Annotated in this window: 100 protein-coding genes, 3 rRNA genes and 1 riboswitch (1 of these 104 running past the window's edge); of the genes, 60 read left to right on the top strand and 43 right to left on the bottom strand. The window is 71.3% G+C overall.

Annotation, left to right across the window (positions count from 1 at the left end):
- From GTY67_RS05880 to GTY67_RS05855, 6 genes are all read right to left on the bottom strand, one after another.
- Positions 1-957, bottom strand: the 5' portion of a protein-coding gene (locus GTY67_RS05880) for a VOC family protein (RefSeq protein ID WP_161278001.1). Its footprint begins 51 nt before the window's first position; 957 of the gene's 1008 nt are visible here — the first part of the coding sequence; the start codon lies at positions 955-957; the stop codon falls past the left edge of the window.
- Positions 958-1059: 102 nt separating this feature from the next.
- Positions 1060-1953, bottom strand: a complete 894-nt coding sequence (gene thpD, locus GTY67_RS05875) for an ectoine hydroxylase (protein ID WP_161278000.1) — start codon at positions 1951-1953, stop codon at positions 1060-1062.
- Positions 1954-1958: 5 nt separating this feature from the next.
- Complete coding sequence (locus tag GTY67_RS05870) at positions 1959-2357, bottom strand: ectoine synthase (protein ID WP_018488170.1); 399 nt, start codon at positions 2355-2357, stop codon at positions 1959-1961.
- Positions 2358-2442: 85 nt separating this feature from the next.
- Positions 2443-3705 (bottom strand): diaminobutyrate--2-oxoglutarate transaminase, encoded by a 1263-nt coding sequence (ectB, locus tag GTY67_RS05865; RefSeq protein WP_161277999.1) that lies wholly within the window; start codon positions 3703-3705, stop codon positions 2443-2445.
- A gap of 185 nt (positions 3706-3890) precedes the next feature.
- Positions 3891-4421, bottom strand: coding sequence for a diaminobutyrate acetyltransferase (gene ectA / locus GTY67_RS05860; RefSeq protein WP_093688284.1), 531 nt, complete (start codon positions 4419-4421; stop codon positions 3891-3893).
- A 308-nt stretch (positions 4422-4729) separates the two neighbouring features.
- Entirely contained in the window at positions 4730-5836 is a 1107-nt protein-coding gene (locus GTY67_RS05855) for an aminotransferase class V-fold PLP-dependent enzyme (protein WP_161277998.1), read from the bottom strand.
- A 112-nt stretch (positions 5837-5948) separates the two neighbouring features.
- Between GTY67_RS05855 and GTY67_RS05850 the strand changes: the two genes are divergently transcribed.
- Positions 5949-7025 (top strand): amidohydrolase family protein, encoded by a 1077-nt coding sequence (locus GTY67_RS05850; RefSeq protein WP_161279964.1) that lies wholly within the window; start codon positions 5949-5951, stop codon positions 7023-7025.
- 303 nt (positions 7026-7328) lie between these two features.
- Positions 7329-8402 (top strand): SCO1860 family LAETG-anchored protein, encoded by a 1074-nt coding sequence (locus GTY67_RS05845; protein WP_237502555.1) that lies wholly within the window; start codon positions 7329-7331, stop codon positions 8400-8402.
- A gap of 111 nt (positions 8403-8513) precedes the next feature.
- Here GTY67_RS05845 and cobC read toward each other — a convergent pair whose 3' ends face one another.
- Entirely contained in the window at positions 8514-10082 is a 1569-nt protein-coding gene (gene cobC, locus GTY67_RS05840) for an Rv2231c family pyridoxal phosphate-dependent protein CobC (RefSeq protein WP_161277996.1), read from the bottom strand.
- A 218-nt stretch (positions 10083-10300) separates the two neighbouring features.
- Between cobC and GTY67_RS05835 the strand changes: the two genes are divergently transcribed.
- Positions 10301-11023 carry a ZIP family metal transporter gene (locus GTY67_RS05835; RefSeq protein ID WP_161277995.1) on the top strand — a complete coding sequence of 241 codons (723 nt, stop codon included), beginning with the start codon at positions 10301-10303 and terminating at the stop codon, positions 11021-11023.
- Between the two features lie 34 nt (positions 11024-11057).
- Here the strand turns inward: GTY67_RS05835 and GTY67_RS05830 are convergent, their stop codons facing one another.
- The 7 genes from GTY67_RS05830 to GTY67_RS05800 all read right to left on the bottom strand — a co-directional run bounded on the left by GTY67_RS05830 (position 11058) and on the right by GTY67_RS05800 (position 19630).
- A complete protein-coding gene (locus GTY67_RS05830; RefSeq protein WP_161277994.1) occupies positions 11058-12410 on the bottom strand; it encodes a cobyrinate a,c-diamide synthase in 1353 nt (450 codons plus the stop codon).
- On the bottom strand, positions 12404-13003 hold the full coding sequence (cobO, locus tag GTY67_RS05825; RefSeq protein ID WP_026237554.1) for a cob(I)yrinic acid a,c-diamide adenosyltransferase: 600 nt from the start codon (positions 13001-13003) through the stop codon (positions 12404-12406). The genes GTY67_RS05830 and cobO overlap by 7 nt, the downstream gene beginning before the upstream one ends.
- Positions 13003-15042 carry a putative cobaltochelatase gene (locus GTY67_RS05820; protein WP_161277993.1) on the bottom strand — a complete coding sequence of 680 codons (2040 nt, stop codon included), beginning with the start codon at positions 15040-15042 and terminating at the stop codon, positions 13003-13005. Before GTY67_RS05820 ends, cobO begins: the two co-directional genes overlap by 1 nt.
- Positions 15039-16721, bottom strand: a complete 1683-nt coding sequence (locus tag GTY67_RS05815; RefSeq protein ID WP_161277992.1) for a cobyric acid synthase — start codon at positions 16719-16721, stop codon at positions 15039-15041. Before GTY67_RS05815 ends, GTY67_RS05820 begins: the two co-directional genes overlap by 4 nt.
- Positions 16718-17698 (bottom strand): cobalamin biosynthesis protein, encoded by a 981-nt coding sequence (locus tag GTY67_RS05810; RefSeq protein WP_161277991.1) that lies wholly within the window; start codon positions 17696-17698, stop codon positions 16718-16720. The genes GTY67_RS05815 and GTY67_RS05810 overlap by 4 nt, the downstream gene beginning before the upstream one ends.
- 137 nt (positions 17699-17835) lie before the next feature.
- A riboswitch (cobalamin riboswitch) is annotated at positions 17836-17970 on the bottom strand.
- 148 nt (positions 17971-18118) lie between these two features.
- Positions 18119-18349 (bottom strand): hypothetical protein, encoded by a 231-nt coding sequence (locus tag GTY67_RS05805; RefSeq protein WP_161277990.1) that lies wholly within the window; start codon positions 18347-18349, stop codon positions 18119-18121.
- Positions 18350-18361: 12 nt separating this feature from the next.
- Complete coding sequence (locus GTY67_RS05800) at positions 18362-19630, bottom strand: inorganic phosphate transporter (RefSeq protein ID WP_093688262.1); 1269 nt, start codon at positions 19628-19630, stop codon at positions 18362-18364.
- Positions 19631-19907: 277 nt separating this feature from the next.
- Here GTY67_RS05800 and GTY67_RS05795 point away from each other — a divergent pair, with 277 nt between their 5' ends.
- The 3 genes from GTY67_RS05795 (at position 19908) to GTY67_RS05785 (ending at position 23291) form a co-directional block, all read left to right on the top strand.
- Positions 19908-20567, top strand: coding sequence for a class II aldolase/adducin family protein (locus GTY67_RS05795; RefSeq protein WP_161277989.1), 660 nt, complete (start codon positions 19908-19910; stop codon positions 20565-20567).
- Between the two features lie 80 nt (positions 20568-20647).
- Positions 20648-21775 (top strand): hypothetical protein, encoded by a 1128-nt coding sequence (locus GTY67_RS05790; RefSeq protein WP_161277988.1) that lies wholly within the window; start codon positions 20648-20650, stop codon positions 21773-21775.
- Positions 21776-21959: 184 nt separating this feature from the next.
- Positions 21960-23291, top strand: coding sequence for a hypothetical protein (locus tag GTY67_RS05785; protein WP_093688256.1), 1332 nt, complete (start codon positions 21960-21962; stop codon positions 23289-23291).
- Between the two features lie 27 nt (positions 23292-23318).
- On the opposite strand, the gene GTY67_RS05780 is transcribed toward GTY67_RS05785, so the two are convergent.
- Positions 23319-23732 (bottom strand): VOC family protein, encoded by a 414-nt coding sequence (locus GTY67_RS05780; protein WP_161277987.1) that lies wholly within the window; start codon positions 23730-23732, stop codon positions 23319-23321.
- Positions 23733-23838: 106 nt separating this feature from the next.
- Positions 23839-24729, bottom strand: coding sequence for a neutral zinc metallopeptidase (locus tag GTY67_RS05775; RefSeq protein WP_093688252.1), 891 nt, complete (start codon positions 24727-24729; stop codon positions 23839-23841).
- Between the two features lie 202 nt (positions 24730-24931).
- Here GTY67_RS05775 and GTY67_RS05770 point away from each other — a divergent pair, with 202 nt between their 5' ends.
- The 3 genes from GTY67_RS05770 (at position 24932) to GTY67_RS05760 (ending at position 28052) form a co-directional block, all read left to right on the top strand.
- On the top strand, positions 24932-26530 hold the full coding sequence (locus GTY67_RS05770) for an ABC-F family ATP-binding cassette domain-containing protein (protein ID WP_093688250.1): 1599 nt from the start codon (positions 24932-24934) through the stop codon (positions 26528-26530).
- Positions 26531-26907: 377 nt separating this feature from the next.
- Positions 26908-27129 (top strand): helix-turn-helix domain-containing protein, encoded by a 222-nt coding sequence (locus GTY67_RS05765; RefSeq protein WP_006123601.1) that lies wholly within the window; start codon positions 26908-26910, stop codon positions 27127-27129.
- 131 nt (positions 27130-27260) lie between these two features.
- A complete protein-coding gene (locus GTY67_RS05760) occupies positions 27261-28052 on the top strand; it encodes an enoyl-CoA hydratase/isomerase family protein (protein WP_093688248.1) in 792 nt (263 codons plus the stop codon).
- Positions 28053-28148: 96 nt separating this feature from the next.
- On the opposite strand, the gene GTY67_RS05755 is transcribed toward GTY67_RS05760, so the two are convergent.
- The gene (locus tag GTY67_RS05755; RefSeq protein ID WP_161277986.1) at positions 28149-28898 is read right to left on the bottom strand and encodes a hypothetical protein; all 750 of its coding nucleotides are present in this window, start codon (positions 28896-28898) and stop codon (positions 28149-28151) included.
- Between the two features lie 95 nt (positions 28899-28993).
- Here GTY67_RS05755 and GTY67_RS05750 point away from each other — a divergent pair, with 95 nt between their 5' ends.
- Genes GTY67_RS05750 through amaP form a run of 5 tightly spaced genes read left to right on the top strand, consistent with a single transcriptional unit; the run spans position 28994 to position 31306 of the window.
- Positions 28994-29467, top strand: a complete 474-nt coding sequence (locus GTY67_RS05750) for an Asp23/Gls24 family envelope stress response protein (protein WP_093693158.1) — start codon at positions 28994-28996, stop codon at positions 29465-29467.
- A 39-nt stretch (positions 29468-29506) separates the two neighbouring features.
- Positions 29507-29698 carry a hypothetical protein gene (locus GTY67_RS05745; protein ID WP_093693159.1) on the top strand — a complete coding sequence of 64 codons (192 nt, stop codon included), beginning with the start codon at positions 29507-29509 and terminating at the stop codon, positions 29696-29698.
- Positions 29695-30042 (top strand): Asp23/Gls24 family envelope stress response protein, encoded by a 348-nt coding sequence (locus tag GTY67_RS05740; protein ID WP_093693160.1) that lies wholly within the window; start codon positions 29695-29697, stop codon positions 30040-30042. The genes GTY67_RS05745 and GTY67_RS05740 overlap by 4 nt, the downstream gene beginning before the upstream one ends.
- Positions 30039-30722: a DUF6286 domain-containing protein gene (locus tag GTY67_RS05735; RefSeq protein ID WP_161277985.1), complete on the top strand. Its 684-nt coding sequence runs from the start codon at positions 30039-30041 to the stop codon at positions 30720-30722. Before GTY67_RS05740 ends, GTY67_RS05735 begins: the two co-directional genes overlap by 4 nt.
- Positions 30719-31306 (top strand): alkaline shock response membrane anchor protein AmaP, encoded by a 588-nt coding sequence (amaP, locus tag GTY67_RS05730; RefSeq protein ID WP_093693162.1) that lies wholly within the window; start codon positions 30719-30721, stop codon positions 31304-31306. Before GTY67_RS05735 ends, amaP begins: the two co-directional genes overlap by 4 nt.
- A gap of 34 nt (positions 31307-31340) precedes the next feature.
- On the opposite strand, the gene GTY67_RS05725 is transcribed toward amaP, so the two are convergent.
- From GTY67_RS05725 to GTY67_RS05700, 6 genes are all read right to left on the bottom strand, one after another.
- A complete protein-coding gene (locus GTY67_RS05725; protein WP_161277984.1) occupies positions 31341-32096 on the bottom strand; it encodes an SDR family oxidoreductase in 756 nt (251 codons plus the stop codon).
- 4 nt (positions 32097-32100) lie between these two features.
- The gene (locus tag GTY67_RS05720) at positions 32101-33894 is read right to left on the bottom strand and encodes a glycoside hydrolase family 15 protein (RefSeq protein WP_161277983.1); all 1794 of its coding nucleotides are present in this window, start codon (positions 33892-33894) and stop codon (positions 32101-32103) included.
- A 76-nt stretch (positions 33895-33970) separates the two neighbouring features.
- The gene (locus GTY67_RS05715; RefSeq protein ID WP_161277982.1) at positions 33971-34777 is read right to left on the bottom strand and encodes an SURF1 family protein; all 807 of its coding nucleotides are present in this window, start codon (positions 34775-34777) and stop codon (positions 33971-33973) included.
- 78 nt (positions 34778-34855) lie between these two features.
- Complete coding sequence (locus tag GTY67_RS05710; protein WP_006123591.1) at positions 34856-35089, bottom strand: hypothetical protein; 234 nt, start codon at positions 35087-35089, stop codon at positions 34856-34858.
- A gap of 63 nt (positions 35090-35152) precedes the next feature.
- A complete protein-coding gene (locus tag GTY67_RS05705) occupies positions 35153-36166 on the bottom strand; it encodes a DEDDh family exonuclease (RefSeq protein WP_161277981.1) in 1014 nt (337 codons plus the stop codon).
- A gap of 55 nt (positions 36167-36221) precedes the next feature.
- Positions 36222-39314, bottom strand: a complete 3093-nt coding sequence (locus GTY67_RS05700; protein ID WP_343238642.1) for an NACHT domain-containing protein — start codon at positions 39312-39314, stop codon at positions 36222-36224.
- A gap of 149 nt (positions 39315-39463) precedes the next feature.
- On the opposite strand from GTY67_RS05700, the gene GTY67_RS05695 reads away from it, so the two are divergent.
- The 3 genes from GTY67_RS05695 to GTY67_RS05685 all read left to right on the top strand — a co-directional run bounded on the left by GTY67_RS05695 (position 39464) and on the right by GTY67_RS05685 (position 42230).
- A complete protein-coding gene (locus tag GTY67_RS05695; protein WP_161277980.1) occupies positions 39464-40420 on the top strand; it encodes a sterol desaturase family protein in 957 nt (318 codons plus the stop codon).
- Positions 40417-41115, top strand: a complete 699-nt coding sequence (locus tag GTY67_RS05690; protein ID WP_161277979.1) for a lysoplasmalogenase — start codon at positions 40417-40419, stop codon at positions 41113-41115. The genes GTY67_RS05695 and GTY67_RS05690 overlap by 4 nt, the downstream gene beginning before the upstream one ends.
- A 71-nt stretch (positions 41116-41186) precedes the next feature.
- Complete coding sequence (locus tag GTY67_RS05685) at positions 41187-42230, top strand: zinc-dependent alcohol dehydrogenase family protein (protein ID WP_161277978.1); 1044 nt, start codon at positions 41187-41189, stop codon at positions 42228-42230.
- 121 nt (positions 42231-42351) lie between these two features.
- Here the strand turns inward: GTY67_RS05685 and GTY67_RS05680 are convergent, their stop codons facing one another.
- Positions 42352-43890 (bottom strand): S8 family serine peptidase, encoded by a 1539-nt coding sequence (locus tag GTY67_RS05680; RefSeq protein WP_161277977.1) that lies wholly within the window; start codon positions 43888-43890, stop codon positions 42352-42354.
- Between the two features lie 347 nt (positions 43891-44237).
- Here GTY67_RS05680 and GTY67_RS05675 point away from each other — a divergent pair, with 347 nt between their 5' ends.
- The 3 genes from GTY67_RS05675 (at position 44238) to moaA (ending at position 47410) form a co-directional block, all read left to right on the top strand.
- A complete protein-coding gene (locus GTY67_RS05675; protein ID WP_161277976.1) occupies positions 44238-44603 on the top strand; it encodes a DUF485 domain-containing protein in 366 nt (121 codons plus the stop codon).
- A complete protein-coding gene (locus GTY67_RS05670) occupies positions 44600-46240 on the top strand; it encodes a cation acetate symporter (protein WP_093693173.1) in 1641 nt (546 codons plus the stop codon). Before GTY67_RS05675 ends, GTY67_RS05670 begins: the two co-directional genes overlap by 4 nt.
- A 180-nt stretch (positions 46241-46420) precedes the next feature.
- Positions 46421-47410: a GTP 3',8-cyclase MoaA gene (gene moaA / locus GTY67_RS05665; protein ID WP_218117351.1), complete on the top strand. Its 990-nt coding sequence runs from the start codon at positions 46421-46423 to the stop codon at positions 47408-47410.
- A 9-nt stretch (positions 47411-47419) separates the two neighbouring features.
- Here the strand turns inward: moaA and GTY67_RS05660 are convergent, their stop codons facing one another.
- Positions 47420-47659 carry a hypothetical protein gene (locus GTY67_RS05660; RefSeq protein ID WP_093693175.1) on the bottom strand — a complete coding sequence of 80 codons (240 nt, stop codon included), beginning with the start codon at positions 47657-47659 and terminating at the stop codon, positions 47420-47422.
- A gap of 246 nt (positions 47660-47905) precedes the next feature.
- Positions 47906-48283, bottom strand: coding sequence for a DUF3099 domain-containing protein (locus tag GTY67_RS05655; RefSeq protein WP_161277975.1), 378 nt, complete (start codon positions 48281-48283; stop codon positions 47906-47908).
- 208 nt (positions 48284-48491) lie between these two features.
- On the opposite strand from GTY67_RS05655, the gene GTY67_RS05650 reads away from it, so the two are divergent.
- The gene (locus GTY67_RS05650; protein ID WP_093693177.1) at positions 48492-48767 is read left to right on the top strand and encodes a GlsB/YeaQ/YmgE family stress response membrane protein; all 276 of its coding nucleotides are present in this window, start codon (positions 48492-48494) and stop codon (positions 48765-48767) included.
- A gap of 88 nt (positions 48768-48855) precedes the next feature.
- On the opposite strand, the gene tyrS is transcribed toward GTY67_RS05650, so the two are convergent.
- The 3 genes from tyrS to GTY67_RS05635 form a co-directional block, all read right to left on the bottom strand.
- Positions 48856-50127, bottom strand: coding sequence for a tyrosine--tRNA ligase (tyrS, locus tag GTY67_RS05645; RefSeq protein ID WP_093693178.1), 1272 nt, complete (start codon positions 50125-50127; stop codon positions 48856-48858).
- Between the two features lie 51 nt (positions 50128-50178).
- Positions 50179-51573: a metallopeptidase TldD-related protein gene (locus GTY67_RS05640; protein WP_161277974.1), complete on the bottom strand. Its 1395-nt coding sequence runs from the start codon at positions 51571-51573 to the stop codon at positions 50179-50181.
- Between the two features lie 82 nt (positions 51574-51655).
- Positions 51656-53179, bottom strand: coding sequence for a TldD/PmbA family protein (locus GTY67_RS05635; protein WP_161277973.1), 1524 nt, complete (start codon positions 53177-53179; stop codon positions 51656-51658).
- A 237-nt stretch (positions 53180-53416) separates the two neighbouring features.
- Between GTY67_RS05635 and fabG the strand changes: the two genes are divergently transcribed.
- The 3 genes from fabG to GTY67_RS05620 all read left to right on the top strand — a co-directional run bounded on the left by fabG (position 53417) and on the right by GTY67_RS05620 (position 55467).
- Complete coding sequence (gene fabG, locus GTY67_RS05630) at positions 53417-54136, top strand: 3-oxoacyl-[acyl-carrier-protein] reductase (RefSeq protein WP_093693181.1); 720 nt, start codon at positions 53417-53419, stop codon at positions 54134-54136.
- A gap of 5 nt (positions 54137-54141) precedes the next feature.
- On the top strand, positions 54142-54909 hold the full coding sequence (fabI, locus tag GTY67_RS05625; protein ID WP_093693182.1) for an enoyl-ACP reductase FabI: 768 nt from the start codon (positions 54142-54144) through the stop codon (positions 54907-54909).
- A 186-nt stretch (positions 54910-55095) separates the two neighbouring features.
- Positions 55096-55467 (top strand): hypothetical protein, encoded by a 372-nt coding sequence (locus GTY67_RS05620; protein ID WP_093693183.1) that lies wholly within the window; start codon positions 55096-55098, stop codon positions 55465-55467.
- Positions 55468-55516: 49 nt separating this feature from the next.
- Here GTY67_RS05620 and GTY67_RS05615 read toward each other — a convergent pair whose 3' ends face one another.
- Positions 55517-56191 carry a FadR/GntR family transcriptional regulator gene (locus tag GTY67_RS05615; RefSeq protein ID WP_093693184.1) on the bottom strand — a complete coding sequence of 225 codons (675 nt, stop codon included), beginning with the start codon at positions 56189-56191 and terminating at the stop codon, positions 55517-55519.
- A gap of 111 nt (positions 56192-56302) precedes the next feature.
- Here GTY67_RS05615 and GTY67_RS05610 point away from each other — a divergent pair, with 111 nt between their 5' ends.
- From GTY67_RS05610 to GTY67_RS05600, 4 genes are all read left to right on the top strand, one after another.
- The gene (locus GTY67_RS05610; protein WP_161277972.1) at positions 56303-57607 is read left to right on the top strand and encodes an MFS transporter; all 1305 of its coding nucleotides are present in this window, start codon (positions 56303-56305) and stop codon (positions 57605-57607) included.
- Between the two features lie 17 nt (positions 57608-57624).
- Entirely contained in the window at positions 57625-57741 is a 117-nt protein-coding gene (locus GTY67_RS35285) for an SGM_5486 family transporter-associated protein (RefSeq protein ID WP_093693186.1), read from the top strand.
- Positions 57742-57890: 149 nt separating this feature from the next.
- Positions 57891-58133, top strand: coding sequence for a hypothetical protein (locus GTY67_RS05605; RefSeq protein ID WP_161277971.1), 243 nt, complete (start codon positions 57891-57893; stop codon positions 58131-58133).
- Between the two features lie 104 nt (positions 58134-58237).
- The gene (locus GTY67_RS05600; RefSeq protein ID WP_093693188.1) at positions 58238-58756 is read left to right on the top strand and encodes a histidine phosphatase family protein; all 519 of its coding nucleotides are present in this window, start codon (positions 58238-58240) and stop codon (positions 58754-58756) included.
- Positions 58757-58879: 123 nt separating this feature from the next.
- Here GTY67_RS05600 and serB read toward each other — a convergent pair whose 3' ends face one another.
- Complete coding sequence (serB, locus tag GTY67_RS05595; protein ID WP_161277970.1) at positions 58880-60181, bottom strand: phosphoserine phosphatase SerB; 1302 nt, start codon at positions 60179-60181, stop codon at positions 58880-58882.
- A 239-nt stretch (positions 60182-60420) separates the two neighbouring features.
- Between serB and GTY67_RS05590 the strand changes: the two genes are divergently transcribed.
- The gene (locus GTY67_RS05590) at positions 60421-63060 is read left to right on the top strand and encodes an FHA domain-containing protein (RefSeq protein WP_161277969.1); all 2640 of its coding nucleotides are present in this window, start codon (positions 60421-60423) and stop codon (positions 63058-63060) included.
- Between the two features lie 104 nt (positions 63061-63164).
- On the opposite strand, the gene GTY67_RS05585 is transcribed toward GTY67_RS05590, so the two are convergent.
- The 3 genes from GTY67_RS05585 to GTY67_RS05575 all read right to left on the bottom strand — a co-directional run bounded on the left by GTY67_RS05585 (position 63165) and on the right by GTY67_RS05575 (position 66033).
- Positions 63165-63911, bottom strand: coding sequence for a transglycosylase SLT domain-containing protein (locus GTY67_RS05585; RefSeq protein ID WP_161277968.1), 747 nt, complete (start codon positions 63909-63911; stop codon positions 63165-63167).
- Positions 63912-64183: 272 nt separating this feature from the next.
- Complete coding sequence (locus GTY67_RS05580; protein WP_343238641.1) at positions 64184-65314, bottom strand: S-adenosylmethionine:tRNA ribosyltransferase-isomerase; 1131 nt, start codon at positions 65312-65314, stop codon at positions 64184-64186.
- Positions 65311-66033 carry an SDR family oxidoreductase gene (locus GTY67_RS05575; RefSeq protein WP_161277967.1) on the bottom strand — a complete coding sequence of 241 codons (723 nt, stop codon included), beginning with the start codon at positions 66031-66033 and terminating at the stop codon, positions 65311-65313. Before GTY67_RS05575 ends, GTY67_RS05580 begins: the two co-directional genes overlap by 4 nt.
- 246 nt (positions 66034-66279) lie before the next feature.
- Between GTY67_RS05575 and GTY67_RS05570 the strand changes: the two genes are divergently transcribed.
- The 3 genes from GTY67_RS05570 (at position 66280) to GTY67_RS05560 (ending at position 68448) form a co-directional block, all read left to right on the top strand.
- On the top strand, positions 66280-67425 hold the full coding sequence (locus tag GTY67_RS05570) for a GAF domain-containing sensor histidine kinase (protein WP_161277966.1): 1146 nt from the start codon (positions 66280-66282) through the stop codon (positions 67423-67425).
- Positions 67418-68062: a response regulator transcription factor gene (locus GTY67_RS05565; RefSeq protein WP_093693194.1), complete on the top strand. Its 645-nt coding sequence runs from the start codon at positions 67418-67420 to the stop codon at positions 68060-68062. The genes GTY67_RS05570 and GTY67_RS05565 overlap by 8 nt, the downstream gene beginning before the upstream one ends.
- Positions 68063-68196: 134 nt before the next feature.
- Positions 68197-68448 (top strand): chaplin, encoded by a 252-nt coding sequence (locus tag GTY67_RS05560; RefSeq protein ID WP_161277965.1) that lies wholly within the window; start codon positions 68197-68199, stop codon positions 68446-68448.
- Between the two features lie 369 nt (positions 68449-68817).
- Here GTY67_RS05560 and GTY67_RS05555 read toward each other — a convergent pair whose 3' ends face one another.
- Positions 68818-69609, bottom strand: coding sequence for a hypothetical protein (locus GTY67_RS05555; protein WP_093693196.1), 792 nt, complete (start codon positions 69607-69609; stop codon positions 68818-68820).
- A 158-nt stretch (positions 69610-69767) separates the two neighbouring features.
- Here GTY67_RS05555 and GTY67_RS05550 point away from each other — a divergent pair, with 158 nt between their 5' ends.
- The 4 genes from GTY67_RS05550 (at position 69768) to GTY67_RS05535 (ending at position 73066) form a co-directional block, all read left to right on the top strand.
- A complete protein-coding gene (locus tag GTY67_RS05550) occupies positions 69768-70565 on the top strand; it encodes an ABC transporter ATP-binding protein (RefSeq protein WP_093693197.1) in 798 nt (265 codons plus the stop codon).
- A 111-nt stretch (positions 70566-70676) separates the two neighbouring features.
- Entirely contained in the window at positions 70677-71105 is a 429-nt protein-coding gene (locus tag GTY67_RS05545) for an NfeD family protein (RefSeq protein WP_161277964.1), read from the top strand.
- 99 nt (positions 71106-71204) lie between these two features.
- Complete coding sequence (locus GTY67_RS05540; protein ID WP_093693199.1) at positions 71205-72215, top strand: SPFH domain-containing protein; 1011 nt, start codon at positions 71205-71207, stop codon at positions 72213-72215.
- 77 nt (positions 72216-72292) lie between these two features.
- The gene (locus GTY67_RS05535; RefSeq protein ID WP_202461330.1) at positions 72293-73066 is read left to right on the top strand and encodes a sulfite exporter TauE/SafE family protein; all 774 of its coding nucleotides are present in this window, start codon (positions 72293-72295) and stop codon (positions 73064-73066) included.
- A 75-nt stretch (positions 73067-73141) separates the two neighbouring features.
- Here GTY67_RS05535 and GTY67_RS05530 read toward each other — a convergent pair whose 3' ends face one another.
- The 3 genes from GTY67_RS05530 to GTY67_RS05520 form a co-directional block, all read right to left on the bottom strand.
- Positions 73142-73654: an HNH endonuclease gene (locus GTY67_RS05530; protein WP_093693201.1), complete on the bottom strand. Its 513-nt coding sequence runs from the start codon at positions 73652-73654 to the stop codon at positions 73142-73144.
- Positions 73655-73792: 138 nt separating this feature from the next.
- Positions 73793-74329, bottom strand: coding sequence for a YbhB/YbcL family Raf kinase inhibitor-like protein (locus GTY67_RS05525; RefSeq protein ID WP_161277962.1), 537 nt, complete (start codon positions 74327-74329; stop codon positions 73793-73795).
- A 112-nt stretch (positions 74330-74441) separates the two neighbouring features.
- The gene (locus GTY67_RS05520) at positions 74442-75224 is read right to left on the bottom strand and encodes a sporulation protein (RefSeq protein ID WP_093693203.1); all 783 of its coding nucleotides are present in this window, start codon (positions 75222-75224) and stop codon (positions 74442-74444) included.
- Between the two features lie 87 nt (positions 75225-75311).
- Here GTY67_RS05520 and GTY67_RS05515 point away from each other — a divergent pair, with 87 nt between their 5' ends.
- The 6 genes from GTY67_RS05515 (at position 75312) to GTY67_RS05490 (ending at position 84125) form a co-directional block, all read left to right on the top strand.
- The gene (locus GTY67_RS05515) at positions 75312-75956 is read left to right on the top strand and encodes a DNA-3-methyladenine glycosylase (RefSeq protein WP_093693204.1); all 645 of its coding nucleotides are present in this window, start codon (positions 75312-75314) and stop codon (positions 75954-75956) included.
- A 703-nt stretch (positions 75957-76659) separates the two neighbouring features.
- Positions 76660-78185: ribosomal RNA gene (locus tag GTY67_RS05510) — 16S ribosomal RNA — on the top strand.
- Between the two features lie 296 nt (positions 78186-78481).
- Positions 78482-81606: ribosomal RNA gene (locus tag GTY67_RS05505) — 23S ribosomal RNA — on the top strand.
- 111 nt (positions 81607-81717) lie between these two features.
- Positions 81718-81834, top strand: a 5S ribosomal RNA gene (rrf, locus tag GTY67_RS05500).
- Together the 16S, 23S and 5S rRNA genes form the textbook arrangement of a ribosomal RNA operon.
- A gap of 213 nt (positions 81835-82047) precedes the next feature.
- Positions 82048-83400: a hypothetical protein gene (locus tag GTY67_RS35445; RefSeq protein WP_161277961.1), complete on the top strand. Its 1353-nt coding sequence runs from the start codon at positions 82048-82050 to the stop codon at positions 83398-83400.
- Complete coding sequence (locus tag GTY67_RS05490; protein ID WP_161277960.1) at positions 83397-84125, top strand: tetratricopeptide repeat protein; 729 nt, start codon at positions 83397-83399, stop codon at positions 84123-84125. The genes GTY67_RS35445 and GTY67_RS05490 overlap by 4 nt, the downstream gene beginning before the upstream one ends.
- Before the next feature lie 105 nt (positions 84126-84230).
- Here GTY67_RS05490 and GTY67_RS05485 read toward each other — a convergent pair whose 3' ends face one another.
- A complete protein-coding gene (locus tag GTY67_RS05485) occupies positions 84231-85508 on the bottom strand; it encodes a DUF1015 domain-containing protein (protein WP_161277959.1) in 1278 nt (425 codons plus the stop codon).
- Between the two features lie 71 nt (positions 85509-85579).
- Between GTY67_RS05485 and GTY67_RS05480 the strand changes: the two genes are divergently transcribed.
- Together GTY67_RS05480 and GTY67_RS05475 are read left to right on the top strand one after the other, a co-directional pair.
- Positions 85580-86632 carry an HAD-IIA family hydrolase gene (locus GTY67_RS05480; RefSeq protein WP_161277958.1) on the top strand — a complete coding sequence of 351 codons (1053 nt, stop codon included), beginning with the start codon at positions 85580-85582 and terminating at the stop codon, positions 86630-86632.
- Between the two features lie 126 nt (positions 86633-86758).
- Positions 86759-87559, top strand: coding sequence for an ABC transporter ATP-binding protein (locus tag GTY67_RS05475; RefSeq protein ID WP_093686484.1), 801 nt, complete (start codon positions 86759-86761; stop codon positions 87557-87559).
- An 83-nt stretch (positions 87560-87642) separates the two neighbouring features.
- On the opposite strand, the gene GTY67_RS05470 is transcribed toward GTY67_RS05475, so the two are convergent.
- Complete coding sequence (locus GTY67_RS05470) at positions 87643-87990, bottom strand: SCP2 sterol-binding domain-containing protein (protein ID WP_161277957.1); 348 nt, start codon at positions 87988-87990, stop codon at positions 87643-87645.
- 42 nt (positions 87991-88032) lie between these two features.
- Between GTY67_RS05470 and GTY67_RS05465 the strand changes: the two genes are divergently transcribed.
- The 6 genes from GTY67_RS05465 (at position 88033) to GTY67_RS05440 (ending at position 94180) form a co-directional block, all read left to right on the top strand.
- Entirely contained in the window at positions 88033-88383 is a 351-nt protein-coding gene (locus GTY67_RS05465) for a hypothetical protein (protein ID WP_161277956.1), read from the top strand.
- 7 nt (positions 88384-88390) lie between these two features.
- Positions 88391-89206, top strand: coding sequence for a TlyA family RNA methyltransferase (locus tag GTY67_RS05460; protein ID WP_093686487.1), 816 nt, complete (start codon positions 88391-88393; stop codon positions 89204-89206).
- 8 nt (positions 89207-89214) lie between these two features.
- Positions 89215-90120 carry an NAD kinase gene (locus tag GTY67_RS05455; RefSeq protein WP_093686488.1) on the top strand — a complete coding sequence of 302 codons (906 nt, stop codon included), beginning with the start codon at positions 89215-89217 and terminating at the stop codon, positions 90118-90120.
- Between the two features lie 104 nt (positions 90121-90224).
- Positions 90225-91970, top strand: coding sequence for a DNA repair protein RecN (recN, locus tag GTY67_RS05450; protein WP_093686489.1), 1746 nt, complete (start codon positions 90225-90227; stop codon positions 91968-91970).
- A 68-nt stretch (positions 91971-92038) separates the two neighbouring features.
- A complete protein-coding gene (locus tag GTY67_RS05445) occupies positions 92039-92815 on the top strand; it encodes a hypothetical protein (RefSeq protein WP_161277955.1) in 777 nt (258 codons plus the stop codon).
- Between the two features lie 273 nt (positions 92816-93088).
- Positions 93089-94180 (top strand): glycosyltransferase family 4 protein, encoded by a 1092-nt coding sequence (locus tag GTY67_RS05440; protein ID WP_161277954.1) that lies wholly within the window; start codon positions 93089-93091, stop codon positions 94178-94180.
- Position 94181: 1 nt separating this feature from the next.
- On the opposite strand, the gene GTY67_RS05435 is transcribed toward GTY67_RS05440, so the two are convergent.
- Positions 94182-95807, bottom strand: coding sequence for a PucR family transcriptional regulator (locus GTY67_RS05435; protein WP_161277953.1), 1626 nt, complete (start codon positions 95805-95807; stop codon positions 94182-94184).
- A 119-nt stretch (positions 95808-95926) separates the two neighbouring features.
- Positions 95927-96865 carry a TauD/TfdA family dioxygenase gene (locus GTY67_RS05430; RefSeq protein ID WP_161277952.1) on the bottom strand — a complete coding sequence of 313 codons (939 nt, stop codon included), beginning with the start codon at positions 96863-96865 and terminating at the stop codon, positions 95927-95929.
- 560 nt (positions 96866-97425) lie between these two features.
- On the opposite strand from GTY67_RS05430, the gene GTY67_RS05425 reads away from it, so the two are divergent.
- The 8 genes from GTY67_RS05425 (at position 97426) to GTY67_RS05390 (ending at position 109693) form a co-directional block, all read left to right on the top strand.
- Positions 97426-98685, top strand: coding sequence for an ROK family transcriptional regulator (locus GTY67_RS05425; RefSeq protein WP_161277951.1), 1260 nt, complete (start codon positions 97426-97428; stop codon positions 98683-98685).
- A gap of 519 nt (positions 98686-99204) precedes the next feature.
- On the top strand, positions 99205-100800 hold the full coding sequence (locus tag GTY67_RS05420; protein ID WP_161277950.1) for an ABC transporter substrate-binding protein: 1596 nt from the start codon (positions 99205-99207) through the stop codon (positions 100798-100800).
- Between the two features lies 1 nt (position 100801).
- On the top strand, positions 100802-101746 hold the full coding sequence (locus tag GTY67_RS05415) for an ABC transporter permease (RefSeq protein ID WP_161277949.1): 945 nt from the start codon (positions 100802-100804) through the stop codon (positions 101744-101746).
- Between the two features lie 7 nt (positions 101747-101753).
- A complete protein-coding gene (locus GTY67_RS05410; RefSeq protein WP_161277948.1) occupies positions 101754-102698 on the top strand; it encodes an ABC transporter permease in 945 nt (314 codons plus the stop codon).
- A complete protein-coding gene (locus GTY67_RS05405; protein WP_237502554.1) occupies positions 102695-104623 on the top strand; it encodes an ABC transporter ATP-binding protein in 1929 nt (642 codons plus the stop codon). Before GTY67_RS05410 ends, GTY67_RS05405 begins: the two co-directional genes overlap by 4 nt.
- Positions 104624-104724: 101 nt before the next feature.
- A complete protein-coding gene (locus GTY67_RS05400; protein WP_161279960.1) occupies positions 104725-105558 on the top strand; it encodes a formylglycine-generating enzyme family protein in 834 nt (277 codons plus the stop codon).
- Entirely contained in the window at positions 105555-107378 is a 1824-nt protein-coding gene (locus GTY67_RS05395) for a sulfatase (protein ID WP_161277947.1), read from the top strand. Before GTY67_RS05400 ends, GTY67_RS05395 begins: the two co-directional genes overlap by 4 nt.
- On the top strand, positions 107375-109693 hold the full coding sequence (locus GTY67_RS05390; protein WP_161277946.1) for an arylsulfatase: 2319 nt from the start codon (positions 107375-107377) through the stop codon (positions 109691-109693). Before GTY67_RS05395 ends, GTY67_RS05390 begins: the two co-directional genes overlap by 4 nt.
- A gap of 70 nt (positions 109694-109763) precedes the next feature.
- On the opposite strand, the gene GTY67_RS05385 is transcribed toward GTY67_RS05390, so the two are convergent.
- Positions 109764-111566 (bottom strand): glycoside hydrolase family 15 protein, encoded by a 1803-nt coding sequence (locus GTY67_RS05385; protein ID WP_161213663.1) that lies wholly within the window; start codon positions 111564-111566, stop codon positions 109764-109766.
- A 440-nt stretch (positions 111567-112006) separates the two neighbouring features.
- Here GTY67_RS05385 and GTY67_RS05380 point away from each other — a divergent pair, with 440 nt between their 5' ends.
- Together GTY67_RS05380 and GTY67_RS05375 are read left to right on the top strand one after the other, a co-directional pair.
- Positions 112007-113662 carry a CTP synthase gene (locus tag GTY67_RS05380; protein WP_161277945.1) on the top strand — a complete coding sequence of 552 codons (1656 nt, stop codon included), beginning with the start codon at positions 112007-112009 and terminating at the stop codon, positions 113660-113662.
- A gap of 90 nt (positions 113663-113752) precedes the next feature.
- Positions 113753-114379, top strand: coding sequence for an NUDIX hydrolase (locus tag GTY67_RS05375; RefSeq protein ID WP_161277944.1), 627 nt, complete (start codon positions 113753-113755; stop codon positions 114377-114379).
- The last annotated feature ends 150 nt before the right edge of the window (positions 114380-114529 follow it).

The raw sequence follows: 114529 nt of genomic DNA, 5'->3' as shown, positions 1-114529 counted from the left end.
CAGTTCGGCGCGGCCGGTGGCCCAGAGCAGGACGGTCCACCGGTCGCCGCCCGCCGGGGCGTCGGGGAAGAGCCGGGCCAGCACCCGGTCGCAGAGGCCGGCGGGCGGCGCCCACTCCAGGCCCAGGCCCTCCGCCAGGTCATGGGTGTGCACCAGGGTCTCCACCACGCCCATCGCGGCGAAGCCCTCCGGGTCGGAGACCCCGTAGGTGTGGTACGAACGCACCTCGGGCGGGGTCGTCCGCGCCATCGAGGCCAGCAGCGCACCGCTCGCCTCCAGGGTCGCCAGCAGCCCGGCGGGCCCGGCCGTCCGGTCGGCGAAGACCGCGTTGGCCGGGCCGCCCTGCCGGTCGGCGGCCCACCGGTAGGGCACCTCGCCGTCCAGCGGGGGCGTACGCGGGCCCAACTGGACGGCGTACGCGAAGAGATCGTCGCTCAGGTGCTCCACCGTCTCCCAGCACGTCCACTCCAGCGTCCCGGCGGGCTGGTCCCAGCCCTCCGCCGGGGCTCCGGCCAGCGTGTCCACCGCGAGCCGGACGGCGGCCGTCACATCGTCGGCCGTCACCGGCAGCCGGGTCCCGCTCAGCGCGGCCCGCTCGGCGGCGGAACACTCCACGCAGAACTCGTTGCCCTCGGGGTCCGCCAGCGTCGCCCACCCCCGCCCGTCCGGTTTCCGGTGGTCGCCCACCAGCGTGGCGCCGAGCGTGAGGAGCCGCTCCACCTCCTCGTCCCGGGTGCGGTCCTGCGGCTGGACGTCCAGGTGGAGCCGGTTCTTGGCGGTCTTGGCGTCGGGCCCCTGCACGAAGAGGATCGCCGCGCCCGGGGTCTCCAGCAGCGCCTCCGGGTCGCCGGGGAAGTCGTCGGCGGCGAGCGGGGCGCCGAGCACCTGGGACCAGAAGGTGCCGAGCGCATGGGCGTCGGAACAGTCGACGGTGATGTGCCGTACGTGAGAAGTCATGGCCGCCACCCTGGCCGGTGGCCGGTGGCGGGGTCCAGCGAGTTACGCGCCAAGGGCCCGGGACGGCGTACCGTCCCGGGCCCTTCACACTTGTGTGTGCCGCTACTTCACCGGGGTGAAGTCCCGCGCCCCGATGAACTCGGGGCGGCGGATCGGCGCCGCGAACGGCTCCTGCGCCTCGTTCTCCACGCTGTTGAAGACGATGAAGACGTTGGAGCGCGCGTACGGGGTGATGTTGTCGCCCGAACCGTGCATGGCGTTGCAGTCGAACCAGGTCGCCGAACCGGCCTTGCCCGTGAAGAGCTTGATGCCGTGGCGGTCGGCCATCTTCGTCAGCGCCTCGTCGGACGGGGTGCCGGCGTCCTGCATCTGGAGCGACTTCTTGTAGTTGTCCTTCGGCGTCTCGCCCGCACAGCCGAGGAACGACTTGTGCGAACCGGGCATGATCATCAGCCCGCCGTTGGTGTCGAAGTTCTCGGTGAGCGCGATCGACACGGAGACGGTCCGCATGTTCGGCAGCCCGTCCTCGGCGTGCCACGTCTCGAAGTCCGAGTGCCAGTAGAAGCCCGAGGCGCCGAAGCCCGGCTTCACATTGATACGGGACTGGTGGACGTACACGTCCGAGCCCAGGATCTGGCGGGCGCGGCCCACCACCCGCTCGTCGCGGACCAGCCCGGCGAAGACCTCGCTGATCTTGTGGACCTCGAAGACGGACCGCACGTTCTGCGACTGCTTCTCCACGATGGAGCGCTCGTCGGCCCGGATCAGCGGGTCGGCGACCAGCCGGTCCAGCTCCGCCCGGTAGACGGCGACCTCGTCGGGGGTGATGAGCTGGTCGACGGTGAGGAAGCCGTCGTGCTCGTATCCCTGGAGATCCTTGGCGGCGATCGGGCCCGGTGCGCCCGGCGCGGACCAGATGACCGGGTCCTGGCGGGGAGTGGTCATCTCGGCGGCGCCGCGCGAGGGGTACAGATCGGCGCGTACTTCGGTGGTCATACGGTTCAGGCCTCCTCGGTCAGCAGTGGGTAGACACCGTTCTCGTCATGGTCCTCCCGTCCGGTGACGGGAGGGTTGAAGACGCACACGCAGCGGAAGTCGGTCTTGGGCCGCAGGGTGTGCCGCTCATGCCCGTCCAGCAGGTACATCGTGCCGGGGGAGATCCAGTGGGTCTCGCCGGTCTCGTCGTTGGTGAGCTCGGCCTCGCCCTCGGTGCACAGGACCGCCTCGATGTGGTTCGCGTACCACATGGAGGTCTCGGTGCCCGCGTAGAGCACGGTCTCGTGGAGCGAGAAGCCCACCTTCTCCTTGGCGAGCACGATGCGCTTGCTCTCCCAGGTGCCGGACGCGGCCTTCACATGCCGGTCGGTGTTCTCGATGTCCTTGAACGATCGGACGATCACGGTGAGCAGTGCCTTTCTCTCGAATGCCGCCCCGGGCCCCATGAGGCCCGGGGCTTTACTTCTCGCCTGCCCCGGACTCGCCGGGTCAGGCCGTCTCGCGGACGCAGCGGGCCAGCGTGCGCAGGCCCTCGTCCAGCTCGTCGGGGGTGACGGTCAGCGGCGGCAGCAGCTTGACGACCTCGCTCTGCGGGCCGGAGGTCTCCAGCAGGAGCCCCAGCTCGAAGGCGCGGGCGCAGACCGCGGAGGCGCGCGCCGGGTCCTGGAACTCCATGCCCCAGACCAGACCGCGGCCGCGGAACTGCGCGGTCGGCTCCTCGGCGCAGATGGCCAGCAGCGCCTGCTCCACCTGCTCGCCGCGGGCCAGGGTCTGCTTCTCCATCTGACCGTCGGCCCAGTACGCCTGGAGTGCGGCGGCGGCCGTCACGAAGGCCGGGTTGTTGCCGCGGAAGGTGCCGTTGTGCTCGCCCGGCTCCCAGATGTCCAGCTCCGGCTTGAACAGGCACAGCGACATGGGCAGGCCGTAACCGCTGATGGACTTCGACAGCGTGACGATGTCCGGGACGATGCCGGCCTCCTCGAAGGAGAAGAAGCCGCCGGTACGGCCGCAGCCCATCTGGATGTCGTCGACGATCAGCAGCATGTCCTGGCGGTGGCACAGCTCCTGGAGCGCGCGCAGCCACTCGGCGCGGGCCACGTTGATGCCGCCCTCGCCCTGGACCGTCTCCACGATCACGGCGGCGGGCTTGTTCAGCCCGGAGCCCTGGTCCTCGAGGAGCCGCTCGAACCACAGGAAGTCCGGGACGGTGCCGTCGAAGTAGTTGTCGAACGGCATCGGCGTGCCGTGCACCAGCGGGATGCCGGCGCCGGCCCGCTTGAACGCGTTGCCGGTGACGGCGAGCGAGCCCAGCGACATGCCGTGGAAGGCGTTGGTGAACGAGACGACCGACTCGCGGCCCTTGACCTTGCGGGCCAGCTTCAGGGCCGACTCGACGGCGTTGGTGCCCGTCGGGCCGGGGAACATGACCTTGTACGGGAGGTCGCGCGGGCGCAGGATGACGTTCTGGAACGTCTCCAGGAAGGCGCGCTTGGCGGTGGTCGCCATGTCCAGGCCGTGGGTGATGCCGTCGCGCTCGATGTAGTCGATCAGCGCTCGTTTCAGCACCGGGTTGTTGTGGCCGTAGTTGAGCGAGCCGGCCCCGGCGAAGAAGTCCAGGTAGGTGTGGCCGTCCTCGTCGGTCAGCCGGGCGCCCTGGGCCCGGTCGAACACGGCGGGCCAGCCGCGGCAGTAGCTACGGACCTCCGACTCCAGGGTCTCGAAGACGCTCAGTGCGGGCGGGGTGATGGTCACAGCGGATCTCCTGCGTGAGGGGGTGTGACGGGCGATGTGGTCGGTGCTCCCTGCCGCACGGAGGCGGCCGGGACCGCGCCGGATGGTCGGCCGGCGCGAAAAGTCGTGGGGGACCGGACGTACGGGTCAGGTACGCCGGGCCGTGAACGGGTGGCTCACGGGGCTGCTCGGATGGGTCGGGCGCCTCAGCCGGCGAACGGGCCTATCCGGTACAGGACCTCCGGCAGGTGCGTCCCCTCGGGGAACAGCCCCCCGTCGAAGAGGACCTCCTGCTCCAGGGCTACGTCGTGCCGCTGGGCGTAGGACGTGAACAGCCGGTCGGACGCGGTGTTGTCCGGGGTGATCGTCGTCTCGACACAGGAGAGCCCCTGGTCGGCGGCGACCCGGGCGGTCAGCGCGTCCAGCAGGGTGGCGGCCAGTCCCTTGCCGCGATGTGCCTGGTCGACGGCCACCTGCCAGACGACGAGGGTCTCGGGGCGGTCGGGCCGGATGTAGCCGGTGACGAAGGCGATCGGCTCGCCCTCCTCGTCACGGGCGACGACGGACGTCGCGGCGAAGTCACGACACCACAGCAGGTAGCTGTACGAGGAGTTCAGGTCCAGGACCTGGGAGTCGCGGGCGATGCGCCAGATCGCGGCTCCGTCCTCCACTCGCGGCGTGTCGATACTCAGGAATTCGCTTCGGGCACGGGCAAAATCTGCTGGTGCGGCGGTCATGCGAATTGAATTTACCCAGCAAATTTCTAAATTGCATCGAGGCAGAGGGTTGGGTGGAGCGCCTCCATGTGTTATCAGGCGTGCGCGAGATCCGCCCGAATCCGGGTACGATTTCGCACTCTTTGTCCCGAATTTTTCGGGCATAACGCCGCTCGTGTGGAGTCGGTCACAGGGTTGTAACTCCTCTGAGACGTGTCCGAATCATGAAGTTCGAGCCCCGAAAAAACTTCCGCGTTTAGCGGGAGGGAAAGCGGGCAGAAGAATGCGGGGAGCTGCTTTCGATAAAGCAGCTCCCCGCATTATGAATATCAGAGGCCCGGAGAGGTTTCCGTCACCGCGCGACGGGCAGCCTCGAAGTCGACCTGCCGGCCCGTAGCGGCCAGCGCCGCCCCCAGAGCCGCGAGCGAGGACAGCACCGCGTTCCGCGTCGCATCCGCACCGTAATGATTGACCCGGATCATCTCCTTGGAGAGCGCCCCGCCGCCCGCGACGAGCGGCAGCGTGTGCTCCAGCTCCAGTGCCCGCGCGACCAGCGCCGAGGCGTCGGTCCCCGCCGGGACGCGCAGCGTCGTGGCCACCGGAGCGGCGTCCCGCGCCTCGTGGACGTACGGCTCCAGACCGCCGCCCAGCGCCACCGCGCCCACCCGGGTCGCCGCCGCGGCCGCGGCATGGCGGGCCATCACGTCGTCCAGGCCGTCCTCCTCGATCCGCTCCAGGCACGCCTCCAGACCCAGCATCTCCAGCTGCGCCGGAGCGTGCGGCAGCGCCTTGCGGCCCGCGTCGATCCAGCGCTCCTTCCAGTCCAGCAGCGAGAGGTACGAGCGGCGCGGGGCGGCCGGGTTGGCGGCGATCCGCTCCCAGGCCCGCCCGCTCACCGAGACCGCCGACACCCCGGCCGGGCCGCCCATCGCCTTCTGCGCGCCGATCACGCACAGGTCCACGCCCCAGGCGTCCGGCAGCAGCGGCTCGGCGGCCACCGAGGCGACCGCGTCCAGCATGAACAGCGCCCCGTGCGCCCGGACCACCTCACCGATCTCCGCGACCGGGTTGGTGTTGCCGGTCGCCGCCTCCGCGTGCACCAGGGAGACGAAGCCGATCTCCGGGTGCTCGGCGAGCGCCTCGGCGACCTGGGCGGCCGTCACGGCGGTGTGGAAGGGCACGGTGAGGTCGACGACCTGGGCGCCGCAGTCCCGCAGCCAGTTGCCGAAGGTCTGCCCGTACGGGCCCGTGACCACGTTCAGCGCGGTCGAACCGGGCCGGGCGCCGCCGCGGATGCAGCCCTCCAGCGGCAGCAGCGCCTCGCCCTGCGTGATGACGACGTCCTGCTCGGTGGCGAGGAGCGCGGCCACCCGCCTCTCGATGGCCGCGAAGTGCGCGGCGGTCAGCGGGGGGAGGTCGAGGAAGGGGTGCGTCACGGTGGGGCTCTCTTCGGGTTCGGTCGGCGGTCGACAGGCTCCAGCAGCCTACCGAGGGCCTCGTACAGTGCCGCCTATGAGTGATCAGGTGAGCGGTCGGGACGGGCAGCGGGTGCTGCGGGTGAAGGGTCGGGTCCTCGTCGGCCCGGACGAGGTGCGCGAGGAACTGTGGGCCGTCGACGGGCGGATCACCTACGAGCGGCCGCCGGGCGCGGACCGCGCGGAGACGGTCACGGGCTGGGCGCTGCCCGGCCTCGTCGACGCGCACTGCCATGTGGGCCTGGACCGGCACGGCCCGGTCGACGCGGCGACCGCCGAGAAGCAGGCGCTCACCGACCGGGAGGCCGGGACCCTGCTCATCCGGGACGCCGGATCGCCCTCCGACACCCGCTGGATCGACGACCGCGAGGACCTGCCGAAGATCATCAGGGCCGGCCGCCACATCGCCAGGACCCGCCGCTACATCCGCAACTACGCCCATGAGATCGAGCCCGGCGACCTCGTCGCGTACGTCGCCCGGGAGGCCCGGCGCGGCGACGGCTGGGTCAAGCTGGTGGGGGACTGGATCGACCGGGACGCGGGCGACCTGACCGCCTGCTGGCCGCGCGGCGAGGTCGAGGCGGCCATCGCGGAGGCGCACCGGCTGGGCGCCCGGGTCACCGCGCACTGCTTCGCCGAGGCCGCGCTGCGGGACCTGGTCGAGGCGGGCATCGACTGCATCGAACACGCCACCGGCCTCACCGAGGAGACGATCCCGCTCTTCGCCGAGCGCGGCGTCGCGATCGTCCCGACGCTGGTCAACATCGCCACGTTCCCCGACCTCGCGGCGGGCGGCGAGGCCAAGTTCCCCCGCTGGTCGGCCCATATGCGGCAGCTGTACGAGCGCCGCTACGACACCGTGCGCGCGGCGTACGACGCGGGCGTCCCGGTCTACGTCGGCACCGACGCGGGCGGTTCGCTGGCGCACGGCCTGGTCGCGGGCGAGGTCGCCGAACTGGTGAAGGCGGGCATCCCGCCGCTGGAGGCCCTCTCCGCCACCGCGTGGGGAGCCAGGAGCTGGCTGGGGCGGCCGGGGCTGGAGGAAGGGGCTCCGGCGGATTTGGTCGTGTACGACGAGGACCCGCGCGCGGATGTCCGGGTGCTGGGCGGGCCGCGCCACATCGTGCTGAACGGGCGGGTCATCGGCTGAGGTTGTGCCGGGTTGACGGGCAGTGACGGATGCGGCCCCCGGCTCGTTGAGCTACCTCCGCTCGCCGATGCGCCTCGGCGGACACGGTGTGAAACGGGTGACGGAGTGAGGCGGGAGGGAACGCGCGTGCCGAAAGATTCGAATATACGCGCGAAAACCCCCCTTTGGGGTGAACTCACGTCAGGTGTCCGCCAGTTCACCCTCAGTGCGTAAAGATTCACGGAGTCGAGGCCACCGGCACAGGCGATGTCCCCCATTGGACTGTGCCGGTGGCTCCATGTCTCTTGTGGGGGTTCCACCATCTTGAACAGCAACACCTTCCGTCTCGCTGCCCTGGCGGTCGCCACCGCTCCCGTCGCCCTGTTTGTCGCCGTCCCCGCGCAGGCAGCCCCGGCGACGCCCGCCACCGGCGGCGAGGGCAAGGCGAGCGCGGTCGTGCTCCGTACCGGACTCGACGTCTCGCTCCTCAACAAGTCCGTCCAGGTGCCCCTCAAGGTCACGCTCAACGAGGTGCAGGCGCCGGCCAGCGCCGAGAAGACCGCGCTCTCGGTGAACCTGGACGGTGTCGAGGGCGGAAAGCCGGTCAGCATCCTGCGCGCCGACGTGGCCACCGCCAACGCCACCGTGGACGAGCACAAGGCCGAGGGCTACACCAACCTGGCCAAGGCCCGGGTCCATGTGCCCGGACTGCCCCTGCTCTCGCTCATCGAGGTCGAGAAGGTGACCTCCAAGGCGCTCTGCGAGACCGGCAAGCAGCCCGTCGCCGAATCGAACGTGCTCGGCCACGTCAAGGTGCTCGGCAAGAAGGTGACGCTCTCCGCGGGCGGCCCGACCCGGGTGGTGGTGCCGGGCGTCGGCGAGGTGAGCCTCGACCTGTCGAAGACCGAGACCACCTCGCGTACGGCCGCAGCGACGGCACTCCAGCTGAAGGTCTCGGTCAACCCGCTCAATCTCAACGTGGCCGAGGTGAACGGCGAGGTCACCCTGGCCGAGGCGACCTGCGAGACCCCGAAGGGGCCCAAGACGCCCGAGGAGCCGGGCGGCAGCAACGGCGGGTCGACGGGGGGCGACACGGGCGGCAGTTCCACGGGCGGCTCCGGCGGTTCCACCGGCGGCGGTGACACCGGCGGCTCCAGCGGCGGTGACTCGGGCGGTTCGGACGGCGGTTCCACCGGCGGTGACCAGGGCGATGGCGGCTCCGATGTGAAGCCGCAGACCGGCTCCGACTCCGGCAAGGCCCCCACCACGGCCAACCTCGCCGAGACCGGCGGCAGCTCCTCCACCCCGTACCTCGCGGGCGGCGCGGCCCTGCTGCTGGCGATCGGCGCGGGCGCCACGGTGATCGCACGGCGGCGGAGCGGCGGCAGCCAGGCCTGATCCGCGCGCGGAGACGGGACCGTGGGGCGGCGTCCGTACGACGGAACGCCGCCCCACGGGCCGGGCCCAGGGCCTGTCGCCGGCCGTTCGGCGACAGGCCCAGGGTCTCCCTCAGCGCCCCGTTCGCGCGGGCAGCGCCTGGACCGCCTGGTCCAAGGCCTGGAGGAAGCGGTTGGTCGTCGCCCGGTCGCGGACGGCCAGCCGCAGCCACTGCGGCCCCAGCCCCGGGAACGTATCGCCGCGCCGGGCCGCGAAACCCAGCAGCCGCAGCCGCTCCCGGATCTCCGCCGCCCGCTCCAGCCGCACCAGCACGAACGGGCCCCGCGCCTCCTCGACCGCCCGCACCTCGCTGAACTCCGCGAGCCCGGCCAGCAAATGGGCCCGGTCCACGGTGATCCGGTCCGCCGCCTCGGCCGCCTCCACCAGCGCCCTCGGCTCCATGCACGCCTGGGCCGCCGCCAGCGCCGGGGACGACACCGGCCACAGCGGCTGCGCCTCGGCCAGCAGCGCGATGGTCTCCGGGTCGGCCAGGACGTAACCGATCCTCAGCCCGGCCAGCCCCCACGTCTTGGTGAGGCTGCGCAGCACGACCAGACCCGGGATGTCCGTCCGCCCGCACAGCGCCTCGCGCTCGCCCGGCACCACGTCCATGAACGCCTCGTCGACCACCAGCGTCCGCCCCGGTCTGGCCAGCCGCTCCAGCAGGGCCGCCGGGTGCAGCACGGACGTCGGGTTGGTCGGATTGCCGACCACCACCAGGTCCGCCTCGTCGGGGACCGCCGCCGGATCCAGCCGGAAGCCGTCCTCCTCCCGCAGCAGCACTCGCCGCACCCCGTGCCCGGCCGCCCGCAGGGCCGCCTCCGGCTCGGTGAACTGGGGATGCACGACCACCGGGCACCGGGCCGGGAGCGCCCGGGCGATCAGGACGAACGCCTCGGCGGCACCGGCCGTCAACAGGACGCGTTCCACCGGCAGTCCGTGCCGCTCGGCGACCGCCTCCCGGGCCGGGGTGCCGTCGGGGTAGGCGGCCAGCGAGACCAGGGACGCGGCTATCCGCTGGCGCAGCCACTCCGGTGGGGTGTGGGTGCGGACGTTCACGGCGAGATCGGTCAGATTCTCGCCGCGCACCTCCGCGTCGCCGTGGTGCCGCAGGTCGGGCCCGGCGCTCTCGATGTTCTGTGTGGGGGGTGTCATGGCTGCCATGGTGAACGGGCGGGCGCCTTCCGTCACGAGTGGGGTGGAAGTTTTCTCGCCGGAAACAGGGAATGGCGTGCGGACGGCCGGAATCCGGCGTGCCACCGCACAGGTCGCGAGCCCCTTGCCGACGGACTTCCCCACCACCAGCTCGTCCGCCTCGATCAGCGCCGCCGCCTCCGCGACCGACGGCGTGCCCACCGCCCCGGCCGCCGCGCCCGACGGGTTGGGCACGCGCACGGCCGCCAGAGCCGCCGCCGGATACGTCCGCACCGGCACCCCGAGCCGGGCGGCCGCCCCCACGATCCCCGGCTCGTCCGCCTTCGCGTCGACGGTCGCCACCTCCACCACATCGCCGGTACGCAGCCCCGCCCCGTGCAGGGTCTCCTCGATCAGGCCGTACACCTCGCCGAGCGGCGCTCCCCGGCGGGCACCCACCCCGACGACCAGGTTCCGCGCGCCGGGCTCGGGTGTGGGGGTCGTCATGGCGGAGCCTGCCTCTCAGATCAAGCGGTGGGGGGAGCTGTTCCGTATACGGTCACGGATCCGGCCGTCACACGGTTCGTCGTACGGTGCGTCGCATGGCCCGTCGCACGGTGCGTCGTTCGGGCGGGTGAGGCCGCCACGGGTGGGGACACGGGTAAGGGCAGGGGTAAGGACACCCTGAGATGCGGGCGACGGGGTCGATCGACTAGCAAGAGCCCATGGCGGTGTTCGTCGCGCTCGGCGCGTTCCTGATGACTCTGGCCGGCGGCTGGGTCGCGCAACGCGTCACGGACCGCCGCCATCTGGTGCTCGGCTTCGCGGGCGGGCTGATGCTCGGCGTGGTCGGCCTGGACCTGCTGCCGGAGGCGATGGAGGCCGCGGGGACCCCGGTGTTCGGGGTGCCCGCCGCCCTGCTGCTCTTCGTCGGCGGCTTCCTGGTGGCCCATCTGGTCGAGGGGCTGCTCGCCGTACGCCAGGTGGCACACGGGGCGAGCGGTGAACGCGTACCGCAGGTGGGGCTCACGGCGGCCGCCGCGATGGTCGGCCACAGCCTGATGGACGGCATCGCGCTCGGCGCCGCCTTCCAGGTCAGCGGAGCCATGGGCGTGGCCGTCGCGCTGGCGGTGATCAGTCATGACTTCGCCGACGGATTCAACACGTACACCCTCACCAGTCTTTACGGGAACGCCCGCCGCAGGGCGCTCCTGATGCTGTTCGCGGCCGCCGTGGCACCGGTCGTGGGCGCCGCGACGACGCTGCTGTTCACCCTTCCGGAGGAACTGCTCGGCGGCTATCTCGGTTTCTTCGGCGGCGCCCTGCTCTACCTGGCCGCCGCGGAGATTCTTCCCGAGGCGCACCACACCCATCCCGCCCGCTCCACCCTTCTCTGCACCATCGGGGGCGTGGGCTTCATCTGGCTGGTGGTCGGCATCGCGGAGTGAGCCGCATGTGCGCCCGCGTGCGCCCTTGTACGCCTCACCGCACCCGGCAGTGCTCCACGAACCGGTGGGCCACCTCGGGGGAGGCCGCCCAGTGGGTGTGCAGATAGCTGGCGTGCACGCCCCGCTGGACGTACCCCTCCACCCGCCGTTCCGGCTGGTGCATGCCCCAGGCGGGCGTGGCCCCCGCCCCCGGCTCCAGCACCGTCCGGTGGAACTCATGGCCCCGCATCCGGGTCCCGGCGACCGCCAGCGCACTGTCCGAGACCGCCACCGCCTGCCGGTACCCGAGCGTGAGCCGCTCCGACATCCGGGCCTCCGCGTCCAGCACCCCGCACATCGGCTTCCCGTCCAGCTCCCGCGCCAGATAGAGCAGCCCCGCACACTCGGCCGCCACCGGGGCGCCGCTCAGGGCCAGTTCGGTGACCGCCCGGCGCAGCGGCTCGTTGGCCGACAGCTCGGGGGCGTACATTTCCGGGAACCCGCCGCCGATGACGAGCCCCGCTGTGCCCACCGGCAGCTTCTCGTCCCGCAGCGGGTCGAAGACCACGACCTCCGCACCGGCCGCCGTCAGCAGTTCGGCGTGTTCCGCGTACGCGAAGGTGAACGCCGCACCGCCGGCCACGGCGACGACGGGCTTCTCAGCTCCGGGCGTCGGGGCGTACGCCGGTTCCCACGGCGCGTCCGGCAGCGCGGGCGCCGTCCGCGCCAGCGCCATCAGCGCGTCCAGGTCGCACCCGGCGAGCACCCGCTCGCCCATGGCCCGTACGGCCTCCACCGCATCGCCCTGCCGCTCGGCCACCGGCACCAGCCCCAGGTGGCGCGAGGGCGTGGCCACCTGAGGCGCCCGGCGCAGCACACCGAGCACCGGAAGCCCCGACTCGTCCAGCGCGTCCCGCAACAGCGCCTCGTGCCGGTCGGAGGCCACCTTGTTCAGGATCACCCCGCCGATCCGCACCTCCGGGTCCCAGGAGGCGAACCCGTGCACCAGGGCAGCCACCGACCGGGACTGCGAGGAGGCGTCGACCACCAGCACCACGGGCGCCCTGAGCAGCTTCGCCACCTGTGCGGTGGACGCCAGCTCCCCTTGGCCCGAGGCACCGTCGTACAGCCCCATCACCCCCTCGACCACGGCGAGGTCGCACCCCGCCGACCCGTGCGCGAAGAGCGGGGCGATGAGATCCGTCCCGCACATGTACGCGTCGAGGTTGCGGCCGGGGCGGCCCGTCGCCAGCGAGTGGTACCCGGGATCTATGTAGTCCGGGCCCACCTTGTGCGGCGAGACGGCGAGCCCGCGCGCGGCGAAGGCGGCCATCAGGCCGGTGGCGACGGTGGTCTTGCCGCTGCCGGAGGCCGGAGCGGCGATGACCAGGCGGGGCGTACTCACCACTCGATGCCCCTCTGGCCCTTCTGCCCCGCGTCCATCGGGTGCTTGACCTTCGACATGTCGGTCACCAGGTCGGCCGCCTCGATGAGCGCGTCCGGCGCGTTGCGGCCGGTGATCACCACGTGCTGGGTGCCGGGCCGGTTCCGCATGACCTCGACGACCTCGTCGGTGTCGATCCAGCCCCAGTGCAGCGGGTAGGCGAACTCGTCCAGCACATACAGCTTGTACGTCTCCGCCGCCAGGTCGCGCTTGACCTGCTCCCAGCCCTCGCGGGCCTTCTCCTCGTTGTCCAGCTGGCCGTCGCGCTGGACCCAGGACCAGCCCTCGCCCATCTTGTGCCAGTCGACCGTGCCGCCCTCGCCGCTCGCGCCCAGCACCTTCAGCGCGTTCTCCTCGCCGACCTTCCACTTCGCCGACTTCACGAACTGGAACACCCCGATCGGCCACCCCTGGTTCCAGGCCCGCAGCGCGAGCCCGAACGCGGCCGTCGACTTGCCCTTCCCGATGCCCGTGTGGACGAACAGGAGCGGGCGGTTGCGCCGCTGACGGGTGGTGAGCCCGTCGTCCGGCACCGATGTCGGCTGTCCCTGCGGCATTAAGCGGCCCTCCCGGCTGCGGTGACGTCCTTGACGAGCCCGGCGATCGAGTCGGCCCGCAGTTCGTCGAGTGTGACGGCGGTGCCTCCCAGTTCCCGGGCGAGTTCCCCGGCGAGACCGAGGCGTACGTACCCCGACTCGCAGTCCACGACGACCGAGGCGGTCCCCTCGGCCTGGTGCAGCCGCGCTGCCCGCCCCGCGAGCGCCACCGGCTCCGGACCGCCGGTCGCCCGGCCGTCCGTGACGACGACGAGCAGCGGCCGCCGCGACGGATCGCGCAGCCGCTCCACCCGCAGCACGTCATGGGCCTTCAGCAGCCCGGCGGACAGCGGGGTGCGGCCACCGGTCGGCAGCGACTCCAGCCGGGCTGCGGCCGCGTCCACGGACGAGGTCGGCGGCAGCGCCACCTCGGCGTCCTTGCCCCGGAAGGTGACCAGGCCGACCTTGTCCCGCCGCTGGTAGGCGTCCAGCAGCAGCGACAGCACGGCCCCCTTGACCGCGCTCATCCGCTGCCGGGCCGCCATCGACCCGGAGGCGTCCACGACGAACAGCACGAGGTTGCCCTCACGCCCCTCCCGGGTCGCCTGCCGCAGATCGTCCCGCCGCACCACGAGCCCGCGCCCGGACCGCCCGCGCGCCCGCTGGTGGGGGGCGGCGGCCTGCACGGTCGCGGCCAGGTGCAGCTTGGTCAGAGCCCCCTGTGGTCGGGCCGCTCCTGTGGTCCGACCATGGGCTGTACGGGCCCGGGAACGCCGCCCGGCAGCGCCTTCCCCCAGCCCCGGCACGCTGAGCATCTTCGTACGGAACGGCTCGGCGGCCGCCACCGGCTGCTGCTCGGCCCCGGCGGAGCGGCCGGGCGCGTCGGGGGAGCCTTCGGGGGCCTGGGACGGCGTGTCGCCGCCTTCGGAGGCCTGCGGCGGGGTGCGGTCGCCGTCGGCCTGGGGCGGTACGCCACCGCCTCCACCACCGTCGCCACCGCCGTCCGGGCCGGGGTCAGGATCGTCGTCGCCCGGGTCGCTGTCCTGCTGCGGGCCCGCCTCGTCCAGGGTCTGATCCAGCTTGTCCTCGTCCAGACCCGGCGCGTCGAACGGGTTGCGGCGCCGCCGGTGGGGGAGCGCCAGAAGGGCGGCCTGCCGTACGTCGTCGGCGGTGACCTCCTCACGCCCGGCCCAGGCGGCGAGCGCGGTCGCGGTACGGGCCATCACGATGTCGGCCCGCATCCCGTCGACCTCGAACGCGGCGCAGGTCGCGGCGATCTGCCGCAGCACGCCGTCACCGAGCACGACGCGGGGGAGCAGGGCACGCGCGGCGGCGATGCGCTCCCGGAGCGCCGTCTCCTCCTCGGCCCAGCGAGCCGCGAACCCCTCGGGATCGTCGTCGTACGCGAGCCGGCGCCGTACGACCTCCACCCGCTCGTCGGTGTCCCGGGAGGCGGCCACCTCGACGGTCAGCCCGAACCGGTCCAGCAACTGCGGCCGCAGCTCGCCCTCTTCCGGGTTCATCGTCCCGACCAGCAGGAACCGTGCCGCATGCCGTACGGAGACGCCTTCGCGCTCCACGTACGAGGCACCCATGGCGGCCGCGTCCAGCAGCAGGTCCACCAGGTGGTCGTGGAGGAGGTTGACCTCGTCGACGTACAGGATCCCGCGGTGCGCGTCGGCCAGCAACCCCGGCTCGAACGCCTTCACGCCCTCGGAGAGCGCCCGTTCGATGTCCAGCGCCCCCACGAGCCGGTCCTCGGACGCGCCGACGGGCAGCTCCACGGTCCGCGCCGGCCGCGACACACCGGCGGCCTCGGCGTGGGGCCCGTCGGGACACGCGGGATCGGGGGAGACCGGATCACAGGAGAACCGGCACCCCGGTACGACGGAGACCTCGGGCATGAGGGCGGCCAAGGCGCGGACGGCGGTGGACTTGGCGGTCCCCTTCTCGCCCCGCACGAGCACACCACCGACGGCCGGACTGACCGCGTTCAACAACAACCCGAGCCGCAGGTCGTCCTGCCCGACGATCGCGGTGAAGGGATACGGCGTACTCACTTGGCCTCCTCGTCGACGTCAACAACAGCAATTCCAAGCCCGTGGGACGTTCGGGCCTCTCCCAGCGGCTCCGGGGAAGCAGAATCAAGCCCCTCCGGCGATTGAGGAGCGGGGCCCGGGGCAGCGCCCCGGCTCTCCGCCGCACCAGCGCCCGTCCCCGCACCCGCCCCCAACACCGGCGCCCCCGGCGGCACGAACGGCAACCCCCCAGGCGCACCCCCCTCGATCAACCGCCACAACGCATCCGTGTCCGCGTGCTCCTCCACCAGATCCCCCAGCCGATCCAGCTGCTCCTCCCGCAACACCCCGAACCGCGTGTCCGGCGCAGGCACGAACCGCCGCCCGGCCCCCCGGGCCACCTCCTCCAGGAACCGCCGCCGGAACCCATCGCTCTCCAGCGACCCGTGCCAGTGCGTCCCCCAGACCGACCCCACCCGGCACCCGTCCAGGAACGGCTCCCCGCCCCGCACATCGGCGACCCCGTGGTGGATCTCGTACCCCTCCACCGGCTCCCCGAGGGCCCAACCCACCGGCCGCGCCAGCGTCTTGGCCCGGTCGAAGCGCACCCGCACCGGCAGCAGGCCCAGCCCGTCCACGACCCCCGCCCGCGACTCCACCTCGTCCTCGATCCGCTCACCGAGCACCTGGAACCCGCCGCAGATCCCCAGCACCGGCCGCCCCTCACGCGCCCGCCGCACCAGCGCCTCCGCGAGCCCCCGCTCCCGCAGCCAGGCCAGCGCTTTCACCGTGCCGCGCGTCCCGGGCACGACGACCAGGTCCGCGTCGGCCAGCTCATCGGGCCGGTCCACGAACCGCACGACGACGCCCGGTTCGGCGGCCAGCGCGTCCACGTCCGTGAAGTTCGACATCAACGGCACCGCGCAGACGGCGACCCGCAGCACGTCATCCCCATGGGGCGGCGCCACGACCGACTCCCGTACCGCACCCCGCAGGGAGACCCGCAGGCCGTCCTCCTCGTCGATACCGAGCCCATGGGTGAACGGCAGCACCCCGTACGTCCGCCGTCCGGTGAGCCCGTACAGCATGTCCAGCCCCGGTTCCAGCAGCGAGACGTCACCCCGGAACTTGTTCACCAGGTACCCCGCGACCAGCGCCTGGTCCTCCGCGCTCAGCAGCGCCGTCGTCCCGAAGAAGGAGGCGAAGACCCCGCCCCGGTCGATGTCCCCGACCACCAGCACGGGGAAGCGGGCCGCCCGCGCGATCCCCATGTTCACGATGTCGGTCCGCCGCAGGTTGATCTCCGCAGGGGACCCCGCCCCTTCGCAGATCACCGCGTCGTACGTCGACCGCAGCTGCTCCAGACAGTCGGTGACCGTCCCGAGCAGCGCCTCCTGCCGGCCCCCGTGGTAGCCCCGGGCGCTCATCTCGCCCACCGGCTTGCCCATCAGCACGACCTGGCTGGACCGGTCGCTGCCCGGCTTCAGCAGCACCGGGTTCATCAGCGCGGTCGGCTCCACCCGGGCGGCCTGCGCCTGCATGGCCTGCGCGCGGCCGATCTCCGCGCCCTCGCGGGTGACGAAGGAGTTGAGGGACATGTTCTGCGCCTTGAACGGCGCGACCTTCACGCCCCGGCGCACCAGCCACCGGCAGATCCCCGCTGTGACGACGCTCTTGCCCGCGTCCGATGTGGTCCCCGCGACCAGCAGCCCACCGCTCATGCCCGTCCCCGCTTCCGTCCCATGACTGTTCGCCCCGCGACCACGCGCCCCGCGACCGTCCGCCCCACCACAGACACCCCGAGGGCCAGCACACTCACGCGCCGCGACAGCCGCACCGCGCGTTCGATGTCGGCGCTCCGCACGTCCCGCCCGGACGCCCCGTTCAGGACCGGCCGGTGTTCGACGCGCCCCGCGTACGCCAGCGTCCCGCCGAGCCGTACGCCGAGCGCCCCCGCGAACGCGGCCTCCACCGGCCCGGCGTTCGGGCTCGGATGGCGCCCCGCGTCCGCCTTCCAGGCGCGTACGGCCTCCGAGGGCCGCCCGCCCGCCACGACAGCCAGCGCGGCCGTCAACCGGGCGCCGGGCCACCCCGCGAGGTCGTCCAGACGGGCCGAGGCCCAGCCGTAACGGCGGTAACGGGGCGACTTGTGGCCGACCATCGCGTCGAGGGTGTTCACGGCCCGGAAGCCGACGAGCCCCGGCACCCCGCCGATGGCGCCCCACACCAGCGCGCCGACGACGGCGTCCGAGGTGTTCTCCGCGACCGACTCCACCACGGCGCGGGCGATCTGCGGCCCGTCCAGGGAGTGCGGATCGCGCCCGCACAGATGCGGCAGCCGCTCCCGGGCCACCTCCAGGTCCCCGGCGGCCAGCGCGCCCCCGATGGCACGGGCCTCCCGGCCCAGCGACGTACCGCCGACGACCGACCACGTGGTGGCGGCCGTCAGCGCGACGGCGAGCGCGGGGCGTCCCTGTACGGCACGGGCGGCCAGTGCGGCGGCCCCCACGGCGCCTCCGGCGCACAGCAGGGTGTGCAGTGCGCCCCGGCCCCGGTCGTCACGCCACAGCAGGGACTCCACCCGCGCGGCTGCCCGGCCGAAACCGGCCACGGGGTGGCCCCGCCGAGGGTCGCCGAGGGCCGCGTCGGCGATCAGCCCGGCGGTGGCGCCGTACGCGAAGACACGATCGGCACGCACGGTTCAGGCCGCCGCGGGCAGAGGCGTTCCGGCATGAAGAGGTACGGGAAGAGGCACAGGGTGCGGCGCACGGCGGCCGGGCATGGCTTATGTCCTCACTCAGGGTCCGCGCCCTGGTTCGACGTGACCGGCGACAAGAGTCTCCTGGCTTCCCGGATCCGCAGTTCCCCCGGCCTTCCAGCCCTCGTGCGGAGGGCCGTGACATCCGGTGTGGGGGAGTGCTCCCCGGTGACAGTGGCGGGACCGCGCCGGATTCGCACCGGCTTCCTCTTCTGTCGCCGTAAATGGCTCCGGCAGTCCACCACGCTGCGAGAACGGCCGTCAACTTGCTGTTGACCTGCGGAGGTCCAGTGTGCGCAGACGCACATCGGGCCGGACACACGGTGGTGTGTCCGGCCCGAAGGAGTGCGGTGGGGCGCGTCAGGCGACGATCAGATAGATCCCGTACGCGACCGCCGCCGCGCACGCCGCGAAGCAGGCGTACGCGCCGGTGCGCGCCAGTGCGGCCGAACCGCCGGAGGCGCCGCCGGCGGCCGTGGCCGACAGCTTGGAGAGGGCGACGATGCCCAGGGTGAAGACGCCGACCAGCGCGACGGTGACCACGAGACTGACACCGAAGACGGAGGCGAGAGCTGCCCAGTCGATTTTCATACGGATCTGTCCTTACACCGTCGCCGCGGGGCGGGCTGTGTCGTCGGGCGCCGAGGCCGGGGCCGGGATGGTGGTCGAGAGGTCGGCGGCCGGACCGCCGATGGGCGGCGGCGCGACCGCGGCCATGGCGGTGGTGACGACACCCTGGGGCTCGTCGTCCACCGTGACCTCGGTGTCGTTGACGTTGGTGTGGTCCACCGGCTGGCGGCGCGAGGCCACCCAGATGGCGAAGGAGCCGCCGACCAGCAGGATCGCGGTGGTGGTGATGCCCCACGGGCCTTGCTTGGTGAGGAACTCGGCGCCCGCGCCGACCAGGCCCGCGGCCGGGAGCGTCAGGCCCCAGGCGACGAACATCCGGGTGGCGGTGGACCAGCGGACCACGCCGCCCTTGCGGCCGAGGCCCGCGCCCATCACGGCACCCGAGCAGGACTGGGTGGTGGAGAGCGAGAAGCCGAGGTGCGAGGAGGCCAGGATGACCGTGGCCGCGCTGGTCTGGGCGGCGAAGCCCTGCGGCGGCTGGAGGTCGGTGAGGCCCTTGCCCATGGTGCGGATGATGCGCCAGCCGCCGAGGTAGGTGCCGAGCGCGATGGCGACACCGGCGGAGACGATGACCCACATCGGCGGGTTGGAGCCGGGGGCGAGGACGCCGCCGGTGACCAAAGCGAGGGTGATGATGCCCATCGTCTTCTGGGCGTCGTTGGTGCCGTGGGCGAGCGAGACGAGACCGGCCGAGGCGATCTGTCCGGCCCGGTAGCCCTTGGCCGTCGACTTGAGCTGGTTCTCGTCGGTGACGTTCCGGTTGATCCGGTACGTCAGCTTCGTGGCCAGCATCGCGGCGAGACCGGCGACCAGCGGGGCGGCGATCGCGGGGAGCAGCACCTTGGTGACGACGGTGCCGCCGTTGATCGAGGACCAGCCGGCCGACATGACTGCCGCACCGATCAGACCGCCGAACAGGGCGTGGGAGGAGCTGGAGGGCAGGCCGACCAGCCAGGTCAGCAGGTTCCACAGGATGGCGCCGACGAGCGCCGCGAAGATGACCTCGGTTCTGAGGCCGTTCTCGTTGACGATCCCGCCGGAGATCGTCTTGGCGACCTCCACTGACAGGAACGCGCCGATGAGGTTGAGAACGGCGGACATGGCCACCGCTGTCTTGGGCTTCAGTGCGCCGGTCGAGATGGTCGTTGCCATCGCGTTGGCGGTGTCGTGGAAACCGTTCGTGAAATCGAACACGAGAGCTGTCACGACCACAATCGCGAGCAGCAGCGTGATGTGTTCCATTTACCCAGGCAATCGTTCGACGTCAGTGGCTCGTGGACCGTAGGCAACCTGGGTGAACGGAAGATGAACTGGGCGGGGCGCTGTGGTGACTCGAATCGGAGTGCGGTGATTCCGCTTGTGTGCGGGTGAGGTTGCGGGACGCGGGTGGGGCACGGGCTGGTCTGCCCTTTGCTCCTCGTTGGCGAAGTTTTTGACGGTCACATCCGGCCCCGGAAGAGATCCCCGTCACGTGGGGGACGACGTTCCGGTTTCCGGCCACCGCCCCTACGCTCGCCCCATGAGCGAGCAGCAGCCGGAATCCGTCGCCCTGGCCTGGCGGGACGTGGTCGCGACCGCCCGCCGGAGCGCCGCCGAAGGCCTGGTCGTCGGCACCTCCGGCAATGTGTCGGCCCGCGTCGGAGACCTGGTCCTGGTGACCCCCAGCGGCGTGCCCTACGACCGGCTCGGACCCGGGGACGCCGTCGGCGTCGGCCTGGACGGCCGCCAGGTCCTCGGCGAGCTGAAGCCGACCAGCGAACTCCCCCTCCACCTCGCCGTCTACGGGGAGACCGACGCCGCCGCCGTGGTCCACACCCACGCGGTGCACGCCACCGCCGTCTCCACCCTCGTCACCGAGGTGCCGCTCGTGCACTACGCGGCCGCCATCCTCGGCGGCCCCGTCCGCACCGCTCCCTACGCCCGCTACGGCACCCCCGAGCTGGCCGCATCCATGCTCACCGCCCTCCAGGACCGCACCGGCTGCCTGCTGGCCAACCACGGCACCGTCACCTACGGCGCCACCCTCGACCAGGCCTATGAACGCACCGCCCAACTGGAGTGGCTCTGCCGCCTCTGGCTCACCGCGAGCGCGCTGCCGGGCCGCACCCCGGCCCTGCTCAGCGAAGCCCAGCTGGCCGAGGTGACCGAGGCGCTCAAGGGGTACGGGCAGCCCGGCTGACCCGGCGCACCGCCCGCCCCGCCGCACCGGACGGCCCCCGCCCACTGGCATCGCGCCGCCCGCCCCACGACACTGAAGCGGTGCGCCCGGCAACTGCGACGGCAACGGCCGTCACCACGATCCTCGGCGCCGGAGCGGCAGCGGTCGCGGCCGGCCGGTACGCCAGCGACGCCGCCCTCAAGGCGGCGCCCGGACGACCCCTCCCCACCGACCGCAGACTCACCGTGCACGCCACGGCGATCCGGCAGGTCACCCTGACCCGCTCCCTCACCGCGCTGCGCCCCGGTACGTACGGCATCGAGGGCCCCGGCGTCCACGCCGTGGTCGGCCCCGTCGTCGAGGGGGCCGAGTCCACCGCCGACACCGTCGTGCGCACCCTGGAGCAGATCACCCACGGCGTCCTGGAGCCGGGCGACAAGGTCCGCCTCACCCCCGAGCTGTACCGCGGGGACCCGGGCAGCGCCCTCGGCCTGGAGTACCGGGAGGTCGAGATCCCCGGCGAGCTCGGCGGACTGCCCGCCTGGTGGGTCCCCGGCGACCGCGACACCTGGGTCATCACCGCGCACGGCCTCGGCACCACCCGCGCGCACCCCATGAACCTGATGGGCTTCCTGAGCGGCCAGCAGCTCCCCGTGCTGGACATCGCCTACCGGGGCGACGCCGGAGCCCCCCGCCCCGCCGACGGCCTCGGCCACCTCGGCGCCTCCGAGTGGCGCGACCTGGACGCCGCGATGCGCTTCGCCGTCCGCTACGGCGCCCGGAACGTGATCCTGTACGGCTGGTCCACCGGCGCCTCCACGGCCCTGCACGCCGCCGTGAACTCCCCGCTCCGCGAGCGCGTCGGCGGCCTCGTCCTGGACTCCCCGGTCCTGGACTGGACGACCACCCTGCGCGCCCTGGCCGCCGCCCGCGGAGTCCCCGCCGCCCTGCTGCCGCTGGCCGTCCGCGCAGCCCAGGGCCGGACCGGGATGACCACGGCACCGCTCCTCGACGCCTCCCTGGCCGACGCGCTGCCCGCCCCGACGCTGATCCTGCACGGCCCGGACGACACGATCGCCCCCTGGGGCCCCTCCGAGGCGCTCGCCGCCCGCCGGCCGGACCTGGTCAGCCTCCACGCCGTACAGCAGGCTCCGCATGCGTCGATGTGGAACGCCGATCCCGCCCGCTACGAAGAGGCCCTCAGGCGCTTCCTCACGCCCCTGATGTGAGGTGATGCGGGGATCGGTCCCTTTGGTCACCGGCCCCGGGAAACCGCGCGGCGACCGGGGAAACGCCTTCCGTTTGGGCTTTCGGGCCGTCAGAGGCAAGACTGCTCCCGTGACGTCCCGTACCCCGCGCGACTCCAGGCTGCGACTTGTCCGCCCGCGACCCCTTGCCACCGCCCGCAAGGCGGTGTCCACCCGGCGCACCAGGCCGGCCCCCCGGCCCCCCGAGGGCACCCCGCCCCGCCCCGAACTGGCCCGCCAGGCCAGGGCGGTCCTCGCCGACGCCGTACGCATTGCCCACTGGGCGGCCGGCGCCCCCGGCAGCGCCGCACCGCTCGCCACCCAGGCCCTCGAACGGGCCGCGACGGCCCTGGAGCTCTCCCCGGCCCAGGTCCGTGCGGGCTGGGACCGGGCCCGGCTGGCCGGCCTCATCGAACTGCACGGCGACACCGCCCGCCCCGGCTGGCGTCTGCGCGCCTGGGACCGGGACGACTCGGCGGTGCTGCGCGGCTGGGTCGCGCTCTTCGACGCCTGGTCGCTCGTCCACGCCTCGCCCGAGGGCATCGAGGCCGGAGCGGTCGCCGAGGCCGTCGAGGCCGTGCCCCAGGTGCTCTCCCTCCTCCAGCTCTCCGCGGGCCCCGTCGCCGTACCCGCGCTCCTCGACCTCCTCGCCCAGCGCATCGCCGAGCTCCAGGAGGAGCGCTGCGAGGTGCCGTACGGGGCGGGCAGAGCGGGAGGCCCGAGTGACCCGGCCGCCGAGCAGCGCCCGGCCGCCCCGGCACCGGAGCGGAGCGCCGACCTCGACGCCCTGCTCCTCGACTGGGCCCTTGAAGGCCTCGCCGCCGTCGGCGCGCTGACCCTCGGCAACGGGCACGCCACCCTCACCCCGCTCGGCAACTGGGCGGTCTGGGTCAAGCTGGAACAGATCTGCGTCGCCGCCCAGAGCCCGGCCGGGAACATCGAACAGTCCGCCGCCGACATGCTCCTCGGCTGCGCCCGGCTCACCCCCGGACCGGCCCGCGACGAATACCGCGCCTGGCTCGCCGCCCGTACGGTCGGCAGCGCCGTCGCCGAACTGCTCGCCGTCGCCCGGGGCGAGGACGCGCTGCTGCGCGGCCTGGCCTTCGAGGCGCTGCGGGTCGTCGGCGCCCCCGCCGAACCCGAGGTCCGCGCGGTGGTCACCCACCCGTCGCTGCGGCCCTACGCGCTGCTCTGGCTCGCCGAGTACGAGGGGGCCGACCCGGACGACGCGCAGGAGATCCTCAGCCGCGAGGAGGCCACCTGGCTCTGGGTCGACACCGCGGCCGCCGTCGCCGACCACGGCGAGACCGGCCTGCTGGTGCGCCACCTCGACTCCGCCGTCCAGGGCACCGTGCCGGCCCTCCTCGACGAGGTCAGGGCCGTCGGCCACCCGCGCACGGTCCAGGTCCTGGTCGCCCTGGCCGCCGCCCACCCAGACCCGGCCCTGGCCAAGGCGGTCCGCCGGGCCGCGTTCCAGGTCCACACCGGCGGAGCCTGAGCCCACCGCCGCCGGGGTCCGCCGCACTCAGCCGGCGGACCCCGGCGCGTACGTCCCGAAGCTCCATACGTTGCCCTCGGCGTCCCGCGCCATGTAGTCCCGCGAGCCGTAGTCCTGGTCCGTCGGCTCCATCAGGATCTCCACGCCGAAGGCCCGGGCCCGGGCGAAGTGCTCGTCCACCTCGTCCACCACCACGTACACCCCCGCCGGGCCCGCGCCCGCCATCGCCCGGGCGAAGACTCCCTCACCGCCCCTGGAGCCGAGCATCACCCTTCCGTTGCCGCAGGACAGCTCGGCATGCACCACGCTGCCGTTCTCGCCCTCGTAGACCGCCTCCTCGGTGAAGCCGAAGCCCTGCGTCAGCGTCCTGAGCGCGGCCTTCGCGTCGTCGTACAGAAGTGTGGGATACACCGTCGGAACACCCTGCGGCGCGCCTGCCATCGCACTCACCTCTCCTGGCATCCGTACAACCGAGCCACTTGCTGTGATCTGCGTCTCAGTCTTCCACCAGGCACTGACAATGCCCTCCCGAAGGCGCTCCGGCCGCTCAGGCGAAGGTGTTGCACTGCCCCATGTCGCCGCTGCGGAACCCGGTGGAGAACCACTGCTGGCGCTGCGCGGACGAGCCGTGCGTCCAGGACTCCGGGGTCACCCGGCCCTGGAACCGCTCCTGGATCCGGTCGTCCCCGACCGCCGCCGCCGCGTCCAGGCCGTCCCGGATGTCCGCCCGGGTCAGCTCCGTGATCAGCGGCCGGCCCGTCGACTCGTCCGGCGTCGTCGTCGCGTGGTGCGCCCAGACCCCGGCGTAGCAGTCGGCCTGGAGCTCCACCTTCACCGCGTTGCTGTCGGCGCCCTGCCGCCCGTCCTGCGACCGGCTCAGGGTGCCCATCTGGTTCTGCACATGGTGGCCGTACTCGTGCGCCACCACGTACGCCTGGGCGAACGGCCCGCCGCTGGAGCCGAACTTCGTCCGCAGCTCGTCGAAGAAGCCCAGGTCCAGATAGACCTTCCGGTCACCCGGGCAGTAGAAGGGCCCCACCGCCGAGGTCGCGGCCCCGCACGCCGTGGAGACCCGCTCGCTGAACAGGACCGTCGGCGCGGCCCCGTAACTGCCGCCCCGCCGCTGGAACTCCTGGCGCCAGAAGTCCTGCACGCTGTTGACCACCGCCACCGTCCGGCAGTCGTCCCGGCTGTTGGCGTCCTGTCCCTTCAGGCAGCTCTCCTGCACCTGCGCCGCCGACGAGGAGGCCGGACCGGGCTCCGTATCGCCGGAGGAGAGGCCCAGCTGATCGGGGCCCACACCGAAGAGCAGCCCCAGGATCAGGGCGATCACGCCCACGATGCCGCCGCCCACGGTGGCCCGCCCGCCCGGGATCCGGCTGCCCCGCACGTCCTGGACCTCGGATGTGTCCAGATCGGCGTCATCGTCGAACTGCACGGGCGCACCTCCGTCGGGCTCGGGCGGGGACCGGGGTGGCACCCTGCGCCGAGTATCGGACGGTTACCCCCGACGGGCACGCGGAAAAGCAGTTGCACACCGCCAGTAGAATGGGGCCATGGCCATTCTCCTTGCGCATTAGCGGCGTCGAGAGACCTCCGCCCTCGTCCCTCCGCCGTCCAACCTGCCCTGGAGTTTTTCCGTGATCACCGCTTCCGGCATCGAGCTGCGCGCCGGCGCCCGCATCCTCATCGAGTCCGCCTCCTTCCGTATCGCCAAGGGCGACCGCATCGGCCTGGTCGGCCGCAACGGGGCGGGCAAGACCACCCTCACCAAGTGCCTCGCGGGCGAGGGCACCCCCGCCGGCGGCACCATCACCCGCTCCGGCGAGGTCGGCTACCTCCCGCAGGACCCGCGCACCGGCGACCTCGACATCCTCGCCCGCGACCGAATCCTCTCCGCCCGGGGCCTCGACGAGATCCTGCGCAAGATGCGCGAGAACGAGGAGCGGATGTCGAACGGCAAGGGCGCCACCCGCGAGAAGGCGATGAAGAAGTACGAGCGCCTGGAGACGGAGTTCCTCACCAAGGGCGGGTACGCCGCCGAGGCCGAGGCCGCCACCATCGCCGCCGCGCTCAGCCTGCCCGACCGGGTGCTCGGCCAGCCCCTGCACACGCTCTCCGGCGGTCAGCGCCGCCGCGTCGAGTTGGCCCGGATCCTCTTCTCGGACGCCGACACCCTGCTCCTCGACGAGCCCACCAACCACCTGGACGCCGACTCCATCGTCTGGCTGCGCGAGTACCTGAAGTCCTACCGCGGCGGCTTCGTCGTGATCTCCCACGACGTCGAACTCGTCGAGACCGTCGTCAACAAGGTCTTCTACCTCGACGCCAACCGCTCCCAGATCGACGTCTACAACATGGGCTGGAAGCTCTACCAGCAGCAGCGCGAGGCCGACGAGAAGCGCCGCAAGCGCGAGCGCCAGAACGCCGAGAAGAAGGCCGCGACCCTCAACGCGCAGGCCGACAAGATGCGCGCCAAGGCCACCAAGACCGTCGCCGCCCAGAACATGGCCAAGCGCGCCGACCGGCTGCTCTCGGGCCTGGAGGCCGTACGCGTCTCCGACAAGGTCGCCAAGCTGCGCTTCCCCGACCCCTCGCCCTGCGGCAAGACCCCGCTGATGGCGGAGGGCCTCTCCAAGTCGTACGGATCGCTGGAGATCTTCACCGACGTCGACCTCGCCATCGACAAGGGCTCCCGCGTCGTCATCCTCGGCCTCAACGGCGCCGGCAAGACGACGCTGCTGCGCCTGCTCGGCGGCGCCGAAAAGCCCGACACCGGCCAGGTCATCGAGGGCCACGGCCTCAAGCTCGGCTACTACGCCCAGGAGCACGAGACCCTCGACCCGGAGCGCACGGTCCTGGAGAACATGCGCTCCGCCGCGCCCGACCTCGACCTCGTCGCGGTCCGCAAGACGCTGGGCTCGTTCCTCTTCTCCGGCGACGACGTCGACAAGCCCGCCGGGGTGCTCTCCGGCGGCGAGAAGACCCGGCTCGCGCTGGCGACCCTGGTCGTCTCCTCCGCCAACGTGCTCCTCCTCGACGAGCCGACGAACAACCTCGACCCCGCCAGCCGCGAGGAGATCCTCGGCGCGCTGCGCACCTACAAGGGCGCCGTCGTCCTCGTCACCCACGACGAGGGCGCGGTCGAGGCGCTCCAGCCGGAGCGCATCATCCTGCTCCCGGACGGCGTCGAGGACCTCTGGGGTGCCGACTACCGGGACCTCGTCGCCCTCGCCTGATCCCTCTTCGCGGGCAGGTCCGGAGGGGGCCGACGCCCCTTCCGGACGGATGCCCGATCCCCTCCGGATAGATCATTCGGCCTACGCGTGATCCACCATCTGCGTGAGGACGTCTCGTACCCCGGTGGTGCGCCTGGCGCTCACCCGCCGCGCGCCCCTTTCCGGGGCCTCACCCCCCGTACGGCCCTGACCTGCCGGTTCTCTCGCCGGTAGGCGCCGTATGCCCTCATGACCCGCCGGAATACGGGATTCCGTTCGTGTCCGGAGGCTCTCCGGTCCGGAATCCCGTCGCACCGACCTTGCCGAATGGGTGGCCAGGAAGCGCGGGAGGGGTGATCATGAGAGTCCAGAGCGCACTTCCCATAGAGGAGGCACGGGTGGCCGAGACTCTGAAGAAGGGCAGCCGGGTGACCGGCGCCGCGCGTGACAAGCTCGCGGCAGACCTGAAGAAGAAGTACGACTCCGGTGCGAGCATCAGGGCGCTGGCCGAGGAAACCGGCCGCTCCTACGGGTTCGTCCACCGGATGCTCAGTGAGTCCGGAGTGACGCTGCGAGGTCGCGGCGGAGCCACACGAGGCAAGAAGGCCGCTTCGGCCTGAGTGCCCCTTGAGGCATCGAGGGCTCATCGGAATTCGGGGTGGCCACCCGGCTGACCGTGAGGTCGTCCGGGTGGTTACTGTTCAGTCACTTAGTTTCTGAGTGCTGACCGCACCCGATCCGGAGGCGCCCCATGACCTCGCTCGACCCTGTTCTCGACAAGGACGGCGTACGGCTCACCGTCGAAGACGCGGTTGCCACGGTGACGCTCACCAACCCGGCCAAGCGCAACGCCCAGTCTCCCGCTCTGTGGCGGGCGTTGACCGAGGCCGGACGGGTGCTGCCCGGCGATGTCCGCGTCGTGGTGCTCCGCGGCGAGGGCAAGTCCTTCTCCGCGGGCCTCGACAGGCAGGCGTTCACCCCCGAGGGGTTCGACGGCGAGCCGTCCTTCCTCGACATGGCGCGCGGCCCGGAGGCCGAACTCGACGCGACCATCGCCGAGTACCAGGAAGCGTTCACCTGGTGGCGCCGTAACGACCTCGTGTCGATCGCCACCGTCCAGGGCCACGCCATCGGCGCCGGCTTCCAGCTCGCCCTCGCCTGCGATCTGCGGATCGTCGCCGAGGACGTGCAGTTCGCCATGCGCGAGACCAGCCTCGGCCTCGTCCCCGACCTCACGGGCACCCACCCCCTGGTGAACCTCGTGGGGTACGCCCGCGCGCTCGAGATCTGCGCCACCGGCCGGTTCGTCCACGCCGAGGAGGCCGAGCGCACCGGCCTCGCCAACCTCGTGGTCCCCGCCGACCAGCTGGACGCGGCCGCCCGAGACCTGGCCGCCGCACTGCTCTCCGCCCCCCGCGACGCCGTCGTGGAGACCAAGGCCCTGCTGAGCGGCGCGGTTTCGCGTACGTACGAGGAACAGCGCACCGCCGAGCGCGCCGCCCAGGGCCGCAGGCTGCGCGACCTGGCGGGCATCACCGACTAGGCCCGCCGGGCATCACCGACCAGAACCCGGCGGGCATCGCCGGCCAGGCGCGTCACCGCCGGGCATCACCGACCAGGACCCGCCGGGCGTCGCCGATCAGGGGGTGCCGTCCGGCGCCGCCACCACGTCGGTGACCAGCACCGACACCGGCAGCCCGTCCGCCGCGGCCGCCGACACCGCCGTGCGCACCGACCGGGCCACATCCAGGGCCCGGCGGTCGCCGGCCGTCGCCACCTCGACCCGGATGTGGTCCTCGGCGGTGTGCACCGCCGGGCCCATGACCCGGGTCAGCGAGACGACACCCGGCACCGCGGCGGCGGCCTCCGCCACCGGCCCCTCGGCCTCCGCGACCGGCACCGACGAGGAGGGCGCGTCGGGCTCCGTCACCTGATCGGCCGCACCGTCCTCGATCAATGCCGTCACCCGCAGGTCCACCTCCGCGACCTCCAGCCCGAGCCGGGTCGCGGCCGCCGCGACGAGCGCCGCGCGCAGGTCGGCCGCCGCGTCGGGCAGCGGGCGGTCGCCCGCCGCCCGGAACTCCGCCTCGATGCTCACCGGCCCGCGCGGCAACGCGCTCGGCGGCGCGGGCGGCACGGCCGGGCCCGCCTGCGCCGGGGCGCCCGGCTCCGTATCCGTGTCCAGGGCCGCCCGGGCCGGCCCGATCCGCAGGCTCCCCAGCACCGCGCCCTCCACGGCCGCCCCGCGCAGCACCGAGGCCGCCGCCGTCTCCGCGATCCAGGCGCCGTCCACGGCACCACCCAAGGGGAGCAATCTGCCGAGGCCCAGGCGTTGCCGTACCGCAGCTGTCCATCCGTCGGCCCTCTGCGGGCTCCGCTCCGTCGTCATCGCCCCAGCCTGCCCCATCCACGGCGCGGGACCGGGCAAGCGCACTTAACGTGGGCAAAGGAAGTCCCCACCCCGCCCCGAAAGGAAGAGCGGCGATGACTGAGACACCCCAGCGCAACAGCCCCGACAGCGGTTCGGGCAAGTCCCCCCTGAGCAAGCGCGGCGGAGGCGATCCCGGCACCCGCGGCCGCACCACCATCGCCGACGGCGTCGTCGAGAAGATCGCCGGAATGGCCGCACGCGATGTGGTCGGCGTCCACGCCATGGGCAGCGGCCTGTCCCGCACCTTCGGCGCGGTCCGCGACCGGGTCCCCGGCGGCGGCAAGTCCGTCACCCGCGGTGTGAAGGCCGAGGTCGGCGAGTCCCAGGCCGCCCTCGACCTGGAGATCGTCGTCGAGTACGGCGTGGCCATCTCCGACGTGGCGCGCGAGGTGCGCCAGAACGTCGTCGCGGCGGTGGAGCGCATGACCAGTCTCGAAGTCGTCGAGGTCAACATCGCGGTCAGCGACGTCAAGCTGCCCGACGAGGACGACGACGAGGACGACGACCAGCAGCAGCGCGTCCAGTAGGTTCCGGCTTCCCCGCCGCAAGGCAGTTGAGGAGAGACGATGAGCATGGCAGCGGTCGGCCTGGTGGCCGGCATGGCGCTGGGATTCGCCGGGTATTTCGGCGGGTTCGGAGCCTTCGTACTGGTGGCCGCTCTGGGAGCGATCGGCTTCATCGCCGGCCGCTTCCTGGACGGTGACCTGGAACCCGGCGACTTCTTCCGGAGTCGCGAGCGCGGCGACCGGCGACGGTGACGGCGGTGACCGGGCGGGTCGCCGCCGCCGAGCGGGGCGAGACCCGGATCGCCGACCGGGTCGTCGCCAAGATCGCCGCGCAGGCGGCGAAGGAAGCCGTCGACGAGCCGCCCCAGGACGGCGCCTCCCCGCGCGCCACGGTCACCGTCCACCGTGACGCGGCCCGCGTGCGGGTCAGTCTGGAGCTCGGCTACCCCTGCGACATCGGCCGCCAGTGCGGTGCCGTACGGAGCAGGGTCGCCCAGCGGGTCAAGGCGCTCGCGGGCATGGAGGTGCCCGAAGTGGCCGTCCAGGTCGAACGGCTGCACCCGGCGGCCGGCGGAGCACAGGGGAGGATCCGATGACCGAACCCGGCGAACCCACCGGCTCCACCCGGCGGATGCCGACGGTGGACCAGGCCGACGGCGGGACACACGCGCCCGAACCCGGCACGCCCTCCGCCCCCGACCGGGTCCCCACCCTGGAACAGGGCGGCGGCGGCCGGGCCGGCCGCTTCTGGTCCGCACGCCGCGTCCCGGCCGCGCTGCTGGCCCTGGTGCTCCTGGGCGCCGCCGGGCTGCTGCTCTACGACATCGCCGCCGTCCGGGCCGGACACTCGGCCATGCAGTGGCGGCGCTCCCTGGCCGACGGCCTCGCCGAACGGCACCTCGACGATGTCGCGGTGCTCATCGGGGCGGGGATCGCCGCGCTGGTCGGCCTCTGGCTGCTCCTGCTCGCCCTCACCCCCGGGCTGCGCGATCTGCTGCCGATGCGCCGCGACCGTGCCGACGTACGCGCCGGACTCGACCGCACGGCCGCCGCACTGGTCCTGCGGGACCGGGCCGTGGAGGTGCCCGGGGTGCAGTCCGTCCGGGTCCGGATGGGGCGGCGCAAGGCGAAGGTGCGGGCCCTCTCGCACTTCCGGGCACTCGACGACGTACGCGAAGACCTGGACACCGTGCTGGCCAAGGCCGTCGGCGAACTGGGCCTGGCGAAGCCGCCCGGCGTCTCCGTCCAGGTGCACCGACCGGCGAAGAAGGGATGAGCGGCATGCGCTCCACCGTCAACCGGGTCCTGCTGACCCTGGCCGGGCTCCTGCTGATCGCCGTGGGCGGCGCGGTGCTCGCCGTCGGCCTCGGCGCCTCCCTGCCGTCCTGGTGGCCCTGGGACGGCAAGAACGATGTGCTGCTCAGCACCGCCGACCGGGGCCGCTGGCGCGACGAGGGCTGGTGGTGGCCGACCGTGATCGCGGTCCTCGCCGTGCTGGTCGTCCTCGCCCTGTGGTGGCTCCTGGCCCAGCTCCGGCGCGGCCGCCTCTCCGACGTCCTGGTCGACAGCGGCGACGGCGAGGGCGCGCAGGTGCGGGGCAAGGCGCTGGAGGGCGTGCTCGCCGACGAGGCGGGCGAGGTCGACGGGGTGGCCCGCGCCCAGGCGGCCCTGACCGGCCGCCGGACCGCGCCGCAGGCCCGGATCCGGCTGCTGATGGAGCCGCACGCCGCCCCCGGGCAGGCGCTGAACACGGTGGCCGACGGGGCGCTGGCCCACGCCCGCGAGTCGGCCGGCCTGGACGCGCTCCCGGCCGAGGTGCGGCTGCGGGCCGTCAAGCACCGCGCGGAACGGGTGTCCTGACGGCCCGTGGGCGTACGGGGCGGAGGGCAGCGGTTCAGAACCCGCGCCGCGACCCGCCGTCGACCGGCACCATGATCCCCGTCAGATACGAGGCGGCGGGGGAGAGCAGGAAGGCCGCGGTCTTCCCGAACTCCTCCGGCGTCCCGTAGCGACGCAGCGGGATCCGCGCCTCGTTGGCCGTACGGGCCGCCTCGGCGTCGCCCGACAGCGCGTCCAGCTCGCGGACCCGGTCGGTGTCGATCCGGGCGGGCAGCACCCCGACGACCCGGATGCCGCGCGGCCCCAGCTCGTCGGCGAGCGACTTCGCGAAACCGGCGAGGCCGGGGCGCAGCCCGTTGGAGATGGTCAGCCCGCCGATCGGCTCGTGCACCGAACCGGAGAGCACGAAGCCGATGACGCCGCCCTCGCCCAGCGCGGCGGCGACCGTCCGGGCGAGCCGGACCGCTCCGAGGAACACCGTCTCGAACGCCGTCTGCCACTGGTCGTCGGTGTTGTCGGCGACGAAGCCGGGCGCGGGCCCGCCGACGCTGATGAGTACGCCGTCGAGTCGGCCGAACCGCTCCTTGGCCGTGTCCACCAGCCGCTGGGCGGCGGACGGGTCGGCGTTGTCGGCGGCGAGGCCGACGGCGTCCGGCCCCAGCTCGGCGGCGGCCTCCTCGGCGCCCTTCTCGTCCCGGCCGGTGATGATCACCTTCGCCCCGTCGGCGGCCAGGGCGCGCGCCGTGGCGTTGCCGAGGCCCCGGGTCGCGCCGGTGACGATGTACACGCGGTCCTTCAGTCCAAGATCCATGGCCCTATCCTGCCGGGTCCACCCCGGCGAGGTCGACAGCGGAGTTGACCAGTCCGATGTGGCTGAACGCCTGGGGGAAGTTGCCCAGCTGCCGGCCGGCCGCGACGTCGTACTCCTCGGCCAGCAGCCCCACGTCGCTGCGGAGTTCCAGCAGATGCTCGAACAGCTCCCGCGCCTCGTCGTGGCGGCCGATCCGCTGCAACGCGTCCACCAGCCAGAACGAGCAGGCGAGGAACGCCCCCTCGTCGCCGGGCAGCCCGTCGACGGAGACGCCCTCGGTGCTGTAGCGGCGGACCAGCCCGTCGCTGCCCAGCTCCTCGCGGACCGCGTCGACCGTGCCGATGACCCGGGGATCGTCGGGCGGCAGGAACCCGGTCCGTACGATCAGCAGCGTCGAGGCGTCCAGCTCCTTGGACCCGTAGGACTGGGTGAAGGTGTTCCGTACGGGGTCGTACCCCTTCTCGCAGACCTCGGCGTGCACGGCGTCCCGCATCGCCCGCCAGCGGTCCGCGTCGCCGGGCAGCTCGGGGTTCTCCTCCAGCGAGCACACCGCCCGGTCGGCGGCGACCCACGCCATCACCTTGGAGTGCACGAAGTGGCGCCGGGCGCCGCGGATCTCCCACAGCCCCTCGTCCGGCTCCCGCCACGACGACTCCAGGAAGCCGAGCAGGCTGAGCTGGAGGTTCCAGGCGTGCGGCTTGTCGTCCAGACCGGCGACCTTGGCGAGCCGGAGCGCGTCGATGACCTCCCCGTACACATCCAGCTGGCGCTGGCGCACCGCCGCGTTGCCGGTGCGCACCGGGCGGGAGTTCTCGTACCCGGCGAGCCAGGGCAGCTCCATCTCGGGGAGCCGGCGCTCGCCCGCGAGCCCGTACATGATCTGGAGGTCCGCCGGGTCCCCGGCCACGGCCCGCAGCAGCCAGTCGCGCCAGGCCGCCGCCTCCTCCAGATAGCCGGCCGACACCATCGCCCCGAGGGTGAGCGTCGCGTCCCGCAGCCAGCAGAAGCGGTAGTCCCAGTTCCGTACGCCGCCGATCTCCTCCGGCAACGAGGTGGTCGGGGCCGCCACGATGCCGCCCGTCGGGGCGTACGTCAGCGCCTTCAGGACGATCAGCGAGCGCAGGACGGCCTCGCGGTACGGGCCCTCGTACGTACACCGCTCGGTCCACTTCGCCCAGTCGTGCAGCGTGTGCTTCAGTGCTTTGTGCGGGTCGATCAGCTTGGGCCGCGGCGAGTGCGAGGGGTGCCAGGTCAGGACGAACGCCACGCTCTCGCCCTCGGTGACGGTGAACGAGGAGCAGGTGCTGAACTGCTGGCCCCACGTCTTGACCGGCGGTTCGCTGCGCAGCCAGACGGAGTCGGGCCCGGCGACCGCGACCCGGTGGCCGTGCGACCGGCGCACCCAGGGCACCACGGAGCCGAAGTCGAAGCGCAGCCGCAGTACGGAGCTCATGTCGACGGTGCCGCTGACGCCCTCGACGATCCGCATCACATCGGGCGACCTGTCGCGCTGCGGCATGAAGTCGATGACCTTGACCGTGCCGGTCCGGGTCTCCCAGAACGTCTCCAGCACCAGCGAATCACCCGCGTAGCCGCGCCGGGTGCAGGTGTCGGAGGGCCCGGCGCCCTGCGGGGCGATGCGCCAGTGGCCGTTCTCCTCGTCGCCGAGCAGGGCCGCGAAACAGGCGCCGGAGTCGAAGCGGGGCAGGCAGAGCCAGTCGATCGAACCGTTCCTGCCGACGAGTGCGGCGGTCTGGAGATCGCCGATCAGGGCGTAGTCCTCGATGCGTGGGGTCACGCTCTGGCGTCTTCCCGAACCGGACCCTCGTCAACCAGCCGTTCTGTGTGCCGGAACTCTCAGAGCCCAGGGCCTCTCAGGCGCTCGCGGGTGCGGGCTGCTCGGAGACCTCGCCGGCCGGTTCGCCCTTCGCGGCGGCCTCCTCGCGGTCGCGCTTCTCCCGCCGTACGAGGATGATCCAGCCGACCGGAACGGCGGCGACGAACAGCCACCACTGGACGGCGTACGCCATGTGCGGGCCGATGGAGCTGTCGTCGGGGTCGGCGATCTGCTCGGGCAGCCCGCCCGCGGACTCGGGGGCGGTCTGTTCGATGTATCCGCCGAGGACCTCGCGGGAGAGCAGATGCGCCTGCTGCTCGCTGTTGATGAGCATGACCTGCCGGTCCGGCAGCCCCGCCAGGTCCTTGATGCCGCTGCTGCCGGTCGTCTCGTCGGCCTTGAGCCGCCCGGTGACGGTCACTTCGCCCCGGGGGGCGGGCGGCACGTCCGGGTACTCCGTCTGGTTCGGCGCGGCGGGGACCCAGCCCCGGTTGACCAGGACGGTGCCCCCGTCCCGCAGGTCCAGCGGGGTCAGCACATGGACGCCGATCCGGTCGTCCTCCGACGTACGCCGGCGGACCACGACCTCGTGCTCCGTGTCGAATGTGCCCGTCGCGGTCACCGCCCGCCAGTAGTCGGCGCGCGGGACGGTGTGCCCCGGGGAGGTGAGATCGGTGACCGGAGCCGGATCGGCCTTCAGGTTCCGCGAGATCAGCTCGTTCTGCGCGACCCGGTGCTGATGGCGGTGGAACTGCCAGAACCCCAGCTCGACCATGGTCGGCATCAGTACGAGAGCCAGCAGGGTGAGGATCACCCACTGCCGGGTCAACAGGAAGCGGTACACCCCATGACCGTACAACCGGGGACATGGGGTGCGGCACTCAGGGGTACTGCCGGGGAGGCCCGGCAAGGGGATGATCCGTCACACTTTGTCCACGATGCCCGCCTTCCCCTCGGCGCGGGCGCAGTGGGCGCCGCAGTACCAGTGCCCGTCCGCCTCGACGCCCTGCCCGATCACCTGGACCCGGCAGTGCTCGCAGATCGGCGCCATGCGGTGGATGGCGCAGGAGAAGCAGTCGAAGACGTGCACCGCGCCCTGTGCGTGCACCTCGAAGGACATGCCGTAGTCGTTTCCGCAAACCTCACAACGTGCCATGCGCCACAGGGTGGGACGCCCGGCGGCGACGGGCGAGCGGACGCCGGGCGAGTCGCGCCCGGTTCACTCCGATGACGGTGGCGGCGCCTGGTGCGGGAGGACGGCCCCGTCGGCGGGCGCCACATCGCGCAGCAGGTGCGTGAAGGCGCTCTCCTCCAGGATCGGCGTGCCGAACGCCTTCGCCTTCTGCGTCTTCGACGTCGCCGCGTCCGGGTCGTTGGTCACCAGCAGACTGGTCAGCCGCGACACACTGGTCGCCACATGCAGCCCCGCCTCCACCGCCCGGTCCTCCAGCAGCTCCCGGTCGATCGAGGTGTCCCCGGAGAACGCCACCCGCATCCCCTGCTGGAGCGGCTTCTCCTTCTCGTACCGCCCCGGATTGGGATACGGGCAGGCCGGCCGCTTGCGCGAGGGCCGCCAGCTGTTCGGCTGCCGGAAGGGCTGATACCCGACGCGCGGGGCGACGGGGGAGTCCGACCACTCGGTCAGCGGCCGGCACTCCAGCAACGGCAGCCGCACCCCGCCCCGCGCCGCCGCGTGCAGACTCGGCCGGAACGCCTCGGCCAGCACCCGGGCGTCGTCCAGGGCGTGGTGCGCGTGCTGCTGTACGACGCCGAAGTGGGCGGCGAGCGAGGCCAGCTTGTGGTTGGGCAGCGGCAGCCGCAGCTCCTTGGCGAGCGCGATCGTGCAGAGCCGCTGCTCCACCGGGGCGATCACCGAGGCCCGCGCGTACTCCCGGGCGATCATCGACCAGTCGAACGCCGCGTTGTGCGCGACGAGCACCCGGTCCGCGAGCCGCGCCGACAACTCGGCGGCGACCTCCGGGAAGAGCGGCGCGCCCTCCAGCACGTCGCTCGTCAGCCCGTGGATCCAGACGGGACCGGGGTCCCGCTCCGGGTTCACCAGCGTGTACCAGTGGTCCTCGACATTGCCCAGGGCGTCCAGCCGGTAGACGGCGGCAGACACTATCCGGTCGTCCCGGGCGAGGCCGGTGGTCTCCACGTCGACGACCGCGTACCCCTGGGGGTAGGCGGTCGGCCATGGCGCGGCTGTCTGGCGGTCGTCGAGCATGGTCACAGAGAATACGGGCCGGGACTGACAGGGCCCTATTCGGGCGGCTCCGGGGGGTGGGTCAGGGGAGGCGGATGAGGCGTTCCGGGGGGAAGAGTTCGAGGCCGGTGGCGTGGGTGCCGTGGGGCAGGTGGATGGTCAGGTCCTCGCAAGCTGCGAGGGGGCTGAGGTCGAAGGGGCGGCCGCTTCCGTAGAGAGTGAGAGAGACGAGGTGAGGCATCTCGGCGAGGGGGGAGACGTCCAAGTGCTGGCTCTGCGGCACCAGGAGGAGCTCACGTAGTGCGGTGAGGGGGGCTACCAGTCGCAAGTCGAGGTCGGGTATCCCGTAGATGTTCAGCCGCTCCAGGTGGTGCAGCGACGTCATAGTGTTGAGCTGCTGGAGCTGGGACAGGCCGTAGAGGCTCAACGCTCGCAGACTCGTCCAGCGGTCCAGGCCTTCCAGGCTCAGCTGCCGGGACTGCTGGGGCAGGACGAGTTCGGTCACCTGCTCACATATGGGCAGTCCGCCGAAGGTCGCCGTGGGAAAGGGATGGCAGAGCACGAGGAAGCGGAGGTCAGGCATCTCCGTGAGCGGCGCCGGATCGAGTGACGGATGCAGGTCTACGAGAGACAGCCACTCCAGCCCGGGCCGGGCAAGTGGCGCGATGCACCGGATCTGCGGGCAACTGCTCAGACCGATCTCGTGCAGGCGGGGCATGGCGGCGAGTGAACTCACGTCCTCGATCAGGCTGTTCCGGTAAAGGAAGACCCGCTCCAGATCCGGTCGTGAGGTGATCTCGGACAGGCCGCGGTCGCCGACAACCGTCACGTTGAGCAGACCCGGGATGTGGCGCAGGGCGGCCAACTGAGCTTCGGTCTCCGCTCGCACGGGGACGCTACGCCAGGTCAGAGGCGCGAGAACCTCCCGCGCGTAGGCATCCGCGTCGAACCGTTGCCAAGCCGTGCAGAGCTCGTTCGCGACCACATGACTCTGGTCCGCTCGGATCTGCTTCACCAGCTCGTACGCCGCCTCGCTGCCCACCGCCGCGGCCGTCTGCACAACCGTGGCCGTCTCCCGCTCGCTCAACCCGTCCACCATCGACGACAGCAGCTCCACCGCCAGATCGCCCACCTTGGCCAGCTCGCGAACGTTCTCCTCTCCGTCCGGCGGCAACAGCCCCGCCGTCCGCCTCTCCACTTCCTCCCGCACCCCAGGATCCAGCTCCGGCGCATGGGCCAGGCTCCCCGCCGCCAGCAGCACCAGCCGGTGCGTGTGCTCCGGCTCCCTGTCCGCCCGGTCCAGCAAGGACGTCAGCAGCATCGCCCGCTCGTCCGGCCGCGCGTGCCCCACCGCCATCTGGACCACGTCGTCCCACTGGTCCTCGTGGGCATGGCCGACCAGGACGCCGAAGTCGCGGGCCTCGACCGCGGCCTTCGCACCCAGGTAGTCCTGGAAGGTGCGATGCACGAACCCCACCGCGCCCGTGGCCGGTTCGCGGAGGAGACCGCTGCGGTTCAACAGATGCGCGAAGACCTGCTCGGGGGCGCCCCGGACCTGGGACATGGCCCGCAGCCAGTCGGTGAGCAGGGCCACCGCTTCTTCCTGCCGCGCCTCGACCAGGCCGTTCCGGATCAGCCAGTACGCCAGCCGCTGGAGCAGAGCTGTCTGCTCCTCCCGGGTCAGGTCGACGCCCTCCACCCCGACGATCTCGCGCTCGGTGTCGCGCCGTACCAGCAACATGTCCAGCGCCGCGTCGTACAGCTCCTTGCGGGCCCTCGGCAACTGCATCCGGCGGTCCCGGTTCAGCGCGCAGAGCAGGGCGCACATCAGCGGGTTCGTCGCGAGCAGCCCCAAGTCCCGACGGGTGCCGACCGCACGGCGGAGCGCGTTCTCGTACGTGTCCAGCTCGGCGCGCTCCTCATCGGACCGGCACTCCGCGCGGGCCGCCCGGTGCCAGTGGCCGACGAAGGCGCGGACGTCCTCCTGACCCATCGCCAGCAGCGTGTGCGGCTCAAAGCCGGAGCCGGAGAGCCAGCCCTCCGGGACCGCCGAGGGACGAGTCGTCACCACGTATCTGGCCAGGGGGTAGGCCGCGATCAGATCCTTCAGCCAGCGCTCGGTGCGCTTGCGCAGCCGGTCCGGCACCTCGTCGACCCCGTCGACCAGCACCAGCGCCCGGCCCTTCTGCATCAGCCGGTCCGCCCAGCCGGCCGGGGCCGAGCCGTGCAGCGGAACCCCGGCCGCTCGCAGGAACTCCTCAGGGGCGGGCAGTACATCGAGGGCTGTGAAGGCGCGTAGGCGCAGGACAAACGGAACGCACCGGTTCCAGTCGGCCAGCTCACTCCCGAACGTCTGCCGCGCAGCATTCAGAGCCAGCCACTGCACCAGCGTGCTCTTGCCGGAACCAGCCGGGCCCCGCAGTAACAGCCGGTCCCGCTCGCCGAGGGCTTGTTCGATCCTGACCGTGGTCCGGACCGGCTGGTCCAGACCGTACCGGTCGGTGATCCCGTAATCCCCGCTGACCTCAAGACCGATGTACGCCGTCTCCAGCGGCCATCCGCCCGCCGACCTTCCGAGCGTCAGCCCGAACAGCTCCACCCGGCTGTTGGTCGTCGCGATGAACTCCGCGTACCGCACCTCGAACTCGAGGTCCGCCGCGTCCGTGCGCAGGCCGACCCGGTCCCGTACGTCCTTCACCAGCGCCCGCGTCCGCCCCGCCGCCCGGATCTGCTCCACCGCCGCCCGCGCCGCGAACGACGGGTGGGCTGTCAGCTGTTCCACCAGATGCGCGCAGCAGCGGCCGAGCAGGTCCTCGTACAGACCGCAGGCGCGCGCTGAGAGCCCGGGGGCGGGCGCAGACAGCTCCGCCCGCAGCCGCTCCGGGTCCAGCTCCACCGCGAACAGCCGCCCGGCTTCCAGTTCGCTCGCCGCCACGAACGTGTCCTGTACGGAGGCGACCGCGGCCAGCCGCTCGTGCTCGGGCAGATCCCCGTACGACTCGGACATGCGCCCCGCCAGCACCTTCGCCAGCCGGTCCGGCTTCGGTGGGCGGGGGAGCGGGCGGACCGGGTCCGGGACCAGGCCCGCGCCGGGTCGGGGCGTCAACAACGTCTTGGTGGCCGAGCCGAGCACCGTCGTGGCCAGCCGAATCAGGGCAACTTCCGTACCGGACACGTGCGTTCCTCCCCCTCGGCGACACGCGTGCCGCAAATCCTACGGCCGGTCCATTGGCAGAAGGTGCCAAAGTCTGCTGACAAGGCGTCTCGCATACTTGTGGGTAACAACGTCTAGCCCTCGCCGACCGGCGGCCCTACGGTGCTCGCATGGAGCCGAACCTGCCCGATGTCGTGCTGTGGTCGATACCGGCCTTCGTGCTGCTCACCGTGATCGAGATGGTCAGCTACCGCTTCCACCCGGACGAGGACGCCGCCGGGTACGACACCAAGGACGCCGCCACCAGCCTCACGATGGGGCTCGGCAGCCTCGGGTTCGACCTGCTGTGGAAGATCCCCATCCTCGCCATCTACATGGGCGTCTACGAGCTGACGCCGCTGCGGGTGCCCGTGCTGTGGTGGACCGTCCTGCTGATGCTCCTGGCCCAGGACTTCTTCTACTACTGGTCCCACCGCGGCCACCACGTCATCCGGATCCTCTGGGCCTGCCATGTGGTGCACCACTCCAGCCGGAAGTTCAACCTCACCACCGCGCTGCGCCAGCCCTGGACCTCGGCCACCGTCTGGCCCTTCTACCTGCCGCTGATCGCCTGCGGTGTCCACCCGGCGGCGCTCGCCTTCTGCCAGTCGGCCAACCTCGTCTACCAGTTCTGGGTCCACACCGAGCGGGTCGGCAAGCTCCCGCGCCCCTTCGAGTACGTCCTCAACACGCCCTCCCACCACCGCGTCCACCACGCCTCGCAGGGCAGCTACCTGGACCGCAACTACGGCGGCATCCTGATCATCTGGGACCGGATGTTCGGCTCCTTCGCGGCCGAGACCGAGCGGCCCGTCTACGGGCTCACCAAGAACATCGCCACCCACAACCCGCTGCGCGTCGCCACCCACGAGTACGCCGCCATCGCCCGGGACATCCGGGCGGCACGGAGCTGGAGCGAGCGCGCCGGGCGGGTCTTCCGGGGACCGGGGTGGCAGCCCGCCCCGAAGGCGGGGGCGCTCACCACGGGCGCCGCCGGAGCCGCCGGAGCCGTCGTGCCCGGGCCCGCTCCCGTACGCGCCGACGCCCCCGTACCCGCTGCGGCCCCGGCTCCGGAACCCACCCGATGAGCGCCACCGCGTCCCGCCCCGCCAGGCCGGAGACGGCAGGGCCCGGGCGGTTCGCCCGGCCCCTCCTCGGTGCCTTCCTGCTCGCCGCCGCCGTCGACCTCGCCGGGCTCCTCGCCGGACTCGACACCGTCCACCTGGTCGCCAAACCGCTCCTGATGCCGCTGCTCGCCGGGTACGCCGCCGTCCGGGGCGGGCCCCGGCTGCTCATCGCCGCCCTGCTGTTCGGGTGGGGCGGTGATGCGTTCCTGCTCGCCGACAACGACCTGGCGTTCCTCCTCGGGATGGGCTCCTTCGCCGTCGGCCATGTCTGCTACCTGACGCTGTTCGGGCGGGGGCGGGCCGCCCCGGGACCGGCGCGTGGCTCGCCGGCCACGGCGGTCGCGTACGCCGTCGTGCTCGTCGTCTTCCTCGTCCTGATCTGGCCCGGCCTCCCGGCGGAGCTGCGCGCCCCGCTGGCCGGGTACAGCCTGCTGCTCACCGCGATGGCGTGGCGGGCCGGCGTCCTCGGCCGGTACGCGGCGGCCGGCGGGGCGCTCTTCCTGCTCTCCGACGCCCTCATCGCCACCGGCATCGCCGACTGGTCGCAGCTGCCCGCCCCCGACTTCTGGGTGATGCTCACCTACATCGCCGCACAGTCCCTGCTCGCCCTCGGAGCCCTCGCGGCAGGGGCGGGGGAGCGGTCGGACACTCCCTAGGGCGGGGCAGCACGAACCCGGCGTACCGTGACCGGGGTATCAGCACCTGAGACCGGCAAGGACCTCCCCGTATGCGCGCCACAGTAATCCACGCTCCCCACGACATCCGGGTCGAGGAGGTGCCGGACCCGGCGGTCCGGCGGCCCACCGACGCGGTGGTGCGGGTCCTCAAGGCCTGCATCTGCGGCAGCGACCTGTGGGCGTACCGGGGCGAGGCCGCCCGGCAGCCCGGCCAGCGCATCGGGCACGAGTTTCTCGGAGTCGTCGAGGAGACCGGCGCCGGGGTCGACGGCTTCGCCGTCGGGGACCTCGTCGTCGCCCCGTTCGTCTGGTCCGACGGCACCTGCTCCTACTGCGCCGAAGGCCTCACCACCTCCTGCCCCGAGGGCGGCTTCTGGGGCTCGGTCGGCTCGGACGGCGGGCAGGGCGAGGCCGTCCGCGTCCCGTACGCCGACGGCACCCTGGTCAGGCTCCCCGCCGACGCCGCCTCCGACGGCCGGCTCCTCACCGCCCTGCTGGCCCTCTCCGACGTCCTGGGCACCGGCCACCACGCCGCCGTGGGCGCGGGCGTCACCCAGGGCTCCACCGTCGCGGTCGTCGGGGACGGCGCGGTCGGGCTGTGCGGGGTACTGGCCGCCAAGCGGCTCGGCGCCGAGCGCATCATCGCGCTGGGCCGGCACACCGCGCGCACCGACATCGCCCGCCGCTTCGGCGCGACCGACGTGGTCGCCGAGCGGGGCGAGGCCGCCCTCGCCGCCGTACGGGAGCTGACCCGCGGCGAAGGCGCCCACAGCGTCATCGAGGCGGTCGGCACCGAGCAGTCGATGCGCACCGCGCTGGACATCGTCCGCGACGGCGGCTCCATCGGCTACGTCGGCGTCCCGCACGGCAGCGCCTCCGGCGTGGACCTCGGCGTGATGTTCGGCCGGAACATCGCCCTGCGCGGCGGTGTCGCCCCCGTGCGGACGTACATCCCCGAGCTGCTCCCCGACGTGCTGGACGGCACGATCGACCCCTCGCCCGTCTTCGACCTGTCGATCGGCCTCGACGAGGTGCCCGCGGGCTACGAGGCGATGGACGCGCGGACCGCGCTGAAGGTGCTCATCACGCCGTAGCGCCCAACTCACCTTCGTGCTCAGGGCACATGGCACATGGCACATCGGACATCGCGCATCGCACATGGCGAGGGCCCGGGGAGAACGTCCCCGGGCCCTCGCTCATCGTTCGGTCATCCGCCTACCAGCGGACCGCGTCCAGCGCGTCCACCACTCCGGCCCCGTAGAAGCCGTTGTAGAGCTTGGTGCCCTCGCAGACCGCGTCGACGGTGCCGTCGCCGTCGATGTCGTACGGCGCGCCGCACGCCTTCGCGTCCGCCTGGAGGACCAGCAGCGCCTTCACCGCGGCCGGTGAGGCGTAGGGGTGGCGGGACTTGATCAGGGCCACGACGCCCGCGACGTGCGGGGACGCCATCGACGTACCGGCCTTGTAGCCGAACCTGCCGCCCGGCAGCGTCGAGAGGATCAGCCCGTTGACGGCCGGCGGCTCGGGGGTCTGGTAGATCGTCGAGTCACCGCCGGGGGCCGCGACATCGATGACGCCCTTGCCGTAGTTCGAGTACGAGGACTTCAGGCCCTTGGCGCCCGTCGCGGAGACGGTCACGACGCCCGGCAGCATGGTCGGGATGTCGGGGCAGACCCGCGGGTCGATCGTCCGGGTGACCGGGTCGGTGTCGTTCGGGCTGGTCCGGTCCTCGATCGTGCGGGACGACAGGTCGTGGCGGGCGTTGCCCGCGGCGGCGACGTTGACCGTGCCCTTGCGCTCGGCGTACTTGACGGCGCGGGTCAGGGACTCGACCAGGGCTCCCTGGTCCGGGTCGTTCTTGCAGGCGAACAGCCACGGGTCGGTGTAGTAGCTGTTGTTGGTCACGTCGACGCCGTGCTCGGCCGCCCAGAGGAAGCCGCAGACGACGGCCTCGGTGTAGAAGTAGCCGTCCGGTACGGAGACCTTGATGCCGGAGACCTTCACGCCCGGCGCCACACCGGTGACCCCGAAGCCGTTCTTCGCGGCGGCGATGGTGCCCGCCACATGCGTGCCGTGGTCGCTCTCGCCCGCCGCCGGTCGCCAGGAACCGGCGGTGGTGTCCGGAGCGCCCGTGACACAGTTGACGGAGGCGGCCCGGTCGAAGTTGGGCGCCAGGTCCGGGTGGGTGTCGTCCACGCCCGTGTCGATGACGGCGACCGTCACCTTCTTCGAGCCGAGCGACTTCTGGTGCGCCTTGTCCGCCTTGATCGCGGGCAGCGACCACTGCAACGGCTCCAGCGGGTCCTCGTCCGCCGTCGCCTGTGCGGCCGCGGCCTTCGCCTGGGCCTCGGTCAGCGGCTGCGCTATGGCACCGACGTCCTTGGTGGCCTGCGGCACGATCGGGTTGGTCCGGGTCGCCCCCGCCGACTGCACACCCCGTACGCGGCGGATCGTTTCGCCGAAGGCCGGGTTCTGCGAGTGGGCGACGATCACGCCGATCTGGTCGTACGAGATGACGACGGTGCCGCCGGCCTGCCTGACGGCCTTCTCCACCTGCTGGACGGCGCTGCGGCCGCTGCCGGTGTTGACGACGTAACTCAGCTTCGGCCCGTCGGTGCGCGGGGTCGCGGTGGCCGGTGCGCCGGTGGGCGCCGCCGTGGCCGTCGCCGCCGGCAGGAAGCCGAGCGAGGCGACGAGCGCGAGTCCGACGGGCAGCGCGAGCGCGCGGGTCCGTCTCGATGCCAGATGAGCCATGGGTTCTCCACATCATCCGTGCCGGTCGACCGGACACCTGGCGCGTTCGGTCGCGTACATGACGAGTGAAGCTATCGCTGATCTTCCTCGCGCATCAACGATTTGGGGCAAGTGAGTTCGAAGAGTGCACCTGCGCGGCCGAATGTGTACGGACGACTTCGGGCCACCGGGACGGAGGGGCTTCCGGTCACCGGGATGAGGCCGAGAAGGCGAAAGATCCGGTGAACCGCTTCGTCGCGCCCTCCGTGCCGTTGTCCAGGAGGCACATCACCGTCCCCCGGTATCGAGGCCTCCCTATGACACCCACCGTCCCCCAGATCACCGCACCCGCGTCGCGAGGAGATTCCGTGGCTACCGATGCACCGCCGCCCGAGGGCCCTGTCGACACCGGCCCGGCCCAGCCCACCACCGAGGCGTACAACGCGGTGCAGGCGAGTGCCGAGTTCGCCGACCTGCGCCGCTCGTTCCGTTCCTTCGCCTTCCCGCTCACCGTCGCCTTCGTGACCTGGTACCTGCTCTACGTCCTGCTCTGCAACTACGCGGGCAGCTTCATGGCCACCAAGGTCGTCGGCAACATCAACGTGGCGCTCGTCCTCGGCCTCGCCCAGTTCGCCACCACCTTCCTCATCGCCGTGCTCTACTCCCGGCACGCCGCCACCAAGCTCGACCCGAAGGCCGAAGCGATCAAGTCCCGTATGGAGGCCGACGTATGAGCGCCGCCCACACCCTCTATCCGAGCGTCCAGCTCGCCGCCGACGGGGCGAGCGAGCACCGGCCGCTGATCATCACCCTCTTCGCGGCCTTCGTCGTCGCGACCCTCTTCATCACCGTGTGGGCGGGCCGCCAGACCAAGAGCGCCGCCGACTTCTACGCGGGCGGCCGCCAGTTCACCGGATTCCAGAACGGGCTCGCGGTCTCCGGCGACTACATGTCCGCCGCGTCCTTCCTCGGCATCGCGGGCGCCATCGCCCTCTTCGGCTACGACGGCTTCCTCTACTCCATCGGCTTCCTCGTCGCCTGGCTCGTCGCCCTGCTCCTGGTCGCCGAACCGCTGCGCAACTCCGGCCGCTACACCATGGGCGACGTCCTCGCCTACCGGATGCGCCAGCGCCCCGTGCGTACCGCCGCCGGTACGTCCACCATCGTCGTCTCGATCTTCTACCTGCTGGCCCAGATGGCCGGTGCGGGCGTCCTCGTCTCGCTGCTGCTCGGCATCACCAGCGACTTCGGGAAGATCGTCATCGTCGCCCTGGTCGGCGTGCTGATGATCCTGTACGTCACCATCGGCGGCATGAAGGGCACCACCTGGGTGCAGATGGTCAAGGCCGTCCTGCTCATCGCGGGCACCCTGCTCATCACCTTCCTGATCCTGCTGAAGTTCAACTTCAACATCTCCGACCTGCTCGGCACCGCCGCCAGCAACAGCGGCAAGGGCGCCGCCTTCCTGGAGCCCGGCTTGAAGTACGGCGCCACCGGCGTCTCGAAGCTGGACTTCATCTCCCTCGGCATCGCCCTGGTCCTCGGCACCGCCGGCCTGCCGCACATCCTGATCCGCTTCTACACCGTGCCCACCGCCAAGGCCGCCCGTAAGTCCGTGAACTGGGCGATCGGCATCATCGGCGCCTTCTACCTGATGACGATCGTGCTCGGCTTCGGCGCCGCCGCCATCCTCAACCCCGACGACATCGTCGCCTCGAACAAGGCGGGCAACACGGCGGCGCCACTCGCGGCCCTGGAGATCGGTGGCGGGGCCGGGTCCACCGGCGGCGCCATCCTGCTCGCGGTGATCTCCGCCGTCGCCTTCGCGACCATCCTCGCCGTCGTCGCCGGGCTCACCCTCGCCTCCTCCTCGTCGTTCGCGCACGACATCTACGCCAACGTGATCCGCAAGGGGAAGGCCACCGAGAAGGAGGAGGTCCGCGCCGCCCGCTGGGCCACCGTCGCCATCGGCGTCGTCTCCATCGCGCTGGGCGCGCTCGCCCGCGACCTCAACGTGGCCGGTCTGGTCGCCCTCGCCTTCGCGGTCGCCGCCTCCGCCAACCTGCCGACGATCCTCTACAGCCTCTTCTGGAAGCGCTTCACCACCCAGGGGGCCCTCTGGTCCATCTACGGCGGCCTCTCCTCCTCCGTCCTGCTGGTGCTCTTCTCGCCGGTCGTCTCCTCGAAGCCGACCTCGATGTTCCCGGGCGTCGACTTCGCCTGGTTCCCCCTGGAGAACCCCGGCCTGATCTCGATCCCGCTCGGCTTCCTGCTCGGCTGGCTCGGCTCGGTGATCGGCAAGGAGAAGCCCGACACCGACAAGTACGCCGAGCTGGAGGTCAAGTCCCTCACCGGCACCGGAGCGCACTGAGAGAAGGAGTTCACCGAGCCGTTCGGTGCATCACCCACCCCCTGGTCCGGGCCGCGTCGTAGAGTCCTACGACGCGGCCCGGCCGCACCTCGTGGCAAACGGGCCCCTGCGATGTCAGCCGTCTCACGTAGGCTCGGAGGAGTCAGCAACCACGACACCGAAGGGGGGAGGAGAGCCACCGTGCTCATCGACACCTATGACAGGGTCGCCACCGACCTGCGCGTGTCACTGACCGACAAGTGCAATCTGCGGTGCACCTACTGCATGCCGGAAGAGGGCTTGCAGTGGCTCGGCAAGAGCGAGCTGCTCTCCGACGACGAGATCGTGCGCCTGATCCGCATCGCGGTCACCACGCTCGGCATCACCGAGGTCCGCTTCACCGGCGGGGAGCCCCTGCTCCGCCCCGGCCTCGTCTCCATCGTGGAGCAGTGCGCCGCGCTCACCCCGCGCCCCCGCATGTCGCTCACGACCAACGGCATCGGGCTCAAGCGGACCGCCGCCGCCCTCAAGGCCGCAGGCCTCGACCGGGTCAACGTCTCGCTGGACACCCTGCGCCCCGACGTCTTCAAGACCCTCACCCGCCGCGACCGCCACAAGGACGTCCTGGACGGCCTCGAAGCCGCCCGCGAGGCCGGCCTCACCCCGGTGAAGGTCAACTCCGTCCTGATGCCGGGACTCAACGACGACGAGGCCCCCGAGCTGCTGGCCTGGGCCGTCGCCAACGCGTACGAGCTCCGCTTCATCGAGCAGATGCCCCTGGACGCCCAGCACGGCTGGAAGCGCGACGGCATGATCACCGCGGGTGACATCCTCGACTCGCTGCGCACCCGCTTCACCCTCACCCCCGAGGGCGAGGAGACCCGCGGCTCCGCCCCCGCCGAGCGCTGGACCGTCGACGGCGGCCCGCACCGCGTCGGCGTGATCGCCTCGGTCACCCGCCCGTTCTGCCGCGCCTGCGACCGCACCCGGCTCACCGCCGACGGCCAGGTCCGCACCTGCCTCTTCGCCCGCGAGGAGACCGACCTGCGCTCCGCCCTCCGCTCGGACGCGCCGGACGCGGAGATCGCCCGGCTCTGGAAGGTCGCCATGTGGGGCAAGAAGGCGGGTTCCGGGCTGGACGACCCGTCCTTCCTCCAGCCCGACCGCCCGATGTCGGCGATCGGCGGCTGACGGCAGCTCCTAAGCCCCGGACTCCCAGTCGGCGAGCGCCACGACATCCTTGAGGAAGCCTCGTACGCCCAGGAACTGCGAGAGGTGCTCCCGGTGCTCCTCGCAGGCCAGCCAGGTCTTGCGCCGGTCGGGGGTGTGCAGCTTGGGGTTGTTCCAGGCGAGCACCCAGACCGCGTCGGCCCGGCACCCCTTGGCGGAACAGATCGGGGCACCTGCGGCGCTCTCGGCGGATGTCTCGGGGAAGATCACGGGACCCAGCCTAAGTCAGGTGCTGCGCACACCGAACAGCACACCGAACAGCACATCGAACGGGCGCATCCCCGGCCGGAGAAACGGCGACGCCGGGCAGCCACGGGGGGAGCTGCCCGGCGTCGGTCCATCGCTCCGACGGGGGATGCGGAGCGCCCTCGAAGTATGTCACGGGCACCGGGGTGCGGTGCACCGGAACGTCATGATTGATCTGAGCTTTTCCTGAGCTTCGCGGGACACGCGGGCTCAGCTGTGCTCCTGTGACGGCGGCACCCGCCCGGACCGCCCGTCGGGACCCGCGGAGTCGGTGGAAGCGGCGGCCGGAGCGGCCTCCACGGCGGGGCGCACCGGTGCGGTGAGATACGTCGACGGCAGTGAAGGGGCGTTCTCCCGGCCCGCGTTGGCGATGACCACCGCCACGTACGGCAGCAGCACCCCCAGAGCGAGCGCCACGATGGCGACATGCCGCTCCACGTTCCACAGCACCGCGGCCAGGACCACCGAGACCGTACGTACGGACATCGAGATCACATAGCGCCGCTGCCTGCCGCGCACATCGTCGGCCAGCCCCTGACGGGCCCCCGTGATCCGGAAGACCTGTACCTCGTCGCTCTTCCGCAGCATGTGTTCCACCACCAGATCTCTGTGCCGGACGCTCCCGGACCGGGCCGCATCCACGGTACGCCGAGCCCTCGCCGTACCGAAGACCGGGGCGGCGCCCCCACCCCCGCCGGACGGCCCCCCACCCGTACGGCCCCGCCCGGAGTGCGGCCCGCGTCCGGCCGTCCAAGACTGGCCGGACGCGCACTCCGCGCCGCACGAGGAGGCGAAAATGAGCTGGTTGTGGGCAATCATCGTGGGCTTGGTGCTCGGTGTGATCGCACGGGCGATCCTGCCGGGCAAACAGGACATCCCACTCTGGCTGACGGTCGTGTTCGGCATTCTCGGCTCCATCCTCGGTAATGCCGTGGCCGGCTGGATCGGCGTCGAGGACACCAAGGGCATCGACTGGATCCGCCATCTGCTCCAGTTGATCGGTGCCGTGGTCGTCGTCGGTGTCGGGGACAAGGTCTGGCAGTCCGTCCGGGGCAGCAGGAACAGAGCCTGACCCGGGGCCGTACAGCACAGCGCCGCGGCCGGACACGCGAGGAAACGCGTGTCCGGCCGCGGCGTCGTCCAGTGGTACGCCGGGTGTGTCAGCCGGCCGGGACGACCTCCACGGCCGCCAGGTTCTTCTTGCCCCGGCGCAGCACCAGCCAGCGCCCGTGCAGCAGCTCCCCGGCGGCCGGTGCGACCTCACCGTCGGCGACCTTCACGTTGTTCACGTACGCGCCGCCCTCCTTGACCGTGCGCCGGGCACCCGACTTGCTCGGCGCGAGGCCGACCTCCACCAGGAGGTCCACCAGCGGGCCCAGCTCGGAGACCCGGGCGTGCGGCACCTCGGAGAGGGCCGCACTCAGCGTCGCCTCGTCCAGCTCGGCCAGATCACCCTGCCCGAACAGCGCCTTCGACGCCGCGATGACCGCCGCGCACTGCGCACCGCCGTGCACCAGCGTGGTCAGCTCCTCGGCCAGCGCCCGCTGCGCCGAACGCGCCTGCGGCCGCTCCTCGGTCAGCTGCTCCAGCTCCTCCAGCTCCGCACGGCTCTTGAAGCTGAGGATGCGCATGTACCGCGAGATGTCCCGGTCGTCCACGTTCAGCCAGAACTGGTAGAACGCGTACGGCGTGGTCATCTCCGGGTCCAGCCAGACGGCACCGCTCTCGGACTTGCCGAACTTGGTCCCGTCCGCCTTCACCATCAGCGGCGTCGCCAGCGCGTGCACGGTGGCACCCGGCTCCAGCCGGTGGATCAGGTCGATGCCCGCGGTGAGGTTGCCCCACTGGTCGCTGCCGCCCTGCTGGAGGACACAGCCGTAGCGGCGGTACAGCTCCAGGAAGTCCATCCCCTGGAGCAGCTGGTAGCTGAACTCCGTGTAGCTGATGCCCTCCTGCGACTCCAGCCGGCGCGCGACCGAGTCCTTGGTGAGCATCTTGTTGACCCGGAAGTGCTTGCCGATGTCCCGCAGGAACTCGATCGCGGACATCCCCGCGGTCCAGTCCAGGTTGTTGACCATCGTCGCCGCGTTCGGGCCCTCGAAGGTGAGGAAGGGCTCGATCTGCTCCCGCAGCCGCTGCACCCAGGCCGCGACGGTCTCCGGGTCGTTCAGCGTGCGCTCGGCGGTCGGGCGCGGGTCACCGATCTGACCGGTGGCCCCGCCGACCAGGGCGAGCGGGCGGTGACCCGCCTGCTGGAGCCGGCGCACGGTGAGGACCTGCACGAGGTGCCCCACGTGCAGGCTCGCGGCGGTCGGGTCGAAGCCGCAATAGAAGGTGACGGGACCGTCCGCGAGAGCCTTGCGCAATGCGTCCTCGTCAGTGGACTGGGCGAACAGCCCGCGCCACTTCAGCTCGTCGACGATGTCCGTCACGGTTCCGGTGCTCCTTGCAGGTGTAGGGGTTTAAGAGTCAGTCTAGGCGGGTCACACCCCCTGGCTGACCGAGCTCATGTTGAAGTCCGGGATGCGCAGCGCGGGCATCGCGGCCCGGGTGAACCAGTCGCCCCACTCGCGCGGCAGCGTCTTCTCCGTACGGCCCGCCTCCGAGGCCCGCGACAGCAGGTCCACCGGCGACTCGTTGAACCGGAAGTTGTTCACCTCGCCGACCACCTCGCCGTCCTCCACCAGATAGACGCCGTCCCGGGTCAGCCCGGTCAGCAGCAGCGTCGCCGGGTCCACCTCCCTGATGTACCAGAGGCAGGTCAGCAGCAGCGCCCGCCCGGTCGTCGCGGCCACCATCTCCTCCAGCGACCGCTCACCGCCCCCGTCCAGCACCAGGTTGTCGATGGCCGGGGCGACCGGCAGCCCGGTGAGGGCGGCGGTGTGCCGGGTCGTCGTCAGCCGCTCCAGCTTTCCGTCCCGCACCCAGTCCGTCGGGGCCAGCGGCAGCCCGTTGTCGAAGACGGAAGCGCTGTCGCCGGAGGAGTGGGCGATCACGAACGGCGCCGACTCCAGACCCGGCGCGTGCGGGTCGCTGCGCAGGGTCAGCGGGAGCGGGGCCAGCGTCTCGCCGAGCCGCGTGCCGCCGCCCGGCTGGGAGAACACCGTCCGGCCCTCCACGGCGTCCCGCGCGGTGGACGACCAGAGCTGGTAGATCAGCAGGTCCGCCACGGCGGTCGGCGGCAGCAGCGTCTCGTACCGCCCGGCGGGCAGGTCGATCCGCCGCTCCGCCCAGCGCAGCCGCTGCGCCAGCTCGGCGTCCATCGCCGCCGGGTCGACGTCCTTGAAGTCCCGCGTCGACCGGCCCGCCCACGCGGAACGGGTCCGGTCGGGGGACTTGGCGTTCAGCTCCAGCGTCCCGGTCGGCTGGTCGTGGCGGAGCCGCAGCCCCGTCGACGTACCCAGGTAGGTGGAGGTCAGCTCGTGGTTCGCGAACCCGTACAGCTCGCGGCCACCCGAGCGGGCCCGGGCGAAGGCGTCGCCGAGGGCCGGGGCGAAGTCGGCGAAGACCTCGGAGCCGGTCTCGGCCGGTGCGTCCGTGAAGTCGGGGGAGGAGGGCACCCCGCCGACCAGCGGCTGCGCGTCCTCGGCGGGACCCGCGCCCCGGGCGGCGGCCTCGGCGGCCCGCACCAGCGGCTCCAGGTCGTCGGCGGTCACGGCGGACCGGGAGACGACGCCGGAGGCGGTGCCCTTGGCCCCGTCGACGGTCGCGATGACGGTGAGGGTCCGGCCCCGGGTCACCCCGTTCGTGGTGAGCGCGTTGCCCGCCCAGCGCAGATTGGCGGAGGAGTGCTCGTCGGCGATGACCACCAGACCGTCCGCGGTGGACAGCTCCAGGGCCTTCTCGACGATCTCGTACGGCTTGCTGACGCGGCTCATCGTCCGGCCTCCTGCGTCGTGTTGAGACTGTGCCTGCCCGGGGGACGACCCCCGGACCCCCAGCCGGTTCCGTGGTCGCCGCTCATCGTCCGGCCTCCTGCGTCGTGTTGAGGATGTTCACGCCTCGGAAGAGGGCGGAGGGGCAGCCGTGGGAGACCGCCGCGACCTGGCCCGGCTGGGCCTTGCCGCAGTTGAACGCGCCGCCGAGCACGTACGTCTGCGGGCCGCCGACCTTCTCCATGGAGCCCCAGAAGTCCGTCGTCGTCGCCTGGTACGCCACATCGCGCAGCTGCCCGGCGAGCCTGCCGTTCTCGATGCGGAAGAACCGCTGTCCGGTGAACTGGAAGTTGTAGCGCTGCATGTCGATCGACCAGGACCGGTCGCCGACCACGTAGATCCCGCGCTCCACCCCGCCGATCAGGTCCTCCGTCGACAGCCCGCCCGGGTCCGGCCGCAACGACACATTTGCCATGCGCTGTACGGGGACATGGCCCGGCGAGTCCGCGAACGCGCACCCGTTGGAGCGGCCGAGCCCCGTGAGCTTCGCGATCCGGCGGTCCAGCTGGTAGCCGACCAGGGTGCCGTCCTTGACCAGGTCCCAGGACTGCGCCTCGACGCCCTCGTCGTCGTACCCGATGGTCGCCAGGCCGTGCTCGGCGGTGCGGTCACCGGTCACGTTCATGACGGGGGAGCCGTACGTCAGCTTGCCCAGCTGGTCGAAGGTGGCGAACGACGTGCCCGCGTACGCCGCCTCGTAACCGAGCGCCCGGTCCAGCTCGGTGGCGTGGCCGATCGACTCATGGATGGTCAGCCAGAGGTTCGACGGGTCGACGACCAGGTCGTACGCCCCCGCCTCGACGCTCGGCGCCCGCATCTTCTCCGCCAGCAGCCCGGGAATCTGCTCCAGCTCGGCGTCCCAGTCCCAGCCGGTCCCGGTCAGGTACTCCCAGCCGCGCCCGGCCGGCGGGGCGACGGTGCGCATGGAGTCGAACTCACCGGTCGCGGAGTCCACCGCCACGGCCGTGAACTGCGGCTGGATGCGCACCCGCTGCTGCGTGGTGACGGTCCCGGCCGTGTCCGCGTAGAACTTGTTCTCGTGCACGGTCATCAGGGACGCGTCCACATGCGCCACCCCGTCCGCGCCCAGCAGCCGCCCGCTCCACTCGGCGAGCAGCGCCGCCTTCTCCTCGTCCGGTACGGAGAACGGGTCGACGTCGTACGCCGAGACCCAGGTCCGCTCCCCGTGCACCGGCTCGTCCGCCAGCTCCACCCGCTCGTCGGAGCCCGCCGCCGCGATCACCTTCGCCGACAGCTTGGCCATCGCCACGGCCTGCGAGGCCACCTTCGCCGCCGCGTCCATCGTCAGATCGACGCCCGAGGCGAACCCCCAGGCCCCGCCGTGGACCACCCGTACCGCGTACCCGAGGTCCGTACTGTCCGAGGCCCCGGCGGGCCGCGCGTCCCGCAGCCGCCAGGACGCGCTGCGCACCCGCTCCAGCCGGAAGTCGGCATGCGTGGCGCCCAGCGCCCGCGCCCGTGCGAGCGCCGCGTCGGCCAGCGCGCGCAACGGCAGGGCCAGGAATGACTGATCTACCTCGTGGGGCACAGGGAATTCCCTTCTCGATACACGACGGCAGTGAACCACGCGGAAGGCGGGGACAGCCGGGCATATCGCGGACACGTGTGCCCGGCACGCAACCGTGCGAACTGTAGGAACCCCACAGCACCCCGGACAAGCCACTGTCAGGGCCCGATTCCTCGATCGGCGCACGGTACCGATAGGTTTTCGACGTACCAGACCGCCATGGACTGCGCACCACACCGCCAAGGAAAGGGTGATCCGTTGAGCCGCTCGGTTCTCGTCACCGGAGGAAACCGGGGCATCGGCCTCGCCATCGCCCGCGCCTTCGCCGACAACGGCGACCAGGTAGCGATCACCTACCGCTCCGGCGAGCCGCCCCAGGCCCTCACCGAGGCCGGTGTCCTCGCGGTCCGCTGCGACATCACCGACGCCGAGCAGGTGGAGCAGGCCTACAAGGAGATCGAGGAGAAGCACGGTCCCGTGGAGGTGCTGGTCGCCAACGCCGGTATCACCAAGGACCAGTTGCTGATGCGGATGTCCGAGGAGGACTTCACCTCCGTCGTCGACACCAACCTCACCGGCACCTTCCGGGTCGTCAAGCGTGCCAACCGCGGCATGCTGCGCGCCAAGAAGGGCCGCGTCGTCCTGATCTCCTCCGTCGTCGGCCTCCTCGGCTCGGCGGGCCAGGCGAACTACGCCGCCTCCAAGGCCGGACTCGTCGGGTTCGCCCGGTCGCTGGCCCGTGAGCTGGGCTCGCGGAACATCACCTTCAACGTCGTCGCCCCCGGTTTTGTCGACACCGACATGACCCAGGCGCTCACCGAGGAGCAGCGCAAGGGCATCGTGTCCCAGGTGCCGCTGGGCCGCTACGCGCAGCCCGACGAGATCGCCGCCGCCGTGCGCTTCCTCGCCTCCGACGACGCGTCGTACATCACTGGAGCCGTCATCCCCGTTGACGGCGGATTGGGCATGGGTCACTGATCACCATGAGCGGAATTCTCGACGGCAAGCGCATCCTCATCACCGGGGTGCTGATGGAGTCGTCCATCGCGTTCCACGCCGCGAAGGTGGCCCAGGAGCAGGGTGCCGAGGTCATCCTCACGGCCTTCCCCCGCCCCACCCTGACCGAGCGCATCGCCAAGAAGCTGCCGAAGCCGGCCAAGGTCATCGAGTTGGACGTGACCGACCAGGAGCACCTGGACCGGCTGGAGGGCCTGGTCCGCGAGGAGCTCGGTTCGCTGGACGGTGTCGTCCACTCCATCGGCTTCGCGCCGCAGGACGCGCTCGGCGGCAACTTCCTCAACACCCCGTTCGAGTCCGTCGCCACCGCGATGCACGTCTCGGCGTTCTCCCTGAAGTCGCTGGCCATGGCGTGCAAGCCGCTGATGAGCGAGGGCGGGTCGATCGTCGGCCTCACCTTCGACGCCCAGTACGCCTGGCCGCAGTACGACTGGATGGGCCCGGCCAAGGCCGCGCTGGAGGCCACCTCCCGCTACCTCGCCCGTGACCTGGGCAAGGACGGGCTGCGCTGCAACCTGATCTCCGCCGGGCCGATCGGCTCCATGGCCGCCAAGTCCATCCCGGGCTTCTCGGAGCTGGCCGACGTCTGGAACCACCGCGCCCCGCTCGCCTGGGACATGTCCGACCCGGAGCCGGCCGGCCGCGGCATCGTGGCGCTGCTCTCGGACTTCTTCCCGCGGACGACGGGCGAGATCATCCACGTCGACAGCGGCGTGCACATGATGGGCGCCTGACCGCGCTCCACCTCCGCGAGACGGCCCCCGGCCGCGTACCTCCTCCTGGTTCTTCGAGGCGGTACGCGGCCGGGGGCCGTTCACCGTCCGTGGCCGCCCATCGCTCCTCCGGTCGAAAAGTCGGCCGATCCACCGCAGAATGTGGAGGAACCGGACTTCTGGTCAGGCTGCGGGAGGGAGATCGCTGTGCGCCCCACGCGTCGCCGCACCCGTCTCCTGCTGGCCGCGACGGCGGCCGTCGCCGCACTCGCCGTACCCCTGGGGGTCCATGCGGCCAGTGGCGCCGACTCCGGTACGGCGGTGGCGCCCCCGGAGCCCGAACCGGCCGGCTCCGAGTGCCGTACGACGATCGAGGGCTCGCGGGTCGTCGCGTACTGCCACAACCCCTACCCCTCCACCGACCTGGTCCAGCTCCACACCGAGTGCGTCCGCTGGTGGGACGTCGACGCGGACGGCGAGGCGGTGGCGGTGGCGCCGGGGCGGACCGTACGGCTGGAGGACCGCTGCTGGAAGGAGATCGCGACGGCCTGGGTCAGCCACCGGCCCGCGCCGCTGTGAGGGCCCTGGGGCAGACACCGGACGGCGCCGGACCGAGGGAGTCCGCGGGCTAGACCCGGTCCGCCAGGCAGTTCAACGCGTGGCTCGCCGCTTCGGCCGCCGCCGTCTCCGCGTCCCCCGCCCGGATCGCCTCTACCAGTCGCGCGTGATCCATATGGTTCTCCGGGCGCAGCTCGGGTCCCACGTCACCCCGTAGGTAGTCGCGCAGCAGATCCCCGAGGTCCGCGTAGAGCTCGGTGAGGACGTCGTTGTGCGAGGCCGCGACCACCGCCAGGTGCAGGGTCGCGTCGGCCGCGACGAACGCCTCCGCGTCCCCCGAGGCCCACGCCTCCTCTCGCCGCGCCATCAGGGTGTCGAGTTGCCGCAGATCGCGCTCGGTACGGCGTACGGCGGCCAGCCGGGCGGCCGACGACTCCAGCGTGGAGCGCAGCTCCGCGATGTGGCGCGGGTCGGCGGCGGCGAAGCGGCGGTGCATCACCCCGGCCAGCTCGCTCGTGGCGATCACATACGTGCCCGAGCCCTGCCGGATGTCCAGCAGCCCGTTGTGCGCCAGGGCCCGCACCGCCTCGCGCACGGTGTTACGGGCCACGCCGAGCTGTTCGACCAGCTCCGGCTCGGTCGGGATCCGCGAACCGACCGGCCACTCGCCCGAGGTGATCTGGTTGCGCAGCTGCGCGATCACCTGGTCGGCGAGGGCCGAACGCCGTGGAGACGTGAGCGTCATGGTGCTCCTTGCTCGTGAGCCGTGAGGTCGGGTTCCGGAGGATTCTCCCAGGGGAACCGGCGGGCCCGCGGGATTGGACAACCAATCATCCCATGATTCTATGATGGCCTCATGCCGGACGACGAGACCCAGACCCAGACCCTGAACCGCGGCGGCGCCGCGCGCACCCCAGCCGGCCCGCCGGCTCCGCACCTCCCCGGAGCCGCCGAGGCCCCGGCCCCCTGGCTGCTGCGCCTGATCGCCGTCGGGCTCGTCCTGGCCGCCCTCAACCTCCGCCCCGCCATCACCAGCCTCGGCGCCCTCCTCGAAGAGGTCCGCGAAGGGCTGCACATGAGCGGCAGCGTGGCGGGCGTGCTCACCTCCGTACCGCCGCTCTGCTTCGCGGTCTTCGGGGTCATGGCACCCCGCCTCGCCCGCCGCTTCGGCGCGGGCGCCGTCGTCTGCGCGGGCATGGCCGCCATCGCGGCGGGCCTGGTGATCCGCCCGTACATCGGCTCCACCGCCGGGTTCCTGGCCGCCAGCGCACTGGCCCTGATGGGCATCGCCGTCAGCAACATCCTGATGCCGGTGATCGTCAAGCGCTGGTTCCCCGACCGCGTCGGCACCATGACCGGCCTCTACTCCATGGCCCTGGCCCTCGGCACCGCGCTGGCCGCCGCCGTCACCGTGCCCCTCACCAGCGCGATGGGCGGCAGCTGGCAGTCCGGGCTCGCCGTCTGGGCCGTGCTCGCGGCCCTCGCGGTGCTGCCCTGGATCGTCCTCGTACGGGACCGGACCCCGGCGCCGGGAACGCCCGTTCCCGGATCGGCCGCCGCGCGCCCCGCCGACGCCCCGGCGCTCCGGATCACCCGCAGCCGGACCGCCTGGGGGCTCGCCTGCTTCTTCGGGCTCCAGGCGACCGCCGCGTACATCACCATGGGGTGGATGCCGCAGATCTTCCGCGACGCCGGGGTCTCGGCCGGTACGGCGGGCGTCCTGCTCGCGGTCACCATGGCGATGGGCGTCCCGCTCGCCTTCGTCATCCCCCGGGTCGCCGGGCGGCTCAAGCAGCAGGGCCCCATCGTCGTCGTCCTCGGCCTGTGCGGGCTGATCGGTTACGGCGGCCTCTACCTGGCCCCCGCCGCCGGAGCGTGGGTCTGGGCGGTGCTGCTCGGCGTGGCCAACTGCGCCTTCCCGCTCGCCCTCACCATGATCGGCATGCGCTCGCGGACCGGGGCGGGCGTGGTCCGGCTCTCCGCCTTCGCCCAGTCCACCGGCTACCTGCTCTCGATCCCGGGCCCGCTCCTCGTCGGCGTGCTCTACCAGCACAGCGGCGGCTGGGGGCTGCCGATCGCCCTGATGGCGGGCCTGATGATCCCGCAGATGGTGGCCGGAGTGCTGGCAGGGCGGGACCGGACCGTCGAGGACGAGTGCTGAGATGCGAGACTGGCCCCATGCCAGTGCTCGATCCGCAGCCCAAGAACGGTCAGAAGAAGCTCCTCCTCGTCTTCGGGGCGATGCTTCTCGTCACGGTGGTCATCGGTGTGATCGCCACGATCGCCTCCCCCTGACGCCCGGCGGCCCCGCCCATGGTGGTGCCGGCCCCCCCTGTCCCCTAGGGGGCCAGGGTCAGGGTGAAGTGGGTGGATCACCGGATGGGACCGGCCCGGTCCGTTCCGTAGGTTCTTCGGTGACGAACCGAACACCCACGGAGGCGGACATGCCGGTCCCTGCGCACCCCAGGCCCCATCGACCGGCTTCCTCCCGCCGACCGGCGGTCTCCCGCCCGTCGGCCGCCGACCGTGTGGAGATACGGCTGCCCTGGTGGGCCGTGGCGCTCCCGGCCCTCGCGTTCGCCGCCCTGCTGCTCATGATCATGAGCCCGGGGCAGGCGCAGGCCGCCACCGCCGACCCCGCACTCGGACAGCTGATCGAGCGCGCCCTCCACCTGCTCGCCCCCTGATCCACGCGTCGCGGCGAACACACCCCGGACCAGCACGTCAACCTTCCGGATGAGCCCGTCAACACCCTGCGCCAGAGGCCGCGTTTCATGCGAAGCTGAGGTGTATGAGCGTCGAGACACCCCGCAGGATCGTCCTTCTCAGGCATGCCAAGGCGGAATGGTCGCAGTCCTCCGATCATGAGCGCCCCCTGGCCGAGCGCGGCCGCAAGGACGCGCCCGTGGCCGGCCGCAGGCTCGCCGACTCCGGCATCGACTTCGATCTGGCCCTGTGCTCCAGCGCCGTCCGGACCCGGGAGACCTGGAAACTGGCGGTCCACGAATTCGCCCAGCGCCCCCGGACCGTCTATGAGGAGAGGCTGTACGAGGCCTCTCTCGGCGAGCTGATCGCCCTCTTCAACGAGACCCCGGACGAGGTCCGCAACCTTCTGGTCATCGGCCACAACCCGGGCATGCACGGAGCCGCCGACGCCCTCTCCGGCTCCGCCGAGGGCGACACCCTGGCCCGGATGACCCGGGACGGCTTCCCGACGGCGTCCTACGCCGTGGTGGAGTTCCCCGGCTCCTGGAAGAGCGTGGAGCACGGCGCGGGCAGGCTCACCGAATACTGGACGCCGAACGACTGAGCGGCGCCCTCGCCGACGTACGGCTGCACATGTGAACGCGCAGGGCCCCGGCACACCACCCGTGCCGGGGCCCTCTTCCGTACGCCTTAAAGACCGGCGGCCGCGCCGCCCGCCGCCGAGCTGTCAGTCCACGAGGCCGTCCGCCGCCTCGACCTCTTCGCGGGTGATGCCGAGCAGATAGAGCACGGTGTCCAGGAACGGCACGTTCACCGCCGTGTGCGCCGCCTCGCGGACCACGGGCTTGGCGTTGAAGGCGACCCCGAGCCCCGCCGTGTTCAGCATGTCGAGGTCGTTGGCCCCGTCGCCGATGGCCACCGTCTGCGCCAGCGGCACCCCCGCCTGCTCGGCGAAGCTCCGCAGCAGCCGGGCCTTGCCCGCCCGGTCCACCACATCGCCGACGACCCGCCCGGTGAACTTGCCGTCCACCACCTCCAGGGTGTTGGCGGAGGCGAAATCGAGGCCGAGCCGTTCCTTCAGGTCGTCCGTGACCTGGGTGAAACCGCCGGAGACGACGCCCACCTGGTACCCGAGGCGCTTCAGCGTACGGATCAGGGTGCGGGCCCCGGGCGTGAGCCGCACCTCGGCGCGCACCTTGTCCACCACCGAGGCGTCCAGCCCCGCCAGCAGCGCGACCCGGGCGTGCAGCGACTGCTCGAAGTCCAGCTCGCCGCGCATCGCCTGCTCGGTGACCTCGGCGACCTTGTCCTCACAGCCCGCGTGGGCCGCGAAGAGTTCGATCACCTCGTCCTGGATGAGCGTGGAGTCCACGTCCATGACGACCAGCCGCTGCGCCCGCCGGCTCAGCCCGGCCGAGACCACCGCGACGTCCACGCCGATCTCGGCGGCCTCGGTCGCCAGCGCGGTCCGCAGCTCCGCGGTCTCCGTCCCCGACACCGCGAACTCGACGGCGGTGACAGGGTACTTCGCCAGCCGGAAGATGCGGTCGATGTTCCCGCCGGTCGAGGTGATCGTGGCCGCTATGGCGGCGGTCGACTCCGCGGTGAGCGGGTGCCCCAGCACGGTCACATGGGAACGGCCGTAACCACGCGGCCGGTTGTCACCCGTGCCCGAGATGATCTCGGCCTGGAGCTTCAGGGATTCGGCCCAGCTGTGCACGGTCGCCCGCAGGTCGCCCTCGGTCGTGCCGCCCGCGGTGGGCGAGGTGACCAGGGCGCAGAGCACGATGCGGCCCCGGGTGACGACCTGCTCGATGTCCACCACGTCGACGGAGTAGGCGGCGAGGGTGTCGAACAGCCCGGCGGTGATGCCGGGGCGGTCCTTGCCGAAGATCTTGACGAGAAGGGTGGGTGTGTTGTCCACGAGAGGAGGGGACTCCTCGCTGTCCCGGGCGGACTCGCCGCCGGTCCGAGAGGGCTCGGGGAGCTCGGGGGAGGGGGGAGGCTGAGGTGGCTGAGATGCGCTCATGGTGCTCCCACCGTATCGGTCCCGCCCCCACGCCCGGCCGTCCGTCCCGAGTGGCGGACGGAGGGCGCGGGGGCCTTCCGTCCGACTGTCCCCTTTATTACGGGATGGCACCGCTTCTCCGCTTCGGTGCCCCTCTTCACCGGCCCGACTTTCGGATAAGGGACTGCTCCTGGAATAGTTCCCCACGATGTTCAGCATCCCTAGACTCCCTGCGACGGGGGTAACACGGGGGACAACTAGTGGGGCGCGGAGTGCCGGAACTCGTACTGGAATTGAATGGCAGCACCTGGACGCTCGATCCGTCCAGGCCGTACACCCTGGGGCGTGACCCGCAGGGGGACCTGACGATCGACGACGCCAGAGTCTCGTGGCGGCATGCCACGATCAGCTGGGGCGGCCGGAGTTGGTTCATCGAGGACCACGGCTCCACCAACGGCACGTATGTGCAGGGACAGCGGATCCAGCGGACGGAGATCGGGCCCGGCTCCGCCGTGCGCCTGGGCAACGCCACCGACGGCCCGCGACTGAATCTCTCCGCCGCCGGTGCCCACCAGGCCCCCGCGCAGCAGCACCAGCAGCCGCAGCAGCATGCGCAGGCGGGCGGCGCCTGGCCCGGACAGCAGGCACCCGCCCACCACCAGGCCCCGCCCCACCAGGCACCCGCGCACCACCAGGCCCCGCCCCACCAGGCACCCGCGCACCACCAGGCCCCGCCCCAGCAGGCGTGGCAGCAGCAGGCACCGGAGGCCCCGCAGCAGGCCCCGTACCAGCAGGTTCCGCACCAGCAGGGCCCCGGCCAGCCGGCCGCCCCGGCCCATGGCGGCGGACCGGCCCACGGCGGAGCCGCGGGGGCGCCGCCCGTCTACGGCGACCGCAGCCCGACCACATTCCACCAGCTGGCGCTCGGCCGGGTCATGCGCATCGGCCGTGCCCTGGAGAACGAGCTGGTCGTCTCCGACCTCCAGGTCTCCCGCAACCACGCCGAGTTCCACGCGACGCCCGACGGCCGGTTCGAGATCCGCGACCTCGGCTCGCACAACGGCACGTACGTCAACGGTCTGCCGCTCCAGAAGTCCGGCTCGGCGCTCCTGGGCCCGAACGACATCGTCGGCGTCGGCCACTCGACGTTCCGCCTGGTCGGCGACCGGCTGGAAGAGTTCGTCGACACCGGCCAGGTCTCCTTCTCCGCCCGCCACCTCACGGTGACGGTCGACGGCGGCAAGCAGATCCTCAAGGACGTCTCCTTCGGCGTCCCGGAGAAGTCGCTGATCGCGGTCATCGGCCCCTCCGGCTCGGGCAAGTCCACCCTGCTCAAGGCGCTCACCGGCTACCGGCCCGCCGACGAGGGCGACGTCCTCTACGACAACCGGAACCTCTACAAGCAGTTCGCCGAGCTGCGCCAGCGCATCGGTCTGGTCCCGCAGGACGACATCCTGCACAAGGAGCTGACCGTCACCAAGGCCCTCAAGTACGCGGCCAGGCTCCGCTTCCCCGCGGACACCACCGAGGCCGAGCGCCAGGCCCGGATCACCGAGGTCCTCGCCGAGCTCAAGCTGGACATCCACAAGGACAAGAAGATCACCTCGCTCTCCGGCGGCCAGCGCAAGCGCGTCTCGGTCGCCCTGGAGCTGCTGACCAAGCCGTCGCTGATCTTCCTGGACGAGCCGACCTCCGGCCTCGACCCGGGCATGGACCGCGATGTCATGCAGCTGCTGCGCGGCCTCGCCGACGACGGCCGCACCGTGCTCGTCGTCACGCACTCCGTGGCCGAGCTGGCCATCTGCGACAAGCTGCTCGTGATGGCGCCGGGCGGCGCCGTCGCGTACTTCGGGCCGCCGGAGGAGGCGCTGAACTTCTTCGGCTACAGCTCCTGGGCCGACGTCTTCTCGGCCTTCGAGAACTACCGCGACTACGACTGGGCGGGCCGCTGGCGCGGTTCGCAGCACTACCAGATGTACGCCGCCGACATCGACGCCGTCGCCGCGCAGTCCGTCCACATGCCGCCGCCCCAGCAGATGCGGCCCCCGAAGCCGCAGAGCTGGGGGACGCAGCTGTGGACCCTGGTGCGCAGATACACCTCCGTCATCGCCTCCGACAAGGCCTTCCTCGGCCTGATGGTGGCGCTGCCCGCGGTGATCGGTGTGCTGGCCGCGGTCATCCCGGCGGACTTCGGACTGGCCCCGCCCACCCCGCCGGCCCAGTTCAACGGGAAGGCCGGGATGATCCTGCTGATCCTCGCGGTCGGCATCTGCCTGGCCGGGTCGGCCAGCTCCGTACGAGAACTGATCAAGGAACGCGTCATCTACGAACGGGAACGGGCCACCGGCCTCTCCCGCTCGGCCTATCTGGTGTCCAAGGTGATCGTGCTCGGCGTGATCACCGCGTTCCAGAGCGTCATCCTCTGCGGTATCTGCTTCGCCGCCCGTGAGCTGCCGGCCGAGGGGCTGTTCATGCCTCCGGCCGTCGAGATCTGCATCTCCATCGTGGCGCTCGGGTTCACCTCGATGATGTTCGGCCTGATGATCTCCGCGCTGGTCAAGACGTCCGAGATGACCATGCCGCTGCTGGTCATGTTCGCGATCGTCCAGCTGGTGTTCACCGGTGTCCTCTTCCAGGTGTACGGGACCCCCGGCCTGGAGCAGCTCACCTGGCTGATGCCGTCCCGCTGGGGCGTGGCTGCGGCGGGCACCACGCTGGACCTGGCCAACCTGATGCCGCCGTGGGACCCGGCGAACCCGACCGACCTGGACCCGCTCTGGGAGGCCTCGGCGGCCCAGTGGGGGATCAACATCTTCGTGCTGCTGGTGCTCGGCCTCGTCTGCGCCTTCGCGGTCGCCCGGCTGCTGCGCCGCCACGAGCCCGAGGTCATGCGCAAGTAGTCCATGTACGGAACTCTCGTACGGAACGACGCCGAGGCCGGCACCCCAGGGGGTGCCGGCCTCCGGCATGTGTACGGCTGTGCTCAGCGCCTGTCCGGCCTGGCTCAGTACGCGCTGTTGACGTTGTCCATGGAGCCGTAGCGGTCGGCCGCGTAGTTGCAGGCGGCGACGATGTTGGCGACCGGGTCGTACAGGTCCTTCTTGGTGCCCTTGACGTGGTACCGGTCGAAGGTCGGCTGGATCACCTGGAGCAGACCCTTGGAGGGGATGCCGTTGCGGGCGTTGATGTCCCAGTTGTTGATCGCCCAGCGGTTGCCGCTGGACTCCCGGATGATGTTGCGGTGGATGCCCTCGTAGGACCCGGGGATGCCTTCCTTCTTCATGATCGACATCGCCTCGCGGATCCAGCCGTCCAGGTTGTTGGCGTAGACGGGCTTGCGAGCGGTGGAGCGGTTGGCGGCCTCGGTGCCGCGCTTCTTGGCGTCGGCCTTGGCCTTGGCGGCCTTCTCGGCCTTCTCCTTCGCGTCCGCGGCGGCCTTGGCCTTCGCGGCCTTCGCCTTGGCCTCGGCGGCCGCCTTCGCCTTGGCGGCATCGGCGGCCTTCACGAGCTGCTCGGCGGTGGAGTGCTGCGCGATAAGGCTGTCCTGCACGGTCTTGGCCTGTGCGGAGCCGCCGGTGAAGGCGACGGGGGCGGCAGCGCCGGCTGCCTGCGGGGCAACCTCGGCTTCGCCGTTCGACGGGACGAGCGAGAAGGTCAGGGAGGCGACGGCCAGGGCCGACACACCGGCCACGGAGATCTTCTGGACCTTGTTCAGACGACGGACACGGCTGGGGATGCGAGTCGCAGACATGTAGGGCTACCTCTTCGAATGCTCAGGTGTCCTCACGGAGGACGAGACCGGAGGCGGCGATGCGCACCTCCGTCGGGGACGAGAGCAATTCTTAGCGGCAGCAAAATCTCGTGGCAAAGGTGTGACGTACGAAGCCGGGTAGTGGAAGAGGGTCCTGTTCGTCCGAAATAACCCCCGCTCATGCCCACCCAAATCGCCCTTTTGGGTCCACTAGGGACGTTCGTAAGTGACGTGCGCCCTATGCCCGGGCTCACATCGGCGACGTAACAGGCTCACCGCTCGTTGCTGAAGCAATCCGGAGTGTTACGTTCCTCATCCGGCAGGATGAGGTGGACGTCCCCGAACTCATGCCAGAGGTAGCGCCGCTCCAGCGCCGCCTCGTACCCACGGCGCAGCGCCTCACGCCCCGCCACCGCCTCCAGCATCAGCAGGTGCGAGGCCTCCGGCTCGTGCAGCCCGGTCAGCAGCCCGTCCACCACCCGCACGCCCCGGCGCGGCGTCACCACCAGGTCCGTCCAGCCCGCCACCGGCCGCACCACCCCGTCCGCGTCCGCGTCCGCCGCCGACTCCAGCGCCCGTACCGCCGTCGTACCCACCGCGACCACCCGGCCGCCCGCCGCCCGCGCCGCGTTCACCAGCCACGCCGTGGTGGACGGCACCGCGAAGCGCTCCGGGTACGGCGGCTCGTGCGCCTCCGCCGACGCCACCCCCGTATGCAGGGACAGCGGGGCGAACTGGACCCCGCGGCTCACCAGCTCCGCCACCAGGGCGGCGGTGAAGGGCCGGGCCGCGCTCGGCATCTCCGCCGAACCGCTCCCGTCGGGCGCCTGGACCGCGAACACCGTCTGGTACGCCGAGAGCGGCTGGTCCCGCTCCGTGTACGCGTACCGGATCGGCCGCCCGTACCGCCGCAACAGCTCCGGCACCCGGTCCGGCACCCGCGCCCACCACAGCCGCGCCCCCACCGCAGGGCCCAGCGGCTCCTCCAGCACCAGCTCCCGCCCGCCCGGCAGCCGCACCACCGCACCGGCGGGCCCGCCCGGGCGCGGCGCGGTGGCCCCCGAGGCGCCGGGCGCCCGCAGCTCCACCGCCCACCGCCCGTCCTCACCCCGCGTCGAGAAGTGCACGACGACCCGGTCGCCGCCCACCCGCCCGTTCACCGCGGCCGGCAACGTCGCCGACGTGTTCACCACCAGCACGTCCCCGGCCCGCAGCCGCCCCGTCAGCTCCCGGAACGCATGGTGCGACACGGCCGTCCCCCGGCTCACCAGCAGCCGTACGTCATCACGCCCCGACCCCCGCTGCTCGGCCGGCACCCGCGCCGAGAGCTCCACGGGCACCCGCAAGGCCTCCAGCGGCGAAGCGCCCGCAGGCCCCCGCCTCGCCGCCCCCACCGCCGTCACCGCGCACCCCCGTCCGCCGTCACCGGCCCCTCCAGCAGCGCCGGAGCGGCGAACCGCCCGCTGGCAGGCCGCTCACGCACCAGCCGCAGGAACGCGGGCGCCACGCTCCCGGGCGTGGGCCGGGGCTCGTCGTCGTCCGGCACGGCGGCGGCGTACAGATCGGTCGCCATGTCCCCCGGGTCGACCGCCCACACCCGCAGCCCCGGCTCCTCCACGCCCAGCACCGCCGCCAGCTGGTCCAGCGCCGCCTTCGAAGCCCCGTAACCGCCCCACGTCTCGTACGGCTCCGCCGCCGCGTCCGAGCTGACCAGCACCACCGCGCCCGCGGCCGACTCCCGCAGCAGCGGCAGTGCCTCCTGTACGAGGCCGAGCGCGGCCACCACATTGGTCTCCAGCGCCTGCCGCAACCCCTCCAGCGGCTGCGCCTCCAGCCGGACCAGCGGTTCGGCGCCCAGCACGCTCGCGTTGCCCACCAGCAGATCGAGTCCGCCCAGCTCCCCGGCGGCCGCGACCAGCTCCGCCCGGTGCGCCGCGTCCGTGACATCCCCCGGCACGGCCGCCACCCGCGTCCCGTACCGCTCCCTCACCTCCTGCGCCGCCGCCTCCAGCACCCCGGCGGCCCTGGCGTCCAGCACCAGATCCCACCCCTGCCGGGCCAGTGCCTCGGCGAGGGCGCGCCCCAGCCCCTTCGAACCACCCGTGATCAACGCGACCGGCATCGTGACCGTCTCCTCGCAGTACGTCGGCGTCCACCGGGGGCGTCCCCGGCGACTCCAACGTAGGAAGCCCTGATCACCCGGCGCCTCGCCCAGGAGCCGCACCCGCGCCCGGCACTTCGACCTAGGACCCGGGAGGTCCTAGGACCTGGGGCCCGGTACGGGCCGCGAGCGGCCTAGGCCTCCCGCCCTCCGGCAGCCGTCCTCGGCCCGATACGGCCCCCGCACCCCCGCCGGTACGGTGATCCCATGAGTCATCGCCCACCGTCGGCCCTCGCCGCGGTGAGTGCCGCGCTGCTCGCCATGAGCCGGCACCTCGAAGTAGGGGACGTCCTCAAGACGATCGTCGCCTCCGCCCGTGAGCTGCTGGACGCCCAGTACGCGGCCCTCGGCGTCCCGGACGACCACGGCGGCTTCGCCCAGTTCGTGGTCGACGGGGTGAGCGAGGAGCAGTGGAAGGCCATCGGCCCGCTGCCCCGGCAGCACGGCATCCTCGCCGCGATGCTGAACCAGGCGAAGCCGGAGCGGCTCGCGGACGTCCGCAAGGACCCCCGCTTCGAGGGCTGGCCCGAGGCGCACCCCGACATGTCCGACTTCCTCGGCCTGCCCATCACGGACGGCGACGAGATCATCGGCGCGCTCTTCCTCGCCAACAAGATGTGCCCCAAGCCCGACGGCGGCTGCGGCTTCACCGCCGAGGACGAGGAGCTGCTCTCGATCCTCGCCCAGCACGCCGCGATCGCCCTCACCAACGCCCGTCTCTACGAGCGCAGCCGCGAGCTGACCATCGCCGAGGAGCGCTCCCGCCTCGCCCACGAGCTGCACGACGCGGTCAGCCAGAAGCTGTTCTCGCTGCGGCTCACCGCCCAGGCCGCCGCCGCGCTGGTCGACCGCGACCCGGCCCGTGCCAAGGGGGAGCTCCAGCAGGTCGCCGTCCTCGCCGCCGAAGCGGTCGACGAGCTGCGGGCCGCCGTCGTGGAGCTGCGCCCGGCCGCCTTGGACGAGGACGGCCTGATCGCCACCCTCCGTACCCAGATCCAGGTCCTGGACCGGGCCCACGCGGCGGCGGTCACCTTCGGGAGCAGCGGTGTACGGGCTCTGCCCGCCGCCCAGGAGGAGGCGCTGCTCCGGGTCGCCCAGGAGGCCCTGCACAACGCCCTGCGCCACTCCGGCGCGGAGCACGTCGACGTCACCCTGACCCGGCGCTCGGCCGCGACCGTCCTGCTCATCACCGACGACGGCATCGGGTTCGACCCCGACGCCGTCCGCCGGGCCGGCCGCCATCTGGGGCTCGTCTCCATGCGGCACCGGGCCAAGAGCGTCGGCGGCCGGCTCACCGTTGTTTCGGAGCCCGGAAAGGGCGCCACGATCGAGATGGAGGTCCCCGGTGGCTGACAAGATCATCAGGGTGCTGCTGGTCGACGACCACCAGGTGGTCCGCCGCGGACTGCGCACCTTTCTGGAGATCCAGGACGACATAGAAGTGGTCGGCGAGGCGTCCGACGGCGCGGAGGGCGTGACCCGCACCGAGGAGCTCCGGCCCGACGTCGTGCTCATGGACATCAAGATGCCCGGCACCGACGGCATCGAGGCGCTGCGCAGGCTCCGCCAACTCGACAACCCGGCCAAGATCCTCATCGTCACCAGCTTCACCGAACAGCGCACGGTGGTCCCGGCCCTGCGCGCCGGAGCCTCCGGTTACGTCTACAAGGACGTCGATCCGGACGCCCTGGCCGGCGCCATCCGCTCGGTCCACGCCGGACACGTCCTGCTCCAGCCGGAGGTCGCCGGCGCACTCCTCGCCCAGGACGACGCGGGCAGTGGTACGGGCCGGGGGAGCACCCTGACCGAGCGCGAGCGCGAGGTGCTCGGCCTCATCGCCGACGGCCGCTCCAACCGGGAGATCGCCCGCGCCCTCGTCCTCTCCGAGAAGACGGTCAAGACCCATGTGTCGAACATCCTGATGAAACTCGACCTGGCGGACCGCACGCAGGCGGCGCTGTGGGCGGTACGGAACGGGGCCGCGGGCTGAGACCCGCGCCGACCCGGGCTGAGATTCATACTGTCGGGTGGATGTCACCCGAACGGCGCATCCTTCTCGGCCTCCCCGCGTTCTCCAGGGCACGCTGCGGCGGCTTGCCGCAGCCTCTCTAGGAGGATCCTGAAGTGAAGAACCTGAAGAAGGCCGCCGCCGTCACCATGATCGCCGGTGGGCTCATCGCCGCCGGTGCGGGCGCGGCCTCCGCGACCGGCCACAGCGGCGCCGACGCCCACGGCGTGGCCGTCGGCTCCCCGGGCGTCGCCAGCGGCAACCTGGCCCAGGTCCCGGTCCACATCCCGGTGAACGTGGTCGGCAACACGGTCAACGTGATCGGCCTGCTCAACCCGGCCTTCGGCAACCTCGGCCTGAACCACTGACGCCAGCCTCAAGAGCCGGCCCGCCCCCACGTTCGACGGGGGCGGCCCGGCTTCCCGGCGCACCAGCGGGCCGGCCCCCCTCCCCAGCCCCCGAGCCCGCCCACACCTCTTCCGGCCCGCCCGCACCCCTCCCCAGTCCGTCCGGCCCCTCCCAGCCCGTCCGGCGTTTGAGGACGGAACCCTCACGGCGGGGCGCCCGAGGCAGGCAAGTCCCTCGCCCGGTGAACGCCAGGCCCGCCCGCACCCCTTCCCAGCCCGTCCGGCGCTTGAGGACGGAACCCTCACGGCGGGGCCCCGCACCAGAACAGGCCCCCGCCCAGGGGCACCACCCCCAGCCCGTCCGGCGCCTGAGGACAAAGGCCCGCGAGCCTACCGCGCAACCTCCCCGCCCTCCACATACGCGTTGTAGGCAGCGACAACCGCCCGCCGAGCCACCCGCTCCACCGGCCGCAACGCCGCCCCCCGAGCCGCGATCTCCGACGCGCTCACCGCACCCCCGTGCCCGTTCTCGTACGCCACCGAGACCAGCAGCCCCACCCGCTGCGCCAGCTCCAGCACCCGCACCGCCCGCGGCGGATACCCGGGCGCCAGCACATCGCGCCCCCGGCCCCTCTCCGCCCGCGCCCGGTACGCGTCCACCGCCGCCTCCGCCACCGGCCCTGAACCGGCCACATCCAGCCGGGCCAGCGCCGCCGTCGCATCCCGCAACGCCTCCGCCAGCTCCCGCTCCGCCTCGCCCAGCGACGGCACGTCCGCCGGCGGCGCCTCCCGTACCGGCAGCACCCGCCACACCACCTCGACGTGCAGGTCCCCCTCCGGCCCCACCTCGCTCACCTCGGGCACCAGCCCGTACGGCAACCCCGAGACGACCACCGCCTCCTCCGCCTCCAGCGCCCGCGCGTTGAAGTCGGGCGGACCGGACAGCCCCAGCGGATGCCCCGGCACCGGCAGCGCGACCCGGAAACCCGTCGCCCCCAGCGCCCGCAGCCGCCCGAGCGCCAGCGTGAGCCCGACCGGCCCCGCCTCACCCGGCACTCCCTCGACGCGGTGCACCGCGTCCTCCCCGACCATCGCGACAGCCGCGTCGTCCGGCGAGACGAGTCCCGCCAGAAGCGCGTTCCCCCAGGCGGCCAACAACCCTGAACGTGGTTCCACAAGCATGGAGACAGCCTAGAGAACGGCCCGGGAACCTGACGGGGACGGACCGGGACCGGACCTCACGGCCGGACCACTCGCGCGGTGGCGTAGGTTTTCTCCTGGGACTGTGCCCACAGGCACGCGACGATCTCGACGAGACTGCATGGGGAGACAACGCGCTCATGAGCGATGTACTGGAGCTGGTGGACGTATCCGTGGTCCGCGACGGACGCGCTCTGGTGGACGACGTCTCCTGGTCGGTCAAGGAGGGGGAGCGCTGGGTCATCCTGGGCCCCAACGGCGCCGGCAAGACGACGCTCCTCAACCTCGCGTCCAGCTACCTCTTCCCGAGCAAGGGAACGGCCACCATCCTCGGCGAGCGGCTGGGCGGCGTCGGCACCGACGTCTTCGAGCTCCGCCCCCGGATCGGCATGGCGGGCGTGGCGATGGCCGACAAGCTGCCCAAGAAGCAGACCGTCCTCCAGACGGTGCTCACCGCCGCGTACGGCATGACCGCCACCTGGCACGAGAACTACGAGGCCGTCGACGAGGAGCGCGCCCGCGCCTTCCTGGACCGCCTCGGCATGACCGAGTACCTGGACCGCAAGTTCGGCACGCTCTCCGAAGGAGAGCGCAAGCGCACGCTGATCGCCCGCGCGATGATGACCGACCCCGAGCTGCTGCTCCTCGACGAGCCCGCCGCCGGTCTCGACCTCGGCGGCCGCGAGGACCTGGTCCGCCGCCTCGGCCGGCTCGCCCGCGACCCGTACGCCCCCTCCATGATCATGGTCACCCACCATGTCGAGGAGATCGCGCCCGGCTTCACCCACGTCCTGATGATCCGGCAGGGCAAGATCCTGGCGGCCGGACCCATGGAGACCGAGCTCAGCTCCCGCAACCTCTCGCTCTGCTTCGGCCTGCCGCTGATCGTCGAGCACACGGGCGACCGCTACACCGCCCACGGCCTGCCGCTCTCCTGACCGGCCCCTGGGGCGGCCTCCGGGGTAATCCCGGGGGCGCGTACCGCAGTTGACGAGAGTCGACCACCCTGCGCCCTGTCGGTGACGCACCGACAGTCCTACGATGACCATGTGGACATCGACGCGTGGGTGTGGTGGCTGATCGTCGCGGCGGGGCTGGGCATCCCCCTCGTCCTGACCGCGATGCCCGAGTTGGGGATGTTCGCCGTCGGCGCGCTGGCCGCTTCGGTCGTCGCCGCCCTCGGCGGCGGCATCGTGGCCCAGGTGCTGGTCTTCGTCGCGGTCTCGGTGGCGCTGATCGCCGTCGTCCGCCCGATCGCCGCCAGACACCGGGCCGGGCAGACGGGGCACGCCAGCGGTATCGACGCCCTGAAGGGCCGTCAGGCAGTCGTGCTGGAACAGGTCAGCGCCGCCGGCGGCCGTATCAAGCTCGCCGGCGAGGTCTGGTCGGCGCGCTCACTGGACGAGGAACAGGTCTACGAACCGGGCCGCCAGGTCGATGTCGTGGACATCGACGGAGCGACAGCCGTCGTCATGTGAGCGAACCGTGCACGAGCCGGGCCGAGTTCTGCGAGACTCCAAGTCGATCATGTCGATCATCATGAGATCCATCGGCAACCGAAGGGCACGAGAGACACGATGCAACCGATCATCATCGTCCTGATCATTCTGGTGGTGCTCGTCTTCATCGCCCTGATCAAGACGATCCAGGTCATCCCGCAGGCCAGCGCCGCCATCGTGGAGCGCTTCGGACGCTACACGCGCACCCTGAACGCGGGTCTGAACATCGTCGTCCCGTTCATCGACTCGATCCGCAACCGGATCGACCTCCGCGAACAGGTCGTGCCCTTCCCCCCGCAGCCGGTGATCACCCAGGACAACCTGGTCGTCAACATCGACACCGTCATCTACTACCAGGTGACCGACGCCCGCGCCGCGACCTACGAAGTCGCCAGCTACATCCAGGCGATCGAACAGCTCACCGTCACCACCCTCCGCAACATCATCGGCGGCATGGACCTGGAGCGCACCCTCACCTCCCGCGAGGAGATCAACGCGGCCCTGCGCGGCGTCCTCGACGAGGCCACCGGCAAGTGGGGCATCCGCGTCAACCGGGTCGAGCTCAAGGCCATCGAACCGCCCACCTCCATCCAGGACTCGATGGAGAAGCAGATGCGCGCCGACCGCGACAAGCGCGCCGCGATCCTCACCGCCGAAGGCATCCGGCAGTCCCAGATCCTCACCGCCGAAGGTGAGAAGCAGTCCGCGATCCTGCGTGCCGAGGGTGAGTCGAAGGCAGCGGCCCTCAGGGCCGAGGGTGAGGCCCAGGCCGTCCGCACGGTCTTCGAGGCCATCCACGCGGGGGACCCGGACCAGAAGCTGCTCTCCTACCAGTACCTCCAGATGCTCCCGAAGATCGCCGAGGGCGACGCCAACAAGCTCTGGATCGTGCCCAGCGAGATCGGTGACGCCCTCAAGGGCCTCAGCGGAGCCTTCGGCAACCTCGGCGGCGGCGCCCCCGGATTCAACACCGGCGGCAACGGCAGCGACGGAGGCAACGCCGGTGACGGCGGCAACGGAGGAGGTGCCGGCGTGGTCAACCCCCGTGGCTCCGCCGTCGAACGACGCGAAGAACCCCCCGTCTACTGACGCGCAACCCCTTCGTGCATGATCAGTGAGGCCCCTCGACCTTCATGGCGGGGAGGCATCACTGACCATCGAAGGAGATGGCCTTGTCCATCTGGGAAATACTCGCCGTCTTCGCGGCGGGCGTCGGTGCGGGCACGATCAACACGATCGTCGGCTCGGGCACCTTGATCACCTTCCCCGTCCTGCTCGCCACCGGCCTCCCGCCGGTCACCGCCACCGTCTCCAACGCACTCGGCCTCATCCCCGGCTCCATCAGCGGAGCCATCGGCTACCGCAAGGAACTGGCCGGCCAGCGCCGACGCATCCTGAAACTCTCCGTCGGAGCCGCCGTCGGCGGCCTCACCGGCGCCACACTCCTGCTCGCGCTGCCCTCCACCGCGTTCGAGACGATCGTCCCGGTCCTGGTCGCCATGGCCCTCGTCCTGGTGATCCTGCAACCACGCATCAGCAAAGCCGTCCAGCGCCGCCGTGAACGCACCGGCGTCGCGGCCCGCCCCGACGGCGGCCCGCTCCTGTTCACCGGCCTGACCCTCGCCAGCGTCTACGGGGGCTACTTCACGGCCGCCCAGGGGATCATCTACCTCTCCCTGATGGGGATGCTGGTCGACGACACGCTCCAGCGCCTCAACGCCGTCAAGAACGTCCTGGCCGCCGTGGTCAACGGCATCGCCGCGATCTTCTTCCTCTTCGTCGCCGACTTCGACTGGACGGCGGTCGTCCTGATCGCGGTCGGCTCGGCCATCGGCGGCCAGATAGGCGCCAAGGTGGGCCGCCGCCTCAGCCCCACCCTGCTGCGCGCCCTGATCGTCGTCGTCGGCACCGCGGCCATCGTCCAGCTGCTGCTCCGCTGACACACGTGGACCCGCCCCCTCACAGGGGCGGGCCCACGCATACACCACCGGACGTACGCCGATTACGTCACGCCTCTACGCGGCCGCGGCGGCCCGGTCCAGCCACTCGGGCAGCTCCGCCCGGTCACCGGCCCCCATCGCCAGCAGCATCGCCTCGGCGGGGGAGGGGACGAACGGCTGCTTCAGCAGCGGCATCCCCGCCTGCTCCGGCGTCCGGGCCGCCTTGCGGTGGTTGTCCTCGGCGCAGGAGGCCACCGTGTTCAGCCAGGTGTCCTGACCGCCCTGGGCCCGCGGCACCACATGGTCGACGGTGGACGCCCGCCGCCCGCAGTAGGCGCACCGGTGCTGGTCCCGTATCAGCACACCCCTCCTGGACCACGGAGCCTGTCTTCGGAACGGCACCCGTACGTACCGGCAGAGCCTGATCACCCGGGGCACCGGAATGTCCACGGCGGCACCACGCATACGGAGCTCGGGATGCGACTGCTCCACGACGGCCTTGTCCGTCAGGATCAGGACCACCGCACGGTTGAGCGTCACTGTCGACAGCGGCTCGAAGCTCGCGTTGAGAACCAGCGTGTCACGCATCCTGCCCACCTCCCGTGTGCCGCCCGCCCCCTGGCAGGCCCGGATCAACTCTGGCTGGGCAGGCCGCGATGGACAACGCAATAAAAAATGCCCTGCTCTGATCTCTCCAAGACCAGAGCAGGGCAAACAACAGGCGAACTAATCGGCGGCGGGAGCCTCGTACTCACCGATCAGCTGAGCACGCCCCAGCGTGTGGAAGCGCAGGTTGAACCCGACCACCGCGGGCGAGGAGTCACTGTCGATCCCGAGCTTCGCGGTGTCCACCGCGTACACGGTGAACACATAGCGGTGGTTCTCCCCGGCGGGCGGCGCGGCCCCGCCGAACTCCTTCGACCCGTAGTCGTTACGGACCTGGACGGCCCCTTCGGGCAGCCCCTCGAACGCACCGCTGCCCGCACCCGCCGGCAGCTCGGTCACCGACGCCGGGATGTCGAAGACCACCCAGTGCCAGAACCCGCTCCCCGTAGGGGCGTCCGGGTCGAAACACGTCACGGCGAAGCTCTCGGTCTCCGCCGGGAAGCCCTCCCACCGCAGATGCGGCGATGTGTTCCCGGACGCAAGCACCTGAGCATCACCCAGCACGGCACCCGGCGCGAGATCCTTGCTCGTCACGGTGAACGCGGGGACCTCCGGATGGAAGTCGTGCGGCAGCGGGGCCCTCTTCGGCTCGGTCACGTCTCGTACCTCTCCTGATCGGCTCATCTGCTGCGAGCGGCGCACCGGCCGCCCGCCGACAGGTCCCGGGCGGGTTTTTCTCCCCACCCGGCCCCCTCCGACCCTAAAGCCACTAGAGCCAGTTGCGCTGTCCGCCGACCTGGGCCAGCCACTGATTGAGGTACGCCGCCCAGTCGGTCTGGTGGAAGTCGTTGAGCCCGACCTTGAACGCCCGGTAGGAGTCGCTGCTCTCGCTGAACAGTCCGCCCTTCTTGTCCATCTCCAGGACCACGTCCATCTCGCGGTCGTCCGCGACGAACGTCAGCTCGACCTGGTTCAGCCCCCGGTACTGCGCCGGCGGTACGAACTCGATCTCCTGGTAGAAGGGCAGCCGCTGACGCGAACCACGGATGTGGCCGCGCTCCATGTCCGCGCTGCGGAAGCGGAACCCCAGCTGCCCGAAGGCGTCCAGAATGGCCTGCTGCGCCGGCAGCGGGTGCACATTGACCGGGTCCAGGTCACCGGAGTCCACGGCGCGGGCGATCTCCAGCTCGGTGAAGACCCCGATGTCCATGCCGCGCAGATGCTGACCGGCGAACATCGTGACCGGCGTCTCCCAGGGGATCTCCAGACCGAACGGCACCACGTGCACCGCCCCCGCCTGCACCTCGAAGGCCCCGCCGAGCCGCACCTTGGCGAACTCGATGTTCTGCTTGGTCTCCTGGTCACCGCTCTCGACCTCGACCCGCGCCCGCAGGCCGACGGAGAGCCCCTCGATCTGCTGGGGCACCGACCCGCCCTGGATCCGCACCTCACCCTGAACGACCCCGCCGGGGACGACGTTCACCTCGGTGAGCTCGGTCTCCACCGACGCACCTCCGGCACCCAGACTCGCGAGCAGCCGCTTGAAGCCCATGTTCACTCCTTCTTGGTCCTGACCCCTAGATACGCGCCATGACCGTAGCCGGTTCCCGCGTCCGCCTTCCCAGTACCCTCGGACGGCATGACCAAGGGCTTCGACCGCACACCACTGACGCGCGACTTCTTCGACCGATCCGTCCTGGACGTCGCCCCCGACCTCCTGGGCCGCACCCTCGTCCGCCACAGCGACGAGGGCACGATCGAGGTACGTCTCACCGAGGTGGAGGCGTACGCCGGTGAGGTCGACCCCGGCTCACACGCCTTCCGCGGCCGCACGGCCCGCAACAGCGTGATGTTCGGCCCGCCCGGTCATACGTACGTCTACTTCACGTACGGGATGTGGCACTGCCTCAACCTGGTCTGCGGCCCCGAGGGCCACGCGAGCGGAGTGCTCCTCCGGGCCGGGGAGATCAACGTGGGTGCCGGCCTGGCCCGCGTACGGCGGGTCTCGGCCCGCAATGACAAGGAACTGGCCAAAGGCCCGGCCCGCCTCGCCACCGCCCTGAACGTCGACCGGACGCTCAACGGCAGCGACCTCTTCGCCGGCCCCACCCCCGCACTGTCCGTACTGCACGGCACCCCGCCCCCGCCTGACCAGGTACGCAGCGGCCCCCGCACCGGAGTCGGCGGCGACGGCGCGCACCAGCCGTGGCGCTTCTGGATCGAGAGCGACCCCACGGTGAGCCCGTACCGCGCCCACGCTCCCCGTCGCCGCCGGGCGAAGTGACGGACCATGAGCGACTTGACGCGCCCAGGGCGGACGCCTAATGTAGTCCGAGCCACTTGACACGGGTACAGCTGTCGGCACGGTCCATCGGACCCGACCGGGCAGCCCGAAGAGGCCAAACCACTACCTACGACTCACCCTGGCGGGTGTGAATTCGGTGTGCCCGTAATTCACTCGACAACCTCGATTATGAGCTGCCAAGGGAATGGGCTAACGTAGTGAACACGCCGAAAGGCAGGGCCCTCCACAGGCCACCGGAAATCAAATTCGGACCGGAAACGGAACGAAAAAGAGTCTGGTAAAGTTGGAACCGCCGGAAAGGGAAAACGCGAAAGCGAAGAACCTGGAAAGCGAAACTGCTTGACCCGCTTCGACCGGGAATCGGACACGAAAGAGTCTGATAGAGTCGGAAACGCAAGACAAGAAAGAAACGAAGGGAAGCGCCCGGAGGGCCCCGGTGAAACGGGACCGAAGGAAGCGTCCGTTCCTTGAGAACTCAACAGCGTGCCAAAAGTCAACGCCAGATATGTTGATACCCCGGCCTGCACCTGGTGCAGGTTGGTGGTTCCTTTGAAAGTCCTGCACCGGGTCGCTTCGGCGGCACACGGGCAGGCAATTACACAGCGAGGACGCTGTGAACAACGGGTCTTATTCCGACCGGTTGTTCCGCTCTCGTGTGTGTGCACCCGATTACGGGTAAACATTCACGGAGAGTTTGATCCTGGCTCAGGACGAACGCTGGCGGCGTGCTTAACACATGCAAGTCGAACGATGAAGCCTTTCGGGGTGGATTAGTGGCGAACGGGTGAGTAACACGTGGGCAATCTGCCCTTCACTCTGGGACAAGCCCTGGAAACGGGGTCTAATACCGGATAACACTCTGTCCCGCATGGGACGGGGTTAAAAGCTCCGGCGGTGAAGGATGAGCCCGCGGCCTATCAGCTTGTTGGTGGGGTAATGGCCTACCAAGGCGACGACGGGTAGCCGGCCTGAGAGGGCGACCGGCCACACTGGGACTGAGACACGGCCCAGACTCCTACGGGAGGCAGCAGTGGGGAATATTGCACAATGGGCGAAAGCCTGATGCAGCGACGCCGCGTGAGGGATGACGGCCTTCGGGTTGTAAACCTCTTTCAGCAGGGAAGAAGCGAAAGTGACGGTACCTGCAGAAGAAGCGCCGGCTAACTACGTGCCAGCAGCCGCGGTAATACGTAGGGCGCAAGCGTTGTCCGGAATTATTGGGCGTAAAGAGCTCGTAGGCGGCTTGTCACGTCGGATGTGAAAGCCCGGGGCTTAACCCCGGGTCTGCATTCGATACGGGCTAGCTAGAGTGTGGTAGGGGAGATCGGAATTCCTGGTGTAGCGGTGAAATGCGCAGATATCAGGAGGAACACCGGTGGCGAAGGCGGATCTCTGGGCCATTACTGACGCTGAGGAGCGAAAGCGTGGGGAGCGAACAGGATTAGATACCCTGGTAGTCCACGCCGTAAACGTTGGGAACTAGGTGTTGGCGACATTCCACGTCGTCGGTGCCGCAGCTAACGCATTAAGTTCCCCGCCTGGGGAGTACGGCCGCAAGGCTAAAACTCAAAGGAATTGACGGGGGCCCGCACAAGCAGCGGAGCATGTGGCTTAATTCGACGCAACGCGAAGAACCTTACCAAGGCTTGACATATACCGGAAAGCATCAGAGATGGTGCCCCCCTTGTGGTCGGTATACAGGTGGTGCATGGCTGTCGTCAGCTCGTGTCGTGAGATGTTGGGTTAAGTCCCGCAACGAGCGCAACCCTTGTTCTGTGTTGCCAGCATGCCCTTCGGGGTGATGGGGACTCACAGGAGACTGCCGGGGTCAACTCGGAGGAAGGTGGGGACGACGTCAAGTCATCATGCCCCTTATGTCTTGGGCTGCACACGTGCTACAATGGCCGGTACAATGAGCTGCGATGCCGCGAGGCGGAGCGAATCTCAAAAAGCCGGTCTCAGTTCGGATTGGGGTCTGCAACTCGACCCCATGAAGTCGGAGTTGCTAGTAATCGCAGATCAGCATTGCTGCGGTGAATACGTTCCCGGGCCTTGTACACACCGCCCGTCACGTCACGAAAGTCGGTAACACCCGAAGCCGGTGGCCCAACCCCTTGTGGGAGGGAGCTGTCGAAGGTGGGACTGGCGATTGGGACGAAGTCGTAACAAGGTAGCCGTACCGGAAGGTGCGGCTGGATCACCTCCTTTCTAAGGAGCATCTAGATCCCCTTCGGGGATCCAGAGCCACTACGTCGGCAAATGTTCGACGGTGGTCAGCTCATGGGTGGAACGTTGACTATTCGACACGACAGGTTGGTTGTCACTAGTACTGCTTCGGCGTGGAACGTGGGGATGGATCGGTCGGGTCGGGCACGCTGTTGGGTATCTGAAGGTACGGCCGTAGAGGTCGCCTTCGATCCGGCCCCAGTGAACTCGTCCTCAGGGATGGGGTGGTGGGTGGCTGGTCGTTGCTTGAGAACTGCACAGTGGACGCGAGCATCTGTGGCCAAGTTTTTAAGGGCGCACGGTGGATGCCTTGGCACCAGGAACCGATGAAGGACGTGGGAGGCCACGATAGTCCCCGGGGAGCTGTCAACCAAGCTTTGATCCGGGGGTTTCCGAATGGGGAAACCCGGCAGTCGTCATGGGCTGTCACCCGCTGCTGAACACATAGGCAGTGTGGAGGGAACGAGGGGAAGTGAAACATCTCAGTACCCTCAGGAAGAGAAAACAACCGTGATTCCGGGAGTAGTGGCGAGCGAAACTGGATGAGGCCAAACCGTATGCGTGTGATACCCGGCAGGGGTTGCGCATACGGGGTTGTGGGAGTTCTCTTGATCAATCTGCCGATTGGTCGGCAAGTCAGAAACCGTTGATGTAGGCGAAGGACATGCGAAAGGTCCGGCGTAGAGGGTAAGACCCCCGTAGCTGAAACATCAACGGCTTGCTTGAGAACCACCCAAGTAGCACGGGGCCCGAGAAATCCCGTGTGAATCTGGCGGGACCACCCGCTAAGCCTAAATATTCCCTGGTGACCGATAGCGGATAGTACCGTGAGGGAATGGTGAAAAGTACCGCGGGAGCGGAGTGAAATAGTACCTGAAACCGTGTGCCTACAAGCCGTGGGAGCGTCGCTGGCAGCACTTGTGCTGTCAGTCGTGACTGCGTGCCTTTTGAAGAATGAGCCTGCGAGTTAGCGGTGTGTAGCGAGGTTAACCCGTGTGGGGAAGCCGTAGCGAAAGCGAGTCCGAACAGGGCGTTTGAGTTGCACGCTCTAGACCCGAAGCGGAGTGATCTAGCCATGGGCAGGTTGAAGCGGAGGTAAGACTTCGTGGAGGACCGAACCCACCAGGGTTGAAAACCTGGGGGATGACCTGTGGTTAGGGGTGAAAGGCCAATCAAACTCCGTGATAGCTGGTTCTCCCCGAAATGCATTTAGGTGCAGCGTCGTGTGTTTCTTGCCGGAGGTAGAGCACTGGATAGGCGATGGGCCCTACCGGGTTACTGACCTTAGCCAAACTCCGAATGCCGGTAAGTGAGAGCGCGGCAGTGAGACTGTGGGGGATAAGCTCCATGGTCGAGAGGGAAACAGCCCAGAGCATCGACTAAGGCCCCTAAGCGTACGCTAAGTGGGAAAGGATGTGGAGTCGCAGAGACAACCAGGAGGTTGGCTTAGAAGCAGCCACCCTTGAAAGAGTGCGTAATAGCTCACTGGTCAAGTGATTCCGCGCCGACAATGTAGCGGGGCTCAAGCGTACCGCCGAAGTCGTGTCATTCCAGCATGTACCCCCAACGGGGGCTGGGATGGGTAGGGGAGCGTCGTGTGCCGGGTGAAGCAGCCGCGGAAGCGAGTTGTGGACGGTTCACGAGTGAGAATGCAGGCATGAGTAGCGATACACACGTGAGAAACGTGTGCGCCGATTGACTAAGGGTTCCTGGGTCAAGCTGATCTGCCCAGGGTAAGTCGGGACCTAAGGCGAGGCCGACAGGCGTAGTCGATGGACAACCGGTTGATATTCCGGTACCCGCTTTGAAACGCCCAGTACTGAATCAGGCGATGCTAAGTCCGTGAAGCCGGCCCGATCTCTTCGGAGTTGAGGGTAGTGGTGGAGCCGATGAACCAGACTTGTAGTAGGTAAGCGATGGGGTGACGCAGGAAGGTAGTCCAGCCCGGGCGGTGGTTGTCCCGGGGTAAGGGTGTAGGACGCACGGTAGGTAAATCCGTCGTGCATGAAGTCTGAGACCTGATGCCGAGCCGATTGTGGTGAAGTGGATGATCCTATGCTGTCGAGAAAAGCCTCTAGCGAGTTTCATGGCGGCCCGTACCCTAAACCGACTCAGGTGGTCAGGTAGAGAATACCGAGGCGTTCGGGTGAACTATGGTTAAGGAACTCGGCAAAATGCCCCCGTAACTTCGGGAGAAGGGGGGCCATCACTGGTGATAGCACTTGCTGCTTGAGCTGGGGGTGGCCGCAGAGACCAGCGAGAAGCGACTGTTTACTAAAAACACAGGTCCGTGCGAAGCCGTAAGGCGATGTATACGGACTGACGCCTGCCCGGTGCTGGAACGTTAAGGGGACCGGTTAGTGCACTTTCGGGTGTGCGAAGCTGAGAACTTAAGCGCCAGTAAACGGCGGTGGTAACTATAACCATCCTAAGGTAGCGAAATTCCTTGTCGGGTAAGTTCCGACCTGCACGAATGGCGTAACGACTTCTCGACTGTCTCAACCATAGGCCCGGTGAAATTGCACTACGAGTAAAGATGCTCGTTTCGCGCAGCAGGACGGAAAGACCCCGGGACCTTTACTATAGTTTGATATTGGTGTTCGGTTCGGCTTGTGTAGGATAGGTGGGAGACTGTGAAGCGGCCACGCCAGTGGTTGTGGAGTCGTCGTTGAAATACCACTCTGGTCGTGCTGGATGTCTAACCTGGGTCCGTGATCCGGATCAGGGACAGTGTCTGATGGGTAGTTTAACTGGGGCGGTTGCCTCCTAAAGAGTAACGGAGGCGCCCAAAGGTTCCCTCAGCCTGGTTGGCAATCAGGTGTTGAGTGTAAGTGCACAAGGGAGCTTGACTGTGAGACCGACGGGTCGAGCAGGGACGAAAGTCGGGACTAGTGATCCGGCAGTGGCTTGTGGAAGCGCTGTCGCTCAACGGATAAAAGGTACCCCGGGGATAACAGGCTGATCTTCCCCAAGAGTCCATATCGACGGGATGGTTTGGCACCTCGATGTCGGCTCGTCGCATCCTGGGGCTGGAGTCGGTCCCAAGGGTTGGGCTGTTCGCCCATTAAAGCGGTACGCGAGCTGGGTTTAGAACGTCGTGAGACAGTTCGGTCCCTATCCGCTGTGCGCGTAGGAATATTGAGAAGGGCTGTCCCTAGTACGAGAGGACCGGGACGGACGAACCTCTGGTGTGCCAGTTGTCCTGCCAAGGGCATGGCTGGTTGGCTACGTTCGGAAAGGATAACCGCTGAAAGCATCTAAGCGGGAAGCCTGCTTCGAGATGAGTATTCCCACCCTCTTGAGGGGTTAAGGCTCCCAGTAGACGACTGGGTTGATAGGCCAGATGTGGAAGCCCGGTAACGGGTGGAGCTGACTGGTACTAATAGGCCGAGGGCTTGTCCTCAGTTGCTCGCGTCCACTGTGTTGTTCCCGGGTTGCGAACAGTTATCGCACCGGTTGAACAGTTTCACTACTTAATTGAAGAGTGTGCTTGTTCGCTAGAACCCGATAGGGTTTCGGTGGTCATTGCGTTAGGGAAACGCCCGGTTACATTCCGAACCCGGAAGCTAAGCCTTTCAGCGCCGATGGTACTGCAGGGGGGACCCTGTGGGAGAGTAGGACGCCGCCGAACAATCTTTCAAGGACCCCTGGTCCCAGCGTTCACCGCTGGGACCAGGGGTCCTTTTGTTTTTGTCGAAGCGCGTCGGACCGTCGGCTGCGCGAGAATGTCTGTGGTACCCGAAGACAGGAGTCACACCCATGTCCACCAACTCTCCCGACGATCGTCCGGAGCGCGAGCCGCGTCGCCGGGACGGTGGTGACCGGGGCGGTTACCGCGGTGGTCGTGACGACCGGTCCGGTTCCGCAGGGCCTCGCCGCGACAACGACCGTGGCCCGCGCCGTGACGACAGCCGGCCGACCGGTGGTGGCACCGGTGGCGGCTTCCGCCGTGACGACCGGGACCGCGACCGGGATCGTGGGCCGCGCCGTGACGACAACCGGGGCGGTAGTTCCGGTGGTGGCTTCCGCCGTGATGACAGCCGTGGGGGCAACTCCGGGGGCGGTTTCCGTCGCGACGACAACCGCGGTGGTGGCTCCGGCGGTGGGTTCCGCCGTGACGACAACCGGGGCGGCGGTTCCGGTGGTGGTTTCCGGCGCGACGACAACCGTGGCGGCGGCTCTGGCGGCGGTTTCCGCCGCGATGACGACCGTGGTGGCCGGCCCTCCGGTGGCGGGTTCGAGCGTCGTGACGACCGCCCCCGTGGCCCGCGTCGCGACGACGACCGACCCAGCGGCGGCGGGTTCCCCCGTGACGACCGTGGCGGCAAGGCCGGCGGCGGTTTCCGGCGCGATGACAACCGCGGTGGTGGCTCCGGCGGCGGCTTCCGCCGTGATGATCGCGGAGGCCGGCCCACCGGTGGTGGGTTCGAGCGTCGTGATGACCGGCCGCGTGGCCCGCGTCGCGATGACGACCGTCCCAGTGGTGGGGGTTTCCGGCGTGACGACAACCGTGGCGGCAACACCGGTGGTGGCTTCCGCCGGGAAGACCGCGACCGTGGCGGCAACGCCGGTGGCGGGTTCCGTCGGGATGACAACCGTGGTGGTGGCTCTGGCGGCGGTTTCCGGCGTGACGACGATCGTGGTGGCCGGCCCTCCGGTGGTGGGTTCGAGCGTCGTGATGACCGGCCGCGTGGCCCGCGCCGCGATGATGACCGTCCCAGTGGTGGGGGCTTCCGGCGTGACGACAACCGTGGCGGCAACACCGGTGGTGGCGGGTTCCGCCGCGATGACCGGGACCGTGACCGGGATCGTGGGCCGCGTCGTGATGACGACCGTGGTGGTTACCGCGGTGGTCAGCAGCGTGACGACAGCCGTGGTGGCCGCCCGAGCGGCGGCTTCGAGCGTCGTGATGACCGGCCCCGTGGCCCGCGTCGTGATGATGACCGTCCCAGTGGTGGGGGCTTCCGGCGTGACGACAACCGTGGCGGCGGCTCCGGCGGCGGCTTCCGCCGGGACGACCGCGACCGTGGCGGGGACCGCGGTGGTTACCGTGGCGGGCAGCGTGACGACCGTGGCGGGTTCCGTGGCCGGGACGACCGGGACCGTGACAGGGACCGCGAGCCGATCAAGCGGCTGCCCATCCCCGACGACGTCACCGGTGACGAGATCGACAAGGACGTGCGCCAGGAGCTCATGAGCCTGCCGAAGACCCTTGCCGAGGATGTCGCGCGCAACCTCGTCATGGTGGCCCGGCTGATCGACGAGGACCCGGAGGAGGCGTACGCGTACGCCCGTATCGCCCTGCGGCTGGCCTCGCGCGTCGCCGCTGTGCGTGAGGCGGCCGGGTTCGCCGCCTACGCGACGCAGAAGTACGCGGAGGCGCTCGCCGAGTTCCGGGCGTCCCGGCGGATGACCGGGTCCGTGGACCTGTGGCCCGTCATGGCGGACTGCGAGCGCGGCCTCGGCCGGCCCGAGCGGGCGATGGCCATGGCCGGTGAGCCCGAGGTGCAGAAGCTGGACAAGGCCGGCCAGGTCGAGATGCGGCTCGTGGCCGCCGGGGCGCGTCGGGACATGGGGCAGATCGATGCCGCCATCGTCACGTTGCAGAGCCCCGAGCTCGCCTCCAACTCCATCCAGCCGTGGACGCCGCGTCTGCGCTACGCGTACGCGGACGCGCTGCTGGAAGCCGGACGCGAGGACGAGGCCCGTGAGTGGTTCGGCAAGGCCCTGGAGGCCGACAAGGACGGATCGACCGACGCGTCGGACCGGCTGGCCGAGCTGGACGGGGTCGAGTTCGTCGACGCCCTGGGTGACGACGAGGTCGTGGAGACCGTCGAGTCCGTCGAAGCCGTCGGAACGGTCCCGTCTGCCGAGGGCGATGACGAGGACGACGAGCGTGGCGATGAGGCGGTCAAGGCCTAGCCGCTGAGCCTGGGCCTGAAGCTGGGCTGAGTAGGCGCGAGGCTGAGAGAAGGGGCGGTACTCCCTCGGGAGTGCCGCCCCTTTCCCGTATGCCCGTCGGACTCGTCAGTCGATGGTCAGGCTCCGCATGACCAGCCCCGTCGCCGGCTTCGGGCCGAAGGACGTCGACTTGCGGGGCATGGTGACGCCCTGCCTGGCCAGGTCCCGGACGACTTCCTCGCGTACCGGATGCATGAGCACCGCCGTGGCGCCCAGGCGTTCGGCCTGTTCGACGGCGGCCTCCGTGTCGTGGATGTAGCCGATGTGCTCGGGGGCGTCGGGGATGCGCCAGACGTCGTCGAGGAGCACCGAGTGGAGGACCGTCGCGTCCAGGGTGCGCCATGCCTCGGGGCGGTCCGTCCGGATCGTGCGGGCCAGCAGGGCCGGGTCCGGGCGGTCCACCAGGTGGAAGTGGCCGTCGCCTGCGAGGAGGAACGCGTTGCCCTCCGCCGCCGCCCCGGCCAGGGCGTCGAGGGCGCGGGGGAGCGGGCCCTCGACCGTACGGACCCGGAAGAGGCCCGTGAGTCCTTCGAGCGCCCGGGCCACCGGCAGGCCGCGCAGCAGCCGGTGGATCGCGCGGACCTGGAGCGGGTGGCGGGCTGTGTCGACGAGGAGGACGAGGCCGAAGTCCCAGGGGCCCGGTGCGGTCTGTTCCCGCTGGAGCCGGAGGTAGGTCGCCCAGCGGTGGTGGCCGTCGGCGATCAGGGCCTGGTGGCGGGCCAGATCTGTCTCGATCGCGGTGCGGTCGGCCGGGTCGGTGACGGCCCAGAGGCGGTGGTGGAACCCGTCCTCCGTCGTGGTGGAGAGCAGCGGGGTGCGCTCCACCGTGCGCTCGATGACCGCTGCGGCACCTTCCTCGGCCCCGTCGCTGCGGTAGGTCAGCAGCAGGGGTTCCAGGTGGGCCTGCATCGTGCGCATCAGCTCCGCGCGGTCCGCGACGATGTCGTCCATGACGTCCTCGTGCGGCAGCACGATCCCGTCGGCGGCGGGGGAGAGGGCCAGGGCGCCGATCAGGCCGCGCTGGAGGATCTCGTCGTTGCGCTGCTCGTAGACGTACAGCGTGGGTGCCGGGTCCGGGGCGATCACGCCTTCGGCGAGCCAGCGCTCCAGCGTCCTGGCCGCCTGCCGGTGCCGGTCCTCGGCGGTGTCCGCCTGGGGGAGGATGAGGCGCACGATGTTGTGCGGGTCCGCCGATTCCAGGTGGTGCAGACCGTCCGGCCTGACGACCACGTCGTACGGGGGCGAGGTCACCGCGGCCAGGCTGCCGACCCGCTCGGGGACGTAACGCAGTCCGCGGAACGGGATCAGCCGCAGCCCCTGCTCGTCGGGACCTGAAGTGTTCATTTGAGCATCGTATGTGTGCATGGGGCATGCGCGATGATCGGGGGAGAGACGTGGATGAGGAGCAGAGTCATATGAGCCAGAGCCAGAGCCAGCAGCACGACAGGAACCGGCCCGCCGGGAGCAGTGCGGCGCTGAGCGAGGCGTACGACACGGCCCTCCTCGACCTGGACGGGGTGGTGTACGCGGGCGGCGAGGCGATCGTGCACGCCGTGGAGTCGCTGTCCACCGCGCGGGACGGCGGGATGCACCTCGCGTACGTCACCAACAACGCGCTGCGTACGCCGGACGCGGTGGCGGAGCACCTGACGGAGCTGGGGTTGCCAGCCGAGGCCGCCGATGTGATCACCTCGGCGCAGGCGGTCGCCCGGCTGATGGCCGACCAGCTGCCCGCCGGTTCCCGGGTCCTGGTGGTCGGCGGCGAGGGGCTGCGGGTCGCTCTGCGGGAGCGCGGGCTGGTGCCGGTGGAGTCGGCGGACGACGACCCGGTGGCCGTGGTCCAGGGGTACGGCGGGCCGGAGCTGGCGTGGGGGCGGTTCGCCGAGGCGAGTTACGCCGTCGCGCGCGGGCTGCCGTGGTACGCCTCCAACACCGACCTGACCATTCCGGGCGCCCGGGGCATCGCGCCCGGCAACGGTGCCGCCGTGGAGGTCGTACGGATCGCCACCGGCGCCGAACCCCAGGTCGCGGGCAAGCCGTTGCCGCCGATGCACCGGGAGACCGTGCTGCGGACCGGGGCGGAGCGGCCGCTCGTCGTGGGGGACCGGCTGGACACGGACATCGAGGGCGCGTTCAACGGGGGCGTGGACTCGCTGCTCGTGCTGACCGGGGTGACGGACGCCGCCCAGCTGCTCGCCGCGGAGCCGAAGCACCGGCCGACGTATGTGGACCGGGATCTGCGGGGGCTGCTGACCGGGCAGCCCGAGGTCACTTCACAGGGGGCGGAGGGCCCGTTCCGCTGCGGTGGGTGGACCGCGGTCGTACGTGACGGGGAGCGGCTGGTCCTGGAGGGCGAGGGCGATCCACTCGACGGGCTGCGGGCGCTCTGCGGCGCCGCGTGGACCTTCGCCGGGGACGGGGCGTTCGGGCTGGACACGGGGAAGGCCGTCGCCGCGCTCGGGCTGTGACCGGTCCCTCCCGTAGGCCCCGGGCAAGGGGTGCCAGAAGGAAGATAGGCTAACCTAACTTGGTGGTGGTCGGGGGTCTTTCCGGCCCTGATCCGCCGGACACCCCCTGCCTCCGGGAGTACGACCATGCAGCGCCTCACCGCAGAATCGGTGACCCTCGGCTACGACCAGCGGGTCATCGCCGAGGATCTCTCGGTCGAGATACCCGACAACTCCTTCACGGTGATCGTCGGCCCCAACGCCTGTGGCAAGTCGACCCTGTTGCGCTCGCTCGCCCGGATGCTGAAGCCGAGCCGGGGGCAGGTGCTGCTGGACGGGCAGACCATCCACCAGCTGCCCGCGAAGAAGGTCGCGCGCACGCTGGGGCTGCTGCCGCAGTCCTCCATCGCGCCCGACGGCATCACCGTCGCCGACCTCGTCGCCCGGGGCCGCTACCCCCACCAGGGGCTGCTGCGGCAGTGGTCGCCGGAGGACGAGCGGGTGGTCCAGGAGTCCATGGAGTCGACCGGGGTGGCCGCGCTGGCCGAGCGGTACGTCGACGAGCTCTCCGGCGGTCAGCGGCAGCGGGTCTGGATCGCCATGGCCCTGGCCCAGCAGACGCCGCTGCTGCTGCTGGACGAGCCGACGACGTACCTCGACATCCAGCACCAGATCGACGTCCTCGACCTGTGTGCGGAGCTGCACGAGACGCAGGGGCGCACGCTGGTCGCCGTACTCCATGATCTGAACCATGCCGCGCGGTACGCCACGCACCTCATCGCGATGCGGGACGGGGAGATCGTCGCGGAGGGGGCGCCCTCGGATGTGGTGGACGCGGAGCTGGTGGAGCGGGTGTTCGGGATGCGGTGCCAGGTGATCGATGACCCTGAGACCGGGACGCCGCTGGTGGTGCCCGCGGCTCGGAAGGCGCGGAAGGTCGCTGCCTGAGGGGGCGCCCCGGTGGGCGCTTCGTCCTCAATCGCCGGACGGGCTTTGATTGGTGCGGCCGGACGCGACTGGGAAGACAGGCGCTACAGCAGTGATCTCAGCTTCAGCAGGTCCCGGAAGCCCGCCTCCAGGCGTACGCGGCCCGATGCCCACGCCTTCGCGAAGTTCAGGTCGCCGTCGACCAGGGCGACCAGGTCGTCGCCCGTCATCGCCAGCCGGATCTCGGCCTTCTCGCGGGGCGGGCCCTCCACCGTGTCCCGGACCTGGATCCGGCCATCGGCCAGGCGGCCGGTGAACGTGATGTCGAGGTCCTTGATGTGACAGCTCAGCGAGCGGTCGAGTGCGGCGGCGCTGCGTACGTCGCCGTCGGCCGTCGCGAGGTTGTCGGAGAGTTTGTCGAGTGCGCTGCGGCACTCCGCCATGGTCGCCATCGTCCTCGACGGTACACCGGCCCGTCGCGGTAGCGTTTCGGCATGAGCGACTGGACGCCGGAGGCGGGAACCCCGCCCGTGAGCACGCCCGAGGAGCCGGACCTGCCGCAGGACGGGCCCGTGGCCGACGCGCCCTCCTCCGAGCCCGCCGAGCCCGCGCCCCTGGGCGTGGAGCGCACCCCCACCGGCCGGGCCGAGGTCGATGCCCTGCTGGAGCGGCTGGCCGACGCGGACCACCTCCCGGCGGACGGGCACACCGAGGTGTACGAGGATGTACACCGTGGGCTCAAGGACGCGCTGACCTCGCTGGACGCCCGTCCGGCCGCCGCACCCGGTCCGTCCAGGCCCGGACCCACACCCGCGTACGACAACACGCACGACCACAGGAGCTGAACCGAACGTGGCAGGAGTGGCACGTCGCCGCCTCGACGCCGAGCTGGTACGCCGCAAGCTCGCCCGATCGCGCGAGCACGCGAGTCAGCTGATCGCCGCGGGGCGGGTCACCGTCGGCCGGACCACCGCGACCAAACCCGCCACCCAGGTCGAGACGGCCGCCGCGATCGTCGTCACCAAGGACGACGACGACCCCGACTACGTCTCGCGCGGCGGCCACAAGCTGGCCGGGGCCCTCGCCGCCTTCGTACCGCTCGGTCTTGCCGTGGAAGGGCGGCGGGCGCTGGACGCGGGCGCCTCGACCGGCGGGTTCACCGATGTGCTGCTGCGGGCCGGCGCCCGGCAGGTCGTCGCCGTCGACGTGGGGTACGGGCAGCTCGCCTGGTCGCTCCAGTCCGATGAACGCGTCGTCGTCAAGGACCGTACCAACGTGCGGGAGTTGACCTTGGAGGCCATCGACGGAGAGGCGGTCGACCTGGTGGTGGGGGATCTGTCCTTCATTCCGCTCGGGCTCGTGCTGCCCGCCCTCGCCCGGTGCGCGGCCCCTGATGCGGACCTGGTCCTGATGGTCAAGCCGCAGTTCGAGGTGGGCAAGGAGCGGCTCGGTAGCGGCGGGGTGGTGCGGAGCGAGGAGCTGCGTGCCGAAGCGGTACGTGAAGTGGCGCGCCGGGCCTGGGGACTCGGGCTCGGCGTGCGCGGGGTGACGGCCAGTCCGCTGCCCGGACCTTCGGGGAACGTCGAATACTTTCTGTGGCTGCGGGCCGGCGCACCTGAGCTGGATCCCGCGGATGTCGACCGTGCAGTGGCGGAGGGGCCCCGTTGACGACGAATGTGACGACGAATGCGGCACGAACAGTCTTTCTTTTGGCGCACACCGGCCGTCCGGCGGCGATCCGCAGCGCGGAGCTCGTCGTGCAGGGGCTGCTGCGCAACGGGCTCGGCGTACGGGTCCTGGCGACCGAGGCGGCCGATCTGCCGCTCCCGGACGCCGTGGAGACGGTCACCGACACCAGCCCCGCCGCCGTGGACGGCTGCGAGCTGCTGATCGTCCTCGGGGGTGACGGGACGCTGCTGCGCGGCGCGGAGTTCTCCCGCGCCTCCGGCGTACCGATGCTCGGCGTCAACCTCGGGCGCGTCGGCTTCCTCGCCGAGGCCGAGCGCGACGACCTCGACAAGGTGGTCTCGCGGGTCGTCACCCGTGACTACGACGTCGAGGAGCGCATGACGATCGATGTCATCGTGCACAGCAACGGTGACATCGTCCACACCGACTGGGCGCTCAACGAGGCGGCCGTGCAGAAGGTGTCGCCCGAGCGGATGCTCGAAGTGGTCCTGGAGATCGACGGCCGGCCGGTCACCGGGTTCGGCTGCGACGGGATCGTCTGTGCGACCCCGACCGGTTCGACGGCGTACGCCTTCTCGGCGGGCGGGCCCGTCGTCTGGCCCGAGGTGGAGGCGCTGCTGATGGTCCCGATCAGCGCGCACGCCCTGTTCGCCAAGCCTCTGGTGACCTCGCCCACCTCGGTCCTCGCCGTCGAGGTCCAGCCGCACACCCCGCACGGGGTGCTGTGGTGCGACGGGCGCCGGACCGTGGAGCTGCCCGCCGGTGCGCGGGTCGAGGTGCGGCGCGGGGCGGTGCCCGTACGGCTGGCGCGGCTGCACCAGGCCTCGTTCACGGACCGGCTGGTGGCGAAGTTCGCGCTGCCCGTCTCGGGGTGGCGGGGAGCGCCCCACTGACCGGCCGGGAGGTCTTCGACGGCCCCCGCGACCCAGGAAACGCTCAGGAGAGTGAATCCGGGAGCGGGGGCCGTCGCGCGTCCGCCTCGGAACCTCGTAAGGTCATGTCCGTGTTGGAGGAGATGCGGATACGGTCGCTCGGAGTCATCGACGACGCGGTGGTGGAGCTGTCACCCGGTTTCACCGCGGTGACGGGTGAGACCGGCGCGGGCAAGACCATGGTCGTCACGAGCCTCGGGCTGCTGCTCGGCGGGCGCGCGGACCCCGCCCTCGTACGGGTCGGGGCCAAGGCCGCGGTCGTCGAGGGCAGGATTACGGTGTCCGAGGGCGACGCGGCGGCGCTGCGGGCCGAGGAGGCCGGGGCGGAACTCGACGACGGTGCGCTGCTCATCAGCCGTACCGTTTCGGCGGAAGGGCGCTCACGGGCCCATCTCGGCGGCAGATCCGTGCCGGTGGGGGTCCTCACCGAGCTGGCGGACGAGCTGGTCGCCGTGCACGGGCAGACCGACCAGCAGGGCCTGCTCAAGCCCGCGCGGCAGCGGCAGGCGCTGGACCGGTACGCCGGGGACGGTGTGGAGGTCCCGCACGCCAAGTACGCGGCGGCCTACCGGCGGCTGCGCGCCGTGGCGGCCGAGCTGGAGGAGCTGACCACCCGGGCCCGGGAGCGGGCCCAGGAGGCGGATCTGCTGCGCTTCGGGCTGAACGAGGTCGCCGCCGTGGAGCCGTTGCCGGGGGAGGACACCGAGCTGGCCGCCGAGGCGGAGCGGCTGGGGCACGCGGAGGCCCTCGCCTCCGCCGCCTCCCTGGCGCACACCGCGCTGGCGGGCAACCCCGAGGACCCCGAGGGTGTCGACGCCACCACCGTGGTCGCCGCCGCCGGGCAGGCGCTGGACGGGGTCCGGGCCCATGACCCGGCACTGGCCGCGCTGGCCGACCGGATCGGCGAAATCTCGATCCTGATCGCCGATGTGTCGGGGGAGTTGGCCGGGTACGCCGACCAGCTGGAGGCCGATCCGCTGCGGCTGGCCGCCGTGGAGGAGCGCCGGGCCGCCCTCACCACCCTGACCCGTAAGTACGGCGAGGACATCGCGGCCGTGCTCGCCTGGGCGCAGGAGGGCGCGGGCCGGCTCACCGAGCTGGAGGGCGACGACGAGCGGATCGGCGAGCTGACGGCCGAGCGGGACGCGTTGCGCGCCGAACTCTCCGTGCTCGGACAGGCGTTGACCGACGCCCGTACGGAGGCCGCCGCCCGGTTCGCCGAGGCGGTGACCGAGGAGCTGGCCTCGCTCGCCATGCCGCACGCCCGGGTCTCCTTCGCCATCCGGCAGACCGAGGCGGCCGACGAGGCGTCCGGCATCGACATCGGCGGGCGGAGCGTCGTCTACGGCCCTTCGGGCGCGGACGAGGTCGAACTGCTGCTCGCCCCGCACCCCGGGGCCCAGCCCCGGCCGATCGCCAAGGGTGCTTCGGGCGGTGAGCTGTCCCGGGTGATGCTCGCGGTGGAGGTCGTCTTCGCGGGCTCCGACCCGGTGCCCACGTACCTCTTCGACGAGGTCGACGCGGGCGTCGGCGGCAAGGCGGCGGTCGAGGTCGGGCGGCGCCTGGCCAAGCTCGCCCGGTCCGCGCAGGTGGTGGTCGTGACGCACCTGCCGCAGGTGGCGGCCTTCGCCGACCGGCAGCTGCTGGTCGAGAAGACCGTGGACGGCTCGGTGACCCGCAGTGGGGTCACGGTCCTGGAGGGCGAGGACCGGGTCCGGGAGCTGTCCCGGATGCTGGCGGGCCAGGAGGACTCCGAGACGGCCCGCGCCCATGCGGAAGAGCTGCTGGCGACGGCGCGCAAGGACGGTTGACGAGGCAGGTGTACGGGGCCGGGCGGGGGTCTCCCGTCCGGCCCCGTACGCGCATCCAGGCTTCCTCCATGGGTACGAACGTGAGCAGGGCCGTCGTTGTCGCAGGTCTCGTCGGTGCGGGCGGGTACGCGGTGCTCAGCCGCCGTACGGACTCCGCGTGGCTGCGGACCAATCACGCGGGCCGGACCGTCACCCTGTACGCCGGACCCGCGGCCGTCCTCGGAGGAGCCGCCGGGATCGCCGCCGCCCCGGGGCCGGCCCGCGCGCGTGCGGCCGGGGTGCTCGCCGTGCTGGCCGCCGGGGGCTGCGGGGCGTACGACGACCTGGTGGGCGCCGATGACCCGCGCCGGGGGTTCCGGGCCCATCTCAGGGCCCTGCGCGGAGGCGAGGTGACCAGCGGGGCGGTGAAGCTCTTCGGGATCGGGGCGGCGGGGGTGCTTGCCGGGGTGCTGATCGAGGGGCGGGTGGTGGACGGGGTGCTGACCGGTGTGGTGATCGCCGGTACCGCCCATCTGGTGAACCTGGTCGATGTGGGGCCGGGGGCGGCCGTGGGTTTTGTGGTGCTGCTGGGGGCGGTGGCCGGGATGCCGGGGGCCGCCGCCGCTGCGGTGCTCGCCCCGGCCGACCTGGGGGAGCGCACCATGCTCGGGGACACCGGGGCCCATGGGCTCGGGGCCGCGCTGGGGGTTGCCCTGGCCCGAAGCGGTGGACGCCACGGCGGCCGTACGGGGCGTGCCGCCCTGGCCGCCGGGCTCGTGGCGGCCGCGGCGAACGGGGAGCGGGTCAGCGCGCTCGCCCGACGCGCTTCGGGGGTACTGCGGCGTGTGGCGGGGGTTCGGCGCTGAGGTGTGCGGCGCTGCCAGTTCAGCGTGACGGAGCCCTGGGGGCCGGCTGAGCGCGGTGCTGGCTCGGGGCGGGTGAGCCGAGCGACGGGCACCCGGGAACGCCGGTGATGGCAACTCCGCGCCTCAGGATTCACCCGTGAGGGTGGTGCCGTCCGGTCGGTTGTCGCCGCGCGCCCGGCAGCAACGTTCCGGCAGTGCCGTAACGCGCGTACGGACTGGCATCCTTGACGCTGTACTTACCGCCGACTCGGGGACCCCGGGGAGCCAATCAACGTGTCACAGCTGCGTACGGTCCAAGTCCTGGGCGGCGGCAGTGCGGGCAGCAGCGCGCACGTCAGTTCGCTGGCCGCGGGGCTGGTGGCGCGCGGGGTGCAGGTCACCGTCTGCGCCCCGCCCGCGGTGGACCACGCCTACGACTTCACGGCGACCGGGGCCCGCTTCCTGCCGGTGCCCCGGCGCAGCGACCCGGCCGCCGTCGCCGCGCTCCGGGCCGCCTGCGCGGGGGCCGACGTGGTCCACGCCCACGGGCTGCACGCCGCCGCCCGCACCGCCCTCGCCCTGAGCGGGCGGACCGTGCCGCTGGTGATGACCTGGCACACCCGCCGGTACGCCGAGGGCGCCCGCCGCCAGATCCTGCACCTGCTGGAGCGAAGAGCCGTACGGGCGGCGGCCGTTGTCCTCGCCCCCTCCTCCGATCTGGTGGACCGGGCGCGGACCCGAGGGGCCCGGGACGCGCGGCTCGCCCCGGCCGCCGCCCCCGTACCGCGCTCGGCCGGGAGCCTGCACGACGGCAAGGCGCGGGCCGAACTGGGCGCGGTGGAGCGGCCGTTGCTGATGGCCGTCGGCAGCCTGGTGCCGCACCACGGCTTCGGCACCCTGCTGGACGCCGCCCGGATCTGGCGCGGACTCGACCCCGTACCCCTGCTGGTCATCGCGGGGGAGGGGCGTGAGAGGTCCGCCCTGCAACAGCGCATCCGGGACGAGGAGTTGCCCGTACGGCTGATCGGATGCCGGGACGATGTCGGTGAGTTGATCGCCGCCGCCGACCTGGCCGTGCTGCCCAGCCGCTGGGAGGGCCGCTCCCTGCTGGCCCAGGAGGCGTTGCGGCAGGGGGTCCCGCTGGTGGCGACCGAGGTCGGCGGTGTGCCCGAACTGGTCGGTGAGGCCGCCGAACTGGTGCCGTTCGGCAACGCGGAGGCGCTCGCCCGTACGGTCGCCCGGCTGCTGGGCGACCCCGAGCGGTGCGCGCGGCTGGCCGAGGCCGGGCGGGAGCAGGCGGCGGGCTGGCCCACCGAGGACGACACCATCGCCCATGTGCTCAGCGTGTACGACGAGTTGGCGCAGCCGTCCCCGCGCGGCCGCTGACCTACGTCGTGTGGCGGCGGGCCCGCAGCGCCAGGCTCAACGCCAGCACCGTCTGCGGGTCGTCCAGGTCCGTGCCGAGCAGCTCACCGATCCGGGCCAGCCGGTTGTAGAGCGTCTGGCGGTTGAGGTGCAGCTCGCGCGCGGTCTCCGCCTTGCGGCCCGCGTGCGCCAGATACGCCTGGAGCGTCGGGAGCAGCGGCGGGCGCGAGGTGCGGTCGTGCTCGCGCAGCGGACCGATCGCCCGGTTCACGAACGCCGCCAGGTCCGGGTGGTCCCGCAGCCGCCACAGCAGCAGGTCGATGTCGAGTCGCCGCGCGTCGTACCAGGGCCGGTCGTCCAGGCCCTGCGCCGCCGTCGCGGTCTCCGAGGCATGCCGCAGCCCGGCGCCCGCCGCCGCCCAGCCGCCCGCGACACCGACCACGACCACCGGCGGCTGCGAACCGGCGCGGTCGAGGCCGGCCCGCCCCACGCCCGCCCGCAGCGCCGCCGCCACCCGGTCCGCGACCGCCGTGCGCTCGCCCTCCGACCGCAGCCCGAGCAGCAGCGGCACCCGCCCCTCCACAGGCCGTACGCCCAGCAGCACCGGTACGCCGACCGAGGCCAGCTCCTCCAGCACCGCGCGGGCCAGCAGCGCCCAGTTGCCCGACGGGGACAGCTCGGGCGCCAGCCGCATCACGACCGGGAGCAGCGGGGTGTCCCCGGGCCGGAAGCCGAGCACCCGGGCCTGGGCCGGGGCGTCCTCCGGGGTGATCCGGCCCTCCGCGAGATCGGTGAGGAAGTCGCCCCGGCCCCGGGCCGCCAGCTCCTCCTCCTGCCGGGCCTGCATCAGGACCACCGCGAGCAGCCCCGCCGCCCGCTCGGCCGCCATCCGGTGCACGGTCGCCAGTGGTCCCGAGACGGCCAGCAGCACCAGCCGGGCCCGTACGGCACCGGTCTCCGGACCGCCGCCCGGCACATCCACCAGGACCGCGCCCACCGGCGGGGACTCCCGGGCCGCCCGGTCGCCGCGCATGCCCTCCCAGACCTGGAGCGGATCCGCGCCCACCGGACCGGTGCCCGTGGACGCCGCGTACAGCAGCTGCCCGTCCGGCGTCTCCAGGAAGACCGGGTTGGCGGTGAAGTCGGCGAGGATGCCGAGGACCTGCGGCACCCCGCCGCCGTCCAGCAGCGCCCGGGTGGCGCGCCGGTGCACCTCCTCCGCCTGCTGGAGCAGGGCGTAGTGCCCGTTGACGATCTCGGTGTGCACCTCCTCGGTCACCGCGACGAACGGCACCTCCCGGTGGAGCTGCACCAGCGGCAGACCCGCCGCGCGGGCCGCGTCCACGATGGAAGCGGGCAGCCTGCTGAAGCGCGGGCCCAGCTCCACCACCAGGGCCGCGATGCCCCGGTCGGCCAGGCGGCGGACGAACGCGCGCTGCTCGGCGGGACGGGTGCCGAGGCCCAGACCGGTGGTGAGGAGCAGCTCGCCGCCCTTGAGGAGCGAGGCGATGTTCGGCACCTCGCCCGCGTGCACCCAGCGCACGGTGCGGCTCAGCCGGTCCGCGCCGGCCACCACCTCCGGGAGGCCCGCACGCAGCCCCGGCAGCTCCAGTGCCCGCTGCACGGTGATTCCGCTGTGGCTCTCCACGTACCCGGCCCGCTTTCCCCTTGTTGTTCCACGCCCGTACCCCGGGCGGTCGTCCTGTTCAGGACGCTACCGCCCGGGGCGCGGGGTGCGCATGGCAGGGGAGGCGTGGGGACCGGGGGTCAGGCAGCCGTGGAGGCTCCGGACGGGATGCCGAAGGACGGGTCCGGCACCTCCTCGGGGGAGATCAGCGTGGAGGAGCGGCCGTCGACGCCCACCGGCACGTCCCCGTCGATGGTGACGCGGCGCAGCTTGCGCTCGTGGGCGTCGGAGTCGTCGACGCCGTAGTGCTGGGTGGCGCGGTTGTCCCAGATCGCCACGTCGCCCACCTGCCACTGCCAGCGCACGGTGTTCTCCGGGCGCTCGATGTGCGACTGGAACAGCTCCAGGAGCGTACGGGAGTCGCGGCCCGTGAGGCCCGCGATCCGCTGCACGAAGTTGCCCAGCAGCAGGGTGCGCTCCCCGGTCTCGGGGTGGACGCGCACCACCGGGTGCTCGGTGAGGAACTTCGTCGAGGTGAACACCTCCTTGTACTGCTTCAGCGCCTCGGGCAGGGCCTGCGGACGCAGCGCCGCGTAGTCGTAGTCGTTGGAGTGGACCGCGCGCAGCGAGTCGGCCAGGACCCGCAGCGGCTCGGGGAGCCCGTCGTACGCGGTGGCGGTGTTGGCCCACAGGGTGTTGCCGCCGTACGGCGGGATGGTCACGGCGCGCAGGATGGAGAAGGCCGGGTAGGCGGGGACGAAGGTGACGTCGGTGTGCCACTGGTTGGCCCGGCCGCCGTGGTCGGAGTCGATGCCGAGGGAGTAACGGCCGTCGGCGGACGGCACGGTGGGGTGGGCGACCGGGGTGCCGAGCAGTTTGCCGAACGCCTCGTGGCTCTCCTCGTCCAGGTGGTCCTGGCCGCGGAAGAAGACGACCTTGTTGGCGAGGAGGGCCGCCCGGATTCCGGCGACGGTCTCGGGGGAGAGGTCCCCGCCGAGGCGGACGCCGGAGATGACGGCGCCGAGGCGGCCGCCGACCTTCTGGACGGTGAGGGCGGAGGTGGTGGTTGCCGAGGACATGGCGGGGGTCCTTTCGGAGCTTTCACGGGGGCGGGGCTTTACGGGCGGAGCTTGTGCGGGCCTGCGGAGCCAAGACCATCCATTGATTAATCTTGGAGCGAAATTAATTCGGGCGGACGTCGGCCCCCGCTGGAGAACCAGGGGTGAAGCGGGAGCCGGTGAGGAGGAGGCGGAGCGGTGCGGCCGGAGAGGCGTGACCGGTCAGGCGGCGGTACAGCGGCCGGGACACCCGTGCGCTGCTGCGGTGCGGCCGGTGTGGGCGGGCCGCGCGCCGGAAACGGCCGTCGCGAACATGCCCCGGAGAATTCCAGCGCCCCTCCGCGTACGTCAAGCACCCGCCCATGCCCCGGAAGGCGTCCGACGGTGGTTGAATCGGCGCTTGCACACGGCCCGGCCGCTCTCCGGCAACGCACCGTCAAACCGCCTCTGAGCAGCGGTTTTCCCGGCGAGCCCGGACAGGTCGGCCACCCCGCCCGACCGCCGGGCGCGGGACCCGGCGCGATTTCATGCCGCCGTAACGTTGCGAGTGCCCCCGTGGCGCAGGACCGAAGGAAGGCCCCATGACTGCCGCCCCCCAGCTCCCTCGGAAGCTCCCTCGGACGACCGGACAGCCCGAGCGGACCACCGCCCCGTCCGCCCGGACCACCGGCGACGGCCGGCGCGAGGCCAACGCCGCGACGGTGCTGCGCGCGGTGCTGGACCACGGGCCCGTCGCCCGCAGGTCGATCGCCCAGCTCTCCGGCCTCAGCCCCGCCGCCGTATCGCGCCAGTGCGTCGACCTCGTCCGCCTCGGCCTCGTCCGCGAGCTGCCCGAACGGGTGGAGAGCCACGGCGTCGGCAGACCCCAGATCCCGGTGGACCTGCACACCGGGGAGAGCGGTGCGCCGGTGGCGGGCGGGGTCCACATCGGGGTGCCCGGTTCGACGTTCGGCCTGCTGGATCTACGGGGCCGGCTGCTGGCCCGCCGCACCTTCCCGCACGACGGGATCGCCCCCGGGGACCTCTCGCGCGAAGTCGTCGCCGGGCTGCGGGACTTCCTCGCCGACACCACCGGGGACCACCACCTCCTGGGGGTCGGCGCCGCGCTCGGCGGGTGGGTGGACCCCGCGCTCGGGACGGCCGTCCGGCACGACACGCTCGGCTGGCACCAGCGGCCGCTCGCCGCCGAACTCTCCCGGGGCCTGGGCGGGATCGACGTACGCATCGACAACCACGCCCGCGCCATCGCCCAGTCCGAGATCCTCTTCGGCCGGCCCGCCGCCCGCCGCAGCCTGGTCCACCTCTTCATCGGCAACGTGGTCGACGCGGCCCTCGGCATCGCCGGGGTGGTCCACCAGGGGCCCGGTTCCGGCGCGGGGGACGTCGCCCATCTGCCCGTACCGGACTCCACGGTCACCTGCCCGTGCGGGCGGACCGGCTGCCTGGAGGCGACGGCCTCCAACATGGCCGTCGCCCGGACCGCCGAGCGGCGCGGGATCGTGCCCGAGGCCGATGTGTTCCTGCTGGTGGACGCGGCGGCGGCCGGGGACCGGCGGGCGGACCGGCTGCTGCGCGAGCGGGCCCGTGCGGTGGGCCGGGCGACCGCCCTGCTCCTGGACGTCCTCAACCCCGACCTGGTCGTGGTCACCGAGCACTCCAGCATCCTCAACCCCGAGTACCTGGAGGAGATCAGGGGCGCCGCCGTGGACCTCTCCCATGTCTGCGGGGACCCCGAACGGATCGTCAGTCCGCATGCCGGAATGACCGTCCTGCCTGTCGCCGGTGGCACGATCGCGCTGAATCCCCTGTTCAGGAGCCCTTTGGCGGCCTCCCAGCGGTAGCGGCGCGTATGGGGCAGGAGGTGATTTCGTACCAGGATCCGGACAGACCAGGTTGACCGCCCGGCGAAGCCACTGTCATATTGCTCCCGTGAACCCGGACATGCGCCTCATCTCCCGCAGGCACGTCGACCTCTGTCGACAGGCCAGCGCGGTCTGTGCTGTCCGCGGCTGACCCGGACCCCTCCCCGCTCCACGGACCCGTTCCGCTGAGCTGTTCCACGGACCCGGTCCGGTGCCCGGCGCCGCTCCACGCTGCCCGGTGCTGATCCCGCGCCTCACGTGTCACCTCTCGCGGTCGACCCGCTCCTGATCCGTACGGCCTGACGCCGTACGTCCGTACACGCACAGCTCCGCACGCCCCTGGCTCCGTACACCCGTGCTCCGCGCGCCGGTGGCGCCCACACCTCCGTTCAATTGCTCCCGCAGCGGAATCAATTGGCGCCGCCGCGCGCACCGCCCGCACCGCCCGCACCGACTTCGGCCCACCCCACCGTCCCTCACCGTCACAGGCAGGCTTCGATGACCGAGCTGTACCCCTCCCCGTCCCCGTCCACCGGACTCTCCCGGCGCTCCACCCTGCTCGCCGGCGGCGGTGCCCTGCTGCTCGGACTGGGGCTGACGGGCTGCCGCTCGGCGGTCTCCGAGAGCTCGTCCGCTCCCCAGGAGACCGGTGGCAAGCCCCGGCGCGGCTCCACCCTCAACCTCGCCGTCAACTCCGACTTCGTCCCGGCCCTGCTCTTCGCGCAGAGCGGCCAGTCCCTCCAGCAGCGGCTGATCTACAACACCCTGACCCGGTACGACGACGACCTCACGCCCAAGCCGGAGCTGGCCACCTCGTGGACGTACGCGAAGGACGGGCGCAGCATCACGCTGAAGCTGCGCGACGACGTCACCTTCCACGACGGCCGCCCCTTCACCGCCGACGACGTGATCTTCGCGGTGAAGAACCTCCAGAACCCCGTGCGCGCCGCCCAGTTGCGCGGTACGGCCGCCGCGGTCGACGGGTTCGAGAAGCGCGGCGACCACGAGCTGGTGCTCAAGCTCGCGCATCCGGTCAACAACCTGTTCGACCTCTTCGAGTTCATGATCATCACCGATGAGAAGACGGTCGAGGACGCCGTCACCGGCAAGAAGCTCATCGGCACCGGCCCGTTCAGGCTGAAGAAGTGGAGCCCCGGCTCCGGGCTGAGCCTGACCCGCAACGACAGCTACTGGCTGCCGGACCGCCCCTACCTCGACGGGGTCGAACTGCGGGTGATACCCCAGGCCGACGCGCTGATCTCGTCCCTGCGCTCCGGCCAGTCCCAGCTCTCCTTCCACGTACCCGGCAAGAGCCTGAGCGTCATCAAGAGCGACCCCAAACTGAAGATCACCAACTACGACACCGGGGCGGGCGCCTCCTACCTCGGCGTCAACACCACCGTCGCCCCGCTGAACGACAAGACCGTCCGCCAGGCCCTCGCCTGGGCCATCGACCGCGACCGGCTCCTCGCGCAGACCCTCGGGGGTTACGGTCTCGCCTCCGCCGCTCCGTGGCCCAAGTCCTCGCCCGCCTTCAGCGAGGCCCACCGCACCCACTACAACCACAACCCCGGCAAGGCCCGTGAGCTGCTGAAGTCCGCCGGGCACAGCAAGCTCTCCTTCCCCCTGCTGCACATCGGGCTGCCCGGCGAGACGGCCGTCGCCGAGTCCATCCAGTACGACCTCAAGCAGATCGGCGTCCACACCACCCTGGAGCCGACCGACGGGGCCACCGCGCAGAAGAAGCTGATCTCGCAGGAGATGCCGGCGCTGTGGTCCATGAGCCATGGCTTCGCCCAGGTCCAGCCCTCCACGCTCGCGGTGAGCGCGTACCCGTTCAACGAGGCCAAGAACACCTCCAAGTACCGCTCGGCCGCCTACACGAAGGTCGTCCAGGAAGCCTGGACGAAGCCCGGGACGGGCGCCGCCGAGGCCAACGCCCTGCACGAGCAGATCTCCGGGATCCTCCTCGACGAGGCGTTCATCATCGACCTCGTCGTACGCGGCCAGGTCCAGGTCAACGCCGACCGGCTGCACGGCGTCGCCCTGAACAAGTTCTCGTATCTCAACCTCGACGACGCCTACCTGGTGTGACATGCGCGGCTACCTGCTGAGGCGGCTGCCCTCCGCCCTCCTCGTCCTGTTCGGGGCCTCGTTCCTCATCTTCGCCATCCTCCGGCTCGTCCCCGGCGACCCGGCGACCTCGCTGGCCGGGCCCGACGCGGACGCGGCGACCGTCGCCGCGATCCGTGAACGGCTCGGCCTGGACGCGCCGTTGCTCACCCAGTACGCGCACTGGATCGGCTCCCTGGTCACCGGCGACCTCGGACCCTCGTACGCGATCGGCGGCCAGGTCTCCGACCTGATCGGTGACGGGCTCGGCGCCACCGCCGAACTCACCGCGGCCGCCCTGCTGTTCGTCATCGTGCTCGGCAGCGCCTTCGGCATCCTCGGCGCCACCTCGCGCAGCGGCTGGGTCCGCAGCGCGATCCGGGTGACGACGACCGCCGCCCTCGCCGGGCCGCCCTTCGTCAGCGGCGTCCTGCTGGTGCTGCTGTTCGCCGTCGTCCTCGGGGTGCTGCCGCCGGGCGGACGGGTGTCGTTCCTCGGCGCCCCCGACCTGGCCGCGCAGTACCTGCTGCTGCCCGCGCTCTGCCTCGCCCTCCCGAGCGCCGCCGTCCTCGGCCGCTACCTCAAGGACGGGATCGAACGCGCGCTGGCCGAGGACTACATCCGCACCGCCACCGCCGCCGGGGTCGCCCCGCGCCGGCTGCTGTGGCGCCACGCCCTGCCCAACGCCCTCCCGCCCGTCGTCACGCTGCTCGGCATGCAGACCGGGCACCTGCTCGGCGGGGCCGTGCTCGTCGAGGCGATCTTCGCCTGGCCGGGGCTCGGCCAGCTCGCCGAACAGGGCCTCAGCCGCCGTGACTACCCGGTCGTCCAGGACCTGCTGCTCCTCCTGGTCGCCGTCTTCGTCGTCGTCCAGCTGCTCACCGACCTCGTCTACGCCTGGCTGGACCCCCGGATCAGGTGGGAGTGACACCGCCATGACCTCGACCCCCGACCTCGCCCCGGCCGACCCGCCGGTCCCGGGCACCGCCCCGGACCTCCCGGGCTCTCCGGTGGCCCTGCGGAAACCCGTACAGACCCAGCGGAAGGGCAGCCCCCGCAAGACCTCCCGCCACCCCTATCGCGCCGCTCTCTCCACCGCCCGCGCCCGCACCGGCCTCGTCCTGGTCGGCGCGGTCGTCCTCGCCGGCCTGCTGGCCCCGCTGCTCGCCGGGCACGGCCCCACCGACCAGAGCGGCCTGAGCCTGGCGGCCGTCGGTACCCCCGGGCACCCGCTCGGCACCGACGACCTGGGCCGCGACCTGCTCAGCCGGGTGCTGTACGGCATCCGCGCCGACCTCGGGATCATCGCGATCGCCGTCCCCGTCGGCGCGGCCCTCGGCTGCCTCTTCGCCCTGGCGGCGGCCGCGCACCCGGTCCTCGACACCCTCGTCCAGCGGATCTTCGACCTCATCCTGGCCTTCCCGGGGCTGATCCTGGCGCTCGCCGTGACCGCGATCCTCGGCCCCGGCCGGCTCCCCGTCGTCCTGGTCATCGCACTCGCCGAGATCCCGGCGTTCGGGCGGCTGCTGCGCGGCGGGATCCTCGTCCAGCGGGAGCGCGAGTACGTCACCGCCGCCCGGGTCGGGGGCAGTTCGGGCCCCCGGGTGCTGGTCCGGCACATCCTGCCCAACGCCGCCGACCCGCTCGTCGTGCAGGTCGCCGTCTCGCTGACCGTCGCCGTCTTCATCGAGGGCGCGATGAGCTTCCTCGGGGTGGGCGTCCGGCCGCCGGAGCCCACGCTCGGCTCGGTCCTGAGCCAGTCCATGCCCTATCTCGCCCAGGCCCCGCACTTCGCCGCCGGGCCGCTGATCACCGTGACCGCGCTCGTCCTCGGGCTCTCGTTCATCGCCGAGGCGCTCAACCGGGAGGTACGCCGATGACCGCCCAGCCGCATGCCGTGCAGCCCACGACCGCCCACGAACTGCTCGAAGCGCCGGGGGCCTCCCACGACCTGCTCGAAGTCCGGGACCTGGGAGTCGAGTTCACCGCCCCCGACGGCTCCATCCTGCGCGCGGTGCGCGGGGTCTCCTTCACCCTGCGCCGGGGCGAGACGCTCGCCGTCGTCGGGGAGTCCGGCTCCGGCAAGTCCACCACCGCCCTCGCGCTGACCCGGATGCTGCCCGGCACCGGGCGCGTCTCCACCGGGTCGGTGCTGCTGGACGGCCAGGACCTCGCCACCGCGAGCGAACAGGAGCTGCGGGCGGTGCGCGGTGCCCGGATCGGCATGATCTTCCAGGACCCGATGACGGCCCTGAACCCGGTCCTCACCGTCGGCCGCCACCTGGACGAGGTGCTGCGGGCCCACGGGCCCCGGGAACAGCACGGCCGCCGCCGCGACCGGGCCGCGCGCCGGGCCCGCGCGGTCGAACTCCTCGACCGGGTCGGCATCCCCGAGCCCCACCGCCGTATCGACGACCACCCGCACCAGTTCTCCGGCGGCCAGCGCCAGCGCATCCTGATCGCCATGGCACTCGCCGGGGAGCCGGACATCCTGCTCGCCGACGAACCGACGACCGCCCTCGACGCCACCGTCCAGGAACAGATCCTCACCCTCCTGGCCGACCTCAACCGCGAGACGGGCACCGCCCTCGTCCTCATCACCCACAACATGGGCGTCGTCGCCCGCTCCTGCGCCCGCGTCCTCGTCATGTACGGCGGCACGGTTGTCGAGGACGGCCCGACCGCCGAAGTGCTCACCCGCCCCCGCCACCCGTACACCGCCGGTCTCCTGGCCGCCGTCCCCCGCCTCTCCGCCCCCTCCGGCACCCGTCTCACCGGCATCCCCGGCTCCCCGCCCGACCTCACCCTCCTCGGGGACGGCTGCGCCTTCGCCGCCCGCTGCACGCTGGTGGAGGACCGCTGCCGTACGGGGGTGCCCCCGCTGGTCGGGCTGACCGACGGCGTACGGGCGGCCTGCCTCCCCGCCGCCGGGCGCACCGAACCCCTGCCCGCGCCCGCCCCGCCCGCCCGGATCGACCGGCCCGCACCCGGGGCCGTGGTCCTGGCGGCGGACGGGCTGCGCAAGACGTACAGGCGGCGGGGCGTACGCGGACGCGGGTTCACCGCCCTCGACGGGGTCTCCCTGACGCTGGCCGAGGGCGAGACCCTGGGCATCGTGGGGGAGTCCGGCTCCGGCAAGTCCACGCTCGCCCGGGTCCTCGCCCACGCCCACCCCTCCGACGGCGGCACGCTCCACCTGCGCGGCCAGGACATCACCCGGCCCGCCCGGCGCGAGCTGCACGCGGTGCGCCGGCAGATCCAGATGGTGTTCCAGGACCCCTACGCCTCGCTCAACCCCCGGATGACCGTCGGCCAGATCGTCGCGGAACCGCTCATCGCCTTCGGCCTGGGCGACCGGGACGAGCGGGAGGCCCGGGTCGCGGAGCTGCTCACCCTCGCCGGACTCGACCCGGCCGTCGCGGACCGGCACCCGCGCTCCTTCTCCGGCGGCCAGCGCCAGCGCATCGGGATCGCCCGCGCGCTCGCCCCCGGCCCGTCCGTCCTCATCTGCGACGAACCCGTCTCCGCGCTCGACGTCTCCGTCCAGGCCCAGATCGTCGGCCTGCTCACCGACCTCCAGCGCGATCTGGGCCTGGCCCTGGTCTTCATCGCCCACGACCTCGCCGTCGTCCGGCAGGTCAGCCACCGCATCGCGGTCATGTACCGGGGCCGGATCGTGGAGACCGGCAGCGCCGACGACGTCTGCGAGCACCCCCAGGACCCGTACACCCGGGCCCTGTTGGCGGCGGCACCGGAGCCCGTCCCCGTAACGCCCGTGCTCCGGAAGGCCGAGGTGCCGGTATGAGCGCGTGCTGCACCCCGGGACGCGCCTGTACGGGAGCGTCCACGGCGGTCCTGCCCCTTCCGGCCGTACGCCGGCCGGCGGCGCGAACCACCACGGCGACGATGGCCGAACTCCCCGGCGGCACCTTCACGATGGGCGACGCCTTCGACGAGGGCTGTCTCGCCGACCGGGAGGGGCCGGTCCGGGACGTCACCGTGGCCCCCTTCGCCATCGACACCACCGCCGTCACCAACGCCGCGTGGGCGGCCTTCGCGGAGGCCACCGGCTACCGCACCGACGCCGAGCGCTACGGCAGCAGTTACGTCTTCCACCTCCTGCTCCACCCCGAGGCCGCCGAGCGCCACGTCCTCGGCCGGGTGCCCGGCGCCCCCTGGTGGCTCGGCGTCACCGGCGCGTCCTGGGCGGCGCCGGAAGGGCCGGGCTCGGACGTCGCGGACCGTGCGGACCACCCGGTCGTCCACATCTCGTACGGTGACGCCCTCGCCTACTGCGACTGGACCGGGACCCGGCTGCCCACCGAGGCGGAGTGGGAGTACGCGGCACGCGGCGGCCTGGAAGGGGCCCGCTATCCGTGGGGCGACGACTTCACCCCCGGCGGCCGGGAGATGTGCAACACCTGGCTCGGCCGCTTCCCGCACCGTTCGGACCGCCCCGGCGGGCGTACGGGCACTGTGCCCGTCACCGCGTACGAACCGAACGGCTACGGGCTCCACAACACCTCCGGCAACGTCTGGGAGTGGTGCGCCGACGCCTTCGGGCCCGGCGAACGCGTCATCAGAGGCGGCTCCTACCTCTGCCACGCCTCGTACTGCAACCGCTACCGGGTCGCCGCCCGCTCCCACAACACCCCCGACTCCTCGACCGGCCACGGCGGCTTCCGCCGCGCCCGCGACCTGGAGCCGGACGACGCCGCGGAAGGACGGAACACCGCGTGAAGGCCGTCATGGTCATGTTCGACAGCCTCAACCGGCACCTGCTGCCCCCGTACGGTGCCGACTGGACCCACGCCCCCAACTTCCGCCGCCTGGCGGACCGTACGGTCACCTACGACACCTGTTACGCGGGGTCCATGCCCTGCATGCCGGCCCGTCGCGAACTCCACACCGGGCGCCACAACTTCCTGCACCGGGGCTGGGGCCCGCTGGAGCCCTTCGACGACTCGATGCCCGAGATCCTGAAGCGGCACGGCGTCTACACCCACCTCGTCAGCGACCACCAGCACTACTGGGAGGACGGCGGGGCGACCTACCACGGGCGCTACAACTCCTGGGAGTTCTTCCGGGGGCAGGAGGGCGACGCCTGGAAGGGGCAGGTCGCCGACCCGGCGATCCCCGACAGCCCCCGCGCCACCCGCAACGACCTCTGGCGCCAGGACTGGGTCAACCGGCAGTACCTGGACACCGAGGCGAAGCAGCCGCAGACCCTCACCTTCGACGCCGGTCTGGAGTTCCTGCGGACGAACCACACCGAGGACAACTGGTTCGTCCAGATCGAGACGTTCGACCCGCACGAACCCTTCTTCACCCAGGACCACTACAAGGAGCTCTACCCGCACGATTACGAAGGACCGCACTTCGACTGGCCCGACTACAACCGGGTCACCGAGACCAAGGAGCAGGAGCAGCACGCCCGTTACGAGTACGCGGCGCTGCTCTCCATGTGCGACCACTCCCTCGGCCGGGTCCTCGACGCGATGGACGAGCACGGGCTGTGGGACGACACGCTGCTGATCGTCTGCACCGACCACGGCTATCTGCTGGGCGAGAAGGGGTGGTGGGCCAAGGTCGTCACGCCCTGGTACAACGAGCTGGTCCACACCCCGCTCTTCGTCCACGACCCGCGCCGCCCCGACCGCGCCGGGACCCGGGACGCGGCGCTCGTGCAGACCATCGACCTGGCCCCGACCCTGCTGGACTTCTTCGGCGCGGAACTCCCGCCGGACATGCAGGGCCGCCCGTTGAGCGAGACCACCGATGCTCAACAGCCGCGCGAATCAGCCCTTTTCGGCATGTTCGGCGGCCACGTCAACATCACCGACGGCCGGTACGTCTACATGCGGGCCTGCCACGACGACACCAACCAGCCGCTGTACGAGCACACGCTGATGCCCACCCGCATCCGGGGCCGCTTCACCCCCGAGGAGCTGACCGGGCTCACCCTGGCCGACCCGTTCCCCTTCACCAAGGGCGTGCCCACCCTCCGTATCCCCGCCCATCCCTCACCCCTCCTGGGCCCGCAGCGCTTCGGCACGCTCCTCTTCGACCTGGCGGCCGACCCGCTCCAGGAGAAGCCGATCAGCGACACCGCCGTCGAGTCGCGGATGGCCCGGCTCCTGGTGGAACGCCTGCGCGCCAACGACGCCCCCGCCGATCAGTACACCCGCCTCGGACTCCCGTACGACCCCGAGGACATCACCGAAACCCACCTGCTGGTCGACGCCCAGCGCGAGCGGTCCGAGGCGGGACGCCAACCAGCCGCACGATCCGACGAGTTCACCGAGGGCGCGCTCAACCTCCGTACCCCACTGGCGGAACTCCTGGCCGAACCGGCAGCCGCCGACGCGGTCCGCCGGATCGTCCCCGGCCTCCTCGACACCGAGCTGCTCACCGTCCGGGGCGGCTCCACCCTGCTCCAGATCGCCGCCTTCACCGGCCACCCCGGACGCGCACAACTCACGGCGCTCGCCGACGAACTGGCCCGCCTGTTCCCCGCACCAGACCACCGCCCCAGCCATGACGGAGAGCCCAGCCGATGACCACCGACCCCACCCGCCGTGACCCCTACGACGGCTTCCCCGGCCGGATCGGCCGCACCTTCGCCGAGTCCGAGCCGTCCTGGCCGCAGCGCCGGAAGCCCGGCGAGAAGGCGCCCAACATCGTGGTCGTCCTCGTCGACGACATGGGGTACAGCGACATCGGCCCGTTCGGCTCCGAGATCGCCACGCCGACCCTCGACACGCTGGCCGACCAGGGCGTCCGGCTCTCCAACTACCACACCATGCCGCTCTGCTCCCCGGCCCGAGCGGCCCTGCTCACCGGCCTCAACCCGCACCGCGTCGGCTACTCCATGGTCGCCAACTCCGACCCGGGCTTTCCCGGTTACGGCATGGAGATCGCCGAAGACATCCCCACCCTCGCCGAACTGCTCCACGACACGGGTTACGCCACCTACGCCGTCGGCAAGTGGCACCTGGTCCGCGACTCCGCCTCCAACGCCGCCGACGACCGGGACAACTGGCCGCTGAACAAGGGCTTCGACCAGTATTACGGCGTCCTCGAAGGCCTCACCAGCCTCTTCCACCCGCACCAACTGGTCCGCGACAACAGCCCGCTGGACATCGACGAGTTCGCGGACGACTACTACTACACCGACGACATCACCGACCAGGCGATCTCCATGGTGAAGTCGCTTCGCGCCCACGACCCCGACAAGCCGTTCTTCCTCTATCTCGCCCACAACGCCGTCCACGGCCCGTTGCAGGCCAAGGCCGAGGACATCGCCCGCCACCAGGGCCGCTACGACGACGGCTGGGACGTCCTGCGCGAGCGCCGCTTCGCCGCCCAGCTCGCCGCAGGCCTCCTCCCGCCCGGCACCGAACTGCCCGACCGCAACAGCGAGGCCGGACTCGACGTCCCCGCCTGGGACAGCCTTGACCAGGAGCAACAGAGGCTCTACGCCCGGTACATGGAGGTGTACGCGGCGCTCGTCGACAACATCGACCAGAATCTGGCCCGGCTCACCGACACCCTCGAAGCGCTCGGCGAACTCGACAACACCATCATCGTCTTCACCTCCGACAACGGCGGCACCGGCGAAGGCGGCCTCGAAGGCACCCGCTCCTACTTCAGCCGCTTCGTCCACCACCCCGCCCTCCCCGGCGACTGGACCCCCGACGTCGACCGCGACCCAGAACTCATCGGCGGCCCGCGCAGCCTGGTCCACTACCCGCGCGGCTGGGGCATGGCCTCCAACACCCCCTTCCGGCTCTACAAGGGCCACACGTACGCCGGCGGGGTCCGCGTCCCGTTCGTCCTGTCCTGGCCCAGGGGCGCCCGCGAAGGGCTTCTCACCCCCGGGGTGCGCACCCAGTACCAGTACGTCACCGACATCGCCCCCACCCTGCTCCGGCTGGCCGGCCTGGAGCGCCCGGCCGAGCGGCGCGGGACCACCCTCCAGGAGCCGGACGGCATCAGCTTCACCCCCGTACTCGCCGACCCCGACCACGCCTCCACCCACCCCGAGCAGTATTGCGAGATGACCGGCAACCGCAGCTACTACCGCGACGGCCACAAGCTCGTCACCCTCCACCGCCCGGGCACCCCCTACGACGACTCCGAGTGGGCGCTCTACGACATCCGCACCGACCCCACCGAGATCCACGACCTCGCTGCCGAACGCCCCGACCTGGTCAAGGAGTTGTCCGAGGCCTGGGAGGCGGCCGCCTGGCGCAACGGGGTCTTCCCGCTCCCCGACGGCAGCGGCGCCCTCGCTCGCCGCAACCCCGCCGAACAACGCCTGACCCGCCCCCTGACCCTGCTGCCCGGCACACCCGAGCTGGAGCGCTACCGCTCCTCCCGGCTGGTCTCCCTGCGCTCCTTCGAGATCACCGTCGCCGTCGACGAGACGGGGGAGGGGGTGCTCGTCTCCCACGGCGACCAGGGCGGCGGCTACAGCCTGTACGTCGAGGACGGGCGACTGCACCTCGCGTACAACGAGTACGGCGTCCTCCACGAGACCGACGCGGGCCCGCTCACGCGGGGTGAGCACGTCATCGTCCTCGCCGCCACGGCCGAGAAGGGGCTGCGCTGGTCGTTCACGGTCAGCGTCGACGGCGAGGCGCGGGCCACCCCGCCCAGCGTCCACCAGCTCATCGGCATGGCCCCGTTCCAGGGCATCAGCGTCGGCATCGACCGCAAGTCCCCGGTCTCCTGGCCGCTGTTCGAACGCCACCGCTCGTTCCGCTACGGCGGCGTCCTGCGCTCGGTGACCTACACCCCCGGCGAACCGGGCCCCGACTCACCGGAAGCGGTCGCCGCCGCACTCAAGCAGGCGGCAGCGGCCTTCGAGTGAGACAGCCCGCAACGCACGGTGGCCGCCCCCGAGGAAACCGGGGGCGGCCACCGTCAGGACGGACCGGGCCTCAGCCCACGTACGCCCCGCTCGCCGTCAGCCGCAGCGCCGTGTCGATCAGCGGGACGTGGCTGAACGCCTGCGGGAAGTTGCCCACCTGGCGCTGGAGGTTGGAGTCCCACTCCTCGGCCAGCAGGCCCAGGTCGTTGCGGAGCGCCAGCAGCTTCTCGAACAGCTGGCGCGCCTCGTCGACCCGGCCGATCATCGCGAGGTCGTCGGCCATCCAGAACGAGCAGGCCAGGAACGCGCCCTCGTCGCCCGCCAGACCGTCGACGCCCGCCTCGTCGCCCTCGGTGGGGTAGCGCAGGATGAAGCCGTCCTCCGTGGACAGCTCCCGCTGGATCGCCTCGATCGTGCCGATGACCCGCTTGTCGTCCGGCGGCAGGAAGCCCATCTGCGGGATGAGCAGCAGGGAGGCGTCCAGCTCCTTCGACCCGTAGGACTGGGTGAAGGTGTTGCGCTCCTTGTCGTAGCCGCGCTCGCAGACGTCCCGGTGGATGTCGTCGCGGAGCTCGTACCACCGCTCCAGCGGGCCTTCGACGTCCCCGGACTCGACCAGCTTGATCGTCCGGTCGACCGCTACCCACGCCATCACCTTGGAGTGCACGAAGTGGCGGCGCGGACCCCGCACCTCCCAGATGCCCTCGTCCGGCTCCTCCCAGTGCTTCTCCAGATACTCGATCAGCTTGAGCTGGAGGCCCATCGCGTAGTCGTTGCGGGTCAGGCCGGTCATGTGCGCCAGGTGCAGCGCCTCGGTGACCTCGCCGTACACGTCCAGCTGGAGCTGGTTGGCGGCGCCGTTGCCGACGCGGACCGGGCCGGAGTTCTCGTAACCGGGCAGCCAGTCCAGCTCCGCCTCGCCGAGCTCGCGCTCGCCGGCGATGCCGTACATGATCTGGAGGTTCTCCGGGTCGCCCGCAACCGCCCGCAGCAGCCACTCACGCCAGGCGCGGGCCTCTTCGCGGTAGCCGGTGCGCAGCAGCGAGGAGAGGGTGATCGCGGCGTCCCGCAGCCAGGTGTAGCGGTAGTCCCAGTTCCGTACGCCCCCGATCTCCTCGGGGAGCGAGGTGGTCGGGGCCGCGACGATGCCGCCGGTCGGGGCGTACGTGAGGGCCTTGAGCGTAATCAGGGAGCGGACGACCGCCTCCCGGTAGGGCCCGTGGTACGTACACTGATCGACCCATTCGCGCCAGAACAGCTCCGTCGCCTCCAGCGACCCCTCCGGGTCGGGAAGCGCGGGCGGCTCGCGGTGCGAGGGCTGCCAGCTGATCGTGAAGGCCACCCGGTCGCCGGGGCCGACGGTGAAGTCGGAGTAGGTGGTCAGGTTCTTGCCGTAGGTGTCCGCCTCGGTGTCCAGCCAGACCGAGTCCGGCCCGGCGACGGCGACCGTACGGCTGTCCACCTTGTGCACCCACGGCGTCACCCGGCCGTAGCTGAACCGCATGCGCAGCTCCGAGCGCATCGGCACCCGGCCGCTGACGCCCTCCACGATCCGGATGAGCTGCGGTGCCCCGTCTCGCGGTGGCATGAAATCGGTCACCCGTACGGTGCCGCGCGGTGTGTCCCACTCCGATTCCAGGATGAGGGAGTCACCGCGATAGCGGCGCCGGTCCGCGGTGAGCGGCTCGGCCCCTTCCGGCCTCGCGGGACCCAGACGCCAGAAGCCGTGCTCCTCGGTGCCCAGCAGTCCCGCGAAGACGGCATGGGAATCGAAGCGGGGAAGGCACAGCCAGTCCGCCGTGCCGTCCCGGCAGACCAGGGCAGCGGTCTGCATGTCTCCGATGAGTGCGTAATCCTCGATGCGCCCGGCCACGTGCGTCTCCAGTCGAACGGCCATGTCGCCCCGTCCGGGGCGCTTACTGGGGTCTAGGGGGTCATAGGGTCTTTCACCCTGGAGGAACCGACGAGTTCCTGTACCGGTAGCGGGCCAAACGGTGCCGCCGCCCGGCCGTCTCGGCAGCGAGTGTCCGAGCAGGATACGACGCGGTACGAAGATCCGCGCGACGGTCCCCGCAACATCTCTGAGCTGATCGGGTGGGACGTGAAACGACTGGGGTGATGGTGTGACGCCCCTGTGCAGGGTGTGGCCGGAAGCAGCCTCCCCCCGTCGCTGTTACCCTGGTAGCCCGTGGACCGGTGGTCGTTCGCGACAGCGGACGAGGCCCCCGAACCGCAGCGACGGCGCCCCCGGAATCCCCGGTTCGGCGGCCGGTACGCACCTCACAACCGCGACCACGGGAGCCCCCTTTGGCTATGCAGCCCACATCCACGACGACCAAGCACATCTTCGTCACCGGGGGTGTCGCCTCCTCCCTCGGCAAGGGTCTGACTGCCTCCAGCCTGGGTGCCCTGCTCAAGGCACGTGGCCTGCGGGTCACCATGCAGAAGCTCGACCCCTACCTCAACGTCGACCCCGGCACGATGAACCCCTTCCAGCACGGTGAGGTGTTCGTCACCAACGACGGCGCCGAGACCGACCTGGACATCGGCCACTACGAGCGCTTCCTCGACGTGGACCTCGACGGCTCCGCCAACGTGACGACCGGCCAGGTCTACTCGCAGGTCATCGCCAAGGAGCGGCGCGGCGAGTATCTGGGCGACACCGTCCAGGTCATCCCGCACATCACCAACGAGATCAAGCACCGCATCCGCCGCATGGCCACCGACGACGTGGACGTCGTCATCACCGAGGTCGGCGGCACGGTCGGCGACATCGAGTCGCTGCCGTTCCTGGAGACCGTCCGCCAGGTCCGCCACGAGGTCGGCCGGGACAACGTCTTCGTCGTGCACATCTCGCTGCTGCCCTACATCGGCCCCTCCGGCGAGCTGAAGACCAAGCCGACCCAGCACTCGGTCGCCGCCCTGCGCAACATCGGTATTCAGCCGGATGCGATCGTGCTCCGCGCCGACCGTGAGGTCCCGACCTCCATCAAGCGCAAGATCTCGCTGATGTGCGACGTCGACGAGGCCGCGGTGGTCGCCGCGATCGACGCCAAGTCGATCTACGACATCCCCAAGGTGCTGCACACCGAGGGCCTGGACGCCTACGTCGTCCGCAAGCTGGACCTGCCCTTCCGGGACGTCGACTGGACCACCTGGGACGACCTGCTGGACCGCGTCCACAACCCCGGCCACGAGGTCACCGTCGCCCTGGTCGGCAAGTACATCGACCTGCCCGACGCCTACCTCTCGGTCATCGAGGCCATCCGCGCCGGCGGCTTCGCCAACAAGGCCCGGGTCACCATCAAGTGGGTCACCTCCGACGACTGCCGCACCGCCGCCGGTGCCGCCGAGCACCTGGGCGACGTCGACGCGATCTGCATCCCCGGCGGCTTCGGCGAGCGCGGTGTCGACGGCAAGGTCGGCGCCATCCGCTACGCCCGCGAGAACAAGGTCCCGCTCCTGGGCCTCTGCCTGGGCCTCCAGTGCATCGTGATCGAGGCGGCCCGCTCGCTGGCCGAGATCCCCGACGCCAACTCCACCGAGTTCGACGCCGCCACCTCCCACCCGGTCATCTCGACCATGGAGGAGCAGCTCGCCTACGTCGAGGGCGCGGGCGACCTCGGCGGCACCATGCGGCTCGGCCTCTACCCGGCCAAGCTCGCCGAGGGCTCCCTCGTGCGCGAGGCGTACGCCGGTGAGCCCTACGTCGAGGAGCGCCACCGCCACCGCTACGAGGTCAACAACGCCTACCGCGGTGAGCTGGAGAAGAAGGCCGGTCTGGTCTTCTCCGGCACCTCCCCGGACAACAAGCTCGTCGAGTACGTCGAGTACCCGCGCGAGGTCCACCCCTACCTGGTCGCCACCCAGGCCCACCCCGAGCTGCGCTCCCGCCCGACCCGCCCGCACCCGCTCTTCGCCGGTCTGGTGAAGGCGGCCGTCGCGCGCAAGGTCGGCGCGGGCGAGTAGTCCCGAGGCATTACGGTTGACCGGGGTACGGATCCTTGACGGATGCGTGCCCCGGTTTCTCGTTTTGTACGTGGTACGTGGGAGGACGCAGTGGGTATCCAGGACAGGCCCGAGGAGTGGCAGGTCACCGCGACCACCACCCCCTTCACCGGCAACAAGACCAGCGTCCGCACCGACCAGGTGGTCATGCCCGACGGCACCGTCCACGGCCGTGACTACCAGGTGCACCCCGGCTCCGTCGCGGTCCTCGCGATCGACGAGGACGACCAGGTGCTCGTCGTACGCCAGTACCGCCACCCGGTCCGCCAGCGGCTCTGGGAGATCCCCGCCGGGCTGCTGGACATCCCCGGCGAGAACCCCCTGCATGCCGCCCAGCGCGAGCTGTACGAGGAGGCGCACGTCAAGGCCGAGGAGTGGCGGGTGCTGACCGACGTCTACACCACGCCCGGCGGCTGCGACGAGGCCGTACGGATCTTCCTCGCCCGGGGCCTCTCCGACGCGGAGGGCGAGCGGTTCGCGGTCTCCGAGGAGGAGGCCGACATGGAGCAGGCCCGTATCCCGCTGCCCGAGCTGGTGCGTTCGGTGATCGCGGGGGACCTGCACAACAACTGCCTGGTCGTCGGGGTGCTCGCGCTCACCGCCGTCCGCGCGGGCGACGGCGTCGACTCGCTCCGCCCCGCCGAGGCGCCCTGGCCGGCCCGCCCGTTCGAGGTCTGACGGCTCGTCTGCTTCCTCGGTCCCCCCTCCGGTCGGACGGTCGTAAGAAATGGCGATCGTAAGAAATGCTGATCCGATCGGGGGATGTTCTCCCGGGCTCCGCCCCGCTCCGCAGTGATCCACACCACCGCTGAACTACGCTCGAAAGGC

This window comes from Streptomyces sp. SID8374 (genome assembly GCF_009865135.1).
Classification (GTDB): Bacteria; Actinomycetota; Actinomycetes; order Streptomycetales; family Streptomycetaceae; genus Streptomyces.
Note: the sequence above shows the minus strand (reverse complement) of the source record. Positions and strands in the feature narration are given on the sequence as shown.

What these genes read in the sequence shown, in the direction of transcription:
- fabI (WP_093693182.1), top strand. Translation starts at nt 54,142, where the DNA reads ATGAGCGGAATTCTCGACGGCAAGCGCATCCTCATCACCGGGGTGCTG.
- GTY67_RS05430 (WP_161277952.1), bottom strand. Translation starts at nt 96,865, where the DNA reads ATGTCCTCGGCAACCACCACCTCCGCCCTCACCGTCCAGAAGGTCGGC.
- GTY67_RS05540 (WP_093693199.1), top strand. Translation starts at nt 71,205, where the DNA reads ATGCAACCGATCATCATCGTCCTGATCATTCTGGTGGTGCTCGTCTTC.
- GTY67_RS05535 (WP_202461330.1), top strand. Translation starts at nt 72,293, where the DNA reads ATGGCCTTGTCCATCTGGGAAATACTCGCCGTCTTCGCGGCGGGCGTC.
- GTY67_RS05520 (WP_093693203.1), bottom strand. Translation starts at nt 75,224, where the DNA reads ATGGGCTTCAAGCGGCTGCTCGCGAGTCTGGGTGCCGGAGGTGCGTCG.
- ectA (WP_093688284.1), bottom strand. Translation starts at nt 4,421, where the DNA reads ATGACCGCCGCACCAGCAGATTTTGCCCGTGCCCGAAGCGAATTCCTG.
- serB (WP_161277970.1), bottom strand. Translation starts at nt 60,181, where the DNA reads ATGAGCGCATCTCAGCCACCTCAGCCTCCCCCCTCCCCCGAGCTCCCC.
- GTY67_RS05550 (WP_093693197.1), top strand. Translation starts at nt 69,768, where the DNA reads ATGAGCGATGTACTGGAGCTGGTGGACGTATCCGTGGTCCGCGACGGA.
- GTY67_RS05600 (WP_093693188.1), top strand. Translation starts at nt 58,238, where the DNA reads ATGAGCGTCGAGACACCCCGCAGGATCGTCCTTCTCAGGCATGCCAAG.
- GTY67_RS05380 (WP_161277945.1), top strand. Translation starts at nt 112,007, where the DNA reads ATGCAGCCCACATCCACGACGACCAAGCACATCTTCGTCACCGGGGGT.
- GTY67_RS05795 (WP_161277989.1), top strand. Translation starts at nt 19,908, where the DNA reads ATGAGCGAGCAGCAGCCGGAATCCGTCGCCCTGGCCTGGCGGGACGTG.
- amaP (WP_093693162.1), top strand. Translation starts at nt 30,719, where the DNA reads ATGAGCGGCATGCGCTCCACCGTCAACCGGGTCCTGCTGACCCTGGCC.
- GTY67_RS05725 (WP_161277984.1), bottom strand. Translation starts at nt 32,096, where the DNA reads ATGGATCTTGGACTGAAGGACCGCGTGTACATCGTCACCGGCGCGACC.
- GTY67_RS05585 (WP_161277968.1), bottom strand. Translation starts at nt 63,911, where the DNA reads ATGTCTGCGACTCGCATCCCCAGCCGTGTCCGTCGTCTGAACAAGGTC.
- GTY67_RS05780 (WP_161277987.1), bottom strand. Translation starts at nt 23,732, where the DNA reads ATGGCAGGCGCGCCGCAGGGTGTTCCGACGGTGTATCCCACACTTCTG.
- GTY67_RS05640 (WP_161277974.1), bottom strand. Translation starts at nt 51,573, where the DNA reads ATGAGCCGCGTCAGCAAGCCGTACGAGATCGTCGAGAAGGCCCTGGAG.
- GTY67_RS05680 (WP_161277977.1), bottom strand. Translation starts at nt 43,890, where the DNA reads ATGGCTCATCTGGCATCGAGACGGACCCGCGCGCTCGCGCTGCCCGTC.
- GTY67_RS05805 (WP_161277990.1), bottom strand. Translation starts at nt 18,349, where the DNA reads ATGAAAATCGACTGGGCAGCTCTCGCCTCCGTCTTCGGTGTCAGTCTC.
- GTY67_RS05465 (WP_161277956.1), top strand. Translation starts at nt 88,033, where the DNA reads ATGAGCGACTGGACGCCGGAGGCGGGAACCCCGCCCGTGAGCACGCCC.
- GTY67_RS05690 (WP_161277979.1), top strand. Translation starts at nt 40,417, where the DNA reads ATGAGCGCCACCGCGTCCCGCCCCGCCAGGCCGGAGACGGCAGGGCCC.
- recN (WP_093686489.1), top strand. Translation starts at nt 90,225, where the DNA reads ATGTCCGTGTTGGAGGAGATGCGGATACGGTCGCTCGGAGTCATCGAC.
- GTY67_RS05410 (WP_161277948.1), top strand. Translation starts at nt 101,754, where the DNA reads ATGACCTCGACCCCCGACCTCGCCCCGGCCGACCCGCCGGTCCCGGGC.
- cobO (WP_026237554.1), bottom strand. Translation starts at nt 13,003, where the DNA reads ATGCCGCAGGGACAGCCGACATCGGTGCCGGACGACGGGCTCACCACC.
- GTY67_RS05610 (WP_161277972.1), top strand. Translation starts at nt 56,303, where the DNA reads ATGCCGGACGACGAGACCCAGACCCAGACCCTGAACCGCGGCGGCGCC.
- GTY67_RS05695 (WP_161277980.1), top strand. Translation starts at nt 39,464, where the DNA reads ATGGAGCCGAACCTGCCCGATGTCGTGCTGTGGTCGATACCGGCCTTC.
- GTY67_RS05835 (WP_161277995.1), top strand. Translation starts at nt 10,301, where the DNA reads ATGGCGGTGTTCGTCGCGCTCGGCGCGTTCCTGATGACTCTGGCCGGC.
- GTY67_RS05400 (WP_161279960.1), top strand. Translation starts at nt 104,725, where the DNA reads ATGGCCGAACTCCCCGGCGGCACCTTCACGATGGGCGACGCCTTCGAC.
- GTY67_RS05615 (WP_093693184.1), bottom strand. Translation starts at nt 56,191, where the DNA reads ATGACGCTCACGTCTCCACGGCGTTCGGCCCTCGCCGACCAGGTGATC.
- cobC (WP_161277996.1), bottom strand. Translation starts at nt 10,082, where the DNA reads ATGACGACCCCCACACCCGAGCCCGGCGCGCGGAACCTGGTCGTCGGG.
- GTY67_RS05670 (WP_093693173.1), top strand. Translation starts at nt 44,600, where the DNA reads ATGAGCGCCGCCCACACCCTCTATCCGAGCGTCCAGCTCGCCGCCGAC.
- GTY67_RS05530 (WP_093693201.1), bottom strand. Translation starts at nt 73,654, where the DNA reads ATGCGTGACACGCTGGTTCTCAACGCGAGCTTCGAGCCGCTGTCGACA.
- GTY67_RS05755 (WP_161277986.1), bottom strand. Translation starts at nt 28,898, where the DNA reads ATGACGACGGAGCGGAGCCCGCAGAGGGCCGACGGATGGACAGCTGCG.
- GTY67_RS05470 (WP_161277957.1), bottom strand. Translation starts at nt 87,990, where the DNA reads ATGGCGACCATGGCGGAGTGCCGCAGCGCACTCGACAAACTCTCCGAC.
- GTY67_RS05685 (WP_161277978.1), top strand. Translation starts at nt 41,187, where the DNA reads ATGCGCGCCACAGTAATCCACGCTCCCCACGACATCCGGGTCGAGGAG.
- GTY67_RS05760 (WP_093688248.1), top strand. Translation starts at nt 27,261, where the DNA reads ATGACCTCGCTCGACCCTGTTCTCGACAAGGACGGCGTACGGCTCACC.
- thpD (WP_161278000.1), bottom strand. Translation starts at nt 1,953, where the DNA reads ATGACCACCGAAGTACGCGCCGATCTGTACCCCTCGCGCGGCGCCGCC.
- GTY67_RS05390 (WP_161277946.1), top strand. Translation starts at nt 107,375, where the DNA reads ATGACCACCGACCCCACCCGCCGTGACCCCTACGACGGCTTCCCCGGC.
- GTY67_RS05570 (WP_161277966.1), top strand. Translation starts at nt 66,280, where the DNA reads ATGAGTCATCGCCCACCGTCGGCCCTCGCCGCGGTGAGTGCCGCGCTG.
- GTY67_RS05425 (WP_161277951.1), top strand. Translation starts at nt 97,426, where the DNA reads ATGACTGCCGCCCCCCAGCTCCCTCGGAAGCTCCCTCGGACGACCGGA.
- GTY67_RS05710 (WP_006123591.1), bottom strand. Translation starts at nt 35,089, where the DNA reads ATGGCACGTTGTGAGGTTTGCGGAAACGACTACGGCATGTCCTTCGAG.
- GTY67_RS05745 (WP_093693159.1), top strand. Translation starts at nt 29,507, where the DNA reads ATGAGCATGGCAGCGGTCGGCCTGGTGGCCGGCATGGCGCTGGGATTC.
- GTY67_RS05815 (WP_161277992.1), bottom strand. Translation starts at nt 16,721, where the DNA reads ATGAGCGGTGGGCTGCTGGTCGCGGGGACCACATCGGACGCGGGCAAG.
- GTY67_RS05735 (WP_161277985.1), top strand. Translation starts at nt 30,039, where the DNA reads ATGACCGAACCCGGCGAACCCACCGGCTCCACCCGGCGGATGCCGACG.
- GTY67_RS35285 (WP_093693186.1), top strand. Translation starts at nt 57,625, where the DNA reads ATGCCAGTGCTCGATCCGCAGCCCAAGAACGGTCAGAAGAAGCTCCTC.
- GTY67_RS05405 (WP_237502554.1), top strand. Translation starts at nt 102,695, where the DNA reads ATGACCGCCCAGCCGCATGCCGTGCAGCCCACGACCGCCCACGAACTG.
- GTY67_RS05555 (WP_093693196.1), bottom strand. Translation starts at nt 69,609, where the DNA reads ATGCTTGTGGAACCACGTTCAGGGTTGTTGGCCGCCTGGGGGAACGCG.
- GTY67_RS05475 (WP_093686484.1), top strand. Translation starts at nt 86,759, where the DNA reads ATGCAGCGCCTCACCGCAGAATCGGTGACCCTCGGCTACGACCAGCGG.
- GTY67_RS05800 (WP_093688262.1), bottom strand. Translation starts at nt 19,630, where the DNA reads ATGGAACACATCACGCTGCTGCTCGCGATTGTGGTCGTGACAGCTCTC.
- GTY67_RS05480 (WP_161277958.1), top strand. Translation starts at nt 85,580, where the DNA reads ATGAGCCAGAGCCAGAGCCAGCAGCACGACAGGAACCGGCCCGCCGGG.
- GTY67_RS05415 (WP_161277949.1), top strand. Translation starts at nt 100,802, where the DNA reads ATGCGCGGCTACCTGCTGAGGCGGCTGCCCTCCGCCCTCCTCGTCCTG.
- GTY67_RS05485 (WP_161277959.1), bottom strand. Translation starts at nt 85,508, where the DNA reads ATGAACACTTCAGGTCCCGACGAGCAGGGGCTGCGGCTGATCCCGTTC.
- GTY67_RS05750 (WP_093693158.1), top strand. Translation starts at nt 28,994, where the DNA reads ATGACTGAGACACCCCAGCGCAACAGCCCCGACAGCGGTTCGGGCAAG.
- GTY67_RS05605 (WP_161277971.1), top strand. Translation starts at nt 57,891, where the DNA reads ATGCCGGTCCCTGCGCACCCCAGGCCCCATCGACCGGCTTCCTCCCGC.
- GTY67_RS05515 (WP_093693204.1), top strand. Translation starts at nt 75,312, where the DNA reads ATGACCAAGGGCTTCGACCGCACACCACTGACGCGCGACTTCTTCGAC.
- GTY67_RS05490 (WP_161277960.1), top strand. Translation starts at nt 83,397, where the DNA reads ATGAGCCTGCCGAAGACCCTTGCCGAGGATGTCGCGCGCAACCTCGTC.
- GTY67_RS05445 (WP_161277955.1), top strand. Translation starts at nt 92,039, where the DNA reads ATGGGTACGAACGTGAGCAGGGCCGTCGTTGTCGCAGGTCTCGTCGGT.
- GTY67_RS05655 (WP_161277975.1), bottom strand. Translation starts at nt 48,283, where the DNA reads ATGCTGCGGAAGAGCGACGAGGTACAGGTCTTCCGGATCACGGGGGCC.
- GTY67_RS05575 (WP_161277967.1), bottom strand. Translation starts at nt 66,033, where the DNA reads ATGCCGGTCGCGTTGATCACGGGTGGTTCGAAGGGGCTGGGGCGCGCC.
- GTY67_RS05650 (WP_093693177.1), top strand. Translation starts at nt 48,492, where the DNA reads ATGAGCTGGTTGTGGGCAATCATCGTGGGCTTGGTGCTCGGTGTGATC.
- GTY67_RS05420 (WP_161277950.1), top strand. Translation starts at nt 99,205, where the DNA reads ATGACCGAGCTGTACCCCTCCCCGTCCCCGTCCACCGGACTCTCCCGG.